A 113,406-nucleotide genomic window follows, 5' to 3' on the forward strand; every position below is an offset into this window, starting at 1 on the left:
TGTGATCTGGCTATCGGAGTCTTTTATGACCGCTGCAAACTCAGCAAGAAGCCGTGCATCTATCGGGTCGGTTTTAGCGTGATACCCCATCGCTTTGGCAAAGTCCTTGGCTCGGCAAGGATTGATCCGCAAGACTTCGAAGCCAGCGATTTGAAGCGCCTTCATGGCCTTTCGTTCGTAACCGCCAGTGGCTTCTAGCAATACGCGACGAACGTTATAAAGCTGTAACCAATCAATCAGCGCAACAAAACCAGCGGCGGTATTGGGGTAACTCGCGCCAACGTCTTGCGGATTGATCCGGATTTCAAGGTTGTCTTTAGAAACGTCGATGCCTGCGCAGGAAAACATAGCCAAACCCTCTTACACTCAAAGGTGAGAGCGCTCTGGCTGGGCTGTCTTGCGGATTGATCCGGATTTCAAGGTTGTCTTTAGAAACGTCGATGCCTGCGCAGGAAAACATAGCCAAACCCTCTTACACTCAAAGGTGAGAGCGCTCTGGCTGGGCACCACGCTTGTAACTGTTCGAGGTAGGCTCGTTCAACTGTTCGGGCTCAATAACCAGAGTGGAGGGGTGAATGGCAGCGTGAGCTCCCACACGTGCTTTTAAGCACTCCGGGCATTCAGCTTGCCACTCACCGCTCTCATCACCAGTCTAATTCCTGCGCAAGACACAAGCGGGCTTGCTCGCGAAGGCGTCGTGTCAGTCAACATTAATGTGTCTGATACGCCGCTTTCGCGAGCAAGCCCGCTCCCACATTTTGTATTGCGTAGGGCTTTAAGACTGTTTTTCGAACTTCAGGTCCCACACGCCATGCCCAAGACGTTCGCCGCGGCGTTCGAACTTGGTGATCGGGCGTTCGGTCGGGCGCGGTACGCACTTGCCGTCTTCGGCGAGGTTGCGATAACCCGGTGCGACGTTCATCACTTCCAGCATGGACTCGGCGTATGGCTCCCAGTCGGTGGCCATGTGCAGCACACCGCCGACTTTCAACTTGCTGCGCACCAGTTCAGCGAACGAAGCCTGAACGATACGGCGCTTGTGGTGACGGCTCTTGTGCCACGGGTCCGGGAAAAACAGCATCAGGCGATCGAGGCTGTTGTCGGCGATGCAGCGGTTGAGTACTTCAATCGCGTCGCAATCGTAGACCCGCAGGTTGGTCAGGCCCTGAGTCAGCACGCCATTGAGCAGCGCACCGACACCCGGACGGTGCACTTCCACGCCAATGAAATCCTGCTCCGGCGAGGCCGCGGCCATTTCCAGCAGCGAGTGGCCCATGCCGAAACCGATTTCCAGCGAGCGCGGTGCCGAACGGCCGAACACTTGATCGAAGTCCACCGGCGCATCGGCCAACGGCAGGACGAACAGCGGCGTGCCCTGTTCCAGACCTTTTTGCTGGCCTTCGGTCATGCGCCCGGCGCGCATCACAAAGCTCTTGATGCGGCGGTGTTGGCGCTCTTCGCCTTCTGCAGGCGTGACAGGCGTTTCGTTTGATTCAGTCATCAATGGCTCTTACTTGATCAGACCATCCAGCGGCGAGGAGGCGCTGGCATAGAGTTTTTTCGGCATGCGGCCGGCGAGGTAGGCCAGGCGACCTGCAACGATGGCGTGTTTCATGGCTTCAGCCATCATGACCGGCTGCTGGGCGTGGGCGATGGCCGAGTTCATCAGCACTGCTTCGCAACCCAGTTCCATGGCGATGGTGGCGTCGGACGCGGTGCCGACACCGGCATCCACCAGCACAGGAATCTTGGCTTCTTCGAGGATGATCTGCAGGTTGTACGGGTTGCAGATCCCCAGGCCCGTGCCGATCAGACCGGCCAGCGGCATCACCGCGATAACGCCGATTTCCGCCAGTTGACGGGCAATGATCGGGTCATCGCTGGTGTAAACCATCACGTCGAAACCTTCCTTGACCAGCACTTCGGCGGCCTTAAGGGTTTCGATCACGTTGGGGAATAGGGTTTTCTGGTCGGCCAGCACTTCCAGCTTCACCAGGTTGTGGCCACCCAGCAGCTCACGGGCCAGGCGGCACGTGCGCACGGCCTCGGTAGCGTCGAAGCAACCCGCGGTGTTCGGCAGGAAGGTGTAGCGATCCGGCGACAGGACTTCGAGCAGATTCGGTTCGCCCGGGGTCTGGCCGAGGTTGGTACGGCGCACCGCGAAGGTGACGATCTCGGCGCCCGAGGCTTCGATGGCCAGACGGGTTTCTTCCATGTCGCGGTACTTGCCGGTGCCTACCAGCAAACGCGACTGGTAAGTACGACCGGCCAGGACGAAGGGCTTGTCGCTACGAACGATGCTCATGGGAAATCCTCTGTAGGGGTGAGGTTCTTGCAGAATTCTGTGCCCTTGCGGGCCGGGTGGCTAGCCGCCGCCGATGGCGTGAACGACTTCGACGCTGTCGCCGTCGTTCAGCGTGGTGTCGGCATGCTGACTGCGCGGGACGATATCCAGATTGAGTTCGACCGCCACCCGGCGTCCGGTCAGTTCCAGACGGGTCAGCAGGGCCGCAACGGTTTCACCGTCGGGCAGTTCAAGGGATTCGCCGTTCAACTGAATGCGCATGCCGAATGCCGCCATCATTTTTAGGGGCTGGCATTCTAGCTTGATCATGACCTAAAGGTCAGCAACAAGCGTCAAGCGGTAAGCGGCAAGCGCCAGGCGGCGAGACCCAGGCAGATCCAGCCGATCAGGAACGCCAATCCACCGAAAGGTGTGACGATTCCGAGCTTGCTGACGCCGGTCAGGGTCAGCAGGTACAGGCTGCCGGAAAACAGCAGGATGCCGAGGGCAAACGAGGCCCCGGCCCAGGTGATCAAACGCCCGGATATCTGCGTGGCCAGCAGCGCTACGCCCAACAATGCCAGGGTGTGCACCAGTTGGTAGGTGACGCCGGTATGGAAAATCGCCAGATACTCGGGGGTCAGACGGTTTTTCAGGCCATGCGCGGCGAACGCGCCGAGGGCAACGCCGGTGAAGCCGAAGAAAGCGGCCAGCATCAAAAAGCCACGCAGCATGAAGAACTCCAGTCAGACTCGATCAACAGGGTCTGTATAATGGCCCGCTCAACGGGTTCGGCCAAGCCATCTCTATGCTGCGTATATTTTTACGACGATTCACCAAGGCCGTGCTCTGGTTCGCGGGCGGCAGCGTCGTGCTGGTGCTGATCTTTCGCGTGGTGCCGCCGCCGGGAACGGCGTTGATGGTCGAGCGCAAGATCGAATCCTGGTTCGACGGCGAGCCTATCGACCTGCAACGCACGTGGAAGCCATGGGACGAAATCTCCGATGACCTGAAAGTCGCGGTGATTGCCGGCGAGGATCAGAAATTCCCGGAGCATTGGGGTTTTGACTTTGGCGCGATTCAGGCGGCACTGGCTCATAACGAACTGGGCGGTTCGATTCGCGGCGCCAGCACGCTGAGCCAACAGGTGTCGAAGAACCTGTTTTTGTGGTCTGGGCGCAGTTGGCTGCGTAAGGGCCTGGAAGCCTGGTTCACCGGATTGATTGAGGTGTTCTGGCCCAAGCAGCGGATTCTTGAGGTGTACCTCAACAGTGTTGAGTGGGATGACGGGGTGTTTGGGGCGGAAGCTGCGGCACGGCATCACTTTGGCGTGAGCGCTAAAAGCCTGAGCCGTCAGCAATCGAGCTTGCTGGCTGCTGTGTTGCCCAACCCTAGAGTGTGGAGCGCGAGCCATCCGACAAATTACGTCGCACGGCGGGCCGGGTGGATTCGGCAGCAGATGAGTCAGTTGGGGGGTGACAGCTATCTGCTGGGCCTCAACGATTCGCGCCGGGCGCCTTGGGCCCAGTAACACCGAAGATCAAATGTGGGAGCGGGCTTGCTCGCGAATGCGGCGTGTCATTCAGCATAAATGCTGACTGTTACACCGCATTCGCGAGCAAGCCCGCTCCCACATTGGTTTTGTGGTGTTGCAGAAAACTGGGTACAAACAAAAACACCCCGATCAATGATCGGGGTGTTTTTTATTGCCGGTTCGCAGGTTATGCCGCGATCGACAACTTGAGCTTGTTCATCGCGCTCTTCTCAAGCTGACGAATACGCTCGGCTGACACGTTGTACTTCTGCGCCAAGTCATGCAGCGTGGCTTTCTCTTCAGCCAACCAACGCTGATAGAGAATGTCACGGCTGCGGTCGTCCAGCACTTCCAGCGCTTCGTGCAGGTTGTGGTTGGAGTTGTCGCTCCAGTCCGCATCTTCCAGTTGACGGGCCGGGTCATACCGGTGGTCTTCCAGATAGTTGGCTGGCGACTGGAAAGCACTGTCGTCGTCCGCTTCCGCGGCCGGGTCGAAGGCCATGTCATGGCCGGTCAGGCGACTTTCCATCTCGCGCACTTCCCGAGGCTCTACACCGAGGCTTTCTGCCACACGGTGGACTTCCTCGTTGTTCAGCCACGCCAGGCGTTTCTTCTGGCTGCGCAGGTTGAAGAACAGCTTGCGCTGGGCCTTGGTGGTCGCGACTTTCACAATGCGCCAGTTGCGCAGGATGAACTCGTGGATTTCCGCCTTGATCCAGTGCACGGCGAACGACACCAGGCGCACACCCATTTCAGGGTTAAAGCGCTTCACGGCCTTCATCAGGCCGACGTTGCCTTCCTGGATCAGGTCAGCCTGAGCCAGACCGTAGCCGGAATAGCTACGGGCGATATGTACTACAAAACGCAGGTGGGCGAGCACCATCTGCCGAGCCGCCCCCAAATCCTGCTCATAATAGAGACTCTCGGCCAGTTCGCGCTCCTGCTCCGGCGTCAGCAATGGAATGCTGTTCACGGTGTGCACATAGGCCTCCAGGTTCGCACCCGGGACCAGAGCATATGCAGGTTGCAAAGAATTGGTCATACGAAAAAACCTCCTACTTACAAACTCGTGCAGTTCAGCACTGCGAAAATTGACCGGAAACCGAAAGACAAGTTCCCATTAACGCTGAAAGGTCAATACGAGCAAAATGATACTACTTAGGCGCAAGCTCCCTCAGGTGGCGTGCGACCGCAATCCATGCACCGATATACCCCAACAGCACCGCGCCAAGCAAGAGAGACAGACCGTCGGCAACTGGCACTCCGGCCAACGCGAAATCACTGCCGTACAAACCGGCCAGTCCAACCACCGCGTCGTTCAGCCAGTTCAAGCCAAACGCCAGTACGCCCCAAGACAGCATCCCCGCACCGAAGCCATACAGCGCGCCCATATAGAGAAAGGGCCTGCGCACATAGCTGTCAGTGCCGCCGACGAGTTTAATCACTTCTATCTCTGTGCGGCGGTTTTCAATATGAAGACGAATGGTATTGCCTATCACCAAAAGTAATGCAGAAACCAGAAGCACGGTCAGACCGAAGACAAAACGGTCGCCCAGCTTGAGGATGGCGGCCAGACGCTCGACCCAGACTAGATCAAGTTGCGCCTGTTGTACCTTCGGCAGCTCGGATAGTTTTTGTCTTAATGCTTCAAGCGCTGGCTTGTCGATTTCATTCGGTGTCACCAGGACCACGCCAGGGAGTGGGTTTTCCGGCAATTCCTTCAGCGCTTCGCCCAAACCGGACTGCTGCTGAAACTCCTCCAGCGCCTGGTCGCGACCGACATATTCCGCATCCGCTACGCCCGGCATGCCCTTGATCTGCTCACGCAGCGCCTCACCCTGTTCAGGACTGGCTTCAAGTTGCAGGTACAGGGAAATCTGCGCCGCACGCTGCCAGGAACCGCCCAGACGCTCGACGTTACTTAGCAAAAGTGACAGGCCCATCGGCAAACTCAGCGCAACGGCCATCACCATGCAGGTGAAAAAACTGCCAATCGGTTGTTTGCCCAAGCGACGCAAACTGTCGAGCAGACTCGCGCGGTGGCTTTCAACCCAGGCGCGGAACAGCGTAGCGAAGTCCGGACCGTCGTCATCGTCGCGTTTTTTCTTCTGCGGTTGCGGATCGGCAGCCTTCGGGGCTACGCGTTCGGAAACTTTGGGGCTGCGGGTCGCGCTCATTCGGCAGCCTCCCCGTCGCCGATCAAGCGGCCACGTTGCAGGGTCAGCATACGGTGACGCATGCGGGCGATCAGCGCCAAATCGTGACTGGCGATCAGCACACTGGTGCCCAGGCGATTGATGTCTTCGAACACGCCCATGATTTCGGCGGCCAGGCGCGGGTCGAGGTTACCGGTCGGTTCGTCCGCCAGCAGCAAGGCCGGGCGGTGAACAATGGCGCGGGCGATGCCGACGCGCTGTTGCTGACCGGTGGACAGGTCTCCGGGGTACAAATCGGTTTTGTCCGAAAGCGCCACGCGCTCCAGGGCCGAATCCACGCGCTTGGCGATCTCTGCCTTGGATAACCCAAGTATTTGCAGCGGCAGCGCGACGTTGTTGAACACTGTGCGATCGAACAGCAGCTGGTGATTCTGGAACACCACGCCGATCTGCCGGCGCAGGTAAGGAATCTGCGCATTGCTGATGGTGGCGAGGTCCTGGCCAGCCAGCAGCAATTTGCCGGTGGTCGGACGCTCCATCGCCAGCAACAGGCGCAACAAGGTGCTTTTACCGGCGCCGGAATGGCCGGTCACAAACAAGAATTCGCCCCGACGGACTCGAAAGCTCAGCTCATGCAAGCCGACGTGACCGTTCGGGTAGCGTTTACCGACCTGTTCGAAACGAATCATGAACGCTCCCGCTCGGCAAACAGTGCCTGGACAAAGGGTTCTGCTTCAAAAGTACGCAAATCGTCGATGCCTTCCCCGACGCCGATGTAGCGAATCGGCAGGCCAAACTGCTTGGCCAGGGCAAAAATCACTCCACCCTTCGCCGTGCCGTCGAGCTTGGTCAGCGCCAGGCCGGTCAGTTCGACGGTCTGGTTGAATTGCTTGGCCTGGCTGATAGCGTTCTGGCCGGTACCGGCATCGAGTACCAACAGCACTTCATGCGGCGCGTCGGCGTCGAGCTTGCTGATCACCCGGCGAACCTTCTTCAGCTCTTCCATCAAGTTGTCTTTGGTGTGCAGACGACCAGCGGTGTCGGCAATCAGCACGTCAATGCCACGGGCCTTGGCGGCTTGCACGGCATCGAAGATAACCGAAGCCGAGTCGGCGCCGGTGTGCTGGGCGATGACCGGGATCTTGTTGCGTTCGCCCCAAACCTGCAATTGCTCGACGGCCGCGGCGCGGAAGGTATCACCGGCCGCGAGCATGACTTTCTTGCCTTCGAGTTGCAGTTTCTTCGCCAGTTTGCCGATAGTGGTGGTCTTGCCTGCGCCGTTGACGCCCACCACCAGAATCACGAACGGCTTGTTCTGCGAGGTGATTTTCAGCGGTTGCTCGACCGGCTTGAGCATGGCGGCCAGCTCGGCTTGCAGGGATTTGTACAGGGCATCGGAATCGGCCAGCTCTTTGCGCGCGACCTTTTGGGTCAGGCGCTGAATGATCACCGACGTGGCTTCGACGCCAACGTCGGCAGTCAGAAGGCGGGTTTCGAGGTCTTCGAGCAGTTCGTCATCGATGGCCTTTCTGCCCAGAAACAGGCTGGCCATGCCTTCGCCGATGCTGGCGCTGGTCTTGGACAGGCCTTGCTTGAGGCGGGCGAAGAACCCGGCTTTGGATTCTTCAGTACGCGGCGGCTCGACGGGCGTTTCGACGGGCGCGACGACTGGAGCGGGTGCCTGGACAACCGGAGCAACCGGAGCAACCGGAGCAACCGGAGCAACCGGAGCAACCGGAGCAACGAAAGCAGGAACCACCGGTTCTGCAACCACCGGTTCAGGCTCGGCCACAACCGCTGGCGCTACAACCGGTTCAACCACCGGAATCTGAACAGGCTCAGGCTCAGGCGCAAACGCGGCAGGGGCTGGAATCGGCGGCGTAATGTGCGGCGCCAACTCGTCTTCAACGAGGGCAACCGGCTCTTCGGCCACCGGCAGCGTCAGCCAGGGTTCGGCAATCGGGGTCAGAGTGGGTTGCGCTACGGCTTCGGCAACGTGATCCGGCTCGACCACCGGTTGCAGCACCGGCTCGGCGATCGGCAAGACGATCGGCGCGAGCTCTTCTTCTATTACCGGCGCCGGTGCGGGCTCAGAAAGTGGCTGTGGCTGTTCGACGACGGTTTCCTGCGGCTTTTTGCGCAGCCATCCGAACAGGCTTTTCTTCTCGCCAGCCGCAGCTGGGGCTTTCTTGTCGTCGTTGGAACCAAACATGGAGGACGGCTATCTCACGGTAGCGACGCGCCAAAGGGCGCCTCGGCAAATAAATATTCGATGCAGAACAGACTGCGATTGATCCAGCTTGTTCACGCGCAACATTTTGTCGAGGTGCAAACCACACCCCAAAGGTCGACTAATACGAAGGACTGGAACGGCATCGTCGGCGAAAACGCAGAGTTTAGCTGTCAAACTCATAGCTTGCGCCGCAAACCCAAACAACCTGCAGACCGATCAAAGGCCTGATAGGCGTGGCCGCCAGTAAAACGGACCGTTATCCTAGCACCCTCTCGCCCGCTGACGCTAAGACCAAGCGGGCAGCCCAACAGGTTTAAAAAACGAATGAATGCTCTAGCCCGCCGCGCTGCAGGCCTGCTGCTCAGCACAGTTTGTCTGCCACTGTCAGCCTTGGCTGCCGATCCACAACCCACCCACGAATTCACCCTCGATAACGGCTTGAAGGTTATCGTGCGCGAAGACCATCGTGCGCCGGTGGTGGTGTCCCAGGTCTGGTACAAGGTCGGCTCCAGCTACGAAACACCGGGTCAGACCGGTCTTTCCCATGCGCTGGAACACATGATGTTCAAGGGCAGCGAGAAAGTCGGCCCCGGCGAAGCCTCGCTGATCCTGCGTGACCTCGGCGCCGAAGAGAACGCGTTCACCAGCGACGATTTCACCGCCTATTACCAAGTGCTGGCCCGCGACCGCCTGGGCGTGGCCTTCGAACTGGAAGCCGACCGCATGGCCAGCCTGCGCCTGCCGGCTGACGAGTTCGCCCGCGAGATCGAAGTCATTAAAGAAGAACGTCGCCTGCGCACCGACGACAAACCAATGTCCAAGGCCTACGAACGCTTCAAGGCGATGGCTTACCCGGCCAGCGGTTACCACACGCCGACCATCGGCTGGATGGTGGATCTGGACCGCATGAAAGTCGAAGAGCTGCGCCACTGGTACCAATCCTGGTACGTACCGAACAACGCCACGCTGGTGGTGGTCGGTGACGTAACCCCGGACGAGGTCAAAGCCTTGGCCCAACGTTACTTCGGCCCGATCGCCAAGCGCGAGGTGCCCCCGGCGAAAATCCCGCTGGAGCTGGCTGAACCCGGCGAACGCCTGATCACCCTGCACGTGCAAACCCAATTGCCGAGCCTGATGCTGGGCTTCAACGTGCCCAGCATTGCCACTGCCGAAGACAAACGCTCTGTGAACGCCTTGCGCCTGATCTCGGCCCTGCTCGACGGCGGCTATAGCGGGCGCATCCCGGCGCAACTGGAACGCGGCGAAGAGCTGGTCTCTGGTGGTTCGTCGAGTTACGACGCCTACACCCGCGGCGACAGTTTGTTCACCTTGTCGGCCACGCCGAACACGCAGAAAAAGAAAACCATGGCCCAGGCCGAAGCTGGTCTGTGGAAGTTGCTTGAACAGCTGAAAACCACCGCGCCGTCCGCTGAAGAGCTGGAGCGCGTGCGGGCTCAGGTGATTGCCGGTCTGGTCTATGAGCGTGATTCGATCACCAGCCAGGCCACGTCCATCGGTCAACTGGAAACCGTTGGCTTGTCGTGGAAACTGATGGACACCGAACTCAGCGACCTGGAAAGCGTGACCCCGCAAGACATCCAGAACGCCGCCAAGCTGTATTTCACCCGCGAACGTCTCAGCGTCGCCCATGTCCTGCCACTGGAGACGACTCATGAGTGAGCGCAAAAAACCACGCCTGGCCCTGATCGGCCTGATCGCTGTCGCCCTGATCGGCTCCGCGGCTTTCTACTTGTCCAGAACCGATGAGTCCAAGGCCAGCGAAGCCCTGGATAAAGCCAAGTCCAGCCAGAAGCTGCAATCGCTTGCCGAACTCGACGGCAAGGCGCCAAGCCATCGCACGCTCGACGTACAGACCTGGAACACCGCCGAAGGCGCCAAGGTGATGTTCGTCGAAGCCCGTGAGCTGCCGATGTTCGACATGCGCCTGATCTTCGCCGCCGGCAGCAGCCAGGACGGCAATGCACCGGGCCTGGCCGTGCTGACCAACGCGATGCTCAACGAAGGCGTGGCCGGCAAAGATGTCGGCGCCATCGCTCAGGGCTTCGAAGGCCTGGGTGCTGACTTCGGCAACGGCGCGTTCAAGGACATGGCACTGGCTTCCTTGCGCAGCCTCAGCGCCAAGGACAAACGCGAACCGGCCCTGAAGCTGTTCTGCGAAGTGGTCGGCAAACCCACCTTCCCCGCCGACTCTTTCGCCCGCATCAAGAACCAGATGCTCGCCGGTTTCGAATACCAGAAACAGAACCCCGGCAAACTGGCGAGCCTGGAGCTGATGAACCGTTTGTACGGCGATCACCCTTACGCGCACTCCAGCGATGGCACAGCGAAAACCGTTCCTGCGATCACACTGGCTCAGCTCAAGGCGTTCCATGAGAAAGCCTACGCCGCCGGCAACGTGGTGATTGCGCTGGTCGGTGACTTGTCCCGCGCCGAGGCCGAAGCGATTGCCGCGCAAGTCTCCAGCGCACTGCCAAAAGGCCCGGCACTGGCGAAGATTGAACAGCCGCAAGAACCGAAAGCCAGCGTCGGCCACATCGAGTTTCCGTCCAAGCAAACCAACCTGATGCTCGCGCAACTGGGCATCGACCGTGACGATCCGGACTACGCCGCCCTGTCCCTGGGCAACCAGATTCTCGGCGGCGGTGGTTTCGGCACCCGTCTGATGAGCGAAGTGCGGGAAAAACGTGGACTGGCGTATGGCGTGTACTCGGGCTTCACCCCGATGCAGGCGCGTGGCCCGTTCATGATCAACCTGCAGACCCGCGCCGAGATGAGCGAAGGCACGCTGAAACTGGTGCAGGACGTGCTGGCCGACTACCTTAAAACCGGCCCGACGCAAAAAGAACTCGATGACGCCAAGCGTGAACTGGCCGGGAGCTTCCCGCTGTCCACCGCCAGCAACGCCGATATCGTCGGCCAGTTGGGCGCCATGGGTTTCTACAACCTGCCGCTCAATTATCTGGATGACTTCATGCGTGAGTCCCAGAGCCTGACCGTCGACCAGGTCAAGACCGCACTGAACAAACACTTGAGCACGGACAAAATGGTCATCGTCAGCGCTGGCCCGACCGTGCCACAAAAGCCGTTACCGGCCCCATCTGATAAACCTGCCGAGCAGCCGCTCGGGGTTCCGGAGCATTAATGGCCACGCGTCCAAAAAAACCTGTTCACAACGTCCATAACGGCGTGAACCAACTGCGCATCATCGGCGGCGAATGGGGCAGCCGAAAGCTGAGCTTCCCCGATGCCCCGGGCCTGCGCCCGACCCCGGACCGGGTGCGCGAAACCCTGTTCAACTGGCTCGCGCCTTATGTCGCGGGCGCCAAAGTGCTGGACCCGTTCGCTGGCAGCGGCGCACTGTTCCTCGAAGCCTTGTCCCGGGGTGCGGCCATGGGCCAGGCACTGGACGCCAGCAACATCGCGGTCGCCAGCATCAAGGAACATCTGGGCACACTGCGTTGCACCACGGGTCAGATTCAGACCGCCGACGCCTTGCGCTACCTGGAAACCCAGACCGCCACGGCGTACGACCTGGTGTTCCTCGACCCTCCGTTTAACCAGAACCTGCTGCCGAGCGTCTGCACGCTGCTGGAAGAGCGTCAGTGGCTGGCCAACGAGGCCTGGATCTACACTGAAAGCGAAAACGCGCCGTCGTCTCTTGGTTTGCCAGGCAACTGGCGCCTGCACCGGGAGCAGAAATCCGGGCGGGTCTACTACGCGTTGTGGCAACGTATGGCAGAGATCGCCGGTTAATCGACCGGCCTGAAAAGGTGCGCACCCGTTGCGCACCGCTGCATCGAGAGCAATCGTGTCCCATCCGCCAGACCGCTTCACCCCCGCCCTGGGCCTGGGCAATCCGCACTTGCAAACCTTGTGGGGACCGCTTTGGCGCAAAACCACGCACATCGAACGCGAGCGCGAACGCTTGTGGCTCGAAGACGGCGACTTTCTCGACCTCGACTGGCACGGCCCGCACAGTGCGACTGCACCGTTGGTGTTGGTGTTGCACGGGCTAACTGGCTCGTCGAACTCACCGTACGTGGCCGGCGTGCAAAAGGCCCTCGCCGCGCAAGGCTGGGCCAGTGTTGCGCTGAACTGGCGCGGCTGTTCGGGCGAGCCGAATCTGTTGGCGCGCAGCTACCATTCCGGCGCCAGTGAGGACCTCGCCGAAACCATCCGGCACCTGCGGGCCAAACGTCCGCTGGCGCCGCTGTACGTGGTGGGTTATTCCCTGGGCGGCAATGTGTTGCTCAAGCACCTGGGCGAGTCCGGCAGTGACAGTGGCGTGGCCGGTGCGGTGGCGGTGTCGGTTCCGTTTCGCCTCGACCAGTGTGCGGACCGAATCGGCCAGGGTTTTTCCAAGGTCTATCAGGCGCATTTCATGCGCGAGATGCTCGCCTACATCAAGAACAAACAACGCCAGTTCCAGCATGACGGACGCGAAGAGGGCCTGGCGGCATTGGCGGCGCTGGGTTCGCTGGAGAACATGCGCACCTTCTGGGATTTCGATGGCCGGGTCACGGCGCCGTTGAATGGTTTTATCGATGCCGAGGATTACTATCGTCGCGCGTCGAGCCGCTATTTCCTTGGGGAGATTCGCACACCGACCCTGATCATTCAGGCGGCCGACGATCCCTTTGTGTTCCCCCACAGCCTGCCGCTTGCCGACGAATTGTCTGCCTGCACGCAACTGGAACTACAGACCAAAGGCGGGCATGTCGGCTTCGTCGATGGCTCGTTCAGGCAACCGGGTTATTACCTGGAACGACGCATCCCGCAGTGGCTGGCCGCCGTGGGTCGCGAGTAGCCGATGGACGTCGATCAGGGCGAGTCGATCCGCTTCTGGCAAACGGCGCATGGATTCATCTGAGTCGGCAGTTCACGCAGGTTTACGGGGTGGGACCGAGGGCGTATCGAAGCGCCCGGCAAACTCTCGGACGTTGATGACAGCGAAAGCCAAAGTAAAAGCAGGCTTTTGTGGCGAGGGGGCTTGCCCCCGTTGGGTCGCGAAGCGGACCCGAAACCTGCACCCCCGATAGTGCAGGTATATCTAGGGTAGTGGTTTTACGACTGCTTCGCAGCCGAACGGGGGCAAGCCCCCTCGCCACAAAGGCTCGCTCCCACAGGGAATTGGGTTTATTCGCCGATGGCGATGCCGTGTGCGGGATCGTTGATCCACTCACTCCACGAACCGGCATATAACGCCCCCAACGGATAACCCGCCAGGCACAACGCAAACAGGTTATGGCAAGCCGTTACGCCAGACCCGCAGTACGCCACCAGATCGGCCGGCGAACGATCGCCGAGTTTCGCGGCGAATCGCTGCTTGAGTTGATCGGCCGGCAAAAACCGCCCATCACCGCCAAGGTTGTCGGTAAACGCCGCACATTGCGCCCCCGGAATGTGTCCGGCAATCGGATCAATCGGCTCCACTTCGCCCCTGAAACGCGGTAAGCCGCGGGCATCGAGCAAGGTCAACTCAGGCTGGCCGAGACGCTGCTCAAGCTGTTGCGCACTCAGGATCAGCGCGTTGTCCGGCGTCCCGCTGAAGGTCCCACGCTTGGTGTCGCACGCATCCAGACTCAGCGGCAAACCCGCCGCGTGCCAAGCCTTGAGCCCGCCGTCCAGGATAAACACGCCGTCACGCTTGCCCAACCACGCCAGTAACCACCAGGCCCGCGCCGCGAAGGCACCCGGACCGTCATCGTACAAAACCACTTCGCTGTCGGCGTTGATGCCCCAGGCTTGCAGGCGCTCGATCAAATCATCCGCTTCAGGCAGCGGATGACGCCCGGTCACGCCTTTGATCACAGTCCCGCTCAAATCACGCTCAAGATCAGCAAACTTCGAGCCGGCGATATGCCCTTCGGCATAGCTGCGCTGACCATAATCCGGGTCTTCGAGAGCAAAACGACAATCCAGAATCACCAGCCCCGGCTGGTCCTTTTTCAGGTCCAGTGCTTGCGGGCTGATCAGTTGCGCAATGGGCATAGCGGGCTCCTGTGACTAAGTCGGTGTTTGATCCTACTGCACTTCTTCGAGGGCTTGGGCCAACGGCACATAAAACTCTTCGTACAGTGCGTTCACTGCATCGCGCGCCTGATCGGTGACGAAACCGGCCTCAAGCACCAGCACCTGATACACGCCCCGTTTAATGGCTTGCTCGCTCAAGTGATTGGAGTTTTCTCGCGTGGTGCACAGGAACCGCACCCACGACGTCAGGATGATCCACGCATTCAGCGTCAGGGACTCGATCTGGACCTTGTCCATTTGCAGAATGCCGGCGTCGACGAAGCCCGCGTAGATGTGCGTGCCATGGATCAGGCAACGCTGGGAAAACCGTCGGTAACGGGCGGCGAGTTCCGGATCGCTGTCGAGCAAGTGCTCAAGATCGCGATGCAAAAACCGGTAGCGCCACATCGCCGCCAGCAGCTCCTGAAGGTAGAAACGCTTGTCGTCCACCGTCGATGCACGCCCCTGAGGCGGGCGCAGAAAGCTGTCCACCAGGGTTTCGTACTCACTGAACAGCACGGCGATGATCGCCTGCTTGTTGGGGAAGTGGTAGTACAGGTTGCCCGGTGAAATTTCCATGTGGGCCGCAATGTGATTGGTGCTGATGCTGCGCTCACCTTGCTGGTTGAACAGCTCCAGGCTGTTCTGCACGATGCGCTCGCTGGTTTTGATCCGAGGGGCCATGGCTTGAGCTTTAATTCAGAGTGCGATGACAGGCATCTTACGACCTATCCGCGAGTGGATAAAACAAAGCTGTTCCAGGATGTCATTTGACTTTCTAGAGCATAGACTCTAAAAAGTCCCTCATTACAATAAATCCGGAGCCGACAATGACTGCTGACATCGCCTACCTTCAGAACCTGAATCAGCCTCTGGAAGAAATGCAGGCCCTGTTCGACGCCCAACGCGCCGCGTACGCCGCCAACCCGATGCCGCCGGCCGCCCAACGCCAGCAATGGCTCAAAGCCTTGCGCGACCTGTTGAGCAGCGAACGCCAGGCGTTGATCGAGGCGATCAGCCAGGATTTCAGCCACCGCAGCGCCGATGAAACCCTGCTCGCCGAACTGATGCCCAGCCTGCACGGCATTCATTACGCCAGCCAGCACCTCAAAGGCTGGATGAAAGCCTCGCGGCGCAAGGTGGGCATCGCATTTCAACCGGCGGCGGCCAAAGTCGTTTACCAACCGCTGGGCGTGGTCGGCGTGATCGTGCCGTGGAACTACCCGCTGTACCTGGCCATCGGCCCATTGGTCGGCGCGCTGTCGGCCGGTAATCGGGTGATGCTCAAACTCAGCGAATCGACTCCGGCCACCGGTTTGCTCCTCAAGGAATTGCTCGCACGGGTCTTCCCTGAAGACCTGGTTTGCGTGGTGCTGGGCGAAGCCGACGTCGGCGTCGCGTTCTCCCGCCTGCGTTTCGATCACCTGCTGTTCACCGGCGCCACCAGTATCGGCAAACACGTAATGCGTGCGGCGGCCGAGAACCTCACCCCGGTGACCCTCGAACTCGGCGGCAAGTCCCCGGCCATCGTGTCCCATGATGTGCCATTGAAAGACGCTGCCGAACGCATCGCTTTCGGCAAGACCCTGAACGCCGGGCAAACCTGCGTGGCCCCGGACTACGTGCTGGTGCCGGAAGACCGCGTCGGGGGTTTCGTCGAAGCCTATCGTCAGGTGGTTCGCGGGTTTTATCCGACGCTGGCTGACAACCCGGACTACACCGCCATCATCAACGAGCGGCAACTGGCGCGGCTCAAGGGCTACATCAGTGATGCCACGAGCAAAGGCGCGCTGCTGATTCCGCTGTTCGACCAGGGGCAAGGCCGCCGCATGAGTCATAGCTTGCTGCTCAACGTCACCGACGACATGACGGTGATGCAGGACGAAATCTTCGGCCCGCTGCTGCCGATCGTGCCGTACAAGCATTTGGATGAGGCGTTTGCCTACATCAACCAACGCCCTCGCCCACTGGCGCTGTACTACTTCGGCTACGACAAGCGCGAACAAAACCGTGTGCTCCACGAAACCCATTCCGGCGGCGTCTGCCTCAACGACACGTTGCTGCACGTCGCTCAGGACGACATGCCATTCGGTGGCATCGGTGCGTCGGGCATGGGTCATTACCACGGCCACGAAGGCTTCCTGACCTTCAGTAAGGCCAAAGGGGTGTTGATCAAGCAGCGCTTCAATGCCTCGAAGCTGATCTACCCGCCGTACGGAAAATCCATCCAGAAACTGATCCAGAAGCTGTTCATCCGCTAACGATCACCACCACCGGGTAACAACAATAATGAGCCCAAGCCTGACCGATACACCCGCGCTGTCACGGCGCGGCCTGCTGAAATTCAGCCTCGGAGCCAGCGCCTTCCTGGCCACGGCCGGGTTGGGCGCAAGCCTCAGCGGCTGCTCGTCGAGCACTGCGGCGAACGGCTTCGTGATCCTGCGCAGTGGCGACCTGCTGTTTTTGCGCGCCCTGATCCCGGTGATGCTCGAGGGTGCGGTCGCTGCCGAGAAAATGCCGGCATCGGTCGATCAGACCTTGCACGGCCTGGATAACAGCCTGAATCACCTGTCGCCGGAAATGCTCAAGCTGACCCAGCAATTGTTCGATGTGCTGGGGATGGCCGTGACGCGCGGACCGCTGACCGGGATCTGGGGCAGTTGGGAAAATGCCAGTGGCGATGAGATCCGGCATTTTCTCGATCGCTGGGAAAACAGCTCGTTGAGCTTGTTGCGCATGGGCCATAGCTCGCTGCAGCAACTGGTGATGATGGCGTGGTACACCCGGGCTGAATCGTGGGTGCATTGCGGGTATCCGGGGCCGCCTACGGTTTGAGACCGTTGCGACCCTATCGCGAGCAGGCTCACTCCTACAGGGATCGCGTACTCCTGTAGGAGTGAGCCTGCTCGCGATGGCGATCTGAAGAACACCCAAAAAATAACAACAAGAGAACCTGAGAATGCCCGTACCCGACCCGTTCCGAGAAGGCCTGTCCCGTGGCTGGAAAACCTACAACGGTGCGCAACTGACCCAAGACCTGACCCTCGAAGCGGACATCGCGATCATCGGCAGCGGTGCCGGCGGCGGCACCACGGCGGAAATCCTCAGCGCGGCCGGCTACAAAGTGCTGCTGATCGAAGAAGGCCCGCTCAAGACCAGCAGCGACTTCAAGATGCTCGAAGACCAGGCCTACACCAGCCTCTATCAGGAAGGCATCGGGCGCATGAGCAAGGATGGCGCAATCACCATTCTTCAGGGCCGCGCCGTGGGCGGCACCACGCTGATCAACTGGACCTCGAGCTTTCGCACACCCGCCCCGACGCTCGAACACTGGGCCAAGGAGCACGATGTAAAAGGCCACTCGCCTGCCGAGATGGCGCCGTGGTTCGAGAAAATGGAACAACGCCTCGGCGTCGCGCCGTGGATGATGCCGCCCAACGCCAACAACGACGTGATCCGCAAAGGCTGTGAAAAGCTCGGCTACACCTGGCACGTCATCCCGCGCAACGTGCGCGGCTGCTGGAACCTTGGCTATTGCGGCATGGGCTGCCCGACCAACGCCAAGCAATCAATGTTGGTCACGACCATTCCGGCGACGCTGGAAAAAGGCGGCGAGCTGCTGTACCTGGCCCGAGCCGAAAAGCTGTCGATCAAGGACGGCAAGGTCACCGGCCTGCAATGCGTGGCGATGGACGACCGCTGCGCCGCGCCGACCGGGCGCACGATCACGGTCAAGGCGCGCCATTACGTACTGGCCGGCGGCGGGATCAACAGCCCGGCGTTGCTCTTGCGTTCCGATGCACCGGATCCGCACAAGCGCCTGGGCAAACGCACGTTCCTGCATTTGGTGAACATGTCCGCCGGGCTGTTCGACGAGGTAATCAACCCGTTCTACGGCGCGCCACAGTCGATCTATTCCGACCATTTCCAATGGCAGGACGGCACCACCGGCAAGATGTCCTACAAACTCGAAGTCCCGCCACTGCACCCGGCACTGGCGACGACCCTGCTCGGCGGTTTCGGCAAGGAAAACGCCCTGCACATGGAGCATCTGCCCCATACCCACGCGATGCTCGCGTTGTTGCGCGACGGTTTCCACCCGGACAGCCCCGGCGGCAGCGTCGAACTGCGCGGTGACAATACGCCGGTGCTCGACTATCAGGTCTCGCCCTACGCCTGGGACGGATTGCGCCGAGCCTTCCACAGCATGGCCGAGATTCAGTTTGCCGGGGGCGCCAACGCGGTGATGCCAATGCACGCCGATGCTCGCTACGTGAAAACCCTGGCTGAAGCGCGCACGTTGATCGATGGTTTGAGCCTTGAGTTGTATCGCACACGGCTGGGCAGCGCTCACGTGATGGGCGGTTGTGCGATGGGCGAAGACCCAAAAAACGCCGTGACCGACAGCCTCGGCCGGCATCACCAGCTGAGCAATCTGTCGATCCATGACGGCTCGCTGTTCCCCACCAGCATTGGCGCAAACCCGCAGTTGTCGGTGTACGGGCTGACAGCACAACTGGCCACTTCCCTGGCCGAACGTTTGAAAAACCCGTGAAAAGGGAGAATATTCCTATCGTCTATAGTGCTTTCTTACCCAACAGGCGACTTGGCCGACCGGGAAGGCTGCGATACCATCCGACTCCCCAACGGACTCCCGCCAGGACGACGCGATGAACCGAGTGTTGTACCCAGGTACCTTCGACCCTATTACCAAGGGCCATGGCGACTTGGTCGAACGCGCCGCGCGCCTGTTCGATCATGTGATCATTGCCGTCGCCGCCAGCCCCAAGAAAAACCCGTTGTTTCCTCTGGAACAGCGTGTGGAGCTGGCCCGCGAGGTCACTAAACATCTGCCGAACGTTGAAGTCGTCGGTTTCTCGACGCTGCTCGCGCACTTCGCCAAAGAGAAGGACGCCAACGTGTTCCTGCGTGGCTTGCGTGCGGTGTCGGACTTCGAATACGAATTCCAGCTGGCCAACATGAACCGTCAGCTGGCGCCGGATGTGGAGAGCCTGTTTCTTACGCCTTCCGAGCGTTATTCGTTCATTTCCTCGACGCTGGTCCGTGAAATCGCGGCGCTTGGCGGTGACATCACCAAGTTCGTTCACCCTGCGGTGGCCGACGCCCTCACTGAGCGCTTCAAGAAATAAAGCCGAGCACCGACTGTAGGAGCTGGCGAAGCCTGCCATCCGCAAAACGACGCGCCCGCGTGCACTGCGGGCGCCAATGCGGCACAATTGCGCGCATTGGTTTATTGCGCCAGGGCCTGCCGCCCTGGCTGGAGTTAGCATGTCCCTGATCATCACCGACGATTGCATCAACTGCGACGTCTGCGAACCCGAGTGCCCGAACGCCGCCATTTCCCAAGGCGAAGAGATCTATGTGATCGACCCGAACCTGTGCACGCAGTGTGTCGGCCACTACGACGAACCTCAGTGTCAGCAAGTGTGCCCGGTGGATTGCATTCCGCTGGACGAAGCGCATCCGGAGACTGAAGACGAGTTGATGGAGAAGTACCGGAAGATTACCGGCAAGGCTTGAATCACAGTTTTGTAGAGCCTGTTCGGGCCCCTTCGCGAGCAAGCCCGCTCCCACATTTAACCGAGTTCCTCCAGAGAAATACGGTCGAATGTGGGAGCGGGCTTGCTCGCGAAGGGGCCATCAGCAACACAGAAAATCCAACGGCCGTTACTCCTGCTGCTCAAACCCCTCCCCGATACACCCTAGACACCGCACAAACGCCGCTTTCGCCGGGTCAACCACCAGCGCCTGTCCCGCATCGCCGACTCCGCCACCCAGTGCGGTAAACGGCAACGACACCACAAAAACGCCAGCACCAATCACCGTCGCCACGACCAGCAACGGTCGGGCAATCAGCAAGTCACCGATCATGGCGTACGCCGGGGGATTCTGGAGGGTGTAGAGCGGGTCGCCGCTGCCATTGTTTGCTGCCAGCGCACAGGCATTGGCGCCCAGCAGCCAGATAACGACAAGGGTACGAAACAGGTTCATGGCACGGTCCTTATGCGAGGCAGTGAGAACACTGACTATAGACCGTGGGAGTTTTCAGCTCTGACAGCGGGGGCAAAAGACGCTGGCGCGCTGCCCGAGCTTCACATCCCGCAGTTCCGTGCCGCAGACCTTGCAAGGCTCATGGCCCCGGCCGTACACGAACAGTTCCTGCTGGAAGTAGCCCGGCTGACCGTCGCCGCCGATAAAGTCGCGCAACGTGGTACCGCCGCGTTCGATAGCTGCGGCGAGGATGCGCTTGATCTCGATCGCCAGTTTCAAATAACGCGCCCGGGAAATGCTCTTGGCTTCGCGGCGCGGATCAATGCCGGCGGCGAACAGCGCTTCGGTCGCGTAGATATTGCCGACGCCCACCACCACGGCGTTATCCATGATGAACGGCTTGACCGCCATGGAGCGCCCGCGAGACTGCTGGAACAAGCGCTCGCCGTCGAACAGGTCGGTCAACGGCTCCGGCCCCAGGCGGATCAACAATTCGTGGTTATACGGGTCGAGACTCCAGAGCATTGCGCCAAACCGTCGCGGGTCGGTGTAACGCAGCGCCAGACCCGATTCCAGTTCGATGTCCACGTGCTCATGCTTGGCTGCCGGCAAGCCGGCTTCCACCAGGCGCAAATTCCCCGACATGCCCAAATGGCTGATCAATGTGCCGACTTCGGCATTGATCAACAGGTACTTGGCGCGCCGTTCCACCAGCACGATACGCTGCCCGGACAACCGCACATCGAGGTCTTCGGGAATCGGCCAGCGCAGGCGCCGGTCCCGCACGATCACCCGAATGACCCGTTGGCCTTCCAGGTGCGGCGCAATTCCGCGGCGGGTGGTTTCGACTTCCGGCAGTTCAGGCATGGTGCACTCGAATCAGGCTATCGGGCACTCAGCGGTGAGCGCCGAGGTCGCGAATGGTTTGCTTGAGCGTCTCGAAGTCGTAATCCGAGAGGCCGACATAGTCGAGCACCAGATGCCCGATGCTGTTCCATTCGTGGTCTTCGTTCTGGTTGCCCAGCACTCGGTAGGACGCGCAAATGTGTTCGGCCATCTTGAGGATCGCCAGCAGGTTCTTGAGCTGCGCATTGCGCGACGACTCATCGCTGAAAATCGCCAGCGCATTGTGGTGATTAGCGATCGCAGCAGTGACGTGTTCTGGCAGTCGCCAAGACTTGGCGGTGTAGTAACCGACCACGGCGTGGTTGGTATTGAACACCCGGTTCTCGGTGTCCACCACCCGGCATTCGGCGCTGGCGTTGGCATACGCCTCCTCCAGAACCGTCATGTAGTTGGGGAAGCGCTGCAGCATCAACGGCACACCGCAATCGTGGAACAGGCCCAACGCGTACGCTTCATCGCCCGCCTGCGCGCCAATGCGCTTGGCCAGCGTCAGGCAGGTCATCGCCACGTCCTGAGCCGTGTCCCAGAAGCGGTTCAAGGTGACGATGGTGTCGTCATTCATCTCGCCCTTGATCGACTGGGCGTTGATCAGGTTGATGATCGAACGGCTGCCCAGCAGGTTCACCGCTCGCTGGATCGAGGCGATCTTGTTGCTCAAGCCGTAATACGGCGAATTGACGATCTTCAGCAACGCGCCAGAGAGGCCCGGGTCTTGGGAGATCAGCTTCGCGATCACTTCCAGGTCCGGGTCGGGCATGTATTGCTCCATCTGCAAATCCACCATGATTTGCGGCTGGGCGGGCACGCTGATGCCTTGCAGGGACTGTTGGATCTGTTCGGTAGTCAGCTCTTGGGACATAAGTACACACTCTGGGCCAGGCGCAGATTCTAGCTTCTAAAAGTTGGATCCGACACCTTGGAGGGTGGATCTGCCGAAGTTTCATCAAATCCCGGGCATGGCACATCCTCCTGTGGCGAGGGAGCTTGCTCCCGCTCGGCTGCGAAGCAGACGATTTCAGCGGATGCGGTTTTCCTGATTTACGGTGACAGCCGATGTCGGGACGGCTCCGCCGCCCAGCGGGAGCAAGCTCCCTCGCCACATGTCCACTTGTCAGCCTGTCCAGGACTTCAACACGCTATACTCCCGCTCTTTTTTCCGGAGCGACGTCATGTCCCTGCCTAGCCTGCGCCTCAAAGCCAACGCCGACCGTCGCCTGCGAAACGGCCACTTGTGGGTCTACAGCAACGAAATCGATGTCGCCGCCACCCCGTTGCACGGCTTCAAGGCCGGTGATCAGGCGATCCTCGAAGCCGCCGGCGGCAAGCCGCTGGGCATTGTTGCCATGAGCCCGAACAACCTGATTTGCGCCCGCCTGCTGTCGCGCGACATCAAGTTGCCGCTGGACAAGTCGTTGCTCGTTCACCGTATCAACGTCGCCCTTTCGTTGCGCGATCGCCTGTTCGACAAGCCGTTCTATCGCCTGGTCTACGGCGATTCCGACCTGCTGCCAGGCCTGGTGGTCGACCGTTTCGGCGACATCCTCGTGGTGCAGATCGCCTCGGCGACCATGGAAGCCCATAAAGAAGACGTGATCGCCGCGTTGACCCAAGTGCTCAAGCCAAGCGGCATTCTGTTCAAGAACGACTCTGCTGCCCGTGATGCCGAAGGCCTCAACCGCTACGTCGAAACCGTGTTCGGCCTGGTGCCGGAGTGGGTGGCGCTGGAAGAAAACGGCGTGAAATTCGAAGCGCCGGTCATGCAAGGCCAGAAAACCGGCTGGTTCTACGACCACCGCATGAACCGCGCACGCCTGGCCCCGTACGCCAAAGGCAAACGCGTACTGGACCTGTACAGCTACATCGGTGGCTGGGGCGTGCAAGCAGCCGCCTTCGGCGCCAGTGAAGTGTTCTGCGTCGATGCATCGGCCTTCGCCCTCGACGGCGTCGAGCGTAACGCCGCGCTGAACGGTTTCGCCGACAAGATGACCTGCATTGAAGGCGACGTGTTCGAAGCCCTCAAAGAGCTGAAAGCCAGTGAAGAACGTTTCGACGTGATCGTGGCCGACCCGCCGGCGTTCATCAAACGCAAGAAAGACATGAAGAACGGCGAAGGCGCCTACCGTCGCCTGAACGAGCAAGCCATGCGCCTGCTCAGCAAGGACGGCATCCTGGTGAGCGCTTCGTGCTCGATGCACCTGCCGGAAGATGATCTGCAGAACATTCTGCTGACCAGCGCCCGCCACCTGGACCGTAACATCCAGATGCTGGAACGTGGCGGTCAGGGCCCGGACCACCCGGTTCACCCGGCCATCGCCGAAACCCGCTACATCAAGAGCATCACCTGCCGCCTGCTGCCAAATAGCTGATTACGCCGGTTTGACGGGGAGCCGATCGGCTCCCCGTTCTATTATTCGAAATTAATTTCTACAACTTCCTACACTTGCAGTCGTTGCGACTTGCAGGACGTTTCTCCGTATTCTTTATTTAACACAATACGACTTACAAAATTTATTCACCCCCACGATTGATCCGACAAAACCACTCGAATATTCCTACTCAATATCTCCTTGATAAGAATTCATTACCAACTATGATTGAGTTGTCACATTGAAGTGACGCTCATTATCAATGACAAGGAGTTACAAACATGAAAGCAATTACTCTGGAAGCAAACGCCATCGCCAACCTGTCTTTCCTGGTTGCCCCGAAAGCCCGCTAAGTAAATAAAGCGCTGGGGAGTGCCGGCTACCCAGCGGTTTCCATGAAAACATTCCAGAGCAAAACGCCTATCATGCAGATAAACCCTCATCTCTTCATACTTCCACGCACGCCCGGCCAAATAGTTTGGGATTACAAAAACCACAAACAATACGAACTGGATCTAGAGTATTCAATCCGACTTGCAGAACTTATCAGCAACCCGGACAAATTCAGCAACAACAACAGCATAGACACACAACTTCTTGACGCAGGAATACTCTTATCATCAGCACCGGCCGTTATTGAGTGGGGCTGGGATGAACTGTCGAAAATATTCCATATCGGCACAAAGAACATTCCCTGCAAACATACGCCACAAGATATTCACGAGTGGTCAAGAGAGTATCTGGACCATTGCAACGAAGTTCTGGCCACACCGGTTCCCGGCACCAGGCTTGCCGATCGCCTCGCGGGTGAACTGATAACGCTGCCAAAACCTGCATGCCTGCCAGAAGGCACGTTGGCAAACACCCTGATCGACCGAAAAACCTGTCGCACCTTCACCGGGGACGCCCTCTCGCTTGAAGTGGTCAGCACGCTGCTCTACTTGTCGCTGGGCTACTTGCGAGAACGTGAAGACGCCATTGACGAAAACTGTGTTGAAGGACTTGGCGCCCGTCGTACCAGCCCCTCCGGCGGCGGGCTAAACGCCTGTGAAGGCTTCCTGCTTGTACAGAATGTCAACGGTCTGAACCCCGGGCTTTATGCCTACCTTCCAGCCGTGCATGCGCTGAGACTCGTCAACCCACTGCCCGGTCGACCGTTGGGGCAACTGCTGTGCGGGCAACACTTCATCAACAACCTGCCCGTGGGGCTGTTCATCACCAGTCGGTTCGACAAACTGTGGTGGAAATATGAACACTCACGTGCCTACCGCATGGCCTACGTTGAAGCCGGGCATATCTCCCAGACCTTCCAGTTGGTGGCCACTTCGCTGGGCCTGAACACCTGGCTGACCGGAGCACTGACGGACGATCAGGTTGAAACGCTGCTGGGACTCAATGACAGCCCGGAGCAGCCTTTGTTTTTTGTCGGTTGCGGCAACAGCGACGGGGGCGTGCTGTGCAAGGAACTGAAAACGCTGCTGAACCGTCAGGACTCGCCATCATGACCGACACGCTCCTCGAACAGGCAATGCTTCCCACTGGCTGGGCCGATCGTTTTACCCTCGGCGACTGGGATAACCGCGCCGCAGTGCGAACCAGCAAACACACCTATTTATTGCCGCCCGATATTGAACAGCAACTGGAAACCCGGCATTGGTTCCCGCCGGCCTTCCTGCCTTATTTGAATCACCCGGCCGTCAAAGACGCCGGTCGGGCGATCACCCATCGACTATCGGCCAATCATCTGGTGTATTTCCTCGACTACACGACCTTGCTCGAGCATCGCATCGTCAATCGATCTGTCGAAACCATCGTCCATGACGAACTCGGCGTGAACATTCCACAGCGGATGAAAAATGCTGCGCTGCAGCTCTACACCGACGAGGGTTATCACGCGCTCTTTTCCAACCGCCTCGCCGACCAGATTGCCGCGTTCTACGGCATGCTTGACCGGCCCGTCATGCCGCAGCGAATCACCCGGCTGCACGCCCTGCTCGAGCGCACACCTGACCGGCACAAGCCACTGGCCTGGTTCCTCACCGGTTTTGTCTGCGAGACAATCATCGCCAAGGATTTGCTCGACATCTGTCGCGATGCGTTGGTGGACGGCGTTCAGGAAATGCTCAGGGACCACCTAGCCGACGAAGCGCGACACAGTCGTTATTTCTGCGAAGTGTTCCATTATCTGTGGCTGCACCTGACCAGCGCCCAACGCCTGTTCTGCGCGGGTCTACTGCCGGAGCTCATTCGGGTTTTCTTTGAGGTCGATGAGCATTGGCTGAGGGCAAGTTTTCGCAGTGTCGGCCTCAGGGAGACAGCCTGTCTGGAAATCACCCAAGGACTGTCCGATGCGCAAGCCACCCTGCAACGGGCCCGCTCGGGCGCCAGCGCCACCCTGAGCGCCTTGAAAAACGCCGGGTTCTTCGATCTGCCTTACAACCGGCAACTCTTCACCAGAGCCGGGCTTCTTGATGAATAAAGTTATCGAAGCACCTCAGGTCAAAGAAGGCCGGGCCATGGTCATTCTGTTGATGACCATGACGCTGCTTGCTGTTTTCCCCCTCGACGTCGTGCTCCCGTCCTTTCCCGCGCTCTCCGACCACTTCCGCACTACGCCTGTCGATATAGCGTTGTCCGTCAGCCTCTTTGCCATTGGCCTGGCGTTTTCACTGCTGCTGTTCGGGCCGCTGTCTGACAGGTTCGGCCGCAAAAAACTGCTGCTAGGGGGAATTGCTCTGGCTGCCGTGGGTGCAACGGGGTGTTTGCTCGTCAGCGATTACACCTGGTTTCTGGTCTTTCGCGTTGTTCAGGCGATGGGCTGCGGGTCGTTTGCCTTGTCGCAGGCACTGGTCCAGGACCTGTTCTTCGGCCGCGAACTGGAACGACTACGAATCTGGATGGCAACCGCCGGCGGGATTTTCATATCCAGTTCGCCGCTGATCGGCACCTGGCTACAGTTGCATGTGGGCTGGCAGGGCAGTTTTTATGTTTTTATCGGCCTGGCCATTATTGTCTGGTTGAGGTCCTGCTTCCTGCTGAAGGAAAGCCGTAGCAGTGCTCCATCGTCCCGGCGATTCTTCGGCGCTTATTGGCTGCTGCTTAGCGATACCCGTTTTACGGGTTACTGGCTGATATCCGGTCTCGCTTTCGCCTGCCATTTCTCGTTCATCGTCATTTCACCACTCCTGTTCATGGAGCACCTGAACCTGTCAGCCTACCAGTTCGCCTGGGCGCTGTTGCTGTATGGCGCCGCGTACGTGGTCGGCGGGATTGTCGCCAGCCTCTTGCATCGCCATCTGGAGGGCGGACGGCAAATCAATATCGGCCTGGGCCTGATTGCGCTATCGGGCCTGGTGATGCCATGGCTGGTCTGGCAGTTTGGCCTGTCCGCCGCCACGGTTCTGATTCCCATGCTGATCTGTACCGCCGGCACCACCATTTGCCGCCCCATCGCCAACTCCAGGGCGATGAGCCTCTACCCCCAACATGCCGGTACCGCGACCTCGGCCGGCAGCTTGTTGATTTTCATGTGTGGCGGCCTGATCAGCGCCGTGATCAACCTGGCCAGCGCCTATCTGACCACGGCCCTGGCCGTGTGCTTTTTGATGTTGAGTGCGGTGGGTATCGGCTTGAACGTCGTGATCAATCGCCGATAACCCTGTCCACACGTCTTGTCAGCGCTATCTCCAAAGCGGCAGCCATTCCCTCCTGACGCCAGCCGTGTAGAATCGCGACATTCATCGCCAGTCATCCCCCGGCGGGTTTATGAGCTCAAGCTGAAGCGCGCGGCGATCCCGCAAAGTTATCGGCAACTTCCGGACACACGGCCATTTCTGAGTGTTCCAGTCGTCAATAGAAGCTCACTTCCCTTTTGATACCTGATTAGCCGCCCGGAGTGCTTCATGCCTGATTACCGCTCGAAAACATCCACCCACGGCCGCAACATGGCCGGCGCCCGCGCACTGTGGCGCGCCACGGGGATGAAAGATGACGACTTCAAAAAGCCGATCATCGCCATTTCCAACTCCTTCACCCAGTTCGTACCGGGCCACGTCCACCTCAAGGACCTGGGCCAACTGGTCGCCCGCGAAATCGAACGCGCCGGCGGTGTCGCCAAAGAATTCAACACCATTGCCGTGGATGACGGCATCGCCATGGGTCACGACGGCATGCTGTATTCGCTGCCGAGCCGCGAGATCATCGCCGACTCCGTCGAGTACATGGTCAACGCCCACTGCGCCGACGCCATCGTCTGCATCTCCAACTGCGACAAGATCACCCCCGGCATGTTGATGGCCTCTCTGCGCCTGAACATCCCGGTGATCTTCGTCTCCGGCGGCCCGATGGAAGCCGGCAAGACCAAACTGGCCAGCCACGGTCTCGACCTGGTCGACGCCATGGTGATCGCCGCCGACTCCAGCGCTTCTGACGAGAAAGTCGCTGAGTACGAGCGCAGCGCCTGCCCGACGTGCGGTTCGTGCTCCGGCATGTTCACCGCCAACTCGATGAACTGCCTGGTCGAAGCCCTGGGCCTGGCATTGCCGGGCAACGGTTCGACCCTGGCCACCCACAGCGACCGCGAGCAATTGTTCCTGCAGGCCGGCCGCACCATCGTCGAGCTGTGCAATCGTTACTACAGCGAGAACGACGAGTCGGTACTGCCGCGCAACATCGCCAACTTCAAGGCGTTCGAAAACGCCATGACGCTGGACATCGCCATGGGCGGCTCCACCAACACCATCCTGCACTTACTGGCCGCGGCCCAGGAAGCCGAGATCGATTTCGACCTGCGCGACATCGACCGCCTCTCCCGCCACGTACCGCAACTGTGCAAAGTCGCGCCGAACATCCAGAAGTACCACATGGAAGACGTGCACCGTGCCGGCGGGATCTTCAGCATCCTCGGTTCGCTGGCCCGTGGCGGCCTGCTGCACACCGACCTGCCGACCGTGCACAGCAAGACGTTGGCCGAAGGTATCGCCAAGTGGGACATCACCCAGACCGACGACGAAGCCGTGCATCACTTCTTCAAGGCCGGCCCGGCAGGCATTCCGACGCAAACCGCGTTCAGCCAGTCGACCCGCTGGGAAACCCTCGACGACGACCGTGAAAACGGCTGCATCCGCAGTGTCGAGCACGCTTACTCGAAAGAAGGCGGCCTGGCCGTTCTCTACGGCAACATCGCACTGGATGGCTGCGTAGTGAAAACCGCGGGCGTCGACGAGTCGATCCACGTCTTCGAAGGCAACGCGAAGATCTTCGAAAGCCAGGACAGCGCCGTACGCGGCATCCTCGCTGACGAAGTGAAGGCCGGCGACATCGTGATCATTCGTTACGAAGGCCCGAAAGGCGGCCCGGGCATGCAGGAAATGCTGTACCCGACGTCTTACCTGAAATCCAAAGGCCTGGGCAAAGCCTGCGCCCTGCTCACCGACGGTCGTTTCTCCGGCGGCACCTCCGGCCTGTCCATCGGCCACGCTTCGCCAGAAGCGGCAGCGGGTGGCGCGATTGGTCTGGTGCAGGACGGCGACAAAGTGCTGATCGACATTCCAAACCGCTCGATCAACCTGTTGATCAGCGACGAAGAAATGGCCGGACGTCGTGCCGAGCAGGATCAGAAAGGCTGGAAGCCTGTGGAAAAACGTCCACGCAAGGTGACCACCGCACTGAAAGCCTACGCCCTGCTGGCAACCAGCGCCGACAAGGGTGCCGTGCGTAACAAGGCGATGCTCGACGGGCTGTAAGCGTCAATCGCAGAAATAAAAATACCCCGCCAAGTGCGGGGCATTTTTGTTGTACTCGGTTAAATGTGGGAGCGGGCTTGCTCGCGAAAGCGGTCTGACATTCAACATTGATGTTGAAAGTTCCGGCCCCTTCGCGAGCAAGCCCGCTCCCACTTTAGATCTTCGGGGCTTACTGGATTTCTTCAGGCTTCACGATCACCCAATTCTTGTCCGCCGTAACCTCCAGCCCTTCCTTGGCTTGGGCCGCAGCGTTTGCGGCCATCATGCCGTTAATCTGAGTCATGTATTTGTCCTTGCGGTTGACCCACAAGTGGATGCCGCCCTTCTTCACGTCGACGCTGTGGAACAGCATGTAGCCGTCGCTGCTCGGGGTGTCGCCGCCGACCAGCACCGGTTTTTTCCACTGATCGATGTAGGTCAGGATCGCAGCCTGTTTACCGGCCATCCAGGTCGCCGGGGTCCACAGGTACGGGGTCAGTTCGAGGCCGAGGTTAGCCTTCTCGTCATACTTGCCCGCAGTGATCTGTTTACGCGCGGTGGTCAGCTCGCCGGTTTCGCGGTTCTTCAGCAGCGTGCTCACGCCGATCACGTTCTGCGGTTTGACGTTGTAACCGTACTTCGGATCTGCCGCGACCATGCGCACCAGCTCTTCGGAGGCGGCGGTCATCACGTAGACCTCAATGCCGTTCTCCATCAGCTTGTTGTACAGCTCGGCCTGGCCGGCGAAGACTTTCGGCGGGTTGACGTCGAGCTTCTTGACCACGTCGCCTTCGTAATAGGTGGCCGGAACCGGTTTACCGGAGGCCATCAACTCATCGACATAACCTTTGAGTTCTTTAAGCGTGAAGCCGGAGAACACTTGGGCGACCCATGGGTAACACACCATGTCGTCAATTTCGCAGAGACGGTAGTAGTAACTGAACAGGCTTTCCTTGTGGTCAGCGGTGTCCTTGAACGGAATCAGTTTCAGGGAAGGGTCGAGTTTGTCGCGGGTGATCAGGCCCTTGTTCTCCATGAATGGCAGTAACGACTCTTCGAGGTCGTAGCGGTAACTGGTGTTGTCCATGTCGAACACCGCGTAGTTACCTTTGTTGGCGTTGGCGGCAATCATTGCGTCCAGCGCCTTGGCCTGATCGGCCGGCCAGTGTTTCAAGTCGGTGGCGAATGCCTGGCCCGCAAGGCCCAGGCAAATGGCTGCAGCCAGCATTTTTGGTATGAATTTCATCTACGACTCTCCCTGAATGTGAAAGACATCGACGCTAACAAATAAGTGTGACAGTCCTCGTCTGTCAGCGACCGCTACCGTACACATCGCGCCAGCTGCATCCCTGACAGCGACACCGGCTTATTCCAAAAACGACAGTTAACCTCTGATTTTGATATTAATTCATTAGATATCAAGCTGTTAGGCTTGCCGGCTCGCGGCTGCACTGGAAGGTAGCCGGCACCTATCTGATCGGAGTTTTTATGAATCTGCCGCTGATCCTCAATCTGTTGGTGTTCCTTGCCCTGCTGTTTGGCCTGGCACAAACCCGCCATACCACCTGGAGCCTGGCGAAAAAAGTCCTGCTCGCCCTGGTGTTGGGCGTGGTGTTTGGTGTGGCGCTGCACACCGTTTATGGCACCGGCAATCCGGTATTGAAAACCTCGATCGGCTGGTTCGATCTGGTGGGCAACGGTTACGTGCAGTTGCTGCAAATGATCGTGATCCCGCTGGTGTTCGCCTCGATCCTCAGCGCCGTGGCCCGCCTGCACAACGCGTCGTCATTGGGCAAGATCAGCTTCCTGACCATTGGCACGCTGCTGTTCACCACCGCCATCGCGGCGTTGATCGGCATCGGCTTGACCAACCTGTTCGGCCTGACCGCCGAAGGCCTGGTGGCCGGCACCCAGGAAATGGCGCGCCTGCAAACCATTCAGACCGACTACGCCGGCAAGGTGGCGGACCTGAATGTGCCGCAGCTGTTGCTCTCGTTCACCCGCAAAACCCGTTTGCCGATCTGGCGCGCGCCAAGCCGACCTCGATCATCAGCGTGGTGATCTTTGCGGCATTTCTCGGCGTCGCCGCCTTGCAATTGCTCAAGGATGACGTCGAGAAAGGTCAGAAAGTGATCAACGCCATCGACACCCTGCAAGCCTGGGTCATGCGTCTGGTGCGTCTGGTGATGAAGCTGACCCCGTACGGCGTGCTGGCGCTGATGACCAAAGTGGTCGCCGGTTCCAACTTGCAAGACATCATCAAGCTCGGCAGTTTTGTGGTGGTGTCCTATATCGGCCTCGGCCTGATGTTTGTAGTCCATGGCGTGCTGGTGTCGGCAGCCGGGATCAACCCGCTGCGGTTCTTCCGCAAAGTCTGGCCGGTGCTGACGTTTGCGTTCACCAGCCGTTCGAGTGCGGCGACGATTCCGTTGAGCATCGAAGCGCAGACCCGCCGTTTGGGCATTCCGCAATCCATCGCCAGCTTCGCCGCGTCGTTTGGCGCGACCATTGGCCAGAACGGCTGTGCCGGTCTGTACCCGGCGATGTTGGCGGTGATGGTCGCGCCAACCGTGGGCATCAACCCGCTGGACCCGCTGTGGATCGCGACGTTGGTGGCGATTGTGACGCTGAGTTCGGCCGGTGTGGCGGGTGTGGGTGGAGGCGCGACGTTTGCCGCGTTGATCGTGCTGCCGGCGATGGGCTTGCCGGTGTCACTGGTGGCGTTGTTGATTTCGGTCGAGCCGCTGATTGATATGGGGCGCACGGCGCTGAACGTCAGTGGGTCGATGACGGCGGGGGCGATTACCAGCCAGATCATGCAGCAGACGGATAAAGAGTTGCTGGATGCGGATGAGCATTCGGAGTTGGCTCACGCCTGAGTCTTTTAGCGACCGGGCGGGCCTCATCGCGAGCAAGCCCGCTCCCACATTTGATTTCAGGTGTTCACAAATGCTGTGTTCGCCTCAGGACTAATGTGGGAGCGGGCTTGCTCGCGAAGCTTTTAGGCTTTTTCCCAAACCTCGAAGTTGTACGCTGGCTTGTCGCCTTCAGCCGGATTCACCACATTCGACACTAGTTTCCACTGGTCCAGATCAAACTCCGGAAACCACGCATCCCCTTCCGGGCTCAGCGCCACGCGGGTCAGGTACAACCGATCGGCCTGCGCCATCCCCTGCGCATACAACTGCGCGCCGCCAATCAGCATTAGCTCGTCGACGCCCTGCGCCTTCGCCCATTCTTCGGCACGAACCACCGCGGCTTCCAGCGACGGATAGACCTCCGCGCCTTCCAGCACCAGATCCGCCTGACGGCTGACCACGATGTTCAACCGGCCCGGCAGCGGCCGACCGAGGGAATCCCAGGTCTTGCGGCCCATGATGATCGGCTTGCCGAGGGTGGTGGCCTTGAAATATTTGAAGTCCCCCGGCAAGTGCCAGGGCATGCTGTTGTCGACGCCGATCACGCGGTTTTCACCGAGGGCTGCGATCAGGCTGAGGGGGAGTGATTTAGTCATGCCGGCGAGGATACCAGAGCCATCCGTACCCCGATAAGCGTCACAGCGGTTATGCTCACAGCTCAATGGAGCGATGGGATCGCGCGTGACTGAACTGACTGGACTGCAAACTCTCTGGCTGACCGAAACCGTGCGCCTGCGTGAAGAACACGCCGGCCCTCTGGACGACATGGAAGCCAACCGACTGGCCCGCAGCGCTGGCGGTGACTTGCCGACACGGATTCAACGGCGGGCCGTGTGGCTGGCTGAACGCGATGGTTTGGCCAATGCCCTGCAACACTGGCTGCAAGGCGCGCGAATGGCGCTGATCGTGATGGCGGTGCTGGCCGTGATCAGCGGCGCCGGGCTGGCGTTTGCCGCGATGGGTGACGGGCAAACCCCGGTGAATGTGTTCTGGGCCTTGGGCAGTCTGCTCGGGCTGAATCTGATTCTGTTGCTCAGCTGGGCACTGGGCCTGGTCTTCGCCGGCGAACACGGCGCCACCCTCGGGCGCTTATGGTTGTGGCTCAGCGAAAAACTCGCGCGTGATGCCAAAGCCGCGCAACTGGCCCCGGCCCTGTTGCTGTTATTGCAACGACACAAACTCAATCGCTGGGCGGTCGGTACGCTGGTCAACGGCTTGTGGCTGCTGGCGATGCTCAGCGCCCTGGTGATTCTGCTGACCTTGATGGCGACCCGGCGTTACGGCTTCGTCTGGGAAACCACCATTTTGAGCGCCGACACCTTCGTCGCCATGACCCAGGCCCTTGGCGCACTGCCGGCCCTGCTCGGCTTCAGCGTGCCCACCGTGGAAATGATCCGCGCCAGTGGCGATGCCGCGCTGAACATCGAAAGCGCTCGGCAGGCCTGGGCCGCGTGGCTGGTGGGTGTACTGCTGGTCTACGGGGTGCTGCCGCGTTTGCTGCTGATGCTGTTTTGTCGGTGGCGCTGGAAAACCGGCCAGGCAAAGCTGCATCTGGACCTGAACCTGCCCGGCTATGCCCAATTGCGCGAGCGATTGATGCCCACCAGCGAACGCCTCGGCATCAGTGATGCCGCGCCGGAGCTACTGCATCACGTCGAAAGCGGTGTCACCGACCAACAAAGCGACGGCGCCCTGCTGGTCGCCATCGAACTCGATGACCAACGCCCGTGGCCACCGCAACTGCCGAAAACCGTGGGCAACGCCGGGATTCTCGACAGCCGTGAATCACGCCACCGACTCCTCGAACAATTGAGCCGCTTTCCGCCCGCACGCTTGGTCATCGCCTGCGACCCACGGCGCTCGCCGGACCGTGGCAGCCTGGCGCTGATTGCCGAACTGGCGCGCAATGCCGCCGCCACCCGCGTCTGGCTGCTGCCAGCACCGCCCGGCGAAGCGCTGGACGCCGAACGGCTGGGTGACTGGCACGTCGCATTGCAGCAGCTGGAATTGCCGTTCGCCGATTGCGCGCCGATGAACTGGCTGGAGACCGGTCATGAGTAACGCCTGGAAGGCCCCGTTGAAGCTCGCTGTGGTCGGCCACACCAACGTCGGCAAAACCTCGTTGCTGCGCACATTGACCCGTGATGTCGGCTTCGGCGAAGTGTCCCATCGCCCCAGCACCACGCGCCACGTTGAGGGCGCACGCTTGTCGGTGGACGGTGAGCCGCTGCTCGACCTCTACGACACGCCGGGCCTGGAAGATGCCATCGCCCTGCTCGACTACCTCGAACGCCTGGAACGTCCTGGCGAACGCCTCGACGGCCCGGCCCGTCTGGCGCGATTCCTTGAGGGCAGCGAAGCCCGGCAGCGCTTTGAGCAGGAAGCCAAAGTGTTGCGGCAACTGCTCACCTGCGATGCCGGTCTGTACGTGATCGATGCCCGCGAACCGGTGCTGGCCAAGTACCGCGATGAACTGGAAGTGCTGGCCAGTTGCGGAAAACCGCTGCTGCCGGTGCTGAATTTCGTCAGCAGCGCCAATCATCGCGAACCGGATTGGCGCGAAGCGTTGGCGCGTCTGGGTTTGCACGCATTGGTTCGCTTCGACAGCGTCGCACCGCCTGAGGATGGCGAACGCCGCCTATATGAAAGCCTCGCGTTGCTGCTGGAAAACTCCCGTGAACAGCTTGAACGCTTGATCGCCGATCAACAGGCCCAGCGCCTCGCACGTCAGCAAAGTGCAGTCCGGTTGATTGCCGAATTGTTGATTGACTGCGCCGCCTGCCGACGCAGTGTCGCCAGCGATGCGGAGCAGGAACGACAGGCCATCAGTGAACTGCACAAAGCCGTGCGGCAGCGCGAACAACGCTGCGTTGAAGCGCTGCTCAAGCTTTACGCGTTTCGCCCACAGGATGCGGCGGCCAGCGACTTGCCGCTGCTCGATGGCCGTTGGGGTGATGACTTGTTTAACCCGGAAACCCTGAAGCAGCTCGGTGTCCGGGTTGGCAGCGGGATCGCGGCCGGTGCGGCAGCCGGGGCCGGGGTCGACTTGTTGGTTGGCGGCCTGACGCTTGGCGCAGCCGCACTGGCCGGTGCGATTGCCGGTGGCGCCCTGCAAACCGCACGCAGTTATGGCAGCCGGTTAATCGGCAAGATCAAAGGCAAACGGGAACTGACCATCGATGACAGCGTGCTGCGGTTGCTGGCGTTGCGTCAGCGCCAGCTGTTGCAGGCACTGAACGCACGCGGGCACGCGGCAATGGACAGCATTCAGGTCGCCACGCCCCAGGACAAGACCTGGCGCGAAGGCAAGTTGCCCGAGGCACTGAACAAGGCTCGGGCGCATCCGCAGTGGTCATCGCTCAATCCGCAGGCGAAGTTGAATCAGGCGGAGAGGCAGGAGCAGGTTGAGGTGTTAGCGCAGCAGTTGTGAGCCTTGATGCTTGTGGTGTTTGGGCTGGCCCTTCGCGAGCAGGCTCGCTCCCACATTGGAATGCGTTCCCTTGTAGGAGTGAGCCTGCTCGCGATGGAAGCGACTCGGTCTGAAGCGTCGATCACCACCACCCAACCTTCAAAAACTCGCGCACCAACGCACTGACCCGACTTCGATCCGTGCGATCCGCCCGGCCATCGTTGTCCACGTCAGAACTCAACACCACCTCATACGCCCCGTCGTTATCCAGGTCGTGAACCGCCGCCTTATAGGCAATCTGCGCCCCGTCATGAAAGTGCAGCCGCACCGTTTCCGGGGTGCCATCGGCGCTGGGGTTTTGCGAGAAGATTCGCAGGTGCCGCGCCTCCTCGTCGCCGGCGTTGTACCAGGCACATTTCAAATAGGCGGTGCCCAAGCGCTTCAGCCTGTGCAGGTCCGTTTGCGTGGCTTCGCGCTGCAGCTGTTCATCTTCATAAAAGCGCAAGTGCAACGTATCGGGCTGGCCGTTAGCGCTTTGATCCTGTGCGATGACTTTTAGATAACGCATCCATGCGCTCCGGTCGAAAACATCAGCCTGGACTGACTCGGTCCGACGGTCCATGCGACCGTTCCCTATCGCACGTGGGACAAGTCAACTCACCGCGCGGGACAACAGACCGACAGCCTTGCCCTTCAAGATGTCGAGGTCGATCACCGGCACGCGCATCTCTTTGGCCAACTCATCCCACTGCCGCATGCGCAAACTGACCTCGCACAGAGGATCCTGCTCGAAGGCTTCAGCCTCGGCCGCTGTCATCACCCCGCCCTGATATTCCAGGGTGCGACGGCTCGCCTCGCTCAAACGGTCGTAGTACCCAGGCTCTTTGAGCGTCAGATAACGCTTGGCCTGCACGTGGTATTCCACCAGGCGCGCCATGCGTTCGCTGAAACCGGCGCGGCGCAGGTAGTCGGCGCCCAGCCGTTCGTGGCTGACCACGCCGAAGCCGCCCATGTTTTCGGAGCTTTCGACGCAGATGTGCCCGATGTCGTGAAAAAACGCAGCCAGCACCACTTCATCATCGAAGCCTTCGGCCATCGCCAGTTGCGCCGCCTGAGACATGTGCTCGGTCTGTGACACCGGTTCGCCGATGTAATCGCTGTCGCCAAAGCGTTCGTACAGACCGAACACCTCGGCGATCACCTGTTCGTGATTTGTCATCAACGCTCTCCCAGCAAAGTCGCCACATTACGTTCTGCCATCGCAGGCCCGACGCTCATGCCCACGCCGGTGTGCATCAGTGCAATGCTGACCCCCGGCATCGGGCGCAGGAACGAAAACGGCCCCGGCCCCCGTGAACCATAGACACCCTGCCAGCGTTCAACCACTTGCACCTTGCAGCCCAGGGTCTGCTCGGCCAGTTCGATCATCCAGTCGTCCACTTGCTCGGCATTGAACGGCGACGGATCGCTGCCGTAGTGGTGGGAGTCGCCGATGATCAACTCGCCGTAAGGCGTCGGGCTGATCAGCAGGTGGATACCGTTGTCATGCAGGTGTGGCTCGTCTCGCAGAATTTGCGCCTGCACCGCCGCTGCTTCCGGCAAATCGGCAAAGGCGCCGTAGTGCACGCAACTCAAACCGGTGAGCAACGCGTGTTGCAGGTTGAGGTTGATCTGCGGGCGAGCGCGAAGCATTTGCAGGCGACAGATTTGCGGGTTGAGTGCTGCAATCTGTTCGGCCAGCAACGTCTGATAATCGTGGCCGGAACAGACGATGATCTGCTCGGCGCTGAAGGTGCCGGCGGTGCTGTGCAAGCGCCCCGGTTCGATGTCGCGGACCAGCGTCGAAAAGTGAAAGGTCACGCCGAGTTCGCAGCGCAGGTAGTCGATCAGCGCCGGGATGGCTTCGCGGGAATACAACTGCTGATCGTCCATTCCGTGCAACGCGGCGCGGTGATGGGTGAACTGACCGCGGTACAGATCACGCAGTGCGGCGCCGCGCAGCAGTTCGACGCGGTAACCGTGTTCCACGGCGCGACCGGCGCAGAATGCTTCCAGAAGGTGTTCTTCGGCTTCGGTGCGGGCGAACAGGTATGAGCCGTTGCGCCTGAGTTGCAGGCCGGCGAGTTGCGCCCATTGGCCCCAGATCTCGCGACTGGCCTTGGCCAGATCGAGCATCGGACCCGGCGGCTGGCCGGTGACGAGGGCCTGGCCGAAGTTGCGCACCGAGGCGCCCAAGGGCGTTTCGCTGCGTTCGAAAACGCTGACTTTCAGACCGCGTCGGGCGGCGGCGTAGGCGTGGGACAGGCCGAGGATGCCGGCGCCTACGATCAGCAGGTCGTTGTGTTGTGTCATGGGGTTTTTGCTCTGAATTCGAGACCGCTTTCGCGAGCAAGCCCGCTCCCACATTTGATCTGTGTCGTTCACAAATCCAATGTCCACTGGAGATCCAGTGTGGGAGCGGGCTTGCTCGCGAAGGGGCCCTGTCAGCCGATGAAGATCTTACTTGGCAACCACTTTCTCGGACTTGCCGTCATAGCGCTTGCGCCATTCGGTCAGGATCTCGTCGCGGTTCTTGGAAGCCCAGGCAAAGTCGTTCTTGATCAAACGCTGCTCGTAGTCGGCCGGCAATTCAGTCTGCGGCTTGGCGATACCCGGCTGAGCCAGTACCGCGAAGTTCTCTTTGTAGAGTTCCATTGCCGCCGGGCTCGCCGAGAAGTCAGCCAGTTTCTTCGCCGCGTCTTCATGCGGCGTGCCTTTGATCACGGCGGTCGCTTCGATCTCCCAGCCCAGGCCTTCTTTCGGCAGGATGATGTCCAGCGGTGCGCCTTGGCGCTTCAACTGAACGGCCGGGTATTCAAAGGAAATACCAATCGGGAATTCGCCGGCGGCCGCCAGTTTGCAAGGCTTGGAACCGGAGTGAACGTACTGGCCGATGTTCTGGTGCAAAGCGTCCATGTACGCCCAGCCCTGTTTCTCGCCGAAGGTTTGCAGCCAGGCGCTGACGTCGAGGAAACCGGTGCCGGACGAGGCAGGGTTAGGCATGACGATCTTGCCTTTGTACTCAGGCTTGGTCAGGTCTTGCCAGCTCACAGGCTTGGTCAGGCCCTGCTTCTCGGCTTCGACGGTGTTGAAGCAAATGGTCGCGGCCCAGACGTCCATGCCGACCCAGGCTGGCGGGTTGGCGGCGTCGCGGTAGTTGCCGCCGATCTTGCCCAGGTCCTTCGGCGCGTAGCTTTGCAGCATGCCTTGCTGGTCGAGAATCGCCAGGCTCGAAGCGGCCAGGCCCCAGACTGCGTCAGCCTGTGGGCGGGCTTTTTCGGCCAGCAACTTGGCGGTGATGATGCCGGTGGAGTCGCGTACCCACTTGATCTCGACGTCCGGGTTGGTCTTTTCGAATGCAGCCTTGTAAGCGGTCAGTTGTTCGGCTTCGAGGGCGGTGTACACCGTCAACTCGGTTTTCGCCGCGAAGGCGTTCAGGCTGAAAGCGGTGAGGACAGCAGCGGCCAGGGCCAGGGGCTTGAACATGATCTTTTCCTGTTTTTGAGTTGAGGTTGCGGGATTGGAAATCAGTGGCCAGGCGCGGTCTGCCGCCAGGCTTGGGAGCGGCGCAGCAAACCGCGCGAAGCCCAGGCCAGCAGCAGGGACACGCCCGCCGAGGTGAACAGAATCAGGGTCGACATCGCCGCCGCGCCGCCGACGTTGCCGGCGTCGTCCATGTTCAGCACCGCCACCGCCGCGAGGAGGGTGTCGGGGCTGTAGAGGAAGATCGCCGCCGAGACGGTGGTCATGGCCGAGACGAACAGGTAGCGCACGATGTCCAGCAGCGCCGGCAGGCAGATCGGCACGGTGACGCGCAGGTAATGCCGATACAGCGGCGCCTTGAGCGACAGCGCGGCGGCTTCGAACTCGGCATCGAGCTGACGCAGCGCGGTGGTTGCGGTCATTTGTGCGGTGGTCAAATAGTGAGCAATGGTGCAGACCACCAGCAGGGTCATGGTCCCGTAGAGCATATGCAGCGGGTTGCCGGTGAGGTTGAAAAAGAAGACGTAACCCAGGCCCAGCACCAGTCCCGGCACCGCCATCGGTACGAAACTGAGCATGCGCAAAGTCAGGTTCAGTCCGCGCTGGCCCTTGGTTTTTTCCATCAGGTAAGCGCCGGTGAAAATCAGCACGCTGCCGATCAACGCCGTGCACAACGCCATCTTCACGCTGTTGCCATACGCCAGCCAGCCGCCGCCCGCCGTGTCATTGAACTGGTAGTGGTTGAGCGAGAGCGACAGGTTGTACGGCCAAAATTTGACCAGCGAAGAGAAGATCGCCATGCCGAACACCAGCAGCAACGCCGCGCTGATCAGCAACACGATGCCCAAGTAGCAGCCGTCGCGCAGTTTCGAGGGCGCAGGCTTGAACACTTGCGCACGTCCGCTCATGGAATCGCCGTGACGTCGACGAAGCCAGGCATCGACGCCGAAACTGAACAGCGCTGGCAACAGCAGGACCATGCCGATCAGCGCACCGCGACCGAATTGTTGCTGGCCGACCACCGCTTTGTAGGCTTCCAGCGCCAGCACTTGGTAGTCGCCGCCAACCACCACAGGCACGCCGAAGTCGGTGATGGTCAACGTGAATACCAGGCAGAATGCGGCGAACACGGCCTGACGCGTCGCCGGCCAGGTAATGCTGCGGAAGGCTTTTGCCGGGCTCGCGCCCATGCTGGAGGCGGCATCGAACAGTCGCGCATCCGCCAGGGACAGCGCCGACAGCAGAATCATCAAGGCGTGTGGGAAGGTGTAGATCACCTCGCCGAGCACAATGCCCCAGAAGCCGTAGATGTTGTCCGAGAGCAGGCCGCGCAACAGGCCCTGGTTGCCGAACAGATACACCAGTGCAATCCCGGGCAGCATCGACGGCGCCATCAACGGCAGCAGCGAAATGCCGCGCCAGATGCCTTTGCCGGGAATCAATGTGCGTTGCAGCGCGTAGGCAAACAGATACGCCAGCGGTACGACAATCGCCGCGACGCTGAGGGAAACCTTGAGGCTGTTGCCCAATAGCCAGTGGAAATTCTCGCTGGTCACCAACTCCCGTGCGGCCACCAGACCACCGCCCTGCCCGGCTTCGGCGCTGAAGCCGCGCCAGAAGATCGCCAGCAACGGCATCAACACAGCGACGCCGAGCAACACCAGCAACAGGACTTTGCCGCCGACCACGAACACCCGATCGCCGATTTCGGCACGGGAGGTCTGCCGAACCTGCTTGTGCGGTATCGGCAGCGCGATGTTCGCGCTCATCAGGCAAACACCTGCAGGCTGCGCGGCGGCAAGGCGACCATGATCTGCTGCGCGCCAAGGCGCGGCATGGCTTCCGGCGCCAGTTCGGCCAGCAACGGATGGCCCGGTAATTGGTCGAGTTCGAAGCTCATGCGGCAACGGTTGCCGAGGAAGGTGATCTCGCGAACCTTGGCCGGGAACAGGTTTTCTTCATGCACCAGCGGGTTGACGTTGATCGCTTCCGGGCGGCAGAACAAACGGCCCGACGCGGTTTTCGCGCTGCCATCGGCCAGGCGCATGTTCAGCCCGCCGACCTGGGCATGGCTGTCACTGCTACGGCGGAACGGCAGCCAGTTGCCCTGGCCGACGAACTCCGCCACAAACGGCGTGGCCGGGCGGTCATAGATTTCCTGCGGCGTGGCGTACTGCTCGACCTTGCCGTTGTTCATCACGGCGATGCGGTCGGCCATCAGCATGGCTTCGTCCTGATTGTGCGTGACCATCAGGGTGGTGATGCCGAGGCTGCGCTGCAATTGGCGCAGCTCGGTGCACAGGTGCTCGCGAACCCGGGCGTCGAGTGCCGACATCGGTTCGTCCAGCAACAGTAATGAAGGCGCCGGCGCCAAGGCCCGAGCCAGGGCCACGCGTTGCTGTTGGCCGCCAGACAATTGGCCGGGGTACTTTTTCTCACTGCCGATCAGGCCGACCAGCTCCAGCATCTGACCGACACGCTTGCGCACTTCGTCACGACCACTGCCGGCGAGGCCGTAGGCAATGTTCGCTTCGACGGTGAGATTGGGGAACAGCGCGTAGGACTGGAACAGAATGCCGTAGTCCCGCGCCTGAGGTGCGAGGTGGGAAACGTCGCGATCACCGAGGTACAACTCGCCGCTGTCCTGTTTTTCCAGACCGGCGATGCAGCGCAGCAAGGTGGTTTTGCCACAACCCGACGGGCCCAGCAGACACACCAGTTCACCGGCCGCCACGTCGAGGGAAACGTTATCCAGCGCAGTAAAGGCGCCGAAGCGTTTCTGTACGCCGCGCACCTTCATCGGGGCGCCGGGGTTGGTCAGGGCAGTTGCGATCGAGTGGTTCATGGACAGGCCTCATCAAGCAGATGAAGGCCATCCTAGGGATGTAATGCGTCCGTCATGTGGCAGTGAGGCAAAAACGGCTGATAGTGGTATTCAGGGATTTGGGTTGGATAGCACAGACAATGATTAACCTGTGGCGAGGGAGCTTGCTCCCGTTGGACTGCGCAGCAGGCCCGGCTTTTTAGGGCAAATGGGGCCGCTTCGCAGCCCAGCGGGAGCAAGCTCCCTCGCCACAGGGATCTACGCCGGGGCCATTTCCTGCGCCAACCCGAGAAACGCCGCCGGCAGCCGTGCGCCCTTCCGTTCCTTGAGGCAATACAGATATTCGGGAATCTGCGGCGCATTCTCGATGGTCAGCACCCGCAGTTGCGGATCATGCGGCACTTCCTGCCGGGCAATGATGCTGATGCCGATGTTGCGCAGCACCGCCTCGCGAATTGACTCGCGGCTGCCTATTTCCAGCAACGGCCCGAAGCTCACCCCGGCGCTGCCCAGCAACTCTTCGGTCAAGCGCCGAGTGGTCGAGCCCGATTCACGCATCAACAACGTATGCCCGGCCAATGCGCTGAGCGGAACATGGTCATGAGCCGCCAGCGGATGATTGCGATGCACCGCCAACACCAGTGGATCGCTGCCAAGCACGCGGCGAATCAGCCGCGCATCGTCAAGTAATTGCGATGACGCCGCGACATCCACCCGGTAATCCTCCAGCGCTTCGAGCACTTGCTGGGAGTTGCCGATTTCCACCGACACCTCCACCTGCGGCAAGCGCTCGCGAAAGGTCTTCACCAGATCAAGGATGTAATACGGCGCTGTGGCCGCGATGCGCAATGTGCCTTGCACCTGCCCGCTGTTGCGCAGGAAAAACTCGATGTCGGCTTCCTGTTGCAACAACGCCTTGACCATCGGCAACAGCCGCGCGCCTTCATCACTGACGCTGAGCCGGCGGCCGCCACGGTAGAACAGCTCAACCGAGTACTGGCTTTCCAGATTGCGGATCTGCGTCGTCACCGTGGGCTGACTCAGGCCGAGCTTCTTCGCCGCCAGGGTAATGCTGCCCAGGCGGGCCACCATGTAAAACGCCTTCAGCTCGGCACTCAGCACACCCGCTCCTCATCACTTATTTGCGCAACAGGCGCAAACCATTGAACACCACCAACAGACTCACGCCCATGTCGGCGAACACCGCCATCCACATGGTGGCGATCCCGGCGAAGGTTACCCCAAGAAAGATCGCCTTGATCACCAAAGCGAGGGCGATGTTCTGTTTGAGGATGCTGGAGGTCTGGCGCGACAAGCGGATGAACGCCGGAATCTTGCGCAGATCGTCGTCCATCAAAGCGACATCGGCGGTTTCGATAGCGGTATCGGTACCGGCCGCCGCCATGGCAAACCCGATCTCGGCCCGGGCCAGTGCCGGTGCGTCGTTGATGCCGTCGCCGACCATACCGACGTTATGCCCCTGTGCATAAAGGGCTTCGATGGCTTGCAGCTTGTCGGTCGGCAACAGGTCACCCTTGGCCTCGTCGATGCCGACTTGTGCGGCAATCGCCTGAGCGGTGTGGACGTTGTCGCCGGTGAGCATCAGGGTTTTGATCCCCAACGCGTGCAGTTGCTGGATTGCTTCGCGGCTGGATTCCTTGACCGTGTCCGCCACGGCGAACAGCGCCAACGGGCCAGATTTATCGAGCAGCAGCACCACCGACTTGCCCTGTTTTTCCAGCGCGAACAGCTTCTCTTCCAGCGCTGGCGAGCAGAGGTTCAGCTCTTCCACCAGACGATGGTTGCCCAAGTGGTAGGTCTGACCATTGATCTCGCCGCGTACACCGCGACCGGCCAGCGCTTCGAAGTTATCCACAATCAGCGGTGCGAACTGTTTATCCACAGCCGCGTTGGCGATGGCCAGCGACACCGGGTGATCCGAGCGACCGGCCAGCGCTGCGGCAATCGCCGGGGCGGATTCGTCAGCCATCGGGTCAAGCGACAGGTAATCGGTCTGCACCGGTTTGCCGTGAGTAATCGTGCCGGTCTTGTCCAGCGCCAGGTAATCGAGCTTGTAACCGCCCTCCAGATAGACGCCGCCCTTGACCAGAATCCCTTTGCGCGCCGCTGCCGCGAGGCCGCTGACGATGGTCACCGGGGTAGAAATCACCAGTGCACACGGGCACGCGACCACCAGCAACACCAGCGCCCGGTAGATCCAGTCAAACCAGACTGCGCCCATGAACAGCGGCGGAATCACTGCCACCGCGAGGGCCAGGATAAACACTGCCGGCGTATAGATTTTCGAAAACTGGTCAACGAAACGCTGGGTCGGCGCCCGCGCACCCTGAGCCTGTTCGACGGCGTGGATGATCCGCGCCAACGTCGAATTATTGGCTGCGGCGGTTACGGTGTACTCAAGAGAACCGGCCTGATTGATGGTGCCGGCGAACACTTTGTCGCCGACGGTCTTCTCCACCGGCAAGCTTTCGCCGGTGATCGGCGCCTGATCGATGGTCGAGCTGCCCGAGACCACTTCACCGTCCAGACCAATCCGCTCACCGGGACGTACCCGCACCCGCGCACCGAGCTCGATGGTTTTGACGTCTTGCTCAGCCCAGCTGCCGTCGGCCAGTTGCACGGTGGCCCGTTCCGGGGTCATTTGCATCAAGCCGCTGATGGCGTTGCGCGCACGGTCCAGGGATTTGGCTTCGATCAACTCGGCCACGGTAAACAGGAACATCACCATCGCCGCTTCCGGCCACTGCCCGATCAGGATCGCGCCAGTCACGGCGATGCTCATCAGCGCGTTGATGTTCAGATTCAGGTTCTTCAGGGCGATCCAGCCCTTTTTGTACGTGGTCAGCCCGCCGCTGAGGATCGAGACCAGCGCGATGATCGCCACCACCCAGTTGGGAGCGAAATGGGTGAAGTGGATCACTTCGGCGGCGAGCGCACCGACACCGGACAGCGCCAATGGCCACCACGGTTTTTTCTCGGGAGCCGGCGCCGGCGCTTCGACGCCCTGCTCCAGAGGCTCGGCAACCATGCCCAGCGACTTGATCGCTTCGATAATCGGCGCGGTACTTGGCAGGTCATGGGTTACGCCCAACACCCGGTTGATCAGGTTGAATTCCAGCTGTTGCACACCCGCGAGCTTGCCGAGTTTGTTCTGGATCAGCGTCTGCTCGGTCGGACAGTCCATCGCGTCGATGCGGAAACTGCTCAGCCGCGCACCGGCGGTTGGCGTTTCGCTCAACTTGATCAGTGAGGGTGCCGCCGCTTTGGAAGAACAGCAGGAGTCGCCGTGCCCGCCATGCTCATGTTTCTGCACAGGCTGCAGCTTGTGGCTGTGATCGTGATCGTGATCGTGATCGTGCCCAGCTTCGGGCTTGTGGGTGTGTCGGGAATCGCTCATCGGGTCGCGTCCATGAAGGTGCCTGTTGCCAAGTAAAGACCCTGTAGCCACTATAGGGTCAAGCACCCATTTGGAGATTGCCGTCATGAAGATCGGAGAACTGGCCAGACTCACCGACTGCGCCGTGGAAACCATCCGCTATTACGAGCGCGAAAACCTGCTGCCGGAACCGGCCCGCAGCGACGGCAACTACCGCGTCTACACCCAGGCCCACGCCGAACGCCTGACCTTCATCCGCAACTGCCGCACCCTCGACATGACGCTCGAAGAGATCCGCAGCCTGTTGGCCTTGCGCGACAGCCCCCAGGACCAGTGTGAAAGCGTGAATGCATTGATCGATGAACACATCCACCACGTCAAGGCGCGGATTGATGGGTTATTGGCGTTGCAGACACAACTGCTCGACCTGCGCCAACGCTGTGGCGAAGGGCCGGAGATTGATCAGTGCGCGATTTTGCAGCGGCTGGAAGTGAGTGGCGGGGTTGTGGCGACGGAAGTTGAGCATTCACATGTCGGGAGAAGCCACGGTCACTAAACCACCGAAAATCAAATGTGGGAGCGGGCTTGCTCGCGAAAGCGGTATCCCAGTCGACATTATCGCTGACTGACACGACGCCTTCGCGAGCAAGCCCGCTCCCACATTAGGTTTGCGGTGGTTTTTTAGACCGCCATCGGTGCGGTCATTGCCGCGTGGTGCTGATAGCCTTCCAGCGAGAAATCGCCCGGCTCGATCAGCTCCAGCCACTCCGGCTGATACTCACCCGTCTTGGCAAACTCCGGCACACGATCACTGATCACCAGTTTCGGCATCGGGAACGGCTCGCGCTTGAGCTGTTCATTCAGCATGTCCAGATGGTTTTCGTAGACGTGGGCGTCACCGATGAAATAGGTGAACCAGCGCGGCGTATACCCGGTCAAGCGACCGATCAGGCTCAACAGCGCGGCGCCCTCGGTGAGGTTGAACGGCGTGCCCAGCCCCAGGTCGTTGGAACGGATGTAGAGGGTCAGGGAGATTTCCCTGGTCTCGACATTCGGGTGGAACTGGTACAGCAAGTGGCACGGCGGCAGGGCCATTTCATCGAGCTGGGCCACGTTCCAGCCGTGGAACAGGATGCGGCGGCTGCCCGGGTCCTTGATGATGGTATCGACGCACTGGCGGATCTGATCGATCGCCTTGTATAGCACCACGTAGGCCTGACCGTCTTCTTCGCCTTCCGCGATCTGGCGATAGCCTTGGCTCAGCGTCTGCTCGATAGCGGCCTGGTTGCTGACCGGGATCTGCTTGTACGCTGGCCATTTACGCCATTGCACGCCGTAAATCTCGCCTAGGTCGTCTTCGCCCTGGCGGAACGGGTTGGCCAGCCACTGCGCGTTTTCGTTGGCGTTCTGGTCCCAGACCTTGCAGCCCAGTGCACGGAATTCGGCGGCGTTGTTTACCCCACGCAGGAAACCGCACATCTCGCCGATGGCGGATTTGAAGGCCATCTTGCGCGTGGTGATCGCCGGGAACCCTTCTTTCAGGTCATACCGCAGCATCGCGCCCGGAAAACTGATGGTGTTCACGCCCGTGCGGTTGGCTTGCTTGGTGCCGTTCTTGATGACGTGGGCGACCAGTTCGAGATATTGCTTCATGAATTACCTGTGTCCTTGAACCCGGAGGCCGTCGCCCCCGGGATTCGAATTTATACGGCTGCCGCTGGGGTCGCCGGGGCGCGGTGATACGCCAGCCAGATCAGGAACAGACCGCCGACGATCATCGGCACGCAGAGCACTTGCCCCATGGTCAGCCAGTTCCAGGCCAGATAGCCCAGTTGCGCGTCCGGCACGCGGACGAATTCGACGATGAAGCGGAAGATGCCGTAGAACAGCGCGAACATCCCGGATACCGCCATGGTCGGCCGCGGCTTGCGCGAGAACAGCCACAGGATCAGGAACAGCGCGACGCCTTCCAGCGCGAACTGATACAGCTGCGACGGGTGACGCGGCAACTGCGACGGATCGCTGAACGGCGGGAAGATCATCGCCCATGGCACGTCGGTCGGCTTGCCCCACAACTCGGCGTTGATGAAGTTGCCGATACGCCCGGCACCCAGGCCAATCGGCACCATCGGCGCGACGAAGTCCATCAGCTGGAAGAACGACTTGTTGTTCTTTTTCCCGAACCACAGCGCCGCGAGCATCACGCCGATGAAACCGCCGTGGAACGACATGCCGCCCTTCCACACTTCGAAAATCAGCGTCGGGTTGGCGAGGTAGGCGTGCAGATCGTAAAACAGCACATAACCCAAACGGCCGCCGACAATGACGCCCATCGACATCCAGAAGACCATGTCGGAGAGTTTCTCCTTGGTCCAGGTCGGGTCGAACCGGTTCAGCCGGCGGGACGCCAGCAGCCAGGCGCCGCCAATGCCGATCAGGTACATCAAGCCGTACCAGTGGATTTTCAGCGGACCGATGGCCAGGGCCACCGGGTCGATCTGCGGGTAAGGCAGCATTGCGACTCCTCGTTAGAGTTGAAACCAGAATTCCCGGGCGACGCTGCCACCTCAGGATTAAGCCAGGATTGCGACGCGTGTCAGAGCAGAAAGCTCAGGCCAACGCAGAACAGCAAAGCGGCAAACAGTCTTTTCAGCAACTTCGGCGACAGCTTGTGGGCCAGTCGCGCGCCGATACGGGCGAACACCATGCTGGTCAGGGCAATCCCCAGCAGCGCCGGCAAATAGATAAAACCGAGACTATGGGCCGGCAGCAACGGATCGTGCCAGCCCAGAATCATGAAACTTAATGCACTGGCCAAGGCAATCGGCAGACCGCAGGCCGATGAAGTGGCCACGGCTTGCTGCATCGGCACACTGCGCCAGGTCAGGAACGGCACGGTCAAGGAGCCGCCACCAATCCCGAAAATCGCCGAAGCCCAACCAATCACACTACCGGCCAGGGTCAGACCGAGTTTGCCCGGCACCGTTCGGCTGGCCTTGGGTTTGACCTCCAGCGCCAATTGCGCGGCGATGACCAGGGCGAACACACCGATGATCTTCTGCAAATTCGGGCCGGAGATCGCTTCGGCAGTCAGCGCCCCGAAACCGGCACCCATCAGAATGCCGACGGTCATCCACACGAAAATCGGCCAACGCACCGCGCCACGGCGATGGTGTTCGCGTACGGCGTTGACCGAGGTAAAGATAATCGTCGCCAGGGACGTACCGACCGCCAGATGGGTCAGGATCGATGCGTCAAAGCCCTGCAAGGTGAAACTGAAGACCAACACGGGGACGATGATGATCCCGCCGCCGACCCCGAACAGCCCGGCCAGCACGCCTGCGCAGGCGCCGAGCGCCAGGTAAAGCAGAAATTCCATGGATGCATCCCCGAAGAAGTGGGGCATGGTAACGGATGGAGGGGTCAACGCTCCACTGCGCGAGGCGATGGAACGACGGGCGAGGACTGCGTAGAGTGAGCAAAAAACACACAAGGACCACCTTATGTGCCTGATTGTCTTCGCCTGGCGGCCCGGCCACGCCCAGCCGCTGATCGTGGCGGCCAACCGCGACGAATTCTATGCCCGCCCGAGCCTGCCCCTGGCGCAATGGCCCGAAGCGCCCAACGTTTATGCCGGCCGAGACCTGGAAGCCGGCGGCACCTGGCTGGGTCTTGGCGCCAATGGGCGCTTTGCGGCACTGACCAATATTCGTGATCCGCATCAGCCGCCATCGCGAAAATCGCGCGGTGAACTGGTGGCGGGGTTTCTGTTGGGTGACCGCTCGATTGATGACTATTTGAGCGATGTTGTCCGACGTTCCATCGAATATGCCGGGTTTAATCTGCTGATGGGCAATGCCAACGAGCTGTGGCACTTCAATGCGCGGGAGTCTGAGGCGGTGATGCTGCCCCCGGGTGTTTACGGACTGTCGAACGCCGGGCTCGATACGCCATGGCCGAAATTGCTCAAGGCGCGGGCGGCGCTGGAAGCAGTGTTGGAGGACCCGCAGCCGCAGGCTTTATTGGCGTTATTGGGGGATTCGCAGACGGCACCGTTTGTTGATCTGCCGGATACCGGGGTCGGGTTGGCGACCGAGACGTTGTTGTCGAGTGTGTTTATTGCCAGCCAGAGTTACGGGACGCGGGCGAGTACGGCGTTGATTGTTCAGGCGGATGGGACGCGGCATATGGTCGAAAGGAGTTTCGGGCCGTATGGCGGGCATCTGGGGGAAGTGGAGATCAGGCTTTAGTTGTGTGTTGTCTGGACTGGCCTCTTCGCGAGCAAGCCCGCTCCCACATTTAACCGATTTCTCCCAGAAGAATGCGGTCGAAAGTGGGAGCGGGCTTGCTCGCGAAGGGTCCGCAACAGGTTTAGAGGGTCTTGACCGAAGCCGGATTGATCATCTTCGCCAACCCAAGGTTTTTCAGCGCCAGTTGCAGCGAGCTGTGGATAACTTGCGGGTTGTCGATGGTCATCAGTTCCGCGAGCAACTCCTTGGCCTTGCTCAGGTTGATCTGACGCAGCATCCATTTCACTTTCGGCAAGTTGGTGGCGTTCATCGACAGGCTGTCGAAGCCCATTGCCATCAACAGCACCGCAGCAGCCGGGTCACCGGCCATCTCGCCGCAGATACTCACCGGCTTGCCTTCGGCATGGGCATCACGCACGACGTTCTGCAACGCCTGAAGCACCGCCGGGTGCAGGTAGTCGTAAAGGTCGGCCACCCGCGGGTTGTTGCGGTCCACGGCCAGCAGGTACTGGGTCAGGTCGTTGGAGCCGACCGACAGGAAGTCCACTTGCCGCGCCAGTTCCTTGGTCTGATACACCGCCGCCGGAATCTCGATCATCACGCCAATCGGCGGCATCGGCACGTCGGTGCCTTCGTCGCGGACTTCGCCCCAGGCGCGGTGAATCAGGTGCAGGGCTTCTTCGAGTTCGTGGGTGCCGGAGATCATCGGCAGCAGGATCCGCAGGTTGTTCAAGCCTTCACTGGCCTTGAGCATGGCGCGGGTCTGCACCAGGAAGATTTCCGGATGATCAAGCGTGACGCGAATCCCGCGCCAGCCGAGGAACGGGTTGTCTTCCTTGATCGGGAAGTACGACAACGCCTTGTCGCCGCCGATGTCCAGGCTGCGCATGGTGACCGGTTGCGGATGGAACGCGGCGAGCTGCTCGCGGTAGATCGCCAGCTGCTCCTTTTCGCTTGGAAACCGCTGGTTGATCATGAACGGCACTTCGGTGCGGTACAGACCCACGCCTTCGGCGCCACGCTTCTGCGCCCGCGCCACGTCCGCCAGCAGGCCGGTGTTGACCCACAGCGGCATGCGATGACCATCGAGGGTCACGCACGGCAAGTCGCGCAGGGTGTCGAGACCGAGCGCCAGTTGTTTCTCTTCTTCCACCACCTCGGCGAATTGCTTGCGCAACACTTCGCTGGGGTTGGTATAGACCTCGCCGCGGGTGCCATCGACGATCAATTCGATGCCGTCGACCTTGGCGTACGGCAGGTCGACCAGCCCCATCACCGTCGGGATGCCCATCGCACGGGCGAGGATCGCGACGTGGGAGTTACCCGAGCCGAGGACCGATACCAGGCCGACCAGCGTGCCTTCCGGCACCTCGCCGAGCATCGCCGGCGTCAGCTCTTCGCTGACCAGAATGGTTTTTTCCGGGTAAACCAGATTCTGCTGACGCTCTTCCTGCAGGTACGCCAGCAAGCGGCGGCCAAGGTCCTTGACGTCCGAGGCGCGCTCACGCAGGTAGGCGTCGTCCATCAATTCGAAACGGTTGACGTGCTCAGTGACCACTTGGCGCAACGCACCCTGGGCCCACTGGCCGGTCCTGATCACGGTGGTGACTTCGTTGCCCAGCGCGGCATCGTCGAGCATCATCAAATAGACGTCGAACAAGGCCCGCTCTTCGGGACGCAGCTGCGAAGCCAATTTGGCCGACAACGCGCGCATGTCGGCGCGCACACCTTCGATGGCGGTTTTGAACAACCCCAGTTCGGCGTCGATATCGACGATGGTCTTGTCCGGCACCACGTCCAGATCAGCCGGTGGCAGCATGACCACCGCCGTACCGACCGCCGCACCCGGCGAACCCGGCACGCCGACGAACTTGGCTTCCTGGATGCCTTTGCCCTGACGGCCCAAGCCGCGAATCGAACCGGTGGCCTCGGCGTGGGCGATTACGCCGGCAAGCTGCGCGCTCATGGTCACGAGGAAGGCTTCTTCACCTTCATCGAACTGGCGGCGTTCTTTTTGCTGAATGACCAACACGCCGACGACGCGGCGGTGGTGAATGATCGGCGCCCCGAGGAAGGAGGCGTAGCGCTCTTCACCAGTCTCGGCGAAGTAGCGGTAGCGCGGGTGATCCGCAGCGTTTTCGAGGTTCAGCGGTTCTTCACGCGTGCCGACCAGGCCGACCAGACCTTCGTTGGGCGCCATGCTGACTTTGCCGATCGAGCGCTTGTTCAAGCCCTCGGTGGCCATCAGCACGAAGCGGTTGCTCTCGGGGTCAAGCAGATAGACCGAGCAGACCTGGCTGCCCATGGCCTCTTTGACGCGCAATACAATAATGCCCAACGCCGCCTTGAGATCCTTGGCGGAGTTAACTTCCTGGACGATCTTGCGCAGCGTATTGAGCATGGCTCGGGGTCGAACTCCGTCGTCAGTCGCGCGTTAAAAGGCGCGGGGCAAGCTCTTTGAGAGCGCGTCGATACACCTCGCGCTTGAATGTCACCACCTGGCCCAACGGATACCAATAGCTGACCCAGCGCCAGCCATCGAATTCCGGTTTACCGGTCAAATCCATCCGCACCCGCTGCTCGTTGGAGATCAGGCGCAGGAGAAACCATTTCTGTTTCTGGCCGATGCACAGCGGTTGGCTGTGGGTACGGACCAGACGTTGCGGCAAACGATAGCGCAACCAGCCCCGGGTGCAGGCGAGAATTTCAACATCTTCGCGCTCCAGACCCACTTCTTCGTTCAACTCGCGGTACAAGGCGTCTTCCGGCGTCTCCTGCGGGTTGATACCGCCCTGAGGAAACTGCCAGGCATCTTGATTGATACGGCGAGCCCATAGCACCTGTCCGGCATCATTCGTGAGAATGATCCCGACATTGGGGCGGAAACCATCGGGGTCGATCACGGCAACAACCTCGCAAACGCATGTCGCCGCATTGTTCCACAAAGGTTGTGAAAGCAGCAACGCGCCGACCGACCTTATGTGCACTCTTGTGAAAAGTCCGTATTCTGGGCGCCTTTCTACAGACTTTTCAGCGAGTAACTGCAATGCGTCTGGCTTTATTCGACTTGGACAACACCCTGCTGGGCGGCGACAGTGACCACGCCTGGGGCGATTACCTGTGCGAGCGCGGCTTTCTCGACGCCGTCGCCTACAAGGCACGCAACGACGAGTTCTATCAGGATTACCTGGCTGGCAAGCTGGATAACGACGCTTACCTGAACTTCTGCCTGGAAGTGCTCGGGCGCACCGAGATGGCCACGCTGGATCAATGGCACCTCGATTACATGCGCGATTGCATCGAACCGATCGTGTTGCCGCAGGCTATCGAACTGCTGAAGAAGCATCGCGATGCCGGCGACAAACTGGTGATCATCACCGCGACCAACCGCTTCGTGACCGGGCCGATTGCCCAGCGCCTGGGGGTTGAAACCTTGATCGCCACCGAGTGCGAAATGGTCGATGGCCGTTATACCGGGCGCAGCACTGATGTCCCGTGCTTTCGCGAAGGCAAGGTGACGCGGTTGAATCGTTGGCTGGAAGAGACGGGGCATTCGTTGGAGGACAGCTATTTCTATAGCGACTCGATGAATGATTTGCCGCTGCTTGAGCAGGTGGCGAATCCGGTGGCGGTGGATCCTGATCCTAACTTGCGGGCCGAGGCCCAGAAGCGTGGCTGGCCGGTTATTTCGTTGCGCGATTGATATCGCCTTCGCGAGCAAGCCCGCTCCCACACTTGATCGCATTCCTCTGGGAGAACGCGGTTAAATGTGGGAGCGGGCTTGCTCGCGAAGGGGTCAACTGGATTTCAAGCCCTACACAGGTTTGGCGCCCATCAACCCCGCAATGGCGATAAAGCAGACAAAACTGAACAACGCCAAGGCAAAGGTAAATCTCCCCACCCCACCCGGCGCCTTGCGCAATTTGTTAAGCCGCACCAACAGCCAAAACCAGGCCAACGCCGCCACGGTGTAAAGCACACTCGACGCCAACAACCACGTCTGCCCCAACGGCCAGCCCACCAGATGGACCATCCCCCAGCCGGTGAACGGCATGCTCAACAGCGCCAACCCCATCAGCAGCCAGATGAACACCCGTGGCCGTTGCAGGGTACGGCTGCCGACTGTCGCGTCACCTTTGCGGCGCGCGATAAAAACCCAGATCCCCAGGCCCAACGCACTGATCAGCAACACCGCCGTTGCAACCATGTGCGCCACTTTCAGGGCAGTTAACGTTTCCATTGTCCGATTTCCTTATGGCCTGCCCATCAGCGTAGCCGCTCAGCCCAGAAACAGCTTATAGGCCGGGTTATCGCTTTCGTCCCAGTACGGGTAACCAATTTCTTCCAGCGCGGCCGGCACCAGATGACGTTCGTCGTGAGGCACTTGCAGGCCCGCGACCACACGACCGTCTGCCGCACCGTGATTGCGGTAATGGAACATCGAGATGTTCCAGCGCCCGCCCAGCTTGTTGAGGAAGTTGAACAACGCGCCCGGACGCTCCGGGAATTCGAAGCGCAGGATCACTTCATCGACCACGTGGGCCGCACGACCGCCGACCATGTGGCGGATGTGCAACTTGGCCAGTTCGTTGTCGGTCAGGTCCAGCACCGGGAAGCCCTGCTCGGTCAGGCTCGCCAGCAGCGCACTGCGCGGATCGGTTTCCGGGTGAGTCTGCACGCCAACGAAGATGTGCGCTTCGCTGCCGGTGTTGTAGCGGTAGTTGAATTCGGTGATCTGGCGCTTGCCGATGGCTTCGCAGAACGCCTTGAAACTGCCCGGTTTCTCGGGGATGGTCACGGCGATGATCGCTTCACGGCCCTCGCCCAGCTCGGCGCGTTCGGCGACGTGGCGCAAACGGTCGAAGTTGACGTTGGCGCCGGAGTCGATGGCGACAAAGGTGTGGCCAGTGACGCCATTCTGCTCGACGTATTTCTTGATTCCCGCCACGCCCAGCGCGCCGGCCGGCTCGGTAATCGAGCGGGTATCGTCGTAGATATCCTTGATCGCCGCGCAGATTTCGTCGGTGCTGACCGTGATCACGTCATCGACATAGTCTTTGCAGATATCGAACGTGTGCTGGCCAATCTGCGCCACCGCCACGCCGTCGGCGAAGATGCCCACGGTCGGCAATACCACGCGCTCGCCAGCCGCCATCGCGGCTTGCAGGCAATTGGAGTCGTCCGGTTCGACGCCGATGATTTTGATTTCCGGGCGCAGGTATTTCACATAGGCCGCGATGCCGGCGATCAGGCCGCCACCACCGACCGGAACGAAGATCGCGTCGAGACGGCCAGGGTGCTGGCGCAGAATCTCCATCGCCACGGTGCCCTGCCCGGCAATGGTGTGGGGATCGTCGTAAGGGTGGATGTAGACGTAGCCTTTTTCGTCGACCAGCTTCAGCGAGTAGGCCAGGGCTTCCGGGAACGAATCCCCGTGCAGCACCACTTTGCCGCCGCGCGAACGCACGCCTTCGACTTTGATTTCAGGGGTGGTCTTGGGCATGACGATGGTGGCTTTCACGCCCAACACTTTCGCCGCCAGGGCCAGGCCTTGCGCATGATTGCCCGCCGACGCCGTGACCACGCCGCGAGCACGTTCTTCATCGCTCAACTGGGTCAGCTTGTTGTAAGCGCCGCGAATCTTGAACGAGAACACCGGCTGCAAGTCTTCACGCTTGAGCCAGATATTGTTGCCCAGCCGCTCGGAAAGCTGGCGGGCAGTCTGCAATGGGGTTTCTACGGCAACGTCATAAACGCGCGAGGTGAGGATCTTTTTGACGTACTGTTCGAGCATCGGAAAGCATCACTGAGCGGGTTGGGCAGGGCCAAGGAGTCTAACCCGGCTTTCGGGCGGGCGACCACACTAAACAGGTGGTTTTAGCCTTCGCAGACATTACGACCCCATTGTGGCGAGGGAGCTTGCTCCCGCTGGAGCGCAAAGCGGTCCCTTTGCATTCTTTCAGACATACCGTGCAGACAGGTTTACGACTGCTTCGCAGCCGAGCGGGAGCAAGCTCCCTCGCCACAGGGGCCGCATCGCTCCCCACGCACCTCATCAGTCAATCGGGCAATGACCTTCCCCGCCTCGAAGCCTATAATGCCGGCCTTTAGTTTCCTCCTTCGGCACCTCGGAGCCCGCATGACCCAGGATCAACTCAAACAGGCAGTGGCTCAGGCCGCTGTCGACTTCATCCTCCCGAAACTCGACGACAAGAGCATCGTCGGGGTCGGCACCGGCTCCACCGCCAACTGCTTCATCGACGCCCTGGCCAAGCACAAAGGCGCGTTCGATGGCGCGGTCGCCAGCTCCGAAGCCACCGCTGCCCGCCTCAAGGGCCACGGCATTCCGGTGTATGAGCTGAACACCGTCAGCGACCTGGAGTTCTACGTCGACGGCGCTGATGAAAGCGACGCGCACCTGAACCTGATCAAGGGCGGTGGCGCAGCCCTGACCCGCGAGAAGATTGTCGCGGCCGTGGCCAAGACCTTCATCTGCATCGCCGACGCCAGCAAACTGGTGCCGGTGCTCGGCGAGTTCCCGCTGCCGGTCGAAGTGATCCCGATGGCCCGCAGCCACGTGGCCCGCGAGCTGGTGAAGCTGGGCGGCGACCCGGTTTACCGCGAAGGCGTGCTGACCGACAACGGCAACATCATCCTCGACGTGTTCAACATGCAGATCACTAACCCGGTTGAACTGGAACGCCAGATCAACGCGATTGTTGGCGTGGTCACCAATGGCCTGTTCGCGGCGCGTCCGGCGGACTTGTTGCTGCTGGGCACCAGCGAAGGCGTGAAAACCCTGCGCGCCAAGTAATCCACATACAAAACAAAACCTGTGGGAGCCGGGCTTGCCCGCGATGGCGGTATATCAGTCACCTGTTTATCGACTGACACGACCTCATCGCGGGCAAGCCCGGCTCCCACAATGGTTTGTGGCGCACACAGAAACTGCGCATGGCACCGATTTAATGTGGGAGCGGGCTTGCTCGCGAAGAGGTCGTGTCAGCCAACAAAGATGTTGAATGACAGACCGCATTCGCGAGCAAGCCCGCTCCCACATTTGTTTTTGGGTGTTTTTAGGGTTGTGCGGGTTTTTTGAAGACGTAGAACAGGTTCGGCTCGCTGACGAGGTACATCGTGCCGTCGTCGTCCATCGCGATGCCTTCCGCTTGCGGCACGGTCTTTTGCAGGCCTTGGCGCCCCTTGCTCAGTGACATCGTACTCAGCGGACGCCCATCCACATCCAGCTCAATAATCAGCCGCGATTCGTCGGACAGCGCCAGCAAATGGCCGCTGCGTTCGTCGTATTGCAGGCTCGACAGGTCTCGCACAAACATCCCGGCGTCGCGCTTGGGGTTGTTCACCACGTGCACGGCGTAGGATTTCTCCGGGTTGTAATGCGGGAAGCCCTGCACTTCGTAGATCAGCATCGGGTCGCGCTCCTTGGCGACGAACAACCGTTTGCCCACCGAATCGTAAGCCAGCCCTTCAAAACCCTTGTTACTGCCCATGTGCACGCCGAGGACCATCTGCTCGGCATCCGCCCCGTCGAGAAAAGTCGTGTCCGGTTCCAAGTGAATCTTGATCAGCCGCTGCTGGCTCTCATCCGTAATCACATAAGTGTCGGCACTGATGAATTCCACCGCCTCAGGGTCGCCAAAGCCGATCAATGCCACGCGCCGAAGGATTTTGCCCTCCAGGGACAGCTCGATCAGCTCGGAGTCTTTATTGGTGACCGTGAACAGGCTTTTGCGCACCGGATCGAACGTCAGCGCCGAGACGTTATCGTGCAGCCCGTCGATCACCCGTGCCTCGATGTCCACCCGGTATTGATCCAGGCCGATGGATTCACTGCTCTGCGGCTGCCAAAGCGTCTGCAGGTTGAACCAGGCACGCTCAAACAGGCGCAAGTATTGGCCGACCGCAACCAGAGCGATCAGCGCAATCACCAACAGGATCAAAACGAGGGGTTTGGGACGGGCAAGTCGGCGCATTCAGGCGAGCTCGAAAACAAAACGGGCGGATGAAATATCACGCCCGTGTGAATTCAAGCTTAATGGCCAGCGGCTTGCGACCACAACCGCGGGGGTGTGGCGATTATTTCTGCTTTTCGAAGCGGTAGAACAGGTTGGGTTCACTGACCATGTACAAGTTGCCCGCCTCGTCCATGGTCACGCCTTCGGCCCGTGGAATGGTATTTTTCAGACCATTGAAGCCGCCCAACAGGGCGATGAAGCTGACTTGCTCACCCTTTTTGTCCAGTTCCATCAACAAGTGAGAGTCGGCGGACAGCACCAGCATGTGCCCCGTGCGCGGGTCGATGGCCAGGGCCGACAGGTTGCGCATGTCCAGCGCATGACTGGCCAGCTTCAGCTTGTCACCGGTCAGGACCCGGCCGTCACCTTTCCAGGCAAACAAGGCCGGCGGGCGCTCTTCGCCCAACAGCAACTGCTGGTTTTGCGAATCCCAGGTAACCCCTTCAAAGGCCTTGTTCTGGTCTTTCGAAGGCCCGAGGTCGTACTTCGTAAAGTCGGCGATGTTCAATTCACGGGTGTTGGCATCGACCTTGACGACGGTGATCAGGTGTTCGCGCTCATCGACAATCGCCAGCAGGCCGTTGCCCAGCACGGTGACGCCTTCCGGGTTGCTCCAGCCCACCAGCGGCATTTTGCGCAGCACATCGCCCTGAAGGTTCAGCTCAACCAGAAACGGATTCTTGCCCATCACCGAAAACAGCGTTTTGGTCTGAGGGTCGTAGGCGAGATCCGATGCCTCGTCCTTTTCCATGCCCGGCAGCAGCTTGGCATCGATCACTGCCCGGTAGTCAGGAAGCCAGATACTGGCCTGACGCTCGGCCGGACTTGTGAACTGCTCTTTCACCCAGAGCACGCCGCGACTGTCCCAATGCATCGCAAAGGCAACGCCGTACGCGATGACCGCCACCAGCAACAGCCAGGCATACCAGCGCATCGCGAAGCGCGAGCGGCGGGTTGTTTTGAGCGTGGACAGCGGTGGGGTGGCCATTGAGGGATGCGTTCCAGAAGTTCAGGCTAGGGGTAATAGCACAATTGGGGCCGGCTCAGGCGCCGCGAGCCCCGGAATTATCCAGACGAAATGTGAAAAAAACGGGAAATGGCGGGATTGCCCTATCTGTCGCAGGACTTGAAACCACCAAATACCAATGTGGGAGCGGGCTTGCTCGCGAATGCGGTGTATCAGACGACATTAATGTTGCCTGACACACCGCATTCGCGAGCAAGCCCGCTCCCACACTGGTTCAGCGGTGTAGCGACTAGCGCACGCTGCTGGTGAAGCTACTGGCGCCGGGCAGTTCCAGAACAATGTCATCGCCGACATTCAACGGACCAACGCCCACTGGCGTTCCGGTCAGGATCACGTCACCGGCCTGCAGTGAGAAGCAGCCAGCCATGTGCTGGATCATCGGCACGATCGGGTTGAGCATCGCGCTGCTGTTGCCATCCTGGCGCACTTCGCCGTTGATGGTCAGGCGAATACCGATGTCGGTCAGGTCCGCAAAGGTGCTGCCGGACACGAACGGCGCGATCACCGCCGCGCCGTCGAACGACTTGGCGATTTCCCATGGCAGACCCTTGGATTTCAACTCGGCCTGCTTGTCGCGCAGCGTCAGGTCCAGTGCCGGGGCGAAACCGGAGATAGCGTCCAGCACTTCTTCACGGCTTGGTTTTGTCGACAGCGGCTTGCCGATCAACACGGCGATTTCCGCTTCGTAGTGCACCGAACCGCGCTCGGTTGGAATGGCGAAACCGCCTTCCAGCGGCACTACGCAACTGCCCGGCTTGATGAACAGCAGCGGCTCGGTAGGCACCGGGTTGTCCAGTTCCTTGGCGTGTTCGGCGTAGTTACGGCCGATGCACACCACTTTCCCCAGCGGGAAATGAATACGCGTACCGTCGACATACTGGTGCTGATAGCTCATGGACCGACTCCTGGTTCGTAGCTCTTAAATTCAACAGTCAAACAGCGAAGATCTTGCCCGGGTTCATGATGCCGTTCGGGTCGAACACCGCTTTTACCGCTTTCATGTACTCGATCTCCACCGGCGAGCGGCTGTAGGTCAAGTAATCACGCTTGGTCATGCCCACGCCGTGCTCGGCGGAAATCGAACCGTTGTACTTCTCGACGGTTTCGAACACCCACTTATTCACAGTCGCGCACTTGGCGAAGAACTCATCCTTGCTCAGGTTTTCCGGCTTGAGGATGTTCAAGTGCAGGTTGCCGTCGCCGATGTGGCCGAACCAGACGATTTCGAAGTCCGGGTAATGTTCGCCGACGATCGCGTCGATTTCCTTGAGGAACGCCGGGACTTTCGACACGGTGACCGAAATGTCGTTCTTGTACGGCGTCCAGTGGGAAATGGTTTCGGAAATGTATTCGCGCAGCTTCCAGAGGTTCTGCAGCTGGGTTTCGCTCTGGCTCATCACGCCGTCCAGCACCCAGCCCTGCTCGACGCAGTGCTCGAAGGTTTCCAGCGCGTGGTTGGCCACTTCTTCGGTGGTCGCTTCAAATTCCAGCAGCGCGTAGAACGGGCAGTCGGTTTCGAACGGTGCCGGGACATCGCCGCGGGCCATGACTTTTGCCAGGGCCTTGTCGGAGAAGAATTCGAAGGCGGTCAGGTCGAGTTTGCTCTGGAATGCGTGCAACACCGGCATGATCGAGTCGAAATCGGTAGTACCGAGGACCATCGCTGTGAGGTTTTTCGGGGCGCGATCCAGACGCATGGTCGCTTCGACCACAAAACCGAGGGTGCCTTCGGCGCCGATGAACAGCTGACGCAGGTCATAGCCGGTGGCGTTCTTGATCAGGTCGCGGTTCAGTTCCAGCACGTCGCCCTTGCCGGTCACGACTTTCATGCCGGCAACCCAGTTACGGGTCATGCCGTAGCGAATGACCTTGATCCCGCCGGCATTGGTGCCGATATTGCCGCCAATCTGGCTCGAACCTGCCGAAGCGAAGTCTACCGGGTAGTACAGGCCTTTCTCTTCAGCGACATTCTGCAAATGCTCTGTCACGACGCCCGGCTGACAAACGGCCGTGCGGTCGGTGAGGTTCACATCGAGAATCTGGTTCATGTAGTCGAACGACACGACCACTTCGCCATTGGCCGCCACGGCCGCGGCGGAAAGCCCGGTACGGCCGCCGGATGGCACCAGCGCCACCTTGTGTTCATTGGCCCAACGGACAATGGCCTGCACCTGCTCGGTGGTCTTGGGAAACACGATGGCAGTCGGGGCCGGGGCGTAATGCTTGGTCCAATCCTTACCGTAAGCATTCAGGGAGTCGGCATCGGTCAGCACCTTGCCAGGCTCAACCAGGGTCTTCAGCTCATCAATCAGCGCAGGATTGGTCATCGACAGAACTCTCGAACAATTCATGGTCATCCTGAGAACGCTTCACGTCGCAGGAATGAGTGTTTAGCGGGGTGCGTATGCTAGCATACCGACCCCGCAGCATAGTGCCCAACGGCCATTCTGCGGTGACGGCTTTCTTGCCGTCCGGGTCAGCGTCTGCTGGCTATTTCCTGCCATTTTTCTCCGGGATACAGGTTTACGCAGATGAGCAAGACTTCTCTCGATAAGAGCAAGATCAAGTTCCTTCTTCTCGAAGGCGTCCACCAATCGGCTGTCGACGTTCTCAAGTCGGCGGGCTACACCAGCATCGAGTACCTCACCGGTTCTCTGCCGGAAGCCCAGCTGAAGGAAAAGATCGCTGATGCGCACTTCATCGGCATTCGCTCGCGCACTCAATTGACCGAAGAGATCTTCGATCACGCGAAGAAGCTGGTCGCTGTCGGCTGTTTCTGCATCGGCACCAACCAGGTTGACCTGAACGCAGCACGCGAACGCGGGATTGCGGTGTTCAACGCACCGTACTCCAACACCCGCTCCGTCGCCGAGCTGGTGCTGGCCGAAGCGATCCTGCTACTGCGCGGCATCCCTGAGAAGAACGCTTCCTGCCACCGTGGCGGCTGGATCAAGAGCGCGGCCAACTCCTTCGAGATCCGCGGCAAGAAGCTGGGCATCGTCGGTTACGGTTCGATCGGTACTCAACTGTCGGTCCTGGCTGAAGGCCTGGGCATGCAAGTGTACTTCTACGACACCGTGACCAAGCTGCCACTGGGTAACGCCACCCAGGTCGGCAACCTGCACGAATTGCTGGCCATGTCCGACATCGTCACCCTGCACGTACCGGAAACCGCTGCGACCCAGTGGATGATGGGCGAGAAGGAAATCCGCGCGATCAAGAAGGGCGGCATCCTGATCAACGCTGCTCGCGGCACCGTGGTCGAACTGGACGCCCTGGCGGACGCGATCAAGGACAAGCACCTGATCGGCGCGGCCATCGACGTGTTCCCGGTGGAGCCTCGCTCCAACGACGAAGAGTTCGAAAGCCCGCTGCGTGGCCTGGACAACGTGATCCTGACCCCGCACATCGGTGGTTCCACCGCTGAAGCGCAAGCCAACATCGGTCTGGAAGTGGCAGAAAAACTGGTCAAGTACAGTGACAACGGTACGTCCGTATCGTCGGTGAACTTCCCGGAAGTGGCCCTGCCGGCTCACCCTGGCAAGCACCGCCTGCTGCACATCCACGAGAACATTCCGGGTGTGATGAGCGAGATCAACAAGGTGTTCGCCGAAAACGGCATCAACATCTCCGGTCAGTTCCTGCAGACCAACGAGAAAGTCGGCTACGTCGTGATCGACGTCGACGCCGACTACTCGGAAATCGCCCAAGAGAAACTCCAGCACATCAACGGCACCATTCGTTGCCGCGTGTTGTTCTGATAGCGACTTGAGCGACAAAAAAAAGGAGACCTTCGGGTCTCCTTTTTCATGCCTGCGGAACAGTTATTTAACTGTCACGGTAATCTTTTCCGAAACGATTGGCGGATCGAACGCCATGTGGTTCTTGTCACCCAGCTCCAGCTGCAACGTGTGCTTGCCCGGCGTCAGCTCCAGCTCGGTTTCGGTCTGAGCCTTGCCGAAATGAATATGGTTGGCATCTGCCGGAATTACAGTACCTGCGGGGATCGTGCTTGCGGCGTCGACTAGCAGGTGATGATGGCCAGTGTGCGCGGTGGCGTCGCCTGCCGGAGCCAGCGCAATACCTTTGACTTCAAACTTGACCTTGAATTTAGTATCCACAACGGCACCGCTGGCAGGTTCAACGATACTCACGGAAGCACCTGCCGGCGCGGGGGTAGCGGCGGATGCCAGCATCGACACCCCCATCAGAAGACCAGCCAACGCAGCACGTGACATAAACGTTTTCATTCTCTTCTCCAGTTTTTTCGTAAAATCCGCGTGACCATGACAACTTCATGGTCAATCGTTGTCGAAGGCACTCGACAACCATAGCAAAGCGAGCCTGATCCAGAGCATCGCGATAATGAATTCAAAGGAGTGACCATGCGCTTTTTGCCTGGCCTGATCTGCCTGCTACCCCTTTTGAGCCCTTTGGCTCATGCCGAACTGATTGACGACATCAACGACCGTGGTGAACTGCGCATTGCTCTTGAGGCTAATACACCGCCCTTCAATTTCAAGGATGAAGGCAAACTCAGCGGGTTCGAAGTCGAGCTGGGCCAACTGCTGGCCAACGAGCTCGATGTCCGCGCCGACTTCGTCGTCACCGATTCGGGCGATCTGTTGACCGGCGTTGAAAGCGGCAAGTACGACGTCGCCATCAACCACATAGCAATGACCCCGGATTTGAAGGATCGTTTCGATTTCAGCGAGCCTTACCTTCAAACCAAAGCGCAATTGATCGCGCAGAAAGAAGAACCGCGCTCGATGCTGCTGGTGCAGTCGTTTGCGCAAGAGAAGCCCAAGGCCAGCCTGCCGGTGGGTTTGGCGATTCCATTTCAGAAAGGCAACCCGGCGTTTCATGCCAGCCTGGAAAATGCGCTGCAGCGGATCAAGAGCGATGGCCGGATGGCCGCGCTGGAGAAGAAGTGGTTTGGGGCGGATGCAAGCGCGGCGCCGAAACCATAAGGCACTGAAGATCTAATGTGGGAGCGGGCTTGCTCGCGAAGGCGGAGTGTCAGTCGACATCAACGTGTCTGGCACTCCGCCTTCGCGAGCAAGTCGAATCGTCGCACCGCCGCTCCCACATTAGTTTTGTATTGGTCTTCAGACTAAGGTTGTCAGGGCTGCCGCCGCTTGCGGCAACTCCAGCTCGCTGAAGACGAGCACACCATTGCGCTTGAGCAACGCCGCCGTCACACCTTCACCCGCCACCTTCACACCGCTGAAGCTTCCGTCATACGTCAGCAAATTCCCGCAAGACGGGCTATTGGCCTTAAGCACGGCAATGCGTATGCCGTGCTTATGCACCAGTTCTAGCGCCTGATAAGCCCCGGACAGAAACTCGGCACTGACATCTTCACCCTCGGTGGTGATCACGCGGGCGTGGCCGTCCAGCACTTGCGCGCCCTGGCCGCCGGGAATTTCCGCCGCCGCCCTCGGTGTCGGCAAGCCGCCAGCCACTTCGGGGCACAACGGGACGACCCGACCTTCATCCAGCCACTGCTGAAGCCGATCGAATGGCCCGCTCGCCCCGCCGTCGTAGCGTACGCGGTGGCCCAGCAGGCAGCGGCTGACCAGAATCTTGTGCATGATCAGAATGGCTCGTTGCCCCGACGTCGGAACCAGCCGGTCAACGACAGGCGATCCCGGGTCGCGGGCAAAACTTCGTGGGGCACTTCGCCCGACAGGAACACCACCAGGCAGCCGCCGACAGGTTCCACATCGTAGGCCCGGTCTTCCTCCCGATACATGCGCAACTGTCCGCCGTGCTCGGGCAGCCAACCTTCATTGAGGTACACCACTGCCGAGACCATGCGCCGATCGTCATCGCGAAAACGGTCAACGTGTCTGAGGTAAAACGCACCGGGCGGGTACAGCGCGAAATGGCTTTCGAAATCCTCCAGGCCCAAAAACAAACCACGATTCATCGCTTCGCGCAGGCTGTCCATCAATCCCAGATAGCTGTCGCACGCCTCGGCCTGCCCGGGGTCGATCCACTGGATATGGTCGCCGCGAATCCCCTCGCGAACCTCCGATGACGGCCCTCGGCCTACCGCCGCAGGAGCCAGTTCACCCTCGGCCGCACGTTTACGGCACTCGGCCGCCAGCGCCCGGGTCAGATCCTCAGGCAGGAAAATGTTCTGTTGCGACCAGCCGTGTGCAGCCAGGTCGTCAACGATACGTAACAGCAGCGGGTGATCAGAGGGTATTTGCATGCCGCGCATAGTATTCCTGTGCCTGAAAATCCGACAGAGCCACGCAGCGGGTTGATACGAATTCTCGACAAGTTAGGATGCCACACGGAGAATAGTCGCCTGCTGACAGGAGTCCCTATGCGCCGTTTGCTTTTTTCACTGTTGATGCTCTGTGCCTTGCCCGCTTGGGCAGACGGCCACGACCAGTTGTACAAGGTCGCCGGTTGGCCAGACCAACGCGCGCATTTCAACGACGCGCTGACGGCCGCACAACAACGCTACGAGAGCAGCCTGCCACCGGCGGTGTTTCAGGCGCTGGTCAACAACAGCAATCAGCGTTTCGCTCCGCAGTCCGTTGATCAACGTGCTGAAGCACAATTACGCAAAAGCCTCGCCGATCCAAAACCTGCACTGACCTTCTTTCAATCGCCTCTGGGCAAGAAAGTCGTGGCTGCCGAATTGCTGGCAACCCGTCGCGACCAACTGGCGAAAAACGCCAAGGGCCTGCCGAAGATGCAGGCCAGCGACAGCCGTCAACTGATCATCGGCCATCTGGCCCAGGCGCTGCCCGCTCGCGAGGCGGGGGCTGAAGTCAGCCTGGCGATTGCCGGTGTCGCGGCTGACAGCCTGAGTTCAATGATCCCCGGGTTGCTCGGTGGTGGACAGGCGCAAGGGATGTTGAACGGACAGCGTCAGCGCTTGATGGACCAGATCGGCAGCGACTTGAACAACACGCTGCTGTATGTCTATCGCGACCTGTCGGACAACGAACTGGAAGAGTTCGCCACGTTTGCCGAGTCGACCGAGGGCCAGTCGTATTACCAGGCGGCGCTGGCGGCGATCCGGGCGGGGTTGGCGGTGGGGCAAAGCACTTCGAACCTCAGCCAATAATTTGCGGCGCCTGGGAGATCGCCTTCGCGAGCAAGCCCGCTCCCACATTTAACCGAGTTCGCCCAGAAAAATGCGGTCAAGTGTGGGAGCGGGCTTGCTCGCGAAGGGGCCATCACTGTCGCTAAAGATTCCGGCCTTTAATCCGCTTGCTCAAAAACCCGAAATACTCCTCCCGCATCACCCGCGTCTCATTCGCCAGATGATGCCGCGCCTCTGGCAACATCAACACCTGAGGCCGATCGAACTTGGCCTTCAACACCCCAAGGTTATGCTCCCAATCCACCGTCATGTCCGCTTGCCCCTGCACGATCAGTGGCCGACGCGGACTGTTCGGCGCCGCTTCGATTCGCTTGATCCAGCGTGACAACGCCCCGACCCACGCCGTTGGCAAGCGCAGCGGCTGCAACGGATCGGCCTGCAGGAATGGCAGGAAATCAGGGTCGTTGGAGTTCTCGCTGAAGCGTCGGGCGATGGCTCTGACGAATGGCTTGAGCAGGTAATAGCTGAGCTTTGACCACCCCCAGGCACGCGGCCGCACCAGAGGCGACAACAGGATCACCTGGCCTTGAGCCGGACTGTTCGCGCCATGGTTGAGCACATGATCGATCACGATCGCCCCGCCCGTGCTCTGCCCGCACAAGTGCCACGGCTGCGGCAGATCAATGGACAACGCCTCGGCGAACAACCCTTGCAGTGTGTCCTGATACTCGGCGAATTCCTTGATGCTCGCCCGCTCGCCACTGGACAGCCCATGCCCCGGCAGGTCGCAGGCGATCACGGCGAACCCCTGATCCAGCGCCCACTCGATCACATGGCGGTATAGCCCGGTGTGATCGTAGAAACCGTGGAACAGGAACAGCGTCGCCTTCGCCCACTCCGGCCACCAGAACTGGCTGACCAATTGATAACCATCGACCTCGAAACGCCCCAGCCCGCTTCGCAGCGTACGACCCGGAAAATCCAGCCCGTAAAAATGCTGATACGCCATCGCCTCGGTCGACAGCGCCTGTCCTTCGGCCAATGGCCGCAGGCTGGCGCGCAAATGATCGGGGGAAAACGTGGCTGACATGAAGGATTCCAGAGCGTTAAACGGACTTTATAGGCCTGCGATATTCATCTGTCGCAGCAAGCATGGCAAGCTAGCCGGCCTTCGAGGATGAAACCCATGCGCCCGGCCTACCGCACCACACTGCTTGCCAGCCTGCTCGCCCTCGTGTGTGCCGGCGTCCTGTGGGCCGCGTATGACTGGTTTCAAGGGCGCTACTTGCGTGCGTTCAGCGAACACACCGCAGTATTCTCCGGCGACCCGCTGCGCCTGCCCGACGACCTCGCCGGCCCCGGCGCCATCCGCCTCGTGCACTTCTGGGACCCGGCCTGCCCGTGCAACGTCGGCAATCAGCAACACCTGAGCGAACTGGTTGAACGCTATGTGCCGCAGGGCGTCGAGTTTTACGCCGTGCAAAAACCCGGCAGTCACGGCCAGTTGCCGAGCACCTTAAGCAGCCTTAAAAGCATCGTCGTCCTGCCCGGCTCCGAACAGATCCCCGCCAGCCCGGCTGTGGCGATCTGGGATCGCAGCGGCAAACTGGCGTATTTCGGCCCGTACAGCGAAGGCCTGACCTGCAATTCGAGTAACAGCTTTATCGAACCCATCCTGCAAGCCCTGAGCGAAGGTCGCGCAGTGAATGCAACGCATACGCTGGCCATCGGTTGCTACTGCCCGTGGCCGGTTGAAGTGAAATAAGTCATTACTGACTTTTGCAGGACCGCGATGCCCGGCACAGGAGGTCTGTGCTACATGTTTGCAGCCCACACGGGCGGCAATCCAATAAGAACAAGGAGTCACCATGAAACGCGTCCTGACCGTACTGGCCATGCTGATTGTCGTGCTCGTCATCGGCGTCGGCGGGTACGTGTACAGCAAGCAGCCGACGCGCCAGGGCCAGGTGGAGTTGCAACGCCTGCATGGTTCGGTGAGCGTGCGCTACGACGAGCGCGGTGTACCGCATATTCGCGCAGAGAACGAAGCCGACCTCTACCGCACCCTCGGCTATGTCCAGGCCCAGGACCGCTTGTTCCAGATGGAAGCCATGCGGCGCCTGGCCCGTGGTGAACTGGCAGAGATCCTCGGCCCGAAACTGATCGACACCGACAAACTGTTCCGCAGCCTGCGTATCCGCGAACGCGCTGACAGTTACGTCGCCGCGCTGGATCGGCAGTCACCGGCGTGGAAGGCCCTGGAAGCCTATCTGGACGGCATCAATCAATATCAGGACACGCACGCTGCGCCTGTCGAGTTCGACGTGCTGGGCATCCACAAACGCCCGTTCACCGCGCAAGACAGCATCAGCGTCGCCGGTTACATGGCGTACAGCTTTGCCGCGGCGTTTCGCACCGAGCCGTTGCTGACTTTCGTGCGCGACCAATTGGGCGCCGACTACCTGAACATCTTCGACCTCGATTGGCAGCCCAAAGGCGTCCTGGCCCAAGGGCATTCCAAGCCTGCGCCAATCCTGTCCTCCAGCGACTGGAAAGACCTGAACGCCCTCGCCCGCTTGAGCGAACAGGCACTGGCCGACAACGGCCTGCCGCAATTCGAGGGCAGTAACGCCTGGGTGATTTCAGGCAACCGCACCAAAAGCGGCAAACCGCTGCTGGCCGGCGACCCGCATATTCGTTTTTCCGTGCCGGCAGTCTGGTACGAGGCGCAACTCTCGGCGCCGGGCTTTGAGCTGTACGGTCACCATCAAGCGTTGGTACCGTTTGCGTTTCTGGGCAACAACCTGGACTTCGGCTGGAGCCTGACCATGTTCCAGAACGACGACCTGGACTTGATCGCCGAGAAAACCAACCCGGACAACCCGAACCAGGTCTCGTATCGCGGCAAGTGGGTGGACATGGTCACCACGGAGCAGCAGATCGTCGTGAAGGGACAGGAAGCGGTCAAGCTGACGCTGCGTCAATCGCCCCACGGCCCGATCATCAACGATGCACTCGGCACCGCGGCCGGCAAGACGCCGGTGGCGATGTGGTGGGCGTTCCTTGAAACGCCGAACCCGATTCTCGACGGTTTCTATCAGCTCAACCGCGCCGACACGCTGGCCAAGGCGCGCGCCGCTGCGGCCAAGGTTCAGGCACCGGGGTTGAACATCGTCTACGCCAACGCCAAGGGCGACATTGGCTGGTGGGCTTCGGCGCTGCTGCCCAAGCGCGCGGCCGGAGTGAAACCCGGTTTCATCCTCGACGGCAGCACCAATCAGCCGGACAAGGACGGTTTCTACCCGTTCAGCGCCAACCCGCAGGAAGAGAACCCGGCGCGCGGCTACATCGTCTCGGCCAACTTCCAGCCGCTGTCGCCGACCGGCATGGAGATTCCCGGTTACTACAACCTGGCCGATCGCGGTCAGCAGCTTAATCGCCAGCTCAGCGACAAAAACGTGAAGTGGGACATCGATGCCAGTCAGAAGCTGCAACTGGGCACCACCACCGCCTACGGTCCACGGTTGCTGGCGCCGTTGTTGCCGGTGCTGCGTGAAGGGGTAACTGATCCGGCCGAATTGAAACTGGTGGAGCAACTGGCGCAGTGGAAAGGTGATTACCCGCTCGATTCGACCAGCGCCACGCTGTTCAACCAGTTCCTGTTCAACCTCGCTGACGCGACGATGCACGATGAACTGGGCAATGATTTTTTCGAGACTTTGCTCTCGACCCGGGTGATCGATGCCGCGCTGCCGCGCCTCGCTGCCACGCCTGATTCACCGTGGTGGGACAACCGCAACACCCTCGGCAAGGAAACCCGCGCCGACACGGTCAAGGTGGCCTGGCAAGCGACCATCGCCCACCTCAAAACCACCCTCGGCGCGGATTCGGCGCAGTGGCAGTGGGGCGCGGCGCATACCCTGACCCATGGTCATCCACTGGGCGTGCAGAAGCCGCTGGATCGGGTCTTCAACGTCGGGCCGTTCGACGCACCCGGTACCCACGAAGTGCCGAACAACCTCTCGGCCAAAATCGGTCCGGCGCCCTGGCCGGTGACTTACGGCCCGTCGACGCGGCGTCTGGTGGACTTTGCCGACCCGGCCCACAGCCTGACCATCAACCCGGTCGGCCAGAGCGGCGTACCGTTCGACAGTCACTACGACGACCAGGCCGAGGCGTATGTCGAAGGGGTGTATTACGAAGCGCATTTCAACGACGAAGAAGTCACGGCCAATACGCGCAGTACGTTGAAGTTTTTGCCGGCGCGGGCTGCGCCTTAGATTTTTGCTGTCTGGACTGACGCCTTCGCGAGCAAGCCCGCTCCCACATTTGACCGAAGTGTCCGGACGGGCACGGTCAAATGTGGGAGCGGGCTTGCTCGCGAAGAGGCCCTGACAGACAGCAAAAAATCCAGATCAAACCATCGCAGAAAAATTCAGCCTGAACTGCTGTGGCGTTACCCCCAATCGGCGGTTGAACACGCTGCGCATGTGCTGGGCATCGCGAAATCCACATTGGTAGGCCACGGTCTTGAGCGGCGAATGCGTGCTCTCCAGCAGCACACGCGCCGCATCCACCCTCGCCCGTTCGACGAACTCCGCCGGGGTGATTTTGGCTTCCTTGGCGAACACCCGGGAGAAATTGCGGGTGCTCATGTTGGCCGCGTTCGCCAGGTCCGCGATGGTCAGGTCGCCGGTGAGGTTGGCCAGCACGTAAAGCTGAACCAGCGCCACGGCAGAGGTGGGCTCGGCGTGGGGCGTGAGGAACGGGCTGAACTGCGATTGCCCGCCTGAGCGCTGGGTGAACACCACCAGACGCTTGGCCACGTTCAGCGCGACTTCCGGTCCGTGGTCCATGGCCAGCAGATACAACGACAAATCGATCCCCGCCGTGACCCCGGCCGAGGTGTAGAGCTCGCCGTCCTGCACGTACAAACGATCCGCCTCGACCTGGGTCGACGGGCACAACTGCGCCAGCGCGGCAGCGTCGCCCCAGTGGGTGGTCACGGTTCGCCCCTCGAGCAATCCGGCCCGGGCGAGGATGAAGGCGCCATTGCAGATCGAGCCAAAGCGTTGCGCCCGCGCGCAAGCACCTCGCAGCCAACTATCGAATGCCGCACCGAACTCCATGAACGGCAACTGCGGTCCACCGGCTACCAGCAACAGGTCATGCGCCTCAAGCGCTTCGCTGAAATGCCGGTGAGCATTGAGCGACAGACCGTTGGAACACGGCATCATCCCGCGCTCGACGCCGATCACCTCCAACCGGTAGTGGTCTTGTGGTTCGAGGAAACGATTGGCTTCAGAGAACACATCCATGGGACCGGTGACGTCCAGGGACTGAACGCCGGCGAAGACCACGATGGCGACGGTTTTACTCATGGAAACAAACGCCCTCTAGTATCGAATTTGGCGCGGACCTGTGGCGAGGGGGCTTTTGTGGCGAGGGGGCTTGCCCCCGTTGGGCTGCGCAGCGGCCCCAAAAAGCTGGGAGCGCTACGCACTCCAACGGGGGCAAGCCCCCTCGCCACAAAAGCTCATTCACTGCCGTCAAACTTAGCCAATCCACGCACAACAAGCGAGGTTGGCGCGATATGCAGGTTCATTGGCAAGGATCGCAGCCATGGATCGATTGTCCGGTTTCAGGGGTCAGCACAGACTTTACCCATCAGCGCCGCCACGGCGTTCCCCACGAGGAAATCACCATGAGCAGCATCATTGCCGGTATCAAAATCCCCGACAGCGCCTTGGCCAAGACCACCACTGAATACATCCGCGACGTCGAATCCGACCTGCTGTACCACCACTCGCGCCGAGTTTTTTTGTTCGGCGCCTTGAGCGGCGAACGCAAGCAGCTGGCCTACAACCCGGAGCTGTTGTACGTCGGCGCAATGTTCCATGACCTCGGGCTGGTGGAAGGTCATCGCAGCGCTGACGAGCGTTTTGAAGTCGACAGCGCCAATGCGGCCAAGGCGTTCCTCAAGCCTTACGGGCTGAGCGATGACGATATCGAGCAGGTCTGGTTGTCGATTGCCTTGCACACCACACCAGGCGTGCCGCAACACCTGCGGCCGAACGTGGCGCTGGTGACCGCGGGCGTTGAAATGGATGTGCTGGGCATCGACTATGCAGCGTTTTCCACCGTGCAGCGCGAGGCAGTGGTGCATGCGCATCCACGCGGTGATGAGTTCAAGGAGTGCATCCTGTGTGCGTTCGCCAACGGCTTCAAGCACAAGCCGGACACGACGTTCGGCACGGTGAATGCGGATGTGCTGGTGGACAGTGAAGCGGGGTTCAAGCCGATGAACTTTGTCGAGATCATCCGCAAATCTCCCTGGGTGTCCTGAAACAAAATGTGGGAGCGCGCTTGCTCGCGAAGGCGGTGTGTCAGTCGATAGATACATCAACAGATACACCGCCTTCGCGAGCAAGCCCGCTCCCACATTGGATCTGGGTCGGCCACACGTTTGTGGCCAGCCCTTAAGCCGCTTCCGGCGCCGGGGCGCGACGTACGTCCGGTTGTTTCCAGGAGTCGGCAGCGCCTTCTTCGATGGCTTGCTGAATCGCACGTTTGCGGCTTTCTTCGGCACGGCGGCTGAAGAACCAGACCAGGAAGGTCACGATCGACACCGCCAGCAGAATCAGGCTGGCCACGGCGTTGATCTCGGGCTTCACGCCCAGGCGCACCGCCGAGAACACTTCCATTGGCAGGGTCGTGGAACCCGGGCCCGACACGAAGCTCGCCAGCACCAGGTCATCCAGCGACAGGGCAAACGACATCATGCCGCCCGCCGCCAGCGATGGCGCGATCATCGGGATGGTGATCAGGAAGAACACCTTCCACGGCCGGGCACCGAGGTCCATGGCCGCTTCTTCGATGGACAGGTCCAGCTCACGCAAGCGCGCCGACACCACCACCGCCACATACGCCGCACAGAACGTCGTGTGCGCGATCCAGATGGTGATGATGCCGCGTTCCTGTGGCCAACCGATCATCTGCGCCATCGCCACGAACAGCAGCAACAGCGACAGACCGGTGATCACTTCGGGCATCACCAGCGGCGCGGTCACCAGGCCGCCGAACAGCGTGCGACCCTTGAAGTGGGTGATACGGGTCAGCACGAAAGCTGCGAGCGTACCCAGCGCGACCGCGGCCACCGCCGTGTAGCAGGCGATTTCCAGCGAGCGCACCACCGAGCCCATCAGTTGGCTGTTGTCGAGCAGGCCGACGTACCACTTGATCGACCAGCCGCCCCACACCGTCACCAGTTTCGAGGCGTTGAACGAGTAGATCACCAGGATCAGCATCGGGGCGTAGATAAACAGCAAACCGAATACCAGCATCAGGCTGGAGAAACTGAAGCGCTTCATTCTTTGCCCTCCATTTCTTTGGCCTGACTGCGGTTGAACAGGATGATCGGCACAATCAGGATCGCCAGCATCACCACCGCCAGGGCAGATGCCACCGGCCAGTCACGGTTGTTGAAGAACTCTTGCCACAGCACTTTACCGATCATCAGGGTTTCCGGACCGCCGAGCAGTTCCGGGATCACGAACTCACCCACCACCGGGATGAACACCAGCATGCAGCCGGCGACGATGCCGTTTTTCGACAGCGGAATGGTGATTTTCCAGAAGCTGTTGAAGGTGCTCGAACCGAGGTCCGAGGCGGCTTCCAGCAGGCTGTGATCGTGCTTCACCAGGTTGGCGTAGAGCGGCAGGATCATGAACGGCAGGTACGAATAAACAACACCGATGTACACCGCGAGGTTGGTGTTGAGGATCTGCAGCGGTTCGTTGATCCAGCCCATGCTCATCAGGAAACCGTTGAGCAGGCCGTTGTTGCTGAGGATGCCCATCCACGCATAGACGCGGATCAGGATCGCGGTCCACGTAGGCATCATGATCAGCAGCACCAGCACCGTTTGCATCTCTTTACGGGCCGTGGCGATGGCGTAGGCCATCGGGTAACCGATCAACAGGCAAAGGACGGTGCTGATCAGCGCCATCTTCAAAGAGCCGAGGTAAGCGGCGATGTACAACTCGTCGCCCGCCAGCATGGCGTAGTTGCCGAGGTTGAGCAGCACCTGCAGCTTCTGGTCTACAAAATTGTAGATTTCGGTGTACGGCGGAATGGCCACGTCGGCTTCGGCGAAGCTGATCTTCAGAACGATGAAGAACGGCAACATGAAGAACATGAACAGCCAGATGAACGGAACCCCGATGACCAGCTGACGGCCACCGGGAATTATTCGATTGAGGCGGCGTTTGAATTTGCGCATGTTCATGAGCGAAGTACCACGCCGCTGTCGTCTTCCCAGTACACGTAAACCTGGTCACCCCAGGTTGGGCGCTGGCCGCGGCGTTCGGCGTTGGCGACGAACGACTGGACGATCTTGCCGCTCGGCAGTTCAACGTAGAACACCGAGTGACCGCCGAGGTAGGCGATGTCGTGCACCTTGCCGCTGGACCAGTTGTATTCGCAGGTCGGCATGGTCGGCGTCACCAGCAGTTTTTCCGGACGGATCGCGTAGGTCACGGATTTGTCCTGCACCGAGGTGCTGATGCCGTGGCCCACATAGATCTGGCGGTCCAGGTCCTTGCAGGTGATGGTGGCGTGGCCTTCGGCGTCGTCGATCACTTCACCGTCGAAGATGTTGACGTTGCCGATGAATTCGCAGACCAGGCGACTGGTCGGGGTTTCGTAGATGTCGATCGGGCTGCCGATCTGGGCGATCCAGCCCAGGTGCATGATCGCGATGCGCTCGGCCATGGTCATGGCTTCTTCCTGGTCGTGGGTCACCATGACGCAGGTTACGCCGACGCGCTCGATGATCTCGACCAGCTCCAGCTGCATTTGCGAACGCAGCTTTTTATCCAGTGCACCCATGGGTTCGTCGAGCAGTAGCAGCTTCGGTCGTTTGGCCAGGGAACGCGCCAGGGCCACACGCTGACGTTGGCCACCGGACAACTGATGCGGCTTGCGCTTGGCGTACTGCGTCATCTGAACCAGCTTGAGCATGTCGGCTACGCGCGCATCGACTTCAGCGGCGGGAATCTTGTCCTGCTTGAGGCCGAAGGCGATGTTCTGCGCCACGGTCATGTGCGGGAACAAGGCGTACGACTGGAACATCATGTTGATCGGTCGCTCGTACGGCGGCATCTCGGTGATGTCGACGCCGTCGAGGTAAATGCGCCCCTCCGTGGGCCGTTCGAAGCCTGCGAGCATGCGCAGCAAGGTGGATTTGCCCGATCCCGAACCGCCGAGCAGGGCGAAAATCTCGCCTTTCTTGATTTCCAGGGACACATCGTCCACGGCAATCGTCTCGTCGAACTTCTTCGTGACCCGGTCGATTTTGACCAACACCTGTTTAGGTGACTGGTCGCCCTCGAGGGCTTTCTTATAGGCGCCGGAGGCAACTGCCATTTACGAAACTCCCAGAAAAAAAGAGTGCAGTTCGCTCAAGGTGAGCCAACCTTGGATAGTTTGAGCCTTGAAGCTATTTACCCGTCTTGACCTTGGTCCAGCTGCGGGTCATCAAACGTTGAATGTTCGGTGGTAACTCGACCGACACGTAGGTCTTGTCGAGGACGGCTTGCGGTGGATAAACCGCTTCGTCAGTGCGAATGGACTGTTCCATCAGTTTGTCCGACCCGGGGTTAGGGTTGGCGTAGCCGACGTAATCACTGACCTGGGCAATCACCTCAGGTTTCAGCAAATAGTTGATGAAGGCGTGAGCTTCCTTGACGTTGGCCGAATCCTTGGGGATCGCCAGCATGTCGAACCACAGCGCGCCGCCCTCTTTCGGGATCGTGTACTCGATCTTCACGCCTTTCTTGGCTTCGTTCGCACGGTTGCGGGCCTGGAACATGTCGCCGGAGAACCCGATGGCGATGCAGATATCGCCATTGGCCAGGTCGGTGATGTATTTGGAGGAGTGGAAGTACGTCACGTAAGGCCGCACGGCCAGCAACTTGGCTTCAGCCTTTTTGTAATCTTCCGGGTTGGTGCTGTTCGCGTTCAGGCCCATGTAGTTGAGGACCGTGGGCATCATTTCGTCAGCCGAGTCGAGGAAAGCCACGCCGCAGCTGTGCAGCTTCTTGATGTTTTCCGGTTCGAACAGCACGCTCCAGGAATCAATCTTGTCGACGCCCAGCACGGCCTTGATCTTGTCGACGTTGTAACCGATGCCGTTGGTGCCCCACAGGTACGGTACGGCGTACTGGTTACCCGGATCGTTCTGCTCCAGGCGCTTGAGCAGCACCGGGTCGAGGTTGGCATAGTTGGTCAGTTTGGCGCGGTCGAGCTTCTGGAAAGCGCCCGCCTTGATCTGCTTGCCGAGGAAGTGGTTGGACGGCACGACTACGTCGTAACCGGTACGCCCGGCCAGCAACTTGCCTTCCAGGGTTTCGTTGGAATCGAAGACGTCATAAACCGGCTTGATGCCGGTCTCTTTCTGGAAGTCTGCCAGGGTGGTCGAGCCGATGTAGTCCGACCAGTTATAAATATGCACAGTGCCGGCGGCCTGGACATTGACGGCAAGCGTCAACCCGGCTGCGACCAGCATGGCATTGCGAAACAGAGAAAAAATAGGCAAGTGGAGGTCCTCTAAAATTAGTTGGGCCCAAGTTGCCCAGCGTTACATGACAGCCATGGCTGCCCGGCAACAAAACCGGCGCGCAACTTACCCTCGAAAAACCGTTCCAGCAAAACTTTCTGTCATTTATTTATACCTGTTGCCGTCATCACGTGGATGACGACAACAGGGGGGTTGCCTCAAACCGGCTTATTTACCCGATTTGATCTTGGTCCAGCTGCGAGTCAGGAGACGCTGGGTCGCGGCCGGCAAGTCGGCAATCGCGTACAGCTTGGCCATCACGTCTGCTGGCGGGTAGATGCCCGGGTCGCTGGTGATGTCTTTATCAACCAACGGTGTGGCAGCCGCGTTACCGTTCGGGAAGCGCACGGCGTTGGTGATGGCCGCCATGACTTCCGGCTTCTGCAGGTAGGTCATGAACTTGTAGGCGCCTTCGACGTTTTCGGCATCTTTAGGGATGGCGACCATGTCGTAGAAGCTGCCGGCACCTTCTTTCGGAATGTTGTAGCTGACTTTCACCTTGTCACCGGCTTCAGCCGCGCGGGACTTGGCCTGGTACACGTCACCCGAATAACCCACGGCCACGCAGATGTTGCCGTTGGCGAGGTCGGAGATGTACTTGGACGAGTGGAAGTAGGCGATCGAAGGACGGACTTTGAGCAGCAGGGCTTCAGCCTTGTCGATGTCTTCTTTCTTCTGGCTGTCGGTCGGCAGGCCCAGGTAGTGCAACGCCGCCGGAATCATCTCGGTTGGCGAGTCCAGCAGGCTGATACCACAGGACTTCAACTTGGCAGCATTTTCAGGCTTGAAGATCAGGTCCCAGGAATTGGTCGGTGCATCGGCGCCCAGTGCAGCCTTGACCTTCTCGGCGTTGAAACCGATACCGATCGAACCCCACATGTACGGGAAGGCGTGTTCGTTACCCGGGTCGCTCACCGATACCGCTTTGAGCAGCTCAGGGTTCAGGTTTTTCCAGTTAGGCAGCTTGGACTTGTCCAGCTTCTGGTAAACGCCGGCCTTGATTTGCTTGGCCAGGAAGTTGTTCGACGGCACGACGATGTCGTAACCGGACTTGCCTGCCAGCAACTTCGCTTCGAGGGTTTCGTTGCTGTCGAAAACGTCGTACACCACCTTGATCCCGGACTCTTTCTCAAAGTTCGCGATGGTGTCCGGAGCGATGTAATCGGACCAGTTGTACACGTGCAGAACTTTGTCATCGGCCTGAACCGCGCCCGCCATCAACCCCGCCAGGGACATGGCAAGAAGAGTCTTGCCAGCAAGCTTTTTACCTAGTGCCTTCATGCGTAATGCTCCAAATTTTTCTTTTTTGAACCACTTTGTTCAGCGACCGAACCCGGGCAACTGGAACCGCGGCTAGTCTGGCAATATCCACACGGGTCTTTCAAGGAAAGGCCTTTCTTTCTAACGCCTCTGAGCGAAAGTAGCTGTTTTGATACAAACCCTAACAACTTCCGCCCAGAGCCTAGCACTTAGCCCTGCAACGCACTCAGGGTCAGGTCCAGACACTTGCGTGCCTTGGCCACCAACTCATCGATTTCAGCCGGTGTAATCACCAGTGGCGGAGCAATGATCATGGTGTCACCCACCGCACGCATGATCAGGCCGTTGTCGAAGCAGAACTGGCGGCAGATCATGCCGACACCTTTGCCTTCGTAGCGTTTGCGCGTGGCTTTGTCCTGAACCAGTTCAATGGCCCCTAACAGACCGACCCCGCGCACTTCCCCCACCAGCGGGTGATCGTTCAGTTCCCGCAGACGCTTTTGCAAATAGGGTGCCGTTTCGGCATGAACGCGCTCGATAATTTTTTCTTCGCGCAGGATGCGGATGTTTTCCAGCGCCACCGCCGCGGCCACCGGGTGACCGGAGTAGGTGAAACCATGGTTGAAGTCGCCGCCTTCGTTCAGTACGGCCACCACTTCGTCACGCACGATCAGGCCACCCATAGGGATGTAGCCGGAGGTCAGGCCCTTGGCGATGGTCATCATGTCGGGCTTGAGGTCGTAGTAATCGGTACCGAACCACTCACCGGTGCGGCCGAAACCACAGATCACTTCGTCCGCCACGAACAGGATGTCGTACTTGGCGAGAATTTCCTTGATGCGCGGCCAGTAGGTGTCTGGCGGAATGATCACGCCGCCGGCGCCCTGGATCGGCTCGGCAATAAAGGCACCGACGTTGTCCACGCCGATTTCCAGAATCTTCTCTTCCAGCTGATTCGCCGCCCAGACGCCGAACTCTTCAGGCGTCATGTCGCCGCCTTCTGTGAACCAGTACGGCTGCGCGATGTGAACGATGCCCGGGATCGGCAGGTCGCCCTGTTCGTGCATGTACGTCATGCCACCCAGGCTCGCGCCAGCCACGGTCGAACCGTGATAACCGTTCTTGCGGCTGATGATGACTTTCTTCTTCGGCTGGCCCTTGATCGCCCAGTAGTGACGAACCATACGCAGCATGGTGTCGTTGCCTTCGGAGCCGGAGCCGGTGAAGAACACGTGGTTCATGCCTTGCGGCGCGATGTCGGCGATGGCCTTGGCCAGTTCCAATACCGGCGGGTGAGCGGTCTGGAAGAACAGGTTGTAGTAAGGCAGCTCACGCATTTGTTTGCTGGCCGCGTCGGCCAGTTCATCACGCCCGTAACCGATCGCGACGCACCACAGGCCGGCCATGCCGTCGAGGATCTTGTTGCCTTCGCTGTCCCACAGGTAAACGCCCTTGGCGTTCGTGATGATTCGCGGGCCTTTCTCTTTCAGCTGCTTGAAATCACTGAACGGGGCCAGGTGGTGATCGTTGCTCAGGGTTTGCCATTCACGGGTTTGCGGATTGTTGCTGGTCATACCAATCTCCAAAAAAAATCAGGTGAAAGCGCCGCCCGACAACGACGGCGCCCGGCGTATCAGACGGCGAAGAGCAGGAATTCCCGCTCCCACGAACTGATCACGCGCTTGAAGTTTTCATGCTCGGCCCGCTTGACCGCGACGTAGCCAGTGATGAATTTTTTGCCCAGGTATTTCTCGACGGTCGCGCTGTTTTCCATGCGTTCCAGCGCGTCCTCGATGGTCAGTGGCAGGCGCAGATTGCGGCGTTCATAGCCACGGCCCACCACCGGTGCGCTCGGGTTGAGGCCTTCGACCATGCCGATGTAACCGCAGAGCAAGCTCGCGGCAATCGCCAGGTACGGGTTGGCGTCAGCGCCCGGCAGGCGGTTTTCCACCCGACGGTTTTGCGGCCCGGCATCCGGAACCCGCAGGCCCACGGTACGGTTCTCTTCGCCCCACTCCACGTTCACCGGTGCCGAGGTGTCCGGCAGGAAGCGGCGGAACGAGTTGACGTTCGGGGCGAACAGCGGCAACAGCTCGGGAATCAGTTTCTGCAAGCCACCGATGTGGTGCAGGAACAGTTGGCTCATGGTCCCGTCTTCATTGGAGAAAACGTTTTTGCCGGTCTCGATGTCGATGATGCTCTGGTGCAAGTGCATCGCACTGCCCGGCTCGCCGGTCATGGGCTTGGCCATGAAGGTCGCCGCCACGTTGTGCTTGAGCGCGGCCTCGCGCATGGTGCGTTTGAACACCAGAATCTGGTCGGCCAGGGACAAGGCATCACCGTGACGGAAGTTGATTTCCATCTGCGCCGTGCCGTCCTCGTGGATCAGCGTGTCGAGGTCCAGCTGTTGCAATTCGCACCAGTCATAGACGTCTTCAAACAGCGGGTCGAATTCGTTCGCCGCTTCAATCGAGAACGACTGACGGCCGATTTCCGGGCGCCCGGAACGGCCAATCGGCGGTTGCAGCGGGTAATCGGGGTCGTCACTGCGCTTGGTCAGGTAGAACTCCATTTCCGGCGCCACGATGGGCTGCCAGCCGCGCTCGGAATAGAGTTTGAGGACCTTCTTGAGCACGTTGCGCGGCGACAGCTCGATCGGGTTGCCTTGCTTGTCGTAGGTGTCGTGGATCACCTGGGCGGTCGGCTCGATGGCCCACGGCACCAGGAACACGGCGTTCTGGTCGGGCCGGCAGATCATGTCGATGTCGGCCGGGTCGAGCAGTTCGTAATAGATGTCGTCTTCGACATAGTCGCCGGTCACGGTCTGCAACAGAACGCTTTCGGGCAGGCGCATGCCTTTTTCAGCAATGAACTTGTTGGTCGGCGAGATCTTGCCCCGGGTAATCCCGGTCAAGTCGGCGATCATGCATTCGACTTCTGTGATCTTGTGGTCTTTCAACCAATCGGTGAGCTGGTCGAGGTTGTTACTCATAAATGCCTCTAGGCTTTGAGTTTCCTGACGCTTGCTTGCGTCAGGCAATAGTTGACGCATCGGCGTCGCGTTGAAACGGGTGTCTACGTCAGGCTATCGTGATTCTTCCAGACTGTGCGGCAAACGCCGGGCGTGCAGAATCACGAGCGATGCCCTGAGCGATAGCCGGGCCGCTATTGTGAATCGGTTCTATATTGAATGAAGTAACCGTAATGGGGGTGCCATACTGGCCGTCCAGAATATCGGACGGAGACAGGCAATCCGTCAGGGACGGCAGAATGACCAGCAGTCCCGGAGCCTCTGAGGCCACGGCGTGGACGTAGGTGTCGCCACTGATGTGATAAGCATGCAGACCAATCTGCCTAGAGCAGTTGGTGACGCCGATTAACGGCAGGCGAGACATGAAGCACCCCGGTATTATTGGTGTTATGGGTTTGAATCGAGCTTAGCCTTGTTCATTTTTTTACACAACACCCCCGTAAAAAATACAACACGCCCCGCTCAAGCCCGCGGCAACCAAAGCGTTCAACGGCATAAAAACGCCCCAAAGTGCCCCAAAAAAGCCTTACGAGCGCTTTTTTAGGGCAAAAAAGGCCTCGCTTGACTTCGGCATGCCGTTCGGGTTGACTGAAACCCGAAGAGATCAATGATTGATATTTTTAACAACAAAGGTGTTGCATCATGTCGGTACCCCCGCGTGCCGTTCAGCTTAACGAAGCGAACGCGTTCCTTAAGGAACATCCTGAGGTTCTGTACGTTGACCTTCTGATTGCGGATATGAATGGTGTGGTGCGCGGCAAGCGCATTGAACGCACCAGCCTCCACAAGGTTTACGAGAAAGGCATCAACCTGCCGGCCTCTCTATTTGCTCTGGATATCAATGGCTCGACGGTGGAAAGCACCGGCTTGGGCCTGGACATCGGTGATGCTGACCGAATCTGCTATCCAATCCCTGACACCCTGTGCAACGAGCCTTGGCAGAAGCGCCCTACCGCGCAACTGTTGATGACCATGCACGAACTCGAAGGCCAGCCGTTCTTCGCCGATCCTCGGGAAGTGCTGGCCAATGTGGTTCGCAAGTTTGACGAGATGGGCCTGACCATCTGCGCCGCATTCGAACTCGAGTTCTACCTGATCGACCAGGAGAACGTGAACGGTCGTCCGCAACCGCCACGCTCGCCGGTGTCCGGCAAACGCCCGCATTCGACACAGGTCTACCTGATCGACGACCTCGACGAATACGTCGATTGCCTCCAGGACATTCTGGAAGGTGCGAAAGAGCAAGGCATCCCGGCCGACGCAATCGTCAAGGAAAGTGCCCCGGCGCAGTTCGAAGTGAACCTGCACCACGTGGCCGACCCGATCAAGGCCTGCGACTACGCGGTCCTGCTCAAGCGCCTGATCAAGAACATCGCCTACGACCATGAAATGGACACCACGTTCATGGCCAAGCCTTACCCGGGCCAGGCGGGCAACGGTCTGCACGTCCACATATCGATTCTTGATAAAGACGGCAAAAACATTTTTGCCAGCGAGGATCCCGAGCAGAACGCCGCACTGCGTCACGCGATCGGCGGTGTGCTCGAGACCCTACCTGCACAGATGGCTTTCCTCTGCCCGAACGTCAACTCCTACCGTCGTTTCGGCGCACAGTTCTACGTGCCGAACTCGCCGTGCTGGGGCCTGGACAACCGTACTGTAGCGATCCGCGTTCCAACCGGTTCCTCCGATGCCGTGCGCATCGAACACCGTGTGGCCGGCGCCGATGCCAACCCGTACCTGCTGATGGCTTCGGTCCTGGCGGGCGTGCATCACGGCCTGACCAACAAGATCGAGCCGGGCGCACCCGTAGAAGGCAACTCCTACGAGCAGAACGAGCAAAGCCTGCCGAACAACCTGCGCGATGCATTGCGTGAACTGGACGACAGCGAAGTCATGGCCAAGTACATCGATCCGAAATACATCGATATCTTCGTGGCCTGTAAGGAAAGCGAGCTGGAGGAGTTCGAACACTCCATCTCCGACCTTGAGTACAACTGGTACCTGCATACCGTGTAAGCGGTTGCAGTAAAAAAGAACGCCGTCGGCTGATAAGGTCGACGGCGTTTTTTTATGGGGGTTCATTCAGTTGGACCGAGGTGCCTGCTTCGCGAGCAAGCCCGCTCCCACATTTAATCTCTGTCGTACACAAACACTATGTTCACCGGAGATCAAATGTGGGAGCGGGCTTGCTCGCGAAGGCGGCCGAGAAGACAACACACAACCCTGCTCGTACAATGCCCGCTGCCCCCGCAGGAGACTTCAATGACCCGACTCGCCACCCCACGCAAACCCCGCGCCCGCAGCCAGGCGCGGATCGATTCGATACTCGATGCCGCCCGCACGCTGCTGGCCGCCGAGGGTGTGGCGAGTCTGTCGATCTACAGCGTCGCCGAACGCGCGGAGATACCGCCCTCCTCCGTCTACCACTTTTTTGCCAGCGTCCCGGCGCTGCTGGAAGCGCTGACGGCCGACGTTCACGCCGCGTTCCGCGCCTGCCTGCAAGCGCCCATCGATCATGGCGCCCTGAGCGACTGGCGCGACCTGTCACGCCTGGTGGAGCAGCGCATGCTGGCGATCTACAGCGAAGACGCCGCCGCCCGCCAGTTGATCCTCGCCCAGCATGGCCTGACCGAAGTCACCCAGGCCGACCGCCAGCACGACATCGAACTGGGCGACCTGATGCACAAACTCTTCGACCACCATTTCGAATTGCCGAAGCTGCCGACGGACGTTGATGTGTTTGCGCTGGCCATGGAATTGGGTGACCGCGTTTATGCGCGCTCGGTGCAGCAGCACGGGCAGATTACGCCGCGCATGGCGGAGGAAGGGATGCGCGTGTTTGATGCTTACCTTGGGTTGTACTTGCCGCCGTACTTACACAAGCGCGTTATTTCGAACTGATTTCTTTATTGGCTACGCGGGCCTCTTCGCGAGCAAGCCCGCTCCCACATTGATCGCGTCCGTCTGGACAACTCGGTCAAGTGTGGGAGCGGGCTTGCTCGCGAAGGCAACGCCGCCGATCTCACGCCTTACAACTTGGCAATCGACACTTCAGTGGATTTCACAAACGCGATCACTTCGCTGCCGACCACCAGTTCCAGCTCTTTGACCGAGCGCGTGGTGATCACCGAAGTGACGATGCCGGACGCGGTTTGCACGTCGATTTCCGACAGCACGTCACCCAGCACGATTTCCTTGATCGAGCCTTTGAACTGGTTACGAACGTTGATGGCTTTGATAGTCATGATGTTGATTCCTGTCGTTGGATAAGGCTTGAGTTAATGAGCCCAACGCAATTGCGTAGGCAAGGGTGAAACGGGTTCCGGTTCCGGCGGTTCGCCGGGCAGTGCGAGGACGCGATTGAGGACTTCGGTTTCCAGCGCCGCCAGCCGATGCGAGCCGCGAACTCGAGGGCGTGGCAGTTCCACGATCAGGTCGAGTCCGACTTCGCCCTCTTCAATCAGGATCACCCCGTCGGCAATCGCCACCGCTTCGCTGACGTCGTGGGTCACCAGCAACACGGTGAAACCATGCTTGCGCCAGAGCCGCTCGATCAGCTGCTGCATTTCAATTCGGGTCAGGGCATCCAGCGCGCCCAGCGGTTCGTCGAGCAACAGCAAGCGCGGTTGATGGATCAACGCACGCGCCAGCGCCACACGTTGTTTCTGGCCGCCGGACAAAGCCGCCGGCCATTCATTGGCGCGATCCGCCAGGCCGACCGATTCCAGTGCTTCAAGGGCTTGCGCACGCCAGTCGCCTTTAAGACCGAGGCCGACGTTGTCGATGACCTTTTTCCACGGCAGCAGACGCGCTTCCTGGAACATCAATCGGGTGTCTTCCCGCGCATCACTCAACGGCGCCGCACCGGCGAGCAAGTCACCCCCCGTAGGCTTGTCGAGGCCCGCCAGCAAACGCAGCAAGGTACTTTTGCCGCAACCGCTGCGCCCCACCACTGCAACGAATTGGCCGGCCGGAATGTGCAGATCGATCTCGCGCAACACCTGCCGCGAACCAAAGGTTTTTTGCAGCTTGCGCACCACCAGCGGAATCCCGCGCAGCAGGCGTGGAGGTTGTTGAGCAGTCATGCCGCACCTCCTTTGACAACCTGATAGGCCGGGTGCCAACGCAGCCACACGCGTTCAAGTCCACGGGCCGCGAGGTCGGCCAGTTTGCCGAGCACCGCGTACAAAAGAATCGCCAGCACCACCACGTCGGTCTGCAAAAACTCCCGGGCATTCATCGCCAGATAACCGATGCCGGAACTGGCGGAAATGGTTTCCGCGACGATCAGCGTCAGCCACATGAAGCCCAACGCAAAACGCACACCGACCAGAATCGAAGGCAGCGCCCCCGGCAGAATCACCTGACGAAACAGGCTGAAACCGGACAAGCCATAACTGCGCGCCATCTCCACCAGTGCCGGGTCGACGTTGCGGATGCCGTGATAGGTGTTGAGGTAGATCGGGAACAACGTGCCCAGCGCCACCAGGAAAATCTTCGCCGACTCGTCGATACCGAACCACAAAATCACCAGCGGAATCAGCGCCAGATGCGGCACGTTGCGGATCATCTGCACCGAACTGTCGAGCAGGCGTTCGCCCCACTTCGACAGGCCGGTGATGAAGCCCAGCACCAGGCCGATGCTGCCGCCGATGGTAAAGCCCAGCGCCGCGCGCCAGCCGCTGATTGCCAAGTGCGTCCAGATTTCACCGCTGCGCACCAGGCTCACACCGGCTTCGATCACTGCGATCGGTGCTGGCAGGATCCGCGTCGACAACCAGCCCGCCGACACCGACAACTGCCACACCGCCAGCAGCAACACCGGCAACGCCCACGGCGCGAGGTTGTGGATGATTTTTTTCATGGCGCGCCTCAGCTCTGGGACGCGGCTTTGGGGAGGATGTCGTTGGCGACCATCTCGCCGAACGGGCTAACGTAGTTGGCGCCCTGCGGCAACTCCGGACGTTGAATGTCCAGATGCGGAAAGAGCAGTTCGGCCACGCGGTAAGACTCTTCAAGGTGTGGGTAACCGGAGAAGATAAAGGTGTCGATGCCCAGGTTCGCGTACTCCTTCACGCGGGCGGCGACGGTCGGGCCGTCGCCAACCAACGCGGTACCGGCACCGCCACGGACCAGACCGACACCGGCCCACAAGTTCGGGCTGACTTCGAGGTTGTCGCGACTGCCGCCATGCAGTGCGGCCATGCGTTGCTGGCCGACGGAATCGAAGCGCGCCAGTGAAGCCTGGGCGCGGGCGATGGTTTCATCGTCCAGATGCGAGATCAATTTGTCAGCCGCTTGCCAGGCTTCGGCGTTGGTCTCGCGAACGATCACATGCAGGCGAATACCGAAGCGCACCGTGCGCCCGAGCTTCGCCGCCTTGGCGCGCACTTGCTCGATTTTTTCGGCCACGGCGGCCGGCGGTTCGCCCCAGGTCAGGACCATTTCCACTTGTTCTGCCGCGAGGTCTTGCGCTGCTTCCGACGAGCCACCGAAGTACAGCGGCGGACGCGGTTGCTGGATCGGCGGATAGAGCAACTTGGCGCCCTTCACGCTGATGTGCTGACCGTCGTAATCGACGGTTTCACCTTCGAGCACACGACGCCAGATGCGGGTGAATTCCACCGAGGCCTGGTAGCGTTCTTCGTGGCTGAGGAACAAACCATCGCCGGCCAATTCGTCCGGGTCACCGCCAGTGACCAGATTGAACAACGCACGACCACCGGACAGACGATCCAGGGTCGCCGCCTGACGCGCCGCCACCGTCGGGGAAATGATCCCCGGGCGCAAGGCGACAAGGAATTTCAAACGCTGGGTCACCGGGATCAGCGACGCCGCCACCAGCCACGAGTCTTCGCAGGAGCGGCCGGTTGGAATCAGCACCCCGCCAAAACCCAGGCGATCCGCCGCTTGCGCGATTTGTTGCAGGTAACCGTGGTCAACGGCGCGAGCGCCTTCGGCGGTGCCAAGGTAATGGCCGTCGCCGTGGGTAGGCAGGAACCAGAAAATATTGAGGCTCATGGAGTGGTCTCCTTCAGGGAATCGAATTACTGGGCTTGGGTTACTGAGCTTTGGGCAACAGTCGCCGGTGGCGTCCAGATCACGTCTTTGATGCTCAACGGCTTCGGAATCAGCTTGAGCTGGTAGAAGCTGTCAGCGATTTTCTGTTGCGCGGCGACCACTTCAGGCGTGAGGAACAGCGCGCCATAGCCCTGGCGTTTCACCGACGTCAGGGTGATGTCTGCCGGCAGACCGAGCAGTGGCGACACCTGTTGGGTGACGTCTTCAGGATTGGCCTTGGACCATTCGCCGACCGCGCGCACTTCTTCGACGAGTGTCTTGATCACCTCAGGATTTTTCTGTGCGTAAGGTTTGGTCGCGAGGTAGAACTGATGGTTGTCGACGATGCCTTGGCCATCACGCAGAGTGTGCGCTTGCAGTTGTTTCTCGGCGGCGGCCTGGTATGGGTCCCAGATGACCCAGGCGTCGACGCTGCCACGCTCAAAGGCTGCGCGGGCATCGGCTGGCGGCAGGAACACGGTCTGGATGTCGGTGTATTTGAGGCCGGCGTCTTCCAGCGCACGCACCAGCAGGTAGTGGACGTTGGAGCCTTTGTTAAGCACGACTTTCTTGCCCTTGAGGTCCTTCACCGATTTGATCGGCGAGTCCTTCGGCACCAGGATCGCTTCGCTGTGCGGTGCCGGTGGTTCGTAGGCGACGTAGAGCAGATCTGCGCCGGCCGCCTGGGCGAAGACCGGTGGAGTTTCACCGGTCACGCCGAAGTCGATGGAGCCTACGTTCAGACCTTCGAGCAGTTGCGGGCCGCCGGGAAATTCAGTCCATTGCACGTCCACGCCTTGGGCGGCGAGGCGTTTTTCCAGAGTGCCTTTGGCTTTGAGCAGCACCAAAGTGCCGTATTTTTGATAGCCGATTCGCAACACGCCTTCCTGGGTAGAAAGCGCTTGAGCTTGAGTAATGGCGCCGAAGGTTACAGCCGCAGCAAACAGAGCGACCAGACCACGACGCAAAATGACAGTGCGCATAGCGCTCTCCTTTTTGCAGTTGGGTTTTGGCTGCACCTGCTTGACCGTTGGCGGCTGAGTAAGGTGAGTGGATCAATTTCGGGTGAGGCTTAAATGCTCCAGCGAGCACTCAACAAACGTTCGTTCAACAGATTCGGATCAAGCGGCTTTGGCCGCCGTGCCATGGCGCTGAAAAACAGTTCCAGCGACTCGTTCAATCGTTGTTCCAGCTCCGGCGCCAACTGCGCCTGGGCACTGCCTTTGCCGTAAGCGATCTGGCTGTCTTCAGCAAAAATTCCGTGGAGCATTTCCTGGGCTTTCAGCGCCGACAGCACGGGCTTGAGTGCGTAATCCACCGCCAGCATGTGGGCGATGCTGCCGCCGGTGGCCATCGGCAATACGACCTTGTGAGCCAGGGCTCGCTCGGGCAGCAAATCCAGCACGGTTTTCAATGCGCCGGAAAAGGACGCTTTGTAAACCGGTGTGGCGATCAGCAGGCCATCGGCGTTTTCAATCTGCTGCAGCAGGTCAATGACCTTGTGGCTGTCGAAGCGTGCGTGCAGCAAGTCTTCCGCCGGGAAATCCCGAATCTGGTAACTCACCACTTCCACCCCTTGCTCCTGCAACCAGCGCTGGGAGCGTTCCAGCAGCACCCCGGATCGAGAGCGTTGGCTTGGACTGCCACCGAGTGAGACGACCAGCATTCAGTGATTCCTTGAACGGTGTTGGCGATTCGCGGTTTGCGATCTCGCTGCGATGGAAGTGACCTTAACAGTTGATTGTTATATCCATAAATCATATTTATTCATTTGGTTATTCTTTATGGAGATATGCAAATCAGTGATTTCGAGGCATAAAAAAAGGCCGTCGAAACGACCTGAAATCCCCTGCTATTGGTGATCGTTCCCACGCTCTGCGTGGTAATGCCTCTAGGGACGCTCCGCGTCCAGTGACGCGGAGCGTCACGGGCTGCATTCCCACGCAGAGCGTGGGAACGATCATGGATTACCTGTTCGGCTGCGGTGTGAGGCGCAAATACGGTTTCACCGCGCGATAGCCCTTGGGAAAGCGCTGCCTGATTTCATCTTCATCCTTGAGCGACGGCACGATCACCACTTCATCACCGTCCTGCCAGTTGGCCGGGGTCGCCACCTTGTAGTTGTCGGTGAGTTGCAGCGAATCAATCACCCGCAGAATTTCGTGGAAGTTACGGCCGGTACTCGCCGGGTAGGTGATGGTCAGCCGAATCTTTTTGGCCGGGTCGATCACGAACAGCGAACGCACGGTCAAGGTGTCGTTAGCGTTGGGATGAATCAGGTCGTACAGGTCCGACACCTTGCGGTCGGCGTCGGCGAGGATCGGGAAGTTGACGAGCGTGTCCTGAGTTTCGTTGATGTCCTCGATCCACCGGTGATGCGAGTCCACCGGGTCAACCGACAGGGCGATGGCTTTGACCCCGCGCTGGGCAAATTCGTCCTTGAGCCGGGCGGTGAACCCCAGTTCGGTGGTGCACACCGGGGTGAAGTCCGCCGGATGGGAAAACAGCACGCCCCAACTATCGCCCAGCCATTCGTGGAAACGGAGGGTGCCGGCGCTGGAATCCTGTTCAAAGTCGGGGGCGATATCGCCCAGTCTGAGGCTCATGGTGCTGCTCCTGGTGAGTGCTTGTTGAGATCGACTTTGCCTGCATCCGCGAATAATTAAAAAGAATAAATATTGATTTATTTAGATCATAAAGAAATATTAAATATCTGTTCATTGGACGTGAACAGGCAACGCGCCCAACATCGCCCATAAGGTTCGAGAAGGCCTTGAGTGCTGCAAAGAGGAGAGTTTCGAGGCGGGTTTACGGGGGTGATCCCGCCTTGAAACGCAAAAGCCCCGCCGGGCGAGATGCCGGGCGGGGCTTTTTTTGTCTCGGTTACTCGAGTGCTATTACAACAGCGGGATCGAGTAGCTGAGGATCAGGCGGTTTTCGTCCTGGGAGCGAGTGCTCGGCAGGTCGGTGCGCCACATAGCGTTTTTCCAGGCAACGCCGAGGTTCTTCAGCGGGCCTTCCTGTACGACGTAGGCAACGCTTAGGTCGCGTTCCCACTCGGAAGCGCCGTTAGCCAACTGACCACCTTTAGCGTTAACGGTGTCGATGCTGTCACCGCGCAGGTAAACCATACCGGCGGTCAGGCCAGGTACGCCAACCTTGGCGAAGTCGAACGAGTAGCGTGCTTGCCAGGTTTTCTCGCCGGCACGACCAAACTTCTGGATTTGCGAATCGGTGATGGTGTAGTTCGACGAACCGTCACCCTGGTTCAGCCAAGGGAAGTCGCTGCTGCCGTTGCTGACCTGGTAACCGCCACCAAAGGTATGACCGGCAACCGAGTACAGGAACAGGCCGCTGTACAGGTTGTTGTCGACCTTGCCTTTACCGTTTGGCGCGTTGTAGTTGCCAGTGGTGTAGTACGCCGGGTCGTGACCGTTGGCACCATCATCGGTGCTGTTGAAGTAACGGAAATCCGACTTCAACACGCCCGGGCCGATTGCCCAGTTGTGAACCAGACCCAGGAAGTGTTGCTTGTAGAACTCTTCCAGGTTGCCGTAGTAGTACTGGGCGGTCAGGTCCTTGGTGATTTTGTAGTCACCACCGGCATAGATGAACTTGTTGCTGTCGCGCCATTTAGGACCATGAGCGTTCGCACCGGAAATCGACATCTGGTCGTTGTTGCTGGAGTTACGACCTTTGACGGCTTCGATCTGACCACCGACCAGCGACAGGTCTTTGATCTCGGCGGAAGTGATCTGGCCACCCTGCCAGGTTTGTGGCAGCAGACGACCATCGTTGGTCACGATCACCGGGTTTTTCGGCTGCAGCGTACCCAGCTTCAATTCGCTTTGGGAGATCTTGGCTTTAGCCGTCAGACCCAGGCTGGAGAAGTCATCAACCGCTTCGCCGTTGGACTTGCTCGGGAACACCGTGCCACCGGAAGAGGTGGCAGTGGCGCCGCTGGTGCCGCCGCCTGAATCCAGCTTGACGCCCAACAGGCCGATCGCATCGATACCGAAGCCGACAGTGCCTTGGGTGTAACCGGAGATGAAACGCAGATCGAAGCCTTGGCCCCACTCTTCGTTCTTGTTCGGACCGGTACCGTCACGGTAATCGGTGTTGATGTAGAAGTTACGCAGCCCCAGGGTGGCCTTGCTGTCTTCGATGAAACCGGCGGCGCCTGCTTGCTGCGCCAAAACCCCAACGGCCACAGCGATGGCCAAGGTGGACTTGTTCATTGTTTCGCTCCTCATTACTAATGCTTGTGGTCCGGGTCCTGGGTCGAATGCCCTGGTACCTAAGACGCGCAATTTTTGCCGAGCCTTCTAGGCCGGTCGTTTTGGCCGAGCAGGATACAGCGTCATAAAGCTAAAAAGAATTTTGTATTTCTTTTTAATTCCGTTTAGGAATATGACTACGCAGCACAGATTCGAGGTATCGGCCACAAAGCCAATTCCTTGACCAGATCTGCTAACGGAGTTTATTCAGCGGATGTCCGACCTCGCAGAGACCGGACGGGGCCTACTTTAGGTGTTTGAGAAAAAAACCAAAAAGAATAAAAAATGCTCGAGTGTGCTGTTATTGGAATATATACAGACAAAAAAAAGCCTCGCCAATTGGGCGAGGCTTTCCCTGACAACCTATTACATGAAGCTGTAGGTGTAGTTGAAGATCAGACGGGTCTGGTCTTGATCAAGGGTGCTGGTGTTGCCACGGTAGGTACCGTGACGCAGCGTTGTACCAAACCCTTTAAGTGCACCTGTTTGAATCACGTAGTCGATACGCGCGTCGGTCTCGTGCTCACTCAGGTCTTTACCAGTACCGTTGGTAGCCTTGATGTCCTGTCCATTGAGGTAAGCAATCGAAGCTTTCAGGCCTGGCACGCCAAGTGAGGCGAAGTCATAGGAGTACTGACCGAACGTGGTGTTTTCACCGGCACGGATAAAGCTGCCAACCGTGGCATCGGTGAACGAGTAGAAGCTCGCGCCGCCGGCACCTTCCTGATTATTGTTGCCATCGACAAGGTTGCCTTGGTTCAAGAACACAAAGCCGCCGTCATCGTTGACGCGCTGGTGACCCAGCAGGAATGCGTTGCCACCCAGGGTGTAGGTGAACATACCGCTCCAGGTCTTGTTATCGACCTCGCCCGGGGTCTTGGCGTAACCGTTGTTGTTGTTGAAGCGGTAGCCGGCGTCACCGTTCTTGCCAACCGAGCTGCTGTCGAAGTAGCGGAAATCCGACTTGAACGACTGCTTGGGATCGATCGTCCAGACGTGAACCATCCCCAGGAAGTCCTGTTTGTAGTAATCCTGCAGTTCCGCGTGGTAGTACTGCAGGGTCAGGTCTTTGGTGACCTTCCAGTCAGCACCGCCGTAACGGAACTGGTTGCTGTCCTGGGTACCGCCCGCCACTGCCATGCCGGTGCCGTTGGAAGAGGCGCGACCCGACGCTTGCTCCAGCTGACCCAGGTTGATGGTCACATTGTCGATTTCCTTCGAGGAGATGGTGCCCCCTTGAAAGGTCTGTGGCAGCAAACGACTGTCGTTCGCGATCAGGATCGGCAGGTTAGGTGCCAGAGCGCCACCCAGGTGCGCTTCGGTCTTCGAGAAGCGCGCCTTGACGTTGCCATCCAGACGGCTCCACTCGTCGGCCGAGTGATCGCCATCGCTAGGGAAGAACGAGTTAGCGTTACCCGTCGGATGATGCCCTTTGCCACCGTCCAGGTGGATGCCAACGAGTGCCTGGGCATCGATACCGAAGCCGACAGTACCTTGGGTAAAACCGGACAGGTAATCGAACTTGAGACCTTCAGCGGTTTCTCGCTGACGGTTAGCAGCAGCATTGTTAGCAGGAGCGTTCAGACTTGAACGCACATCGGCGTCGTAGTACATGGTGCGAGAGCTGACGGACGCCTTGCTGTCGTCCAGGAAACCGGCTGCGCCTGCCTGCTGCGCCAAAACCCCTACGGCCACGGCCAAAGCCAAGTTTGACTTGTTCATTGTGATGCTCCTCTCGATTCTAATTCTTGTGTTCCTGGCCCCGAGTCGATGCCCGGAATCCTAAGATGCGCGATTAGCGCCATAGCGTGACCCACTAGTCAATCGTAACTATGTGTGTCTACGACCATGGTCTAATCCCCCGTTTTTTTGGTCCATGCAGGTCATGAGTTCGTCATAAACCTGAAAAGAACTAGCTATTTCTTTTCTCATACCTTTTAGGAATTAAGCTCTTCGCCGCTCCCCATCCTCAGAATAGAGCCCCCAGCTAATAAGCTAATTCCTAAATAGTATTTATTAGCCGTTTTTTAGATCGTTTAGCGTTTGAAGCAATTCGGAAACAAAACCTTACCGAAAGGCGACGCCATGACGACTAAACGCGCACTATCCAGTCCAATTGTTACAGTTTGTGTATCGCTATTATTTTCTCTTTCCGCTCAGGCGGGCAATCTGACCGTGGGTTATCAAACCGGTATCGATCCCAGCAAAGTCCCCCAGGCAGACGGTCTGTACGAAAAAACCATCGGCGAGAAAATTGACTGGCGTCGCTTCAACAGCGGCCCGGAAGTGGTGACCGCCATCGCGTCCGGTGACGTGCAGATCGGCAATCTCGGCTCCAGCCCTTTGGCCGCGGCCGCTTCGCGCAACCTGCCAATTGTCGCGTTCATCGTGTCTGCCCAGATCAATGCGGCCGAAGCCCTGGTGGTGCGCAATGGGAGTGGCATCGATAAACCGGAAGATCTGATCGGCAAGACCATCGCCACCCCGTTCGTTTCAACCTCCCACTACAGCTTGCTCGGCGCGCTCAAGCACTGGGGCCTGGACGCCTCGAAAGTCAAAGTGGTGAACCTGCAACCGGCGGAAATTGCTGCCGCGTGGAAGCGTGGGGATATTGATGGCGCGTTTGTCTGGTCGCCGGCGTTGGGTGAAATTCGCAAGACCGGCAAGACGTTGACGGATGCGGCGCAGGTGGGTCAGTGGGGAGCGCCGACGTTCGAGGTCTGGGTTGCGCGTAAGGATTACGCGGAGAAACACCCTGAGGTAGTGGCCAGGTTTGCCAAGGTCACGCTGGATTCGTTCGCCGACTACGCCACGCATAAAGACAGCTGGACCGCCGACTCGGTGCCGGTACAGAAAATCGCCAAACTGACCGGTGCCAATGCCGCCGATGTACCGGAGTTGTTGGCTGGTTCGGCGTTCCCGGATGCCAAGGCCCAGCAGACCACCGCACTACTGGATGGCGGCACGGCGAAGGCGATTGGCGAGACGGCGAAGTTCTTGAAGGAACAGGGGAAGGTAGAGACGGTGCTGCCGGATTATTCGGCGTATGTCAGTGCGAAGTTTGTGGCGGAATAGCACTCAAAACCTGTGGCGAGGGAGCTTGCTCCCGCTGGAGGCCGAAGGACTCCCACCTCTAACAACGCGGTGAATCAGTTATTGCGCGTTCGTTAGTTTTGGGGCCGCTTCGCAGCCCAGCGGGAGCAAGCTCCCTCGCCACATGTTCGCGGTCACAGGGTCTTTTCGAAGATCTTCGAATTACGCTGATAGTTGTACAGCGAAGCCCGCGCCGACGGCAGGCGCTCAACGCTGCTCGGCACGAACCCGCGCTCGCGGAACCAGTGAGCGGTGCGGGTCGTCAGTACGAACAGTGTTTTCAACCCCTGGGCCCGGGCACGGGTTTCGATGCGCTCCAACAGTTCATCACCGCGACCGCCATGGCGGTATTCCGGGTTCACCGCCAGGCAGGCCAGTTCCCCAGCGTCCGAATCGGCGATCTGATACAACGCCGCACAGGCGATGATCATGCCTTCGCGCTCAACCACGCTGAACTGCTCGATCTCACGCTCCAGCACTTCACGGGAACGACGCACCAGAATCCCCTGCTCTTCCAGCGGGCTGATCAGGTCCAGCAAACCACCGACGTCTTCAATCGCGGCTTCACGCACCACTTCGAATTGTTCCTGCGCGACCAGCGTACCGCCACCGTCACGGGTGAACAATTCGGTCAGCAGTGCACCGTCTTCGGCGTAGCTGACGATATGGCTACGCGCCACGCCGCCGCGGCACGCTTCAGCCGCCGCATCCAGCAGCTCAGCCTGATAATTGCTGCCCAGTCGCTGTAAATGCGCCGGCACTTGTTGCGGACGCAATTCCCGCACCAGACGACCGTTTTCATCGATCAAGCCCAGGTCGGCGCCGAACAGCAGCAACTTGTCCGCGCCCAGGTCAATGGCCGCGCGGGTGGCGACGTCTTCGCAGGCGAGGTTGAAGATCTCACCGGTTGGCGAGTAGCCCAACGGCGACAGCAGCACGATGGAGCGCTCGTCGAGCAGGCGATTGATGCCTTTGCGGTCGACCCGGCGCACTTCGCCAGTGTGGTGGTAATCCACGCCTTCCAGCACCCCGATCGGCCGCGCCGTGACCAGGTTGCCGCTGGCCACCCGCAGGCGCGAGCCCTGCATAGGCGACGAGGCCATGTCCATGGACAGGCGCGCTTCGATGGCGATACGCAGTTGACCGACGGCATCGATCACACACTCCAGCGTCGCGGCATCGGTGATGCGCATGCCGTGGTGGTAATGCGGGGTCAGGCCACGCGCGGCGAGGCGGGTTTCAATTTGCGGACGGGAACCGTGAACCAGCACCAGCCGCACGCCCAGGCTGTGCAACAGCACCAGGTCGTGGACGATATTGCCGAAATTCGGATGCTCCACTCCATCGCCGGGGAGCATGACGACAAAGGTGCAATCGCGATGGGCATTGATGTAAGGCGAAGCGTGACGAAGCCAATTAACGTATTCGGGCATGAACCTGGGCCTGTAATAAATAGCAGCCAAAAAATGGGCGAAACTGAAAACGCACAGCGGGCTGATGGTTATCGTCGGAACAGGCTTGGCGACACGCGCGCTCTCCTCATGAATACGGGTTGGGACACTGGCAATTTATACGGTTAGTCAGCCAAAACACAAAACCTGTGGGAGCGGGCTTGCTCGCGAAGGGGCTGTGTCATTCAATTCAATGTTGTCTGACATACCGCTTTCGCGAGCAAGCCCGCTCCCACATTTTTGATGTCGCTCAACTGGCCGGTGTCAGGCAGTAATGTTGAATCAGTTGACGTAATAGATGCACCGTAGGCTGCAAACGTGACATTTCGAGGTATTCCCCCGGTTGGTGGGCGCAGGCGATATCGCCCGGGCCGAGCACCAGTGTCTCGCAGCCAAGTTGCTGAAGATAAGGCGCTTCGGTGCCGAACGCCACTGCTTCGGCGCGATGGCCGGTAAGCTTTTGCGCAACCCGTACCAATTCCGAGTCTTCGGCCTGTTCGAAGGGCGGCACCTCGGGGAACAGCGGCGCGTAATCGATATTCACCTGATGCCGTTCGGCAACCGGTTTGAGCCGCTGCAGAATTTCCGCACGCAAGGCCTTGGGGTCCATGCCCGGCAAGGGCCGCAGGTCGAACTCCAGCGAGCATTGACCGCAGATACGGTTAGGGTTGTCGCCACCATGGATGCAGCCGAAATTCATGGTCGGCGTCGGCACGCCAAACTGCGGATTGCGGAATTCGCGCTGCCACAACAAGCGTAAGCCGCGTAATTCGCCGATGGCATCGTGCATCGCTTCAAGGGCGCTGTGGCCCAGGCTCGGGTCGGAGGAATGGCCGCTCTGACCAAGAATGTCGATGCGCTCCATCATGATGCCTTTGTGCATGCGAATCGGCTTCAGCCCGGTCGGCTCACCGATGACCGCCGCACGGCCCAATGGACGCCCGGCCTTGGCCAAGGCGCGAGCACCGGACATCGAGCTTTCTTCATCGCAAGTAGCGAGGATCAGCAGCGGTTGCTTGAACGGCTGATCGAGCAGCGGGATCACCGCTTCGATGGCCAGGGCGAAAAAGCCCTTCATGTCGCAACTGCCCAGGCCCACCCAACGGCCATCCACTTCGGTGAGCTTCAGCGGATCGGTCTTCCACAACGCGCCGTCGAACGGCACCGTGTCACTGTGGCCGGCCAGCACCAAGCCACCGGGGCCGGAACCAAAACTGGCCAACAGGTTGAACTTGCCGGGGCTGACTTGCTGGATATCGCAGGCAAAACCCAGATCACCCAGCCACGTCGCCAGCAAATCAATCACCGGGCGGTTGGTCTGATCCAGGTTCGGTTGGGTGCAGCTGACCGACGGCGCAGCGATCAGTGCAGCGAACTGATCTTTCATGGACGGCAAAGGCATCGCTGACTCCAACTCCCGAATTGAAGTCCATCATAGAACCATCTGGCGACAGGAATAAACCGTCGCGGCGCGTAGGTACGTCCACTCCTGTACACTGCACGACCTTGGCAGCCACACATTCCCCCGGCTGCGCTCCCGATCCTGGATTTTCCGGCCATGCAGAAAGAAACCGAAATCAAGCTCCGCGTCAGCCGCGAAACCCTCGCTGCCCTGCGCGAGCACCCGCTCCTGAAAAAACGCAACAAAAGTGGCTGGGAACGCCGTGAGTTGATGAACCAGTACTTCGACACGCCTGAGCGCGACCTGGCCCGCGCCAAGGTTGCCCTGCGCCTGCGCAAGGACGGCGAAGAAGTGATTCAAACGCTCAAGACCCGCGGCCAGAGCGTCGCCGGTCTGTCCGAGCGTAACGAATACGACTGGAACCTGCCCAAAGCCAAGCTCGACGTTAAAAAACTCGACGGCGAATGCTGGCCAGAAGAATTGGCCGAGCTGGACAAGAAAACCCTCAAGCCGATCTTCACCACCGATTTCGTTCGCGAGCGCGCTGAAATCGCCTGGGGTCGTGGCAAGACCAAAGTGGTCATCGAAGCCGCACTGGACCTCGGCCACGTGGTCGTCGGCAAGCAGAAAGAAGAAATCTGCGAGCTGGAACTGGAACTGCGCGAAGGCGAGCCGGCTGCCCTGCTGGAACTGGCCGCCGAACTGGCCGCGACCCTGGCCCTGATGCCGTGTGACATCAGCAAGGCCGAACGCGGTTATCGTTTGTACGACGCCAACAGCTACTCGCTGAGCCTGCCGGCACCGCAAATCACCGCTGAAATGCCGCTGGACGACGCCTTCGCCGCACTGAGCTGGCATTTGCTGGGCAGCAGCCAGCGTCTGGCCGAGCAGTATCGCTTCAACGGCCACTGGCGCCTGTTGCAGGACTGGGTCGAAAACCTCGCGGAATTGCGCGCGCTGCTCAGCAGCCTCGGCCAGGCCGCGCCACGTCAGTCGACGCACGACCTGCGCCTTGCACTGGATGCGTTGCTGGAAGACTGGCGTCCGCTGGTGCAAGCCGGCATCGAGGACGAAGACGTGCGCAAAGCCGCGCCGGAACAATTCCTCGAAGAACTGGAAGACCCGCGCTGGGGCCTGTTCTCGCTGAACACTTCACGCTGGTTGCTGGCCCGCACCTGGGCGGCTGATCGTAACGTCCGTGGCAATCGTCAGGGTGCTGCACAACTGGGTAGCTGGTTGCCGCGTTTGCTGGGTGAAGAAGCGACCTCCCTGCAATTGCAGCGCTATCAGCAACAGCCGGAAGATCTGGCCGAGCAACTGCCGCGCATCGAGCGTATCCAGGCGTGGCTGCACCATGCCCGTGGCGTGCTGGACATTCCGGAAATGGATCGCCTGTACGGTGAGCTGAAACAGCTGGCACAACTGGCCAACGAGCCGATCACCGATGAATCGCTGGATGCGCGTAAGCAGCAGGCGATTGCGGTGTATCAGAATCGTGCCTGGAAAATGCTGCTGCGTATGTAACAACCCAATACCTGTGGCGAGGGAGCTTGCTCCCGCTGGGGCGCGAAGCGCCCCCCAAATCCGACAAACGCGTTATGCCTGATTCACCGCGTTGCCGGGACAGGGAGTCCTTCGGCCTCCAGCGGGAGCAAGCTCCCTCGCCACAGGGTCACACCCTTTACCGCAACACCGGCAAACTCGTCGTCGACTTGATCTCCGACAACGCCACAATCGAGTTCACTTCCTGTATCCCCGGCACCATCGACAGCTTCTCGAAGAAAAACCGCTCATACGCCTCAATGTCCGCCGTGACGATCCGCAGCAAAAAATCCACCGACCCCATCAGCACGTAACACTCCAGCACTTCGGGAAAACCGCGAATCGCCTCGGTGAATTCAGTGAAGTTCGACCGCCCGTGCGCGTTGAGTTTTATCTCGGCAAAGATCTGCGTGTTCAGGCCGATCTTCTTGCGGTCCAGCAACGTCACCTGCCCGCGAATGATCCCCTCCTCCTTCATCCGCTGAATCCGTCGCCAGCACGGCGACTGCGACAGTCCCACCTGTTCGGCGATCTGCGCACTGGAGAGCGAAGCGTCCTCTTGCAGCAACGCGAGAATCTTGCGGTCGTAGCCATCGAGCGCGCTTTGCATAGAAAAACCTTTAATCGCTGACCCATTGAATTGCACGATTCGATAAATCGCCAATAAGCCCAATCATAGATAAGAAATGCCTGGCACCGAATGTAAAAATTCCTCCAGTGAATTTGGAGCCCGACCATGCCGCACCTAGAAGCCGTCCACACCCCGTCCACGCGCGCCGATGTCTGGAATGTCAGCAACGCCCACTGCCGTGTCCATTACCAACTGCTGGCCGAAGCCGAGCCGGATCTGCTGTGCCGGGCGCTCAATCTGTTCGCCTTGCAGTTCTTGACGCCGCAACAGGTCAACGTGCAGCGCCACGACGACTTGCTGTCGATCAACATCGTCATCGACGGTCTCAGTTGGCACCGTGCCCAAGTGGTTGCAGAAAAATTACGCAACCTGATCAGCGTCTGCTCAGTTGAGCTGCAAACGGCTGAAGCGATGTGGGATCAACCGGCCCAGGCGGCCGGCTGAAAAATCCCGACACGGCTTCGTCGGGTAGTGGCCCAACGGTCGACGGCTGCGCGACTATCCTTTGCGGACTGTTGTTCATGAGGAGCCCGCATGTCCGTTCAACTTGCCATTCAGGACCGCTGGCTGGATCTCAATGATTTGCTGCGCGAACTGGTCGCCCAAGGCTTCATCAGCCAGGATTCGGCCGAGCACGCGCTCAATGCCCGCCGCCGCCACGCCGCCAATGGCCAGATGCACCCGCTGGAATTCATCGCCAGCCAACACCTCGACGATCTCAGCCGTCCCGGCAAACACCTGGACCTGGAAAGCCTGACCCTGTGGCTGTCGCAGCAGGCTGGCCAGCCTTACCTGCGCATCGATCCACTGAAGATCAACGTCGCGGCCATCACGCCACTGATGTCCTATGCCTTTGCCCAGCGCCACAAGATTCTCGCGGTGTCCATCGACCGCGACGCGGTGACCGTGGCCAGCGCCCAGCCTTACGTCAGCGGCTGGGAAGCCGACCTGACCCATGTGCTGAAGCTGCCGATCAAACGGGTCGTGGCCAACCCGGTGGACATCCAGCGCTTGAGCGTCGAGTTTTTTCGTTTGGCCAAATCGGTCAGCGGCGCGACCACTGCCGATCAGCAGACCAGCACCCTGGGCAACTTCGAACAACTGCTCAATCTCGGCGCCAGCGACCAGGAGCCGGACGCCAATGACGCGCACATCGTCAACATCGTCGACTGGCTGTTTCAGTACGCCTTCCAGCAACGCGCCAGCGATATCCACATCGAGCCCCGACGCGAACAAGGCACGGTTCGCTTTCGCATCGACGGCGTATTGCACAACGTCTATCAATTCCCGCCACAAGTGACCATGGCCATCGTCAGTCGCCTGAAAAGCCTCGGACGGATGAACGTCGCGGAAAAGCGTAAACCTCAGGATGGCCGGGTGAAAACCAAGACCCCGGACGGCGGTGAAGTCGAACTGCGGCTGTCGACATTGCCAACGGCGTTCGGCGAAAAAATGGTCATGCGGATTTTCGACCCCGAAGTGCTGCTCAAGGATTTCGATCAGTTGGGCTTTTCCGCCGAAGACCTGCGCCGTTGGCAAGACATGACCCGTCAGCCCAACGGCATCATTTTGGTCACCGGGCCGACCGGTTCGGGCAAGACCACCACGCTGTACACCACACTGAAGAAGCTGGCGACGCCCGAGGTCAACCTCTGCACCATCGAAGACCCGATTGAAATGGTCGAGCCCGCGTTCAACCAGATGCAGGTCCAGCACAACATCGACCTGACCTTCGCCGCCGGCGTGCGCGCGCTGATGCGACAAGACCCGGACATCATCATGATCGGCGAGATACGCGACCTCGAAACCGCCGAGATGGCGATTCAGGCGGCGCTCACCGGTCACTTGGTGCTCTCGACGCTGCACACCAACGACGCGCCGAGCGCGATCAGCCGCCTGCTGGAACTCGGCGTGCCGCACTACCTGATCAAAGCCACGGTGCTCGGCGTCATGGCCCAGCGCCTGGTGCGAACTTTATGTCCGCACTGCAAGGCACCGCTGACGCTGGGTGAAGAGGATTGGCAAACCCTGACCAAACCCTGGCAAGCGCCGCTGCCGACCAACGCGCAACGTGCGATCGGCTGCCTGGAATGTCGCGACACCGGCTATCACGGCCGCGCCGGGGTCTACGAAATCATGCAGCTGACGGACGGCGTCAAAGCGTTGATCAATCCCGACACCGACTTGCTGGCGATCCGGCGTCAGGCGTTCAAGGAGGGCATGCGCAGCTTGCGGCTATCGGGCGCTCAGAAGGTGGCGGCAGGGCTGACCACGATCGAAGAGGTGTTGCGAGTAACGCCGCAGAGCGAGCAAAAGTAGGCGCGGCGGTCATGGAACTCGATGGGGGGATGGCTATCCAAGGCCGTGTAGTTAACCCAGTGGAGTTACCCATCATGCGTTTCAAACTTGCTGTCGCCACCGTCGCGCTGCTGTCCCTTCCAGTCGGTTCCGCGATGGCCGATAGCTTTTGGACTAACGTCCTTTCGTCGGGTGCGACCACCGGCTCGACCTACCTGACGTTCAAGGATCACAAACTGATCGTCGCGGCCCAGGACGATGCCGGTAGTTTTGTTGCCAGTGATGGCGGGATTCGCGGCCCTTACCTGGAAGCGGCGATGCAGAAAGTCCGCGCCGACAACCCGGGCCTCCAAGCGACTGACATGGAACTGGCGAATGCGATTCTGGCGAAGAATGCCGTCGCTTCGAAGTAAATCCATCGATACAAAAATGCCGCTCACCTGAGCGGCATTTTTTGGGGCCTGATGCGATCAAATGTGGGAGCGGGCTTGCTCGCGAAGGCGGTGTGTCATTTAACACTTATGCTGAATGACACACCGCCTTCGCGAGCAAGCCCGCTCCCACATTGTTTATTCGTCTGCCTCACTATCAGCGGTAGTCATCCACCGGCACACAGGCGCAAAACAGGTTTCTATCGCCATAAACGTTATCCACCCGATTCACCACCGGCCAGTATTTGTGCTGTCGGGTGTGCGCATCCGGCGTCACCGCTTGCTCGATGCTGTACGACCGCTCCCACACCCCGGTGATGTCAGCCAAGGTGTGTGGCGAACGCTTCAGCGGGTTGTCCTCGGCCGGCCAATTGCCGTTTTCCACCTCGCTAATCTCCGCACGGATGCTCAGCATCGCCCCGATGAACCGGTCCAGCTCGGCCTTCGATTCACTTTCGGTCGGCTCGACCATCAACGTTCCCGGCACCGGAAACGACATGGTGGGCGCATGGAAACCGTAGTCCATCAGGCGCTTGGCAACGTCCTCTTCACTGATGCCGGTCAGCGCTTTCAATGGCCGCAGATCCAGGATGCATTCGTGAGCCACCCGCCCGTTGCGCCCGGTATAGAGCACCGGGAACGCACCGGATAAATGCTGCGCCAGGTAATTCGCGGCGAGGATCGCCACTTCGCTGGCGTCCGCCAGTTGCGGCCCCATCATCGCGATGTACATCCAGCTGATCGGCAGAATGCTCGCACTGCCCCAAGGCGCGGCGCTCACTGCGCCGTTCTGCGGCAACGGCCCGTCGATGGGGACCACCGGGTGATTGGCCACGAACGGCGCCAGGTGCGCCCGCACACCAATCGGCCCCATGCCCGGTCCGCCGCCACCATGGGGAATGCAAAAGGTTTTGTGCAGGTTCATATGCGACACATCGGCGCCAATGTCCGCCGGGCGAGCGAGGCCAACCTGCGCGTTGAGGTTGGCGCCGTCCATATACACCTGGCCGCCGTGGCTGTGGATAACTTCACAGATCTCGCTGATGCCTTCCTCGTAGACGCCGTGGGTCGATGGATACGTCGCCATCAGGCACGCGAGTTTGTCCCCCGCCTCCGCGGCTTTTTGCTTGAGGTCATCCAGATCGACGTTGCCGGCTTCGTCGCATTCGACAATCACCACGTGCATCCCGGCCATTTGCGCCGAGGCCGGGTTAGTACCGTGGGCCGAGGACGGAATCAGGCACAGATCCCGCGCGCCTTGGTGACGGCTCTCGTGGTATTTGCGGATCGCCAGCAACCCGGCGTATTCGCCCTGGGCGCCGGAGTTGGGCTGCATGCAAATCGCATCGAAACCGGTGATCGCGCAGAGCCAGCGCTCCAGCTCTTCGATCATCAGCGAATACCCCACCGCCTGCTCCTTCGGCACGAACGGGTGCAGGTTGGCGAACTGCGGCCAGGTGATGGGGATCATCTCGCTGGTCGCGTTGAGTTTCATGGTGCAAGAGCCCAGCGGGATCATCGACTGGTTGAGGGCGAGGTCCTTGTTCTCCAGTTGCTTGAGGTAGCGCAGCATCTCGGTTTCACTGTGGTGCGCATTGAACACCGGATGGCGCAGATAAGGCGAGGTGCGCAGCAGCCCCTCAGGAATGCCCGTCGCCAGCGTTTCAGCGTCCAGTTCGTCGACGTTCAGGCCATGATCGGCGCCGAGGAACACATCGAACAACTTGGCGACGGTGCTTTCGTCCGATGTTTCATCGAGGCTCAACCCCAACCGTCCCCGCCCCAGAATCCGCAGATTGATCTGCGCCGCTTGAGCGCTTTCGATGATCGCGGTCTGGGTGCCGCCGACGTCCAGGGTCAGGGTGTCGAAGAAGTGCTGGTTGAGGCGGCTGACGCCATGCCGCTCAAGGCCGGCAGCGAGGATGCAGGTCAAGCGATGCACGCGCTGGGCGATGCGCTTGAGCCCTTCAGGACCGTGATAGACCGCGTAGAAACTGGCAATGTTGGCCAGCAACACCTGAGCGGTGCAAATGTTCGAGTTGGCCTTCTCGCGCCGAATGTGTTGCTCGCGGGTTTGCAGGGCCATGCGCAACGCAACATTGCCGCGAGCATCCTTGGACACGCCAATGATCCGCCCGGGAATCGCCCGTTTGTACTCATCGCGGCTGGCAAAAAAAGCCGCGTGCGGGCCGCCGTAGCCCATGGGCACGCCGAAACGCTGGGATGAGCCGAACACCACGTCAGCGCCCAACTCCCCCGGCGGCGTCAATAACAGCAGGCTCAGCAGGTCAGTGGCCACACACGCAAGGGCCTGCTGCGCGTGCAGATGATCGATCAGTGGCCGAAGATCGCGGACCTCACCGTGGGTGTCGGGATATTGCAACAGCGCACCGAACACCTGGTGCTGCTTCAAGTTATCCACAGCGTCGATGATCAGCTCGAAGCCGAAGCCTTCGGCGCGGGTCTGCACCACCGAGATGGTCTGCGGATGGCAGTTCTGATCGACGAAGAACAGATTGCTTTTGGACTTGGCGACTCGCTTGGCCAGCGCCATGGCTTCCGCCGCCGCCGTCGCTTCATCCAGCAGCGAGGCGTTGGCCAGTTCCAGGCCGGTGAGGTCGATGGTCAGTTGCTGGAAATTCAGCAGCGCTTCAAGCCGCCCTTGGGCAATTTCTGGCTGATAAGGCGTGTACGCGGTGTACCAACCGGGGTTTTCCAGGACGTTACGCACAATCACAGTCGGCGTGAGGGTGCCGTGGTAGCCCATGCCGATCAGGCTGGTCCAGACCTGGTTTTGCTCAGCGTAGCCGCGCAGCTTGGCCAGCGCGGCTTGTTCATCGAGGGCCGGCGGCAGGTCGAGCGGACGGTTCAGGCGGATACCCGGCGGCACCGTCTGCTCGATCAGTTCGACCCGACTGCCGAGGCCGAGGCTGTCGAGCATCGCCTGCTGCTCGGCGGCATCGGGCCCGAGGTGGCGGCGCAGAAAGGCATTGGGGTCGCGTAACTGGCTCAGGGACGGCAACTGGGACATGACGGGCTCTCTCTTGACTGGCGCTCAGCGTCGATGCAACACGGTCAAACCAGCATAGCAGTCGATATCCGGGCGGATGGCTTGGCGCCGACGAGCATTGCAGACATCATGCACGGCATCTGCCAAATGTCCGCTGATCAGGTGCCTGCATTTATGAGCCAACAACCTTTCCTGCCGTTCTCCAAACCCACCATCGATGAAGCGACGATTGCCGCGGTGGGCGACGTATTGCGCTCGGGCTGGATTACCAGCGGCCCCAAGGTCCAGGCCTTTGAACAACAACTCTCGGAATTTTTTGGCGGGCGCTCGGTGCTCACCTTCAATTCCGGCACCTGCACCATGGAAATCGCCCTGCGCATTGCCGGAGTCGGACCGGGCGATGAAGTGATCACCACACCCATTTCGTGGGTGGCCACCGCCAACGTCATTCTGGAAGTCGGCGCCACCCCGGTGTTTGCCGACATCGATCCGGTCACCCGCAACATCGACCTGGCTCAGCTCGAAGCCGCCATCACCCCGCGCACCAAAGCGATCCTGCCGGTTTTCCTCGCCGGACTGCCGGTGGACATGACACGCCTTTACGCACTGGCGGAGAAATACAACCTGCGGGTGCTGGAAGACGCGGCCCAGGCGCTGGGCTCAAGCTGGAACGGCCAGCGCATCGGTTCGACCGGCGATTTCGTGTCCTTCAGTTTTCAGGCGAACAAGAACGTCACCTCCTCAGAGGGTGGTTGCCTGGTGTTGAACAACGATGAGGAAGTGCGACTGGCGCAGAAGTACCGTTTGCAGGGCGTGACCCGCAGCGGTTTCGATGGCCTGGATGTCGATGTGCTGGGCGGCAAGTTCAACATGACCGACGTCGCGGCGGCCATCGGCCTTGGGCAATTTGCGCACATCGAAGCCATCACGGCCCATCGCCGTGAACTGGCCAGGCACTATTTCGCGTGTTTTGGTGAGGATTTCGAAGCGCAGTACGGGGCTCAACTGCCCCCGGCGGATTTCGAGAACAGCAACTGGCATTTGTTCCAGCTGGTGTTGCCGGAGCGCGGGGATGGCCTACCGGCACGGGCGACTTTCATGGAGCAGATGCAGGCGTTGGGCGTCGGTATCGGCTATCACTATCCGCCGATTCACTTGCTGAGCCTTTACCGCGAGCGCGGTTTCAAGGAGGGCATGTTCCCGGTCGCCGAGCGGGTCGGCCGCCTGATTGTCTCGTTGCCGATGTTTACGGCGATGAGCAAAGCGGATGTCGAGCGTTCGGTGGCAGCGGTCAAAGCGGTTCTGAAGCCTTAAACACCTGTGGGGGCGAGCCTTTGTGGCGAGGGGGCTTGTCGGAACGCCGCATCGCCCCGTTCGGCTGCGAAGCAGTCGTAAACCCTGCGTGCCGGCTGAGATGCCGGAAATGCTGGGGCTGCTTCGCAACCCAACGGGGGCAAGCCCCCTCCCCTCACCACAAAAGCTCGCTCCCACATTGGATTTTGCAGGGCGAGGATTACTCGCCGATCGCAGCCTTGTAGCCGGCCGCGTCGAGCAGTTTTTCCAGGTCAGCGGTGTTGCTTGGCTTAAGCTTGAAGATCCATGCGCCGTACGGGTCGGTGTTGAGCAGTTCCGGATTGGCGCTCAGTTCTTCGTTGATCGCAATCACTTCACCGGCAATCGGGGAGTAGATGTCGGAGGCGGCTTTCACCGATTCAACAACGCCAGCCTGATCTTCAGCAGCAAACGTGTTGCCCACTTCAGTCAGTTCAACGAACACCACATCACCCAGCGCTTCCTGCGCGTGATCGCTAATGCCCACGGTGACGGTGCCGTCGGCTTCCAGGCGGGCCCATTCGTGACTTTCGGCAAAACGCAGGTCGGCAGGAATATCGCTCATGTTCTGTGTCCTCAAGAAAAATGTCAGCGGTTGTAGTCCGCCAAAAAAGGTTAGATCAAGGTTTTGCCATGGCGTACGAAGGTCGGCTTGACCACTCGGACCGGGTACCACTTGCCACGGATTTCCACTTCTGCGCGGTCGGCAGTTGCCATCGGCACGCGCGCCAGTGCTATCGACTTGCTAAGCGTAGGAGAGAAACTACCACTGGTGATCTCCCCTTCGCCAACATTGGCGATGCGGACCACTTGATGAGCGCGCAAAACCCCTCGCTCCTCAAGGACCAGCCCCACCAGTTTGTGCTGTACGCCACCGGCCCGTTCGGCTTCCAGGGCGGCGCGCCCGATGAACTGGCGAGAGGCCGGTTCCCAGGCAATGCTCCAGGCCATATTGGACGCCAGTGGCGATACATCTTGATGAATGTCCTGACCGTACAGGTTCATGCCGGCTTCGACCCGCAAGGTATCCCGCGCCCCCAGGCCAATGGGGGAAATGCCCGCGCCGACCAGATCGTTGAAAAACCCTGGGGCTTGATCAGCCGGCAGAACGATTTCCAGACCATCCTCGCCGGTATAACCGGTACGGGCGATGAACCAGTCGCCTTCTGGCTGGCCTTCGAATGGCTTGAGCAGCTGGATCAGGTTGCTGCGGGCCTGGGAGACCAGTTCGCAGATTTTTTGACGGGCATGAGGGCCTTGAATGGCCAGCATCGCCAGCTCTGAACGCTCGTTGAGCTGCACATCGAAACCATCGAGGTGAGCCTGCATCCAGGCGAGGTCTTGATTGCGGGTGGAGGCGTTGACCACCAAGCGATAACCGTCGTCGAGGCGATAGACGATCATGTCGTCGACGATGCCGCCGCGCTCATTGAGCATGGTGCTGTACAAGGCACGGCCGGGGCTGTGCAGGCGTTCGACATCATTGGCCAGCAAATGCTGGAGCCAGGCCTTGGCCTGGGGGCCGCTGACATCGATCACGGTCATGTGGGATACATCGAAAACCCCGCAATCGCGGCGCACCTGATGGTGTTCCTCGACCTGCGAGCCGTAATGCAGAGGCATATCCCAACCGCCAAAATCGACCATCTTCGCGCCGAGGGCGAGATGAAGGTCATACAGAGGCGTACGCTGTCCCATGGGTTTCTCCTTCCGGGCGTGGCGAAGGTGCGGGCAGGTGCTGCACGGGGTGAAAACCTTAAAGTAGAAGGCTTTCAGCCGATTTCAGCTACCGGGTCTGTCAGACGGACCGCACCGAATGCCGCGCATTGTAGCCGCAAGGTGTAGGACTGGCACCTAGCTGTTTCGATGCGCCGAACGTCGAATCAATCCGATGACCGGTAACAGGCCGACCAAAACCAGCGTCAGTGCCGGTAAAGACGCCCTCGCCCACTCTCCTTCGCTGGTCATTTCAAAGATCCGCACGGCCAGCGTGTCCCAGCCAAACGGGCGCATCAGCAGGGTCGCGGGCATTTCCTTAAGCACATCGACGAACACCAGCAACGCGGCGCTCAACGTGCCCGGCAACAACAACGGCAGATACACCTTGAAAAACAGTCGTGGCCCACTGACGCCAAGGCTACGCGCTGCTTCGGGCAAAGATGGCCGTATACGCGCCAGGCTGCTTTCCAGTGGCCCGTATGCCACCGCGATGAAACGCACCAGATAGGCCAGCAATAACGCCGACAGGCTGCCCAGCAGCAAGGGCTTGCCGGCCCCGCCGAGCCAGCCGGACAACGGGATTACCAGCTCGCGATCGAGGTAACTGAAGGCCAGCATGATCGAGACCGCCAATACCGAACCCGGCAAGGCGTAGCCGAGGTTGGCCAGGCCGATGCCGGCGCGGATCGTTCCGGTCGGTGCCAAGCGCCGGGCAAACGCCAGCACCAGGGCAACGCTGACCGTGATCAATGCCGCCATGCCGCCGAGGTACAAGGTGTGAAGAATCAGGCCGGTGTAACGCTCATCCACATCTAAGCGCCCGCGCTGCCAGAACCACACCAGCAGTTGCAGCATCGGGATGACGAACGCACAGGCGAACACCAGGCCGCACCAGCTCATCGCCGCCAGCGCCTTGAAACCCCGCAAGTGATACAGCGCCTTGACCCGCGGCCGTTCGTTGCTCGCCCGGTTGGCCCCGCGCGCACGACGTTCGCCGTACAGCACGACCATCACCACCAAGAGCAACAGGCTGGCCAGTTGGGCGGCGGTGGAAAGGCTGAAGAACCCGTACCAGGTTTTGTAGATCGCGGTGGTGAACGTGTCGAAGTTGAACACCGACACTGCGCCGAAATCCGCCAGGGTTTCCATCAGTGCCAACGCCACCCCCGCGCCAATGGCCGGGCGCGCCATCGGCAAGGCCACCCGCCAGAATGCCTGCCACGGGGATTGGCCGAGCACCCGGGCCGCTTCCATCAGGCCTTTGCCCTGAGCGAGGAACGCCGTGCGGGCCAGCAAATAGACGTAGGGATAGAAAACCAGCACCAGCACGATAATGACCCCGCCGGTGGAACGCACGCGCGGCAACCTCAGGCCGGTGCCAAACCACTCGCGCATCAGGGTTTGCACGGGGCCGGCGAAATCCAGCAGGCCGACGAAGACAAACGCCAGCACGTAGGCCGGAATCGCGAATGGCAGCATCAGCGCCCAGTCCAACCAGCGCCGGCCGGGGAACTCACAGAGGCTGGTGAGCCACGCAAGGCTGACACCCAGCAGGGTGACGCCAACCCCTACGCCGAGTATCAGGGTCAGGGTGTTGCCCAAAAGGCGCGGCATCTGGGTGTCCCAGAGGTGGGACCAGATCTGTTGATCGATGGTTTGCCAGGACAGCAGTAAAACACTGAGGGGCAGCAGGACCAGCGCAGCGATGGCGAAGACCAGGGGATACCAGCGGCGTTGGGCGGGGTGGGCCACGGGGGTTCTCTAGAAAATGTTGGGCCAACTCAAACCTGCAGTCAGCTCCATTTTGTGGCGAGGGAGCTTGCTCCCGCTCGGGTGCGAAGCAGCCGCAGAGGTTATCAGATCATCTCTGTCATGCGTGTCTGACACCGTTAGGGCTGCTTCGCAGCCCAGCGGGAGCAAGCTCCCTCGCCACAGGTACGTCACTCGCCACAAAGACAGTGTCAGTTCCAGCCAGCGCGATCCATCATGCGGATCGCTTCGGCCTGACGCTTGCCAGCCACTTCCACCGGCAGGGTATCGGCCACGAACTTGCCCCACGCCGCCACTTCCTCCGATGGCGCTACCGTGGGGTTGGCCGGGAATTCCTGGTTCACGTCAGCAAAGATTTTCTGCGCTTCAGGGGTGGTCATCCATTCCACCAGCGCCTTGGCCGCTTCCGGGTGCGGTGCGTGTTTGGTCAGGCCTATACCCGACAGGTTGACGTGTACACCGCGGTCAGCCTGGTTCGGCCAGAACAGTTTCACACCCAGGTCAGGCTTCTGCTTGTGCAGGCGACCGTAGTAATACGTGTTGACGATACCGACATCACATTGCCCCGCATTGATCGCCTCCAGCACCGCGACATCATCCGAGAACACGTCGGTGGACAGGTTGCTCACCCAGCCCTTAAGGATGTTCTCGGTTTTTTCGGCGCCGTGGACTTCGATCATCGTGGCGGTCAGGGACTGGTTGTAAACCTTCTTCGCCGTGCGCAGGCACAGGCGCCCTTCCCAGTTCTTGTCAGCCAGTGCTTCGTAGGTAGTCAGTTCGCCCGGCTTCACGCGATCCGTGGAGTAAGCGATGGTCCGCGCCCGCAGGCTCAGGCCGGTCCAGGCATGGGAGGCAGCGCGGTATTGCAGCGGAATATTGGTGTCGATCACTTTGGAGGTGAACGGTTGCAGGATGTCCATTTGCTCGGCCTGCCAGAGGTTTCCGGCATCGACCGTCAGCAGCAGGTCGGCAGTGGCGTTCTCGCCCTCGGCCTTGATGCGCTGCATCAGCGGCGCTTCCTTGTCGGTGATGAACTTCACCTTCACCCCGGTCTTGGCGGTGTAGGCGTCGAAGACCGGTTTGATCAGCTCGTCGATGCGCGAGGAGTAAACCACCACCTCGTCAGCGGCCTGGGCGGCGGTGCTGCCAATCAGGGACAGGGCGAGTGCGGTCAGTAGACGCTTCGGCAACATGGGAGCGATCTCTCGATTGAAAAAGTGAGGGCAAATGATAAGGACTCACATTTAGCTTCTCAATCGATCAGTTCGCGGAGGAGTTACCAGATGTTGCATCGCCCGAAATCTACGGTGACTGAACTGCCGCCTTCGCGAGCAAGCCCGCTCCCACATTTGAAATGCATTCCAATGTGGGAGCGGGCTTGCTCGCGAAGGGGCCGTCAGCCGCGACGAAAATGTCAGGCCTTGGCCAGCGCCGGCAAATCCCCGGTCAACCCCAGCGCCTCACGCACAAACAACGCCTTGGCCTCGGGCATCTGCTCAACCATCTTCAACCCGGCATTGCGCAGCCAACGCACCGGCAGCGGGTCAGCCTGGAACAACCGCTCAAACCCTTCCATCGCCGCCATCAGCGCCAGGTTGTGCGGCATGCGTCGACGCTCGTAACGGCTCAGCACTTTGACATCCGCCAAGCGCTCACCCCGCTCAAACGCTTGCAACAGCACTTCGGCCAACACGGCCGCATCGAGGAAACCAAGGTTCACACCCTGCCCCGCCAGCGGGTGAATGGTGTGCGCCGCGTCGCCGATCAATGCCAGGCCTTCGGCCACATAACGCTTGGCGTGACGCTGACGCAGCGGCACGCACAAACGCGGATCGGCGCTGAGCACAGTGCCGAGGCGGCCTTCAAAGGCGCGTTCCAGCTCGCGGCAGAAGCCGTCGTCGTTCAGCGCCATCAGGCGTTCGGCTTCACTCGGCGTAGTCGACCAGACAATCGAACACCAATCCTGCTGACCATCACGCTCCAGCGGCAAAAATGCCAGCGGACCGTTGTCGGTAAAGCGCTGCCAAGCGGTCATTTGGTGCACGTTGGAGCTGCGCACACTGGTGACAATCGCGTGGTGCATGTAGTCCCACTCGCGCGTCGCCATGCCGGTCAGGCGCCGAACGGCCGAGTTGGCGCCGTCCGCCGCAATCACCAACGGGGCGCGCAAGGTGCGGCCGTCGGCCAGGGTCAGCAGCCAGTCATCACCCGAACGGCGCATCTGTTCCAGACGCGCATTGGCCAGCATCCCGAGGTCGCAGTCGTGCAAACGGTCGAGCAAGGCGTCCTGAACCACACGGTTTTCGACGATGTGCCCCAGCACGTCGGCATGCACGCTGGCGGCCGAGAAGTGGATCTGCCCGGTGCCGCTGCCATCCCAGACGTGCATGTCGGTGTAAGGACTGCTGCGTCGCTTGGCGATGCCGTCCCACACGCCCAGGCGTTTGAGGATGCGCTGGCTGGCGGCCGACAAGGCACTCACCCGCGGCTCGAACGGTGCCTGGCCATCGAAAGGTTTGACGCTCAGGGGGCTGCCGTCCAGCAACAGGACTTCCAGCCCGCTGTCCTGCAACGCCAGCGCCAAGGCGCTGCCGACCATTCCGGCCCCGACAATCAGCAGATCTGCGCGCATGTCCATGCTTTAAGCCTGTCTCGCTTGCGGCTTGAGCCGCACGTAAAGGGTTTTTTCGACCCGCGCCACCAAGGTGCCGGCGCCGTCGTGAATATCGACCTGCAATTGCGGCAGGTACTTTTCGCCATCGGCCGTTTGCCGACGGATCTCGTCAAGCAAGGTCTCGTCGATGCGGAAGCTGGCGAACACCGGGCCTTTGCCCGGCGAAATGAAATCGATGTCGGCGGCTTTGTCCCAGACGATGTAACGGTGCCCGAGGTTTTCCATCAGCATCAGCATGTAGAACGGGTCGACCATCGAATACAGGCTGCCACCAAACTGGGTGCCCACGTAATTGCGGTTGTACCAGCTCAAGCCCATGGACACCGTGATGTCGCGAAAGTCATCGCTGATGTGTCGCACCCGAACCCCGGCGCCAACGTACGGCGGGTAAAAGGACATGAACCAACGCATCAACCGCGCTTTGCCGAACCTGCTCGTCAGCCACTTAAGCATCGGGGCGTGTACCCAGACCCATGGCCTGCCGGGCGAACCAGCGCTTGGCTGGCGGCAGCAGATCGAGACCGAGCAGGCCGAGATTGCGACCCAGCGACACCAGCGGCTGAGTGCTGCCGAACAACCGGGTGACCTGATCGGAGAAGCCTACGGTCAGGTTTTGATCCAGACGTTGCCGCTCGCGGTAGGCCTGCAAGGTGGCGAAGTCGCCCGGCCCGTTCTCGCTGGCCAACAAGGCCTGCGCCAACGCTTGCGCATCGCGCAGCGACAGGTTGAAACCCTGGCCGGCAATCGGGTGCAGGCTGTGAGCCGCGTTGCCGAGGATCGCCAGATGCGGACGCACCTGCTCTTCGGCTTCGATCAGTGTCAGCGGGTAAAGATGTCGCGCGCCGACCTGCTTCAACGTGCCGAGGCGGTAACCGAACACACCCTGCAATTCGCTGAGAAAGCTCTTTTCATCCAGTGCGGCCAGTCGCTGCGCGTCCATACCCAGACGGGTCCAGACCAAGGCGCAGCGGTTTTCTGGCAGCGGCAACAGGGCCATCGGGCCGTCGTCGGTGAATCGCTCGAACGCCATGCCGTTGTGCGCTTCGCTCGGGGTGATGTTGGCGATCAGCGCGCTCTGGTTGTACGGACGCGTCTTGATGCCGAT

Annotated in this window: 102 protein-coding genes and 2 pseudogenes (2 of these 104 only partly in view); 36 read left to right on the forward strand and 68 right to left on the reverse strand. The window is 60.1% G+C overall.

The genetic code is table 11. The annotated features are described in order from the left end of the window. The 5 genes from EAH78_RS00740 to EAH78_RS00760 all read right to left on the reverse strand — a co-directional run. A protein-coding gene (locus tag EAH78_RS00740; protein ID WP_140664197.1) for an IS110 family transposase crosses the window boundary here: on the reverse strand, nucleotides 1-348 show its beginning. Its footprint begins 582 nt before the window's first position; the window shows 348 of its 930 coding nt (coding positions 1-348); its start codon is at nucleotides 346-348; its stop codon lies off the left edge, out of view. 427 nt (nucleotides 349-775) lie between these two features. Then, a complete protein-coding gene (gene trmB, locus EAH78_RS00745) occupies nucleotides 776-1,501 on the reverse strand; it encodes a tRNA (guanosine(46)-N7)-methyltransferase TrmB (RefSeq protein ID WP_140664200.1) in 726 nt (241 codons plus the stop codon). A gap of 9 nt (nucleotides 1,502-1,510) precedes the next feature. Then, nucleotides 1,511-2,305 carry a thiazole synthase gene (locus EAH78_RS00750; RefSeq protein WP_140664204.1) on the reverse strand — a complete coding sequence of 265 codons (795 nt, stop codon included), beginning with the start codon at nucleotides 2,303-2,305 and terminating at the stop codon, nucleotides 1,511-1,513. 60 nt (nucleotides 2,306-2,365) lie between these two features. After that, nucleotides 2,366-2,566: a sulfur carrier protein ThiS gene (thiS, locus tag EAH78_RS00755; protein ID WP_008026157.1), complete on the reverse strand. Its 201-nt coding sequence runs from the start codon at nucleotides 2,564-2,566 to the stop codon at nucleotides 2,366-2,368. Between the two features lie 71 nt (nucleotides 2,567-2,637). After that, nucleotides 2,638-3,018, reverse strand: coding sequence for a DUF423 domain-containing protein (locus tag EAH78_RS00760; protein ID WP_140664208.1), 381 nt, complete (start codon nucleotides 3,016-3,018; stop codon nucleotides 2,638-2,640). A 74-nt stretch (nucleotides 3,019-3,092) separates the two neighbouring features. Here EAH78_RS00760 and mtgA point away from each other — a divergent pair, with 74 nt between their 5' ends. Further along, on the forward strand, nucleotides 3,093-3,815 hold the full coding sequence (gene mtgA / locus EAH78_RS00765) for a monofunctional biosynthetic peptidoglycan transglycosylase (RefSeq protein WP_140664211.1): 723 nt from the start codon (nucleotides 3,093-3,095) through the stop codon (nucleotides 3,813-3,815). A 190-nt stretch (nucleotides 3,816-4,005) separates the two neighbouring features. On the opposite strand, the gene rpoH is transcribed toward mtgA, so the two are convergent. From rpoH to ftsY, 4 genes are all read right to left on the reverse strand, one after another. Further along, nucleotides 4,006-4,860: an RNA polymerase sigma factor RpoH gene (gene rpoH / locus EAH78_RS00770; protein ID WP_007897890.1), complete on the reverse strand. Its 855-nt coding sequence runs from the start codon at nucleotides 4,858-4,860 to the stop codon at nucleotides 4,006-4,008. 112 nt (nucleotides 4,861-4,972) lie between these two features. Then, on the reverse strand, nucleotides 4,973-5,995 hold the full coding sequence (ftsX, locus tag EAH78_RS00775) for a permease-like cell division protein FtsX (RefSeq protein WP_140664214.1): 1,023 nt from the start codon (nucleotides 5,993-5,995) through the stop codon (nucleotides 4,973-4,975). Beyond that, nucleotides 5,992-6,663 (reverse strand): cell division ATP-binding protein FtsE, encoded by a 672-nt coding sequence (gene ftsE, locus EAH78_RS00780; RefSeq protein WP_140664217.1) that lies wholly within the window; start codon nucleotides 6,661-6,663, stop codon nucleotides 5,992-5,994. Before ftsE ends, ftsX begins: the two co-directional genes overlap by 4 nt. After that, entirely contained in the window at nucleotides 6,660-8,186 is a 1,527-nt protein-coding gene (gene ftsY / locus EAH78_RS00785; RefSeq protein WP_140664220.1) for a signal recognition particle-docking protein FtsY, read from the reverse strand. Before ftsY ends, ftsE begins: the two co-directional genes overlap by 4 nt. Before the next feature lie 345 nt (nucleotides 8,187-8,531). Between ftsY and EAH78_RS00795 the strand changes: the two genes are divergently transcribed. The 4 genes from EAH78_RS00795 to EAH78_RS00810 are packed head-to-tail and all read left to right on the forward strand — an operon-like array spanning nucleotide 8,532 to nucleotide 13,035. Then, nucleotides 8,532-9,887 carry a M16 family metallopeptidase gene (locus EAH78_RS00795; protein ID WP_140664223.1) on the forward strand — a complete coding sequence of 452 codons (1,356 nt, stop codon included), beginning with the start codon at nucleotides 8,532-8,534 and terminating at the stop codon, nucleotides 9,885-9,887. Then, entirely contained in the window at nucleotides 9,880-11,370 is a 1,491-nt protein-coding gene (locus EAH78_RS00800; RefSeq protein WP_140664226.1) for a M16 family metallopeptidase, read from the forward strand. The genes EAH78_RS00795 and EAH78_RS00800 overlap by 8 nt, the downstream gene beginning before the upstream one ends. Then, nucleotides 11,370-11,981 carry a 16S rRNA (guanine(966)-N(2))-methyltransferase RsmD gene (gene rsmD, locus EAH78_RS00805; RefSeq protein WP_140664229.1) on the forward strand — a complete coding sequence of 204 codons (612 nt, stop codon included), beginning with the start codon at nucleotides 11,370-11,372 and terminating at the stop codon, nucleotides 11,979-11,981. The genes EAH78_RS00800 and rsmD overlap by 1 nt, the downstream gene beginning before the upstream one ends. A gap of 55 nt (nucleotides 11,982-12,036) precedes the next feature. Beyond that, nucleotides 12,037-13,035: a hydrolase gene (locus tag EAH78_RS00810; protein WP_140664232.1), complete on the forward strand. Its 999-nt coding sequence runs from the start codon at nucleotides 12,037-12,039 to the stop codon at nucleotides 13,033-13,035. Nucleotides 13,036-13,364: 329 nt separating this feature from the next. Here EAH78_RS00810 and EAH78_RS00815 read toward each other — a convergent pair whose 3' ends face one another. Continuing rightward, a complete protein-coding gene (locus EAH78_RS00815; RefSeq protein ID WP_140664235.1) occupies nucleotides 13,365-14,219 on the reverse strand; it encodes a sulfurtransferase in 855 nt (284 codons plus the stop codon). A 33-nt stretch (nucleotides 14,220-14,252) separates the two neighbouring features. Next, nucleotides 14,253-14,924, reverse strand: a complete 672-nt coding sequence (locus EAH78_RS00820) for a TetR/AcrR family transcriptional regulator (RefSeq protein WP_140664239.1) — start codon at nucleotides 14,922-14,924, stop codon at nucleotides 14,253-14,255. A gap of 146 nt (nucleotides 14,925-15,070) precedes the next feature. Between EAH78_RS00820 and EAH78_RS00825 the strand changes: the two genes are divergently transcribed. The 5 genes from EAH78_RS00825 to EAH78_RS00845 all read left to right on the forward strand — a co-directional run bounded on the left by EAH78_RS00825 (nucleotide 15,071) and on the right by EAH78_RS00845 (nucleotide 19,781). Next, a complete protein-coding gene (locus EAH78_RS00825) occupies nucleotides 15,071-16,501 on the forward strand; it encodes a coniferyl aldehyde dehydrogenase (RefSeq protein WP_140664241.1) in 1,431 nt (476 codons plus the stop codon). A 28-nt stretch (nucleotides 16,502-16,529) separates the two neighbouring features. After that, nucleotides 16,530-17,075 (forward strand): twin-arginine translocation pathway signal protein, encoded by a 546-nt coding sequence (locus EAH78_RS00830; protein WP_140664244.1) that lies wholly within the window; start codon nucleotides 16,530-16,532, stop codon nucleotides 17,073-17,075. Between the two features lie 124 nt (nucleotides 17,076-17,199). After that, complete coding sequence (locus EAH78_RS00835) at nucleotides 17,200-18,795, forward strand: GMC family oxidoreductase (protein ID WP_140664247.1); 1,596 nt, start codon at nucleotides 17,200-17,202, stop codon at nucleotides 18,793-18,795. Between the two features lie 115 nt (nucleotides 18,796-18,910). Further along, nucleotides 18,911-19,390: a pantetheine-phosphate adenylyltransferase gene (coaD, locus tag EAH78_RS00840; RefSeq protein ID WP_140664250.1), complete on the forward strand. Its 480-nt coding sequence runs from the start codon at nucleotides 18,911-18,913 to the stop codon at nucleotides 19,388-19,390. Between the two features lie 139 nt (nucleotides 19,391-19,529). Further along, nucleotides 19,530-19,781 carry a YfhL family 4Fe-4S dicluster ferredoxin gene (locus EAH78_RS00845; protein ID WP_007945532.1) on the forward strand — a complete coding sequence of 84 codons (252 nt, stop codon included), beginning with the start codon at nucleotides 19,530-19,532 and terminating at the stop codon, nucleotides 19,779-19,781. 147 nt (nucleotides 19,782-19,928) lie between these two features. Here the strand turns inward: EAH78_RS00845 and EAH78_RS00855 are convergent, their stop codons facing one another. Genes EAH78_RS00855 through EAH78_RS00865 form a run of 3 tightly spaced genes read right to left on the reverse strand, consistent with a single transcriptional unit; the run spans nucleotide 19,929 to nucleotide 21,963 of the window. Continuing rightward, complete coding sequence (locus EAH78_RS00855) at nucleotides 19,929-20,252, reverse strand: multidrug transporter (RefSeq protein ID WP_140664255.1); 324 nt, start codon at nucleotides 20,250-20,252, stop codon at nucleotides 19,929-19,931. Nucleotides 20,253-20,306: 54 nt separating this feature from the next. Continuing rightward, nucleotides 20,307-21,119 carry a bifunctional DNA-formamidopyrimidine glycosylase/DNA-(apurinic or apyrimidinic site) lyase gene (gene mutM, locus EAH78_RS00860; protein WP_140664257.1) on the reverse strand — a complete coding sequence of 271 codons (813 nt, stop codon included), beginning with the start codon at nucleotides 21,117-21,119 and terminating at the stop codon, nucleotides 20,307-20,309. A 28-nt stretch (nucleotides 21,120-21,147) separates the two neighbouring features. After that, nucleotides 21,148-21,963, reverse strand: a complete 816-nt coding sequence (locus EAH78_RS00865; RefSeq protein WP_193560064.1) for an HDOD domain-containing protein — start codon at nucleotides 21,961-21,963, stop codon at nucleotides 21,148-21,150. A 364-nt stretch (nucleotides 21,964-22,327) separates the two neighbouring features. Here EAH78_RS00865 and EAH78_RS00870 point away from each other — a divergent pair, with 364 nt between their 5' ends. The 5 genes from EAH78_RS00870 to ilvD all read left to right on the forward strand — a co-directional run bounded on the left by EAH78_RS00870 (nucleotide 22,328) and on the right by ilvD (nucleotide 29,268). Continuing rightward, entirely contained in the window at nucleotides 22,328-23,524 is a 1,197-nt protein-coding gene (locus tag EAH78_RS00870; RefSeq protein ID WP_140664263.1) for a class I SAM-dependent rRNA methyltransferase, read from the forward strand. 425 nt (nucleotides 23,525-23,949) lie between these two features. Beyond that, nucleotides 23,950-25,029: a SagB family peptide dehydrogenase gene (locus EAH78_RS00875; RefSeq protein ID WP_140665609.1), complete on the forward strand. Its 1,080-nt coding sequence runs from the start codon at nucleotides 23,950-23,952 to the stop codon at nucleotides 25,027-25,029. After that, nucleotides 25,026-26,003 (forward strand): diiron oxygenase, encoded by a 978-nt coding sequence (locus EAH78_RS00880; RefSeq protein ID WP_140664266.1) that lies wholly within the window; start codon nucleotides 25,026-25,028, stop codon nucleotides 26,001-26,003. Before EAH78_RS00875 ends, EAH78_RS00880 begins: the two co-directional genes overlap by 4 nt. After that, nucleotides 25,996-27,180 carry an MFS transporter gene (locus EAH78_RS00885; protein ID WP_140664269.1) on the forward strand — a complete coding sequence of 395 codons (1,185 nt, stop codon included), beginning with the start codon at nucleotides 25,996-25,998 and terminating at the stop codon, nucleotides 27,178-27,180. The genes EAH78_RS00880 and EAH78_RS00885 overlap by 8 nt, the downstream gene beginning before the upstream one ends. 246 nt (nucleotides 27,181-27,426) lie before the next feature. Continuing rightward, a complete protein-coding gene (gene ilvD / locus EAH78_RS00890) occupies nucleotides 27,427-29,268 on the forward strand; it encodes a dihydroxy-acid dehydratase (RefSeq protein ID WP_140664272.1) in 1,842 nt (613 codons plus the stop codon). A 169-nt stretch (nucleotides 29,269-29,437) separates the two neighbouring features. On the opposite strand, the gene EAH78_RS00895 is transcribed toward ilvD, so the two are convergent. Beyond that, a complete protein-coding gene (locus EAH78_RS00895) occupies nucleotides 29,438-30,493 on the reverse strand; it encodes a haloacid dehalogenase-like hydrolase (RefSeq protein WP_140664275.1) in 1,056 nt (351 codons plus the stop codon). A gap of 242 nt (nucleotides 30,494-30,735) precedes the next feature. On the opposite strand from EAH78_RS00895, the pseudogene EAH78_RS00900 reads away from it, so the two are divergent. Further along, nucleotides 30,736-32,126 (forward strand): annotated as a pseudogene (locus EAH78_RS00900) (L-cystine transporter). A 122-nt stretch (nucleotides 32,127-32,248) separates the two neighbouring features. Here the strand turns inward: EAH78_RS00900 and EAH78_RS00905 are convergent. After that, on the reverse strand, nucleotides 32,249-32,761 hold the full coding sequence (locus EAH78_RS00905) for a dihydrofolate reductase (protein WP_140664280.1): 513 nt from the start codon (nucleotides 32,759-32,761) through the stop codon (nucleotides 32,249-32,251). An 85-nt stretch (nucleotides 32,762-32,846) separates the two neighbouring features. Here EAH78_RS00905 and EAH78_RS00910 point away from each other — a divergent pair, with 85 nt between their 5' ends. Both EAH78_RS00910 and EAH78_RS00915 read left to right on the forward strand, forming a co-directional pair. After that, entirely contained in the window at nucleotides 32,847-34,226 is a 1,380-nt protein-coding gene (locus EAH78_RS00910) for a DUF2868 domain-containing protein (RefSeq protein ID WP_140664283.1), read from the forward strand. After that, entirely contained in the window at nucleotides 34,219-35,595 is a 1,377-nt protein-coding gene (locus EAH78_RS00915; RefSeq protein WP_140664286.1) for a GTPase/DUF3482 domain-containing protein, read from the forward strand. Before EAH78_RS00910 ends, EAH78_RS00915 begins: the two co-directional genes overlap by 8 nt. 121 nt (nucleotides 35,596-35,716) lie before the next feature. Here EAH78_RS00915 and EAH78_RS00920 read toward each other — a convergent pair whose 3' ends face one another. The 8 genes from EAH78_RS00920 to EAH78_RS00960 form a co-directional block, all read right to left on the reverse strand. Next, nucleotides 35,717-36,142 (reverse strand): hypothetical protein, encoded by a 426-nt coding sequence (locus EAH78_RS00920; protein ID WP_140664289.1) that lies wholly within the window; start codon nucleotides 36,140-36,142, stop codon nucleotides 35,717-35,719. Nucleotides 36,143-36,226: 84 nt separating this feature from the next. Next, nucleotides 36,227-36,793 (reverse strand): phosphonate degradation HD-domain oxygenase, encoded by a 567-nt coding sequence (locus EAH78_RS00925; protein ID WP_140664292.1) that lies wholly within the window; start codon nucleotides 36,791-36,793, stop codon nucleotides 36,227-36,229. After that, nucleotides 36,793-37,926 (reverse strand): TIGR03364 family FAD-dependent oxidoreductase, encoded by a 1,134-nt coding sequence (locus tag EAH78_RS00930; protein ID WP_140664295.1) that lies wholly within the window; start codon nucleotides 37,924-37,926, stop codon nucleotides 36,793-36,795. Before EAH78_RS00930 ends, EAH78_RS00925 begins: the two co-directional genes overlap by 1 nt. A gap of 147 nt (nucleotides 37,927-38,073) precedes the next feature. Continuing rightward, on the reverse strand, nucleotides 38,074-39,099 hold the full coding sequence (locus tag EAH78_RS00935) for a putative 2-aminoethylphosphonate ABC transporter substrate-binding protein (protein ID WP_140664300.1): 1,026 nt from the start codon (nucleotides 39,097-39,099) through the stop codon (nucleotides 38,074-38,076). 41 nt (nucleotides 39,100-39,140) lie between these two features. Next, nucleotides 39,141-40,865: a putative 2-aminoethylphosphonate ABC transporter permease subunit gene (locus EAH78_RS00940; protein WP_140664303.1), complete on the reverse strand. Its 1,725-nt coding sequence runs from the start codon at nucleotides 40,863-40,865 to the stop codon at nucleotides 39,141-39,143. Then, nucleotides 40,865-41,941 (reverse strand): putative 2-aminoethylphosphonate ABC transporter ATP-binding protein, encoded by a 1,077-nt coding sequence (locus EAH78_RS00945; RefSeq protein ID WP_140664307.1) that lies wholly within the window; start codon nucleotides 41,939-41,941, stop codon nucleotides 40,865-40,867. The genes EAH78_RS00940 and EAH78_RS00945 overlap by 1 nt, the downstream gene beginning before the upstream one ends. A 237-nt stretch (nucleotides 41,942-42,178) precedes the next feature. Next, entirely contained in the window at nucleotides 42,179-43,042 is an 864-nt protein-coding gene (locus EAH78_RS00955) for a LysR family transcriptional regulator (protein WP_140664311.1), read from the reverse strand. Nucleotides 43,043-43,058: 16 nt separating this feature from the next. Further along, nucleotides 43,059-45,338 (reverse strand): heavy metal translocating P-type ATPase, encoded by a 2,280-nt coding sequence (locus EAH78_RS00960; RefSeq protein WP_140664315.1) that lies wholly within the window; start codon nucleotides 45,336-45,338, stop codon nucleotides 43,059-43,061. Between the two features lie 85 nt (nucleotides 45,339-45,423). Here EAH78_RS00960 and cadR point away from each other — a divergent pair, with 85 nt between their 5' ends. After that, nucleotides 45,424-45,873, forward strand: coding sequence for a Cd(II)/Pb(II)-responsive transcriptional regulator (gene cadR, locus EAH78_RS00965; protein WP_140664318.1), 450 nt, complete (start codon nucleotides 45,424-45,426; stop codon nucleotides 45,871-45,873). A gap of 125 nt (nucleotides 45,874-45,998) precedes the next feature. Here cadR and EAH78_RS00975 read toward each other — a convergent pair whose 3' ends face one another. From EAH78_RS00975 to EAH78_RS00985, 3 genes are all read right to left on the reverse strand, one after another. Next, the gene (locus EAH78_RS00975) at nucleotides 45,999-46,970 is read right to left on the reverse strand and encodes a thymidylate synthase (RefSeq protein WP_140664321.1); all 972 of its coding nucleotides are present in this window, start codon (nucleotides 46,968-46,970) and stop codon (nucleotides 45,999-46,001) included. A gap of 50 nt (nucleotides 46,971-47,020) precedes the next feature. Next, nucleotides 47,021-47,833 (reverse strand): prolipoprotein diacylglyceryl transferase, encoded by an 813-nt coding sequence (gene lgt, locus EAH78_RS00980; protein WP_059182002.1) that lies wholly within the window; start codon nucleotides 47,831-47,833, stop codon nucleotides 47,021-47,023. An 80-nt stretch (nucleotides 47,834-47,913) separates the two neighbouring features. Next, a complete protein-coding gene (locus tag EAH78_RS00985) occupies nucleotides 47,914-48,696 on the reverse strand; it encodes a sulfite exporter TauE/SafE family protein (protein ID WP_140664324.1) in 783 nt (260 codons plus the stop codon). A gap of 124 nt (nucleotides 48,697-48,820) precedes the next feature. Here EAH78_RS00985 and EAH78_RS00990 point away from each other — a divergent pair, with 124 nt between their 5' ends. Then, the gene (locus EAH78_RS00990; protein ID WP_140664328.1) at nucleotides 48,821-49,567 is read left to right on the forward strand and encodes an NRDE family protein; all 747 of its coding nucleotides are present in this window, start codon (nucleotides 48,821-48,823) and stop codon (nucleotides 49,565-49,567) included. A gap of 121 nt (nucleotides 49,568-49,688) precedes the next feature. On the opposite strand, the gene ptsP is transcribed toward EAH78_RS00990, so the two are convergent. Together ptsP and EAH78_RS01000 are read right to left on the reverse strand one after the other, a co-directional pair. Further along, nucleotides 49,689-51,968, reverse strand: a complete 2,280-nt coding sequence (gene ptsP, locus EAH78_RS00995) for a phosphoenolpyruvate--protein phosphotransferase (RefSeq protein WP_140664332.1) — start codon at nucleotides 51,966-51,968, stop codon at nucleotides 49,689-49,691. A gap of 22 nt (nucleotides 51,969-51,990) precedes the next feature. Next, nucleotides 51,991-52,470: an RNA pyrophosphohydrolase gene (locus tag EAH78_RS01000; RefSeq protein ID WP_007945562.1), complete on the reverse strand. Its 480-nt coding sequence runs from the start codon at nucleotides 52,468-52,470 to the stop codon at nucleotides 51,991-51,993. Between the two features lie 143 nt (nucleotides 52,471-52,613). Here EAH78_RS01000 and EAH78_RS01005 point away from each other — a divergent pair, with 143 nt between their 5' ends. Then, on the forward strand, nucleotides 52,614-53,270 hold the full coding sequence (locus EAH78_RS01005) for an HAD family hydrolase (protein WP_140664335.1): 657 nt from the start codon (nucleotides 52,614-52,616) through the stop codon (nucleotides 53,268-53,270). 111 nt (nucleotides 53,271-53,381) lie between these two features. Here the strand turns inward: EAH78_RS01005 and EAH78_RS01010 are convergent, their stop codons facing one another. Next, a complete protein-coding gene (locus tag EAH78_RS01010; protein WP_140664339.1) occupies nucleotides 53,382-53,807 on the reverse strand; it encodes a DUF2269 domain-containing protein in 426 nt (141 codons plus the stop codon). A gap of 39 nt (nucleotides 53,808-53,846) precedes the next feature. Then, nucleotides 53,847-55,361, reverse strand: coding sequence for a threonine ammonia-lyase, biosynthetic (gene ilvA, locus EAH78_RS01015; RefSeq protein ID WP_140664344.1), 1,515 nt, complete (start codon nucleotides 55,359-55,361; stop codon nucleotides 53,847-53,849). Nucleotides 55,362-55,706: 345 nt separating this feature from the next. On the opposite strand from ilvA, the gene rpiA reads away from it, so the two are divergent. After that, complete coding sequence (gene rpiA, locus EAH78_RS01020) at nucleotides 55,707-56,381, forward strand: ribose-5-phosphate isomerase RpiA (RefSeq protein ID WP_140664347.1); 675 nt, start codon at nucleotides 55,707-55,709, stop codon at nucleotides 56,379-56,381. A gap of 262 nt (nucleotides 56,382-56,643) precedes the next feature. Here rpiA and EAH78_RS01025 read toward each other — a convergent pair whose 3' ends face one another. The 4 genes from EAH78_RS01025 to EAH78_RS01040 form a co-directional block, all read right to left on the reverse strand. Beyond that, nucleotides 56,644-57,561 (reverse strand): SdiA-regulated domain-containing protein, encoded by a 918-nt coding sequence (locus EAH78_RS01025; RefSeq protein ID WP_140664350.1) that lies wholly within the window; start codon nucleotides 57,559-57,561, stop codon nucleotides 56,644-56,646. Nucleotides 57,562-57,664: 103 nt separating this feature from the next. Then, nucleotides 57,665-58,591: an SdiA-regulated domain-containing protein gene (locus EAH78_RS01030; protein ID WP_140664353.1), complete on the reverse strand. Its 927-nt coding sequence runs from the start codon at nucleotides 58,589-58,591 to the stop codon at nucleotides 57,665-57,667. A gap of 268 nt (nucleotides 58,592-58,859) precedes the next feature. Next, nucleotides 58,860-59,525 (reverse strand): fumarylacetoacetate hydrolase family protein, encoded by a 666-nt coding sequence (locus EAH78_RS01035; RefSeq protein ID WP_140664356.1) that lies wholly within the window; start codon nucleotides 59,523-59,525, stop codon nucleotides 58,860-58,862. 37 nt (nucleotides 59,526-59,562) lie between these two features. Then, on the reverse strand, nucleotides 59,563-60,957 hold the full coding sequence (locus EAH78_RS01040) for an FAD-binding oxidoreductase (protein ID WP_140665612.1): 1,395 nt from the start codon (nucleotides 60,955-60,957) through the stop codon (nucleotides 59,563-59,565). A gap of 204 nt (nucleotides 60,958-61,161) precedes the next feature. On the opposite strand from EAH78_RS01040, the gene serA reads away from it, so the two are divergent. Further along, the gene (gene serA, locus EAH78_RS01045) at nucleotides 61,162-62,391 is read left to right on the forward strand and encodes a phosphoglycerate dehydrogenase (protein ID WP_140664360.1); all 1,230 of its coding nucleotides are present in this window, start codon (nucleotides 61,162-61,164) and stop codon (nucleotides 62,389-62,391) included. 63 nt (nucleotides 62,392-62,454) lie between these two features. Here serA and EAH78_RS01050 read toward each other — a convergent pair whose 3' ends face one another. Further along, on the reverse strand, nucleotides 62,455-62,880 hold the full coding sequence (locus EAH78_RS01050) for a DUF4399 domain-containing protein (RefSeq protein WP_140664363.1): 426 nt from the start codon (nucleotides 62,878-62,880) through the stop codon (nucleotides 62,455-62,457). 135 nt (nucleotides 62,881-63,015) lie between these two features. Between EAH78_RS01050 and EAH78_RS01055 the strand changes: the two genes are divergently transcribed. Further along, the gene (locus tag EAH78_RS01055; protein WP_140664365.1) at nucleotides 63,016-63,600 is read left to right on the forward strand and encodes a transporter substrate-binding domain-containing protein; all 585 of its coding nucleotides are present in this window, start codon (nucleotides 63,016-63,018) and stop codon (nucleotides 63,598-63,600) included. A gap of 138 nt (nucleotides 63,601-63,738) precedes the next feature. Here EAH78_RS01055 and EAH78_RS01060 read toward each other — a convergent pair whose 3' ends face one another. Next, entirely contained in the window at nucleotides 63,739-64,224 is a 486-nt protein-coding gene (locus tag EAH78_RS01060) for a DUF523 domain-containing protein (protein WP_140664368.1), read from the reverse strand. A gap of 2 nt (nucleotides 64,225-64,226) precedes the next feature. Further along, entirely contained in the window at nucleotides 64,227-64,859 is a 633-nt protein-coding gene (locus EAH78_RS01065; RefSeq protein ID WP_140664371.1) for a 2OG-Fe(II) oxygenase, read from the reverse strand. A gap of 108 nt (nucleotides 64,860-64,967) precedes the next feature. Between EAH78_RS01065 and EAH78_RS01070 the strand changes: the two genes are divergently transcribed. Further along, complete coding sequence (locus EAH78_RS01070; RefSeq protein WP_140664373.1) at nucleotides 64,968-65,720, forward strand: DUF2059 domain-containing protein; 753 nt, start codon at nucleotides 64,968-64,970, stop codon at nucleotides 65,718-65,720. Between the two features lie 121 nt (nucleotides 65,721-65,841). Here EAH78_RS01070 and EAH78_RS01075 read toward each other — a convergent pair whose 3' ends face one another. Next, a complete protein-coding gene (locus EAH78_RS01075; protein WP_140664376.1) occupies nucleotides 65,842-66,789 on the reverse strand; it encodes an alpha/beta hydrolase in 948 nt (315 codons plus the stop codon). 96 nt (nucleotides 66,790-66,885) lie between these two features. On the opposite strand from EAH78_RS01075, the gene EAH78_RS01080 reads away from it, so the two are divergent. Then, nucleotides 66,886-67,464, forward strand: coding sequence for a DUF6436 domain-containing protein (locus tag EAH78_RS01080; protein ID WP_140664380.1), 579 nt, complete (start codon nucleotides 66,886-66,888; stop codon nucleotides 67,462-67,464). A gap of 103 nt (nucleotides 67,465-67,567) precedes the next feature. Beyond that, on the forward strand, nucleotides 67,568-69,979 hold the full coding sequence (locus EAH78_RS01085; protein WP_140664384.1) for a penicillin acylase family protein: 2,412 nt from the start codon (nucleotides 67,568-67,570) through the stop codon (nucleotides 69,977-69,979). 135 nt (nucleotides 69,980-70,114) lie between these two features. Here EAH78_RS01085 and EAH78_RS01090 read toward each other — a convergent pair whose 3' ends face one another. Continuing rightward, nucleotides 70,115-71,080, reverse strand: coding sequence for a GlxA family transcriptional regulator (locus EAH78_RS01090; protein ID WP_140664386.1), 966 nt, complete (start codon nucleotides 71,078-71,080; stop codon nucleotides 70,115-70,117). A 323-nt stretch (nucleotides 71,081-71,403) separates the two neighbouring features. Here EAH78_RS01090 and EAH78_RS01095 point away from each other — a divergent pair, with 323 nt between their 5' ends. Then, nucleotides 71,404-72,045 carry an HD domain-containing protein gene (locus EAH78_RS01095; RefSeq protein ID WP_140664389.1) on the forward strand — a complete coding sequence of 214 codons (642 nt, stop codon included), beginning with the start codon at nucleotides 71,404-71,406 and terminating at the stop codon, nucleotides 72,043-72,045. Nucleotides 72,046-72,178: 133 nt separating this feature from the next. Here EAH78_RS01095 and EAH78_RS01100 read toward each other — a convergent pair whose 3' ends face one another. The 8 genes and pseudogenes from EAH78_RS01100 to EAH78_RS01135 form a co-directional block, all read right to left on the reverse strand. Beyond that, nucleotides 72,179-73,069: an ABC transporter permease subunit gene (locus EAH78_RS01100; RefSeq protein ID WP_140664393.1), complete on the reverse strand. Its 891-nt coding sequence runs from the start codon at nucleotides 73,067-73,069 to the stop codon at nucleotides 72,179-72,181. After that, on the reverse strand, nucleotides 73,066-73,986 hold the full coding sequence (locus tag EAH78_RS01105; RefSeq protein ID WP_140664397.1) for an ABC transporter permease subunit: 921 nt from the start codon (nucleotides 73,984-73,986) through the stop codon (nucleotides 73,066-73,068). Before EAH78_RS01105 ends, EAH78_RS01100 begins: the two co-directional genes overlap by 4 nt. Further along, nucleotides 73,983-75,125, reverse strand: coding sequence for an ABC transporter ATP-binding protein (locus EAH78_RS01110; protein WP_123434796.1), 1,143 nt, complete (start codon nucleotides 75,123-75,125; stop codon nucleotides 73,983-73,985). The genes EAH78_RS01105 and EAH78_RS01110 overlap by 4 nt, the downstream gene beginning before the upstream one ends. Nucleotides 75,126-75,198: 73 nt before the next feature. Next, a complete protein-coding gene (locus EAH78_RS01115; RefSeq protein WP_140664401.1) occupies nucleotides 75,199-76,296 on the reverse strand; it encodes a polyamine ABC transporter substrate-binding protein in 1,098 nt (365 codons plus the stop codon). A 189-nt stretch (nucleotides 76,297-76,485) separates the two neighbouring features. Then, on the reverse strand, nucleotides 76,486-77,598 hold the full coding sequence (locus EAH78_RS01120) for a polyamine ABC transporter substrate-binding protein (RefSeq protein WP_140664405.1): 1,113 nt from the start codon (nucleotides 77,596-77,598) through the stop codon (nucleotides 76,486-76,488). Between the two features lie 188 nt (nucleotides 77,599-77,786). Continuing rightward, on the reverse strand, nucleotides 77,787-79,151 hold the full coding sequence (locus EAH78_RS01125; RefSeq protein ID WP_140664408.1) for an aspartate aminotransferase family protein: 1,365 nt from the start codon (nucleotides 79,149-79,151) through the stop codon (nucleotides 77,787-77,789). Nucleotides 79,152-79,210: 59 nt separating this feature from the next. Further along, nucleotides 79,211-80,569, reverse strand: coding sequence for a glutamine synthetase family protein (locus tag EAH78_RS01130; RefSeq protein WP_140664411.1), 1,359 nt, complete (start codon nucleotides 80,567-80,569; stop codon nucleotides 79,211-79,213). A 124-nt stretch (nucleotides 80,570-80,693) separates the two neighbouring features. Then, a pseudogene (locus tag EAH78_RS01135) lies at nucleotides 80,694-80,972 on the reverse strand (gamma-glutamyl-gamma-aminobutyrate hydrolase family protein); the annotation flags it as partial. 278 nt (nucleotides 80,973-81,250) lie between these two features. Here EAH78_RS01135 and EAH78_RS01140 point away from each other — a divergent pair. Further along, nucleotides 81,251-82,627, forward strand: a complete 1,377-nt coding sequence (locus tag EAH78_RS01140) for a glutamine synthetase family protein (RefSeq protein ID WP_038980872.1) — start codon at nucleotides 81,251-81,253, stop codon at nucleotides 82,625-82,627. A 246-nt stretch (nucleotides 82,628-82,873) separates the two neighbouring features. Beyond that, nucleotides 82,874-83,512 carry a TetR/AcrR family transcriptional regulator gene (locus EAH78_RS01150; RefSeq protein WP_140664420.1) on the forward strand — a complete coding sequence of 213 codons (639 nt, stop codon included), beginning with the start codon at nucleotides 82,874-82,876 and terminating at the stop codon, nucleotides 83,510-83,512. A gap of 128 nt (nucleotides 83,513-83,640) precedes the next feature. Here the strand turns inward: EAH78_RS01150 and EAH78_RS01155 are convergent, their stop codons facing one another. The 9 genes from EAH78_RS01155 to EAH78_RS01195 all read right to left on the reverse strand — a co-directional run bounded on the left by EAH78_RS01155 (nucleotide 83,641) and on the right by EAH78_RS01195 (nucleotide 92,670). Continuing rightward, nucleotides 83,641-83,856 carry a TOBE domain-containing protein gene (locus EAH78_RS01155; protein WP_003229256.1) on the reverse strand — a complete coding sequence of 72 codons (216 nt, stop codon included), beginning with the start codon at nucleotides 83,854-83,856 and terminating at the stop codon, nucleotides 83,641-83,643. A 33-nt stretch (nucleotides 83,857-83,889) separates the two neighbouring features. Continuing rightward, the gene (gene ssuB / locus EAH78_RS01160) at nucleotides 83,890-84,696 is read right to left on the reverse strand and encodes an aliphatic sulfonates ABC transporter ATP-binding protein (protein WP_140664425.1); all 807 of its coding nucleotides are present in this window, start codon (nucleotides 84,694-84,696) and stop codon (nucleotides 83,890-83,892) included. Beyond that, complete coding sequence (gene ssuC, locus EAH78_RS01165; RefSeq protein ID WP_140664429.1) at nucleotides 84,693-85,475, reverse strand: aliphatic sulfonate ABC transporter permease SsuC; 783 nt, start codon at nucleotides 85,473-85,475, stop codon at nucleotides 84,693-84,695. The genes ssuB and ssuC overlap by 4 nt, the downstream gene beginning before the upstream one ends. Before the next feature lie 8 nt (nucleotides 85,476-85,483). Beyond that, nucleotides 85,484-86,632, reverse strand: a complete 1,149-nt coding sequence (gene ssuD, locus EAH78_RS01170; protein WP_140664434.1) for an FMNH2-dependent alkanesulfonate monooxygenase — start codon at nucleotides 86,630-86,632, stop codon at nucleotides 85,484-85,486. 26 nt (nucleotides 86,633-86,658) lie between these two features. Continuing rightward, complete coding sequence (locus tag EAH78_RS01175; protein WP_140664438.1) at nucleotides 86,659-87,654, reverse strand: sulfonate ABC transporter substrate-binding protein; 996 nt, start codon at nucleotides 87,652-87,654, stop codon at nucleotides 86,659-86,661. Nucleotides 87,655-87,743: 89 nt separating this feature from the next. Next, nucleotides 87,744-88,337, reverse strand: coding sequence for an NADPH-dependent FMN reductase (ssuE, locus tag EAH78_RS01180; RefSeq protein ID WP_140664442.1), 594 nt, complete (start codon nucleotides 88,335-88,337; stop codon nucleotides 87,744-87,746). A gap of 301 nt (nucleotides 88,338-88,638) precedes the next feature. Continuing rightward, nucleotides 88,639-89,277 (reverse strand): peroxiredoxin, encoded by a 639-nt coding sequence (locus EAH78_RS01185; protein WP_140664445.1) that lies wholly within the window; start codon nucleotides 89,275-89,277, stop codon nucleotides 88,639-88,641. A gap of 291 nt (nucleotides 89,278-89,568) precedes the next feature. Then, complete coding sequence (locus EAH78_RS01190) at nucleotides 89,569-90,909, reverse strand: OprD family porin (RefSeq protein WP_140664448.1); 1,341 nt, start codon at nucleotides 90,907-90,909, stop codon at nucleotides 89,569-89,571. Between the two features lie 405 nt (nucleotides 90,910-91,314). Continuing rightward, entirely contained in the window at nucleotides 91,315-92,670 is a 1,356-nt protein-coding gene (locus tag EAH78_RS01195) for an OprD family outer membrane porin (RefSeq protein ID WP_140664451.1), read from the reverse strand. A 363-nt stretch (nucleotides 92,671-93,033) separates the two neighbouring features. Between EAH78_RS01195 and tauA the strand changes: the two genes are divergently transcribed. Then, on the forward strand, nucleotides 93,034-94,023 hold the full coding sequence (tauA, locus tag EAH78_RS01200; RefSeq protein WP_140664454.1) for a taurine ABC transporter substrate-binding protein: 990 nt from the start codon (nucleotides 93,034-93,036) through the stop codon (nucleotides 94,021-94,023). Nucleotides 94,024-94,175: 152 nt separating this feature from the next. On the opposite strand, the gene argA is transcribed toward tauA, so the two are convergent. After that, nucleotides 94,176-95,474: an amino-acid N-acetyltransferase gene (gene argA / locus EAH78_RS01205; RefSeq protein WP_008026003.1), complete on the reverse strand. Its 1,299-nt coding sequence runs from the start codon at nucleotides 95,472-95,474 to the stop codon at nucleotides 94,176-94,178. Nucleotides 95,475-95,742: 268 nt separating this feature from the next. After that, nucleotides 95,743-96,894 (reverse strand): acetylornithine deacetylase, encoded by a 1,152-nt coding sequence (gene argE / locus EAH78_RS01210; RefSeq protein ID WP_140664457.1) that lies wholly within the window; start codon nucleotides 96,892-96,894, stop codon nucleotides 95,743-95,745. Nucleotides 96,895-97,050: 156 nt separating this feature from the next. On the opposite strand from argE, the gene EAH78_RS01215 reads away from it, so the two are divergent. After that, entirely contained in the window at nucleotides 97,051-98,418 is a 1,368-nt protein-coding gene (locus EAH78_RS01215; RefSeq protein ID WP_140664460.1) for an inorganic triphosphatase, read from the forward strand. Nucleotides 98,419-98,575: 157 nt separating this feature from the next. Here the strand turns inward: EAH78_RS01215 and EAH78_RS01220 are convergent, their stop codons facing one another. Further along, the gene (locus EAH78_RS01220) at nucleotides 98,576-99,046 is read right to left on the reverse strand and encodes an Lrp/AsnC family transcriptional regulator (protein ID WP_140664464.1); all 471 of its coding nucleotides are present in this window, start codon (nucleotides 99,044-99,046) and stop codon (nucleotides 98,576-98,578) included. 126 nt (nucleotides 99,047-99,172) lie between these two features. On the opposite strand from EAH78_RS01220, the gene EAH78_RS01225 reads away from it, so the two are divergent. The 3 genes from EAH78_RS01225 (at nucleotide 99,173) to EAH78_RS01235 (ending at nucleotide 101,778) form a co-directional block, all read left to right on the forward strand. After that, the gene (locus EAH78_RS01225; RefSeq protein WP_140664468.1) at nucleotides 99,173-99,511 is read left to right on the forward strand and encodes a hypothetical protein; all 339 of its coding nucleotides are present in this window, start codon (nucleotides 99,173-99,175) and stop codon (nucleotides 99,509-99,511) included. A 90-nt stretch (nucleotides 99,512-99,601) separates the two neighbouring features. Continuing rightward, nucleotides 99,602-101,386: a GspE/PulE family protein gene (locus tag EAH78_RS01230; protein WP_140664472.1), complete on the forward strand. Its 1,785-nt coding sequence runs from the start codon at nucleotides 99,602-99,604 to the stop codon at nucleotides 101,384-101,386. A 74-nt stretch (nucleotides 101,387-101,460) separates the two neighbouring features. Further along, nucleotides 101,461-101,778, forward strand: coding sequence for a DUF2388 domain-containing protein (locus EAH78_RS01235; protein ID WP_027926468.1), 318 nt, complete (start codon nucleotides 101,461-101,463; stop codon nucleotides 101,776-101,778). A gap of 175 nt (nucleotides 101,779-101,953) precedes the next feature. Here EAH78_RS01235 and gcvP read toward each other — a convergent pair whose 3' ends face one another. Further along, nucleotides 101,954-104,827 (reverse strand): aminomethyl-transferring glycine dehydrogenase, encoded by a 2,874-nt coding sequence (gene gcvP, locus EAH78_RS01240; RefSeq protein ID WP_140664476.1) that lies wholly within the window; start codon nucleotides 104,825-104,827, stop codon nucleotides 101,954-101,956. A 153-nt stretch (nucleotides 104,828-104,980) separates the two neighbouring features. Between gcvP and EAH78_RS01245 the strand changes: the two genes are divergently transcribed. Then, entirely contained in the window at nucleotides 104,981-106,120 is a 1,140-nt protein-coding gene (locus EAH78_RS01245) for a DegT/DnrJ/EryC1/StrS family aminotransferase (protein WP_140664480.1), read from the forward strand. Nucleotides 106,121-106,319: 199 nt separating this feature from the next. Here EAH78_RS01245 and gcvH read toward each other — a convergent pair whose 3' ends face one another. From gcvH to ubiH, 7 genes are all read right to left on the reverse strand, one after another. Further along, complete coding sequence (gcvH, locus tag EAH78_RS01250; RefSeq protein ID WP_140664483.1) at nucleotides 106,320-106,703, reverse strand: glycine cleavage system protein GcvH; 384 nt, start codon at nucleotides 106,701-106,703, stop codon at nucleotides 106,320-106,322. Nucleotides 106,704-106,753: 50 nt separating this feature from the next. Beyond that, nucleotides 106,754-107,836, reverse strand: coding sequence for a glycine cleavage system aminomethyltransferase GcvT (gene gcvT, locus EAH78_RS01255; RefSeq protein WP_140664486.1), 1,083 nt, complete (start codon nucleotides 107,834-107,836; stop codon nucleotides 106,754-106,756). Nucleotides 107,837-107,992: 156 nt separating this feature from the next. Continuing rightward, nucleotides 107,993-109,609, reverse strand: coding sequence for an ABC transporter permease (locus EAH78_RS01260; protein ID WP_140664488.1), 1,617 nt, complete (start codon nucleotides 109,607-109,609; stop codon nucleotides 107,993-107,995). A gap of 209 nt (nucleotides 109,610-109,818) precedes the next feature. Continuing rightward, complete coding sequence (locus EAH78_RS01270; RefSeq protein ID WP_140664492.1) at nucleotides 109,819-110,820, reverse strand: extracellular solute-binding protein; 1,002 nt, start codon at nucleotides 110,818-110,820, stop codon at nucleotides 109,819-109,821. A gap of 221 nt (nucleotides 110,821-111,041) precedes the next feature. Next, the gene (locus EAH78_RS01275; protein WP_170219096.1) at nucleotides 111,042-112,259 is read right to left on the reverse strand and encodes a 2-octaprenyl-3-methyl-6-methoxy-1,4-benzoquinol hydroxylase; all 1,218 of its coding nucleotides are present in this window, start codon (nucleotides 112,257-112,259) and stop codon (nucleotides 111,042-111,044) included. Nucleotides 112,260-112,268: 9 nt separating this feature from the next. Further along, nucleotides 112,269-112,754 (reverse strand): DUF4442 domain-containing protein, encoded by a 486-nt coding sequence (locus EAH78_RS01280; protein ID WP_140664496.1) that lies wholly within the window; start codon nucleotides 112,752-112,754, stop codon nucleotides 112,269-112,271. Then, on the reverse strand, nucleotides 112,747-113,406 hold the 3' portion of the coding sequence (gene ubiH / locus EAH78_RS01285) for a 2-octaprenyl-6-methoxyphenyl hydroxylase (protein ID WP_140664498.1). It continues 528 nt past the right edge of the window; the window shows 660 of its 1,188 coding nt (coding positions 529-1,188); the start codon falls outside the window, past its right edge; it ends in the stop codon at nucleotides 112,747-112,749. Before ubiH ends, EAH78_RS01280 begins: the two co-directional genes overlap by 8 nt.

The sequence above is a fragment of the Pseudomonas arsenicoxydans genome, from assembly GCF_006438915.1.
GTDB classification, from domain to species: Bacteria; Pseudomonadota; Gammaproteobacteria; order Pseudomonadales; family Pseudomonadaceae; genus Aquipseudomonas; species Aquipseudomonas arsenicoxydans_A.

Excerpts from the sequence above, each read along its gene's own strand:
- rsmD (WP_140664229.1), top strand. The coding sequence starts at position 11,370 with ATGGCCACGCGTCCAAAAAAACCTGTTCACAACGTCCATAACGGCGTG.
- EAH78_RS01105 (WP_140664397.1), bottom strand. The coding sequence starts at position 73,986 with ATGAACATGCGCAAATTCAAACGCCGCCTCAATCGAATAATTCCCGGT.
- EAH78_RS01275 (WP_170219096.1), bottom strand. The coding sequence starts at position 112,259 with ATGCGCGCAGATCTGCTGATTGTCGGGGCCGGAATGGTCGGCAGCGCC.
- EAH78_RS00930 (WP_140664295.1), bottom strand. The coding sequence starts at position 37,926 with ATGACACAACACAACGACCTGCTGATCGTAGGCGCCGGCATCCTCGGC.
- EAH78_RS01010 (WP_140664339.1), bottom strand. The coding sequence starts at position 53,807 with ATGGAAACGTTAACTGCCCTGAAAGTGGCGCACATGGTTGCAACGGCG.
- EAH78_RS00750 (WP_140664204.1), bottom strand. The coding sequence starts at position 2,305 with ATGAGCATCGTTCGTAGCGACAAGCCCTTCGTCCTGGCCGGTCGTACT.
- EAH78_RS00795 (WP_140664223.1), top strand. The coding sequence starts at position 8,532 with ATGAATGCTCTAGCCCGCCGCGCTGCAGGCCTGCTGCTCAGCACAGTT.
- coaD (WP_140664250.1), top strand. The coding sequence starts at position 18,911 with ATGAACCGAGTGTTGTACCCAGGTACCTTCGACCCTATTACCAAGGGC.
- argE (WP_140664457.1), bottom strand. The coding sequence starts at position 96,894 with ATGCCTTTGCCGTCCATGAAAGATCAGTTCGCTGCACTGATCGCTGCG.
- thiS (WP_008026157.1), bottom strand. The coding sequence starts at position 2,566 with ATGCGCATTCAGTTGAACGGCGAATCCCTTGAACTGCCCGACGGTGAA.
- EAH78_RS01270 (WP_140664492.1), bottom strand. The coding sequence starts at position 110,820 with ATGTTGCCGAAGCGTCTACTGACCGCACTCGCCCTGTCCCTGATTGGC.
- EAH78_RS00935 (WP_140664300.1), bottom strand. The coding sequence starts at position 39,099 with ATGTTCAAGCCCCTGGCCCTGGCCGCTGCTGTCCTCACCGCTTTCAGC.
- EAH78_RS00945 (WP_140664307.1), bottom strand. The coding sequence starts at position 41,941 with ATGAACCACTCGATCGCAACTGCCCTGACCAACCCCGGCGCCCCGATG.
- EAH78_RS00975 (WP_140664321.1), bottom strand. The coding sequence starts at position 46,970 with ATGAAGCAATATCTCGAACTGGTCGCCCACGTCATCAAGAACGGCACC.
- EAH78_RS00800 (WP_140664226.1), top strand. The coding sequence starts at position 9,880 with ATGAGTGAGCGCAAAAAACCACGCCTGGCCCTGATCGGCCTGATCGCT.
- gcvH (WP_140664483.1), bottom strand. The coding sequence starts at position 106,703 with ATGAGCGATATTCCTGCCGACCTGCGTTTTGCCGAAAGTCACGAATGG.
- EAH78_RS01005 (WP_140664335.1), top strand. The coding sequence starts at position 52,614 with ATGCGTCTGGCTTTATTCGACTTGGACAACACCCTGCTGGGCGGCGAC.
- EAH78_RS00895 (WP_140664275.1), bottom strand. The coding sequence starts at position 30,493 with ATGAAATTCATACCAAAAATGCTGGCTGCAGCCATTTGCCTGGGCCTT.
- EAH78_RS01100 (WP_140664393.1), bottom strand. The coding sequence starts at position 73,069 with ATGAAGCGCTTCAGTTTCTCCAGCCTGATGCTGGTATTCGGTTTGCTG.
- cadR (WP_140664318.1), top strand. The coding sequence starts at position 45,424 with ATGAAGATCGGAGAACTGGCCAGACTCACCGACTGCGCCGTGGAAACC.
- ssuE (WP_140664442.1), bottom strand. The coding sequence starts at position 88,337 with ATGCTGGTCGTCTCACTCGGTGGCAGTCCAAGCCAACGCTCTCGATCC.
- rpoH (WP_007897890.1), bottom strand. The coding sequence starts at position 4,860 with ATGACCAATTCTTTGCAACCTGCATATGCTCTGGTCCCGGGTGCGAAC.
- EAH78_RS00885 (WP_140664269.1), top strand. The coding sequence starts at position 25,996 with ATGAATAAAGTTATCGAAGCACCTCAGGTCAAAGAAGGCCGGGCCATG.
- EAH78_RS00940 (WP_140664303.1), bottom strand. The coding sequence starts at position 40,865 with ATGAGCGCGAACATCGCGCTGCCGATACCGCACAAGCAGGTTCGGCAG.
- ssuB (WP_140664425.1), bottom strand. The coding sequence starts at position 84,696 with ATGACTGCTCAACAACCTCCACGCCTGCTGCGCGGGATTCCGCTGGTG.
- EAH78_RS01060 (WP_140664368.1), bottom strand. The coding sequence starts at position 64,224 with ATGCACAAGATTCTGGTCAGCCGCTGCCTGCTGGGCCACCGCGTACGC.
- EAH78_RS00925 (WP_140664292.1), bottom strand. The coding sequence starts at position 36,793 with ATGACAAATCACGAACAGGTGATCGCCGAGGTGTTCGGTCTGTACGAA.
- EAH78_RS01280 (WP_140664496.1), bottom strand. The coding sequence starts at position 112,754 with ATGCTTAAGTGGCTGACGAGCAGGTTCGGCAAAGCGCGGTTGATGCGT.
- ssuD (WP_140664434.1), bottom strand. The coding sequence starts at position 86,632 with ATGAGCCTCAATATTTTCTGGTTCCTGCCTACCCACGGCGACGGCCAT.
- EAH78_RS01220 (WP_140664464.1), bottom strand. The coding sequence starts at position 99,046 with ATGCAAAGCGCGCTCGATGGCTACGACCGCAAGATTCTCGCGTTGCTG.
- EAH78_RS00985 (WP_140664324.1), bottom strand. The coding sequence starts at position 48,696 with ATGGAATTTCTGCTTTACCTGGCGCTCGGCGCCTGCGCAGGCGTGCTG.
- EAH78_RS00990 (WP_140664328.1), top strand. The coding sequence starts at position 48,821 with ATGTGCCTGATTGTCTTCGCCTGGCGGCCCGGCCACGCCCAGCCGCTG.
- EAH78_RS01110 (WP_123434796.1), bottom strand. The coding sequence starts at position 75,125 with ATGGCAGTTGCCTCCGGCGCCTATAAGAAAGCCCTCGAGGGCGACCAG.
- EAH78_RS00920 (WP_140664289.1), bottom strand. The coding sequence starts at position 36,142 with ATGCGTTATCTAAAAGTCATCGCACAGGATCAAAGCGCTAACGGCCAG.
- EAH78_RS00880 (WP_140664266.1), top strand. The coding sequence starts at position 25,026 with ATGACCGACACGCTCCTCGAACAGGCAATGCTTCCCACTGGCTGGGCC.
- ftsX (WP_140664214.1), bottom strand. The coding sequence starts at position 5,995 with ATGAGCGCGACCCGCAGCCCCAAAGTTTCCGAACGCGTAGCCCCGAAG.
- EAH78_RS01070 (WP_140664373.1), top strand. The coding sequence starts at position 64,968 with ATGCGCCGTTTGCTTTTTTCACTGTTGATGCTCTGTGCCTTGCCCGCT.
- EAH78_RS01235 (WP_027926468.1), top strand. The coding sequence starts at position 101,461 with ATGCGTTTCAAACTTGCTGTCGCCACCGTCGCGCTGCTGTCCCTTCCA.
- EAH78_RS00875 (WP_140665609.1), top strand. The coding sequence starts at position 23,950 with ATGCAGATAAACCCTCATCTCTTCATACTTCCACGCACGCCCGGCCAA.
- EAH78_RS01065 (WP_140664371.1), bottom strand. The coding sequence starts at position 64,859 with ATGCGCGGCATGCAAATACCCTCTGATCACCCGCTGCTGTTACGTATC.
- EAH78_RS01185 (WP_140664445.1), bottom strand. The coding sequence starts at position 89,277 with ATGAGCCTCAGACTGGGCGATATCGCCCCCGACTTTGAACAGGATTCC.
- EAH78_RS00835 (WP_140664247.1), top strand. The coding sequence starts at position 17,200 with ATGCCCGTACCCGACCCGTTCCGAGAAGGCCTGTCCCGTGGCTGGAAA.
- ilvA (WP_140664344.1), bottom strand. The coding sequence starts at position 55,361 with ATGCTCGAACAGTACGTCAAAAAGATCCTCACCTCGCGCGTTTATGAC.
- EAH78_RS01150 (WP_140664420.1), top strand. The coding sequence starts at position 82,874 with ATGACCCGACTCGCCACCCCACGCAAACCCCGCGCCCGCAGCCAGGCG.
- EAH78_RS00855 (WP_140664255.1), bottom strand. The coding sequence starts at position 20,252 with ATGAACCTGTTTCGTACCCTTGTCGTTATCTGGCTGCTGGGCGCCAAT.
- EAH78_RS01025 (WP_140664350.1), bottom strand. The coding sequence starts at position 57,561 with ATGCGCCGACTTGCCCGTCCCAAACCCCTCGTTTTGATCCTGTTGGTG.
- EAH78_RS01055 (WP_140664365.1), top strand. The coding sequence starts at position 63,016 with ATGCGCTTTTTGCCTGGCCTGATCTGCCTGCTACCCCTTTTGAGCCCT.
- EAH78_RS01130 (WP_140664411.1), bottom strand. The coding sequence starts at position 80,569 with ATGAGTAACAACCTCGACCAGCTCACCGATTGGTTGAAAGACCACAAG.
- EAH78_RS01080 (WP_140664380.1), top strand. The coding sequence starts at position 66,886 with ATGCGCCCGGCCTACCGCACCACACTGCTTGCCAGCCTGCTCGCCCTC.
- EAH78_RS01085 (WP_140664384.1), top strand. The coding sequence starts at position 67,568 with ATGAAACGCGTCCTGACCGTACTGGCCATGCTGATTGTCGTGCTCGTC.
- argA (WP_008026003.1), bottom strand. The coding sequence starts at position 95,474 with ATGCCCGAATACGTTAATTGGCTTCGTCACGCTTCGCCTTACATCAAT.
- EAH78_RS01195 (WP_140664451.1), bottom strand. The coding sequence starts at position 92,670 with ATGAACAAGTCAAACTTGGCTTTGGCCGTGGCCGTAGGGGTTTTGGCG.
- EAH78_RS01035 (WP_140664356.1), bottom strand. The coding sequence starts at position 59,525 with ATGAGCTATCAGCACCAGTATGTCGACGGTACGCGTATTCATTTCCCG.
- EAH78_RS01175 (WP_140664438.1), bottom strand. The coding sequence starts at position 87,654 with ATGCGCACTGTCATTTTGCGTCGTGGTCTGGTCGCTCTGTTTGCTGCG.
- gcvT (WP_140664486.1), bottom strand. The coding sequence starts at position 107,836 with ATGGGACAGCGTACGCCTCTGTATGACCTTCATCTCGCCCTCGGCGCG.
- EAH78_RS01225 (WP_140664468.1), top strand. The coding sequence starts at position 99,173 with ATGCCGCACCTAGAAGCCGTCCACACCCCGTCCACGCGCGCCGATGTC.
- mutM (WP_140664257.1), bottom strand. The coding sequence starts at position 21,119 with ATGCCTGAACTGCCGGAAGTCGAAACCACCCGCCGCGGAATTGCGCCG.
- EAH78_RS01090 (WP_140664386.1), bottom strand. The coding sequence starts at position 71,080 with ATGAGTAAAACCGTCGCCATCGTGGTCTTCGCCGGCGTTCAGTCCCTG.
- mtgA (WP_140664211.1), top strand. The coding sequence starts at position 3,093 with ATGCTGCGTATATTTTTACGACGATTCACCAAGGCCGTGCTCTGGTTC.
- EAH78_RS00870 (WP_140664263.1), top strand. The coding sequence starts at position 22,328 with ATGTCCCTGCCTAGCCTGCGCCTCAAAGCCAACGCCGACCGTCGCCTG.
- ptsP (WP_140664332.1), bottom strand. The coding sequence starts at position 51,968 with ATGCTCAATACGCTGCGCAAGATCGTCCAGGAAGTTAACTCCGCCAAG.
- EAH78_RS01140 (WP_038980872.1), top strand. The coding sequence starts at position 81,251 with ATGTCGGTACCCCCGCGTGCCGTTCAGCTTAACGAAGCGAACGCGTTC.
- serA (WP_140664360.1), top strand. The coding sequence starts at position 61,162 with ATGAGCAAGACTTCTCTCGATAAGAGCAAGATCAAGTTCCTTCTTCTC.
- EAH78_RS00825 (WP_140664241.1), top strand. The coding sequence starts at position 15,071 with ATGACTGCTGACATCGCCTACCTTCAGAACCTGAATCAGCCTCTGGAA.
- EAH78_RS01190 (WP_140664448.1), bottom strand. The coding sequence starts at position 90,909 with ATGAACAAGTCCACCTTGGCCATCGCTGTGGCCGTTGGGGTTTTGGCG.
- EAH78_RS01030 (WP_140664353.1), bottom strand. The coding sequence starts at position 58,591 with ATGGCCACCCCACCGCTGTCCACGCTCAAAACAACCCGCCGCTCGCGC.
- rpiA (WP_140664347.1), top strand. The coding sequence starts at position 55,707 with ATGACCCAGGATCAACTCAAACAGGCAGTGGCTCAGGCCGCTGTCGAC.
- EAH78_RS00820 (WP_140664239.1), bottom strand. The coding sequence starts at position 14,924 with ATGGCCCCTCGGATCAAAACCAGCGAGCGCATCGTGCAGAACAGCCTG.
- EAH78_RS00760 (WP_140664208.1), bottom strand. The coding sequence starts at position 3,018 with ATGCTGCGTGGCTTTTTGATGCTGGCCGCTTTCTTCGGCTTCACCGGC.
- EAH78_RS01040 (WP_140665612.1), bottom strand. The coding sequence starts at position 60,957 with ATGACCAATCCTGCGCTGATTGATGAGCTGAAGACCCTGGTTGAGCCT.
- EAH78_RS01215 (WP_140664460.1), top strand. The coding sequence starts at position 97,051 with ATGCAGAAAGAAACCGAAATCAAGCTCCGCGTCAGCCGCGAAACCCTC.
- EAH78_RS01245 (WP_140664480.1), top strand. The coding sequence starts at position 104,981 with ATGAGCCAACAACCTTTCCTGCCGTTCTCCAAACCCACCATCGATGAA.
- ssuC (WP_140664429.1), bottom strand. The coding sequence starts at position 85,475 with ATGAAAAAAATCATCCACAACCTCGCGCCGTGGGCGTTGCCGGTGTTG.
- EAH78_RS01095 (WP_140664389.1), top strand. The coding sequence starts at position 71,404 with ATGAGCAGCATCATTGCCGGTATCAAAATCCCCGACAGCGCCTTGGCC.
- EAH78_RS00960 (WP_140664315.1), bottom strand. The coding sequence starts at position 45,338 with ATGAGCGATTCCCGACACACCCACAAGCCCGAAGCTGGGCACGATCAC.
- EAH78_RS01075 (WP_140664376.1), bottom strand. The coding sequence starts at position 66,789 with ATGTCAGCCACGTTTTCCCCCGATCATTTGCGCGCCAGCCTGCGGCCA.
- ftsE (WP_140664217.1), bottom strand. The coding sequence starts at position 6,663 with ATGATTCGTTTCGAACAGGTCGGTAAACGCTACCCGAACGGTCACGTC.
- EAH78_RS01155 (WP_003229256.1), bottom strand. The coding sequence starts at position 83,856 with ATGACTATCAAAGCCATCAACGTTCGTAACCAGTTCAAAGGCTCGATC.
- EAH78_RS00815 (WP_140664235.1), bottom strand. The coding sequence starts at position 14,219 with ATGCCCATTGCGCAACTGATCAGCCCGCAAGCACTGGACCTGAAAAAG.
- EAH78_RS00915 (WP_140664286.1), top strand. The coding sequence starts at position 34,219 with ATGAGTAACGCCTGGAAGGCCCCGTTGAAGCTCGCTGTGGTCGGCCAC.
- EAH78_RS00905 (WP_140664280.1), bottom strand. The coding sequence starts at position 32,761 with ATGACTAAATCACTCCCCCTCAGCCTGATCGCAGCCCTCGGTGAAAAC.
- EAH78_RS00845 (WP_007945532.1), top strand. The coding sequence starts at position 19,530 with ATGTCCCTGATCATCACCGACGATTGCATCAACTGCGACGTCTGCGAA.
- ilvD (WP_140664272.1), top strand. The coding sequence starts at position 27,427 with ATGCCTGATTACCGCTCGAAAACATCCACCCACGGCCGCAACATGGCC.
- ftsY (WP_140664220.1), bottom strand. The coding sequence starts at position 8,186 with ATGTTTGGTTCCAACGACGACAAGAAAGCCCCAGCTGCGGCTGGCGAG.
- EAH78_RS00830 (WP_140664244.1), top strand. The coding sequence starts at position 16,530 with ATGAGCCCAAGCCTGACCGATACACCCGCGCTGTCACGGCGCGGCCTG.
- gcvP (WP_140664476.1), bottom strand. The coding sequence starts at position 104,827 with ATGTCCCAGTTGCCGTCCCTGAGCCAGTTACGCGACCCCAATGCCTTT.
- EAH78_RS01125 (WP_140664408.1), bottom strand. The coding sequence starts at position 79,151 with ATGACCAGCAACAATCCGCAAACCCGTGAATGGCAAACCCTGAGCAAC.
- EAH78_RS01050 (WP_140664363.1), bottom strand. The coding sequence starts at position 62,880 with ATGAAAACGTTTATGTCACGTGCTGCGTTGGCTGGTCTTCTGATGGGG.
- trmB (WP_140664200.1), bottom strand. The coding sequence starts at position 1,501 with ATGACTGAATCAAACGAAACGCCTGTCACGCCTGCAGAAGGCGAAGAG.
- EAH78_RS01120 (WP_140664405.1), bottom strand. The coding sequence starts at position 77,598 with ATGAAGGCACTAGGTAAAAAGCTTGCTGGCAAGACTCTTCTTGCCATG.
- lgt (WP_059182002.1), bottom strand. The coding sequence starts at position 47,833 with ATGCTGCCTTACCCGCAGATCGACCCGGTGGCCCTGGCCATCGGTCCG.
- tauA (WP_140664454.1), top strand. The coding sequence starts at position 93,034 with ATGACGACTAAACGCGCACTATCCAGTCCAATTGTTACAGTTTGTGTA.
- EAH78_RS01230 (WP_140664472.1), top strand. The coding sequence starts at position 99,602 with ATGTCCGTTCAACTTGCCATTCAGGACCGCTGGCTGGATCTCAATGAT.